The organism is Sphingobium sp. Cam5-1 (assembly GCF_015693305.1).
GTDB lineage: Bacteria > Pseudomonadota > Alphaproteobacteria > Sphingomonadales > Sphingomonadaceae > Sphingobium.
Window position 1 is genome coordinate 1 of record NZ_CP065140.1, and the last position, 113,761, is coordinate 113,761.

Genomic DNA, 113,761 nt, shown 5'->3' on the forward strand with positions numbered 1-113,761 from the left:
ATGAAGCCGTCAAGTCCAAGCCCCACTTTGCCCTGGCGGGGCATAGTCTGGACCATCATCATGGCGGCCGCGGCTTATGTCATCTTCTTCCTGCACAGACGCCGGATCATGACGGAAGAACAGTTGATGCTGTCCATTTTCGTCCTTGTCCCGATATCGACCTTTCTGTTGACGGGGCATGGCCAGGATCGATCGGGGTAATCAAAACAACGCAAGTGCCTCGGCGGAAACAGGCCTCATCGACCGCATCATGGGAGTGAAGCGACCCTGCACAAATTCGCCGCAAAACTATTGCAGGCAACCATCAATATTTTGATCTATGGAACGCCAAGGAAGATCATTAGTCAGCCCGGCATGAAGGGGGCAGGTGCACGGTCATTTTCGAACGTGACAATCCCTCATGTCACGGTTGCCAGAGATGACGGTTACGCTCGCAGAGCCGAATAGACGCCTGCAACTTCCCTCGTTTAAACTCGATCCACAGAAGCTGCTTTTTTCCCTGAGCAGCCTGCTCGCGGCAGCCATCACGCTGGCGATCGCGTTTTCGGCAAGCCTGCCTCGGCCCTGGTGGGCCCTTCTCACGGTCTATGTGACCGCGCAGCCCATGGCGGGCGCATTTCGTCCGAAGGTCTTTTATCGCTTGGGTGGGATCGCAACAGGCGCACTGGCGACCATCCTGCTTGTTCCCAATCTGCAGAATTCTCCCGAATTGCTGGTCTTGTGCCTCGCCGCCTGGACGGGCTTTTGCATTTATCTTGCTGTTCTGGATCGAACACCTCGAGCCTTTCTGTTCCAGATGGCAGCCTTCAGTTCGGCTGTGATCAGCTTTCCCTATCTGGACGATCCCGCCAATATCTTTGAGACAACCATCGCGCGCGTCGAGGAAATGACGGTCGCGATCCTTTGCGTGACTACCGTCCACGCCCTGTTCCAGCCGTGGAGCGCAACGCCGGTCATCCGGGCAAGGGCGCAGTCCTTTCTGGGGCACGCGCGCCGGTGGGCGGCCGAAGCGCTTTCAAGCCAGCACACCAGGCTCGAATATGAGCATCGCCGAATGCTGGCGGCGGACGTCACCGAACTTGGCATGATCGCGATACACCTGCCGTTCGACCAGCGGTGGGCTCCCGCGACCCGGCGCCGGGTGACAGCGCTTCAGCAACAATTGGCCAATATCCTGCCACTGGCATCGGCATCGGCGAACCGTCTCGATCTGTTGCGGGCAGATCAGGCGCTTGGTCCTGATCTGGCGCGGCTGCTCGATGATATATCCGCCTGGCTGACGGACAAGGAGAGCAGGCCGGGCGAGGCCGCATCGCTGATCCGGGAATGCCAGCGCATGGCTACAGATGCGGAATCAGAACGAAGCTGGACCTCCCTGCTGACCGCGAGTGCTTGCGCGCGGATGGCCGAATTTCTCACAGCCATGGCTGCGAGCAGAAGACTTGCTAACAGGATCGGCAAGCCGGGACGGGGCGGCGACAAGGCTTTGGCCCAGACGTCTTTTGCTCTTGCACGCGACCATGGCGTGGCAGCTCTGGCGGGTCTTGCAACCGCGACCGCAATCATGATCTACTGCGCGGTCTGGATCCTGCTTGCCTGGCCGAATGGGTCTGCAACTGCAGCCTTTGCCGCACTCATCACATGTTCATTCGCGGCTCAGGACGATCCGGCACCAGTCATCGGCCGCTATCTGCTGGCAACGCTCAAGACTTTCCCGCTGGCGGCCCTCTACCTGTTTGTCATCTTGCCGCGGGTGGATGGCTATGAAATGCTGATCATCACGCTGGCGCCTGCCCTGCTGTGGATGGGATATGTGCAGGCGGATCCCAAGCGGTCGCCGCAGGCGCTGCCGATGTTTTCCTGCTTCATTGTCGCCATGGGCTTCCTTGCGCGTTTCCAGGCGGACTTCGCCCTGTTCATCAACACCGGACTGGCGCAGCTTGGCGGCATCGTGACGACACTCGCGGTCACGAAGATGTTCCGTTCGGCCAATGTGCTCTGGACGGCACGCCGCATCTTGCGCGCCAATTGGGCCGACATGGCGCAGCTGGCGGACATTCGCAGGCCATTCACGCCACAACGCTGGACGGCGATGGCGGTCGATCGGCTGGGGCAGGTTGCAGCCCGGATGGCGATCGTCGCGCCGGGCGATGATCTGCATGCTGCCGACGGCCTTGCCGACCTGCGCATCGGGCGCAACATCATCCCCCTGCGCAGGGCGCTGTCCCATGTGCCCCACGATGCCCGGCACAGTCTCGGGGCCGTGCTGGCGGGCCTGACGCGCTTCTATTCCGTGCGCTGGCGAGGAGGCAGGGCAGACGCGCCACCCCCGACACTCCTGTCAGCGATCGACCGCGCCTTGCATGCCTTATTAGGTCTGCCGATGGACGAATTTCGACGGTCGGCGCTTCGCGCACTCGTCGGCATGCGGTGCAATCTGTTCCCGGGCGCCATGCCGCCGGCCATCGCAGCAACGGCATGATCGAGGAAATCCATCTGCTCGGCGTGTATATGCCCGCCGCATTGCTTTGGGGCGTGCTGGCGATCGTACTGGTCTATCTGCTCCGCGCACCGTTGCAGCGATTTCCCCTCTATCGCCTGCTCTGGCATCCCAGTCTGCTGGAGCTGGCCCTGTTCATTCTGTTCTGGTGGGGGTTGTCCGCCCTTGCCGATGCCTTCCTCTATCGATGGTTCGCTTCCTGATATGCTGCATCGCCAAAATCTTTTGCGCTCGATTGTGACGCTGCTCGTCATCCTCGTCATCCTCGGCGGGATCTACGCCCTCTGGTTGCGCTATCAGGTTGAACCTGTCACGCGGGATGGCAAGGTCCGCGCGGACATGGTTCCGGTAGCTGCCGACGTGGGTGGCCTCGTGACGGAAGTGCGCGTCAGCGATAATCAGCTCGTCAAAAAGGGTGATATCCTCCTCGTGATCGATCGCCCGCGCTATCAGCTGGCGCTTGAGCAGGCGAGCGCGAATGTGGCCAGCCAGCAGGCCGCGCTGGCGCAGGCGATCCGGGAAGACCGGCGCAACCATGCGATGACCGAAGTAATCGCAACCGAAACCGTTGAGCAGGGACGGGCGAGGGTAGACCAGCTGCGCGCCAGTGTCGGTCAGGCGATCGCCGCCCGCAATCTGGCCCGTTTCAACCTCGATCGCACCTTTGTTCGCGCGCCGGTTGAAGGCACGGTTGCGAACATGTCCTTGCAACCGGGCGTCTATCTTGCGGCAGGCAAGCCGGCGCTGGCACTTGTTTACGACAAGTCGATGCGGGTGGAGGGATATTTTGAAGAAACCAAGCTGCCTGCCATTCGCGTTGGCGATCCCGCCAGCATTTATCTGATGGGCGTTGCGGACGAAATCCAGGGACATGTGCAGAGCATCGCTGGCGGCGTCGAGGACCGCGAACGGGCGGGTACGGACGGACAACTCGCCAATGTGAACCCTTCCTTCACGTGGGTTCGACTGGCGCAACGCATTCCGGTGCGGATCACCATCGACAAAATTCCCCCGCAGGTACGGATGATCCCCGGTCAGACTGCAACCGTCGTCGTCCATCCCCGCAAGGACGGACGCAGCGCACACCGGAGTCTGCCATGGTAAGGGGTGCGCACTATCTTGGTCTCGTCGTCATGCTGGGCGGTTGTGCAAGTGTTGGGCCCGATTACCATGTGCCCGGCGCTGCGATGATCAACGCCCCTGGCGCGGCCCAACCTTTCCTTTCAGGCACACTTGCGACGAAGGCGGAACCTCTCCCTGACCATTGGTGGAAACTTTATGACAATCCAGCGCTCGACGCGCTGATCGAAAAGGCGCTGGAAACGAACACGGACCTGCGCGTGGCCGAAGCCAATCTGCAGCGCGCTCTTGCCCTGCTGGACGCGCGCGCCTCGACCCGGGAAATTCAGGGCAGTCTCAACGCGGAGACAAGCTATGCCCAAAGATCGGGCGAGGCAGAACTGCAGCACGTTCAGCCCCCCGTTCGCCAGATCTACAACGCGGGTGTCAGCGTCAGCTATGACCTTGATCTATTTGGACGCCTCAAGCGCGGGATTGAGGCTGCCAGTGCTGATATGGAAGCCGCTGTTGCGGCGCGGGATCTGGCGCGGGTCAATGTGGCAGCGGAGACCGCTCGCGCTTATGCCGACGTTTGCAACGGTGGCTATCAGATTGACATGCTGATGCGGTCAATCGCACTTCAGGAGAAAGGCATGCAGATCACCAGGGTGCTGATCAGTAATGGTCGTGCCGCGCCTTATGAGTTGGATCGCCGACGCGCGGCGCTCGCAGGCAGCAGGGCGCGCCTGCCCCGGCTCGCAGCCGGTCGGCGCAACGCCGTCTTTCGCATAGCGGCGCTGCAGGGAAGAGTGCCAAGCCAAGCGGACATGGAACTCCTCGATTGCCGTCGACCGCTGGAACTGGCGCAGGTGATGCCGGTTGGTGATGGACAGGCACTGCTAAAGCGCCGGCCTGACATCCGCATGGCGGAACGGCGCCTCGCGGCATCGACTGCGCGCATCGGCGTCGAGACGGCGGCGCTATATCCCGATATCCGCCTGGGTGCCTCGGCCGGATCGACTGGCGCCGTAGCCGATATTCTGTCGCCACTCACCAATCGTTTCGGATTTGGCCCTCTCATCGGCTGGACGCTCAACCGCCACGCAGCGCGTGCACGGATCGCCGCCGCCCAGGCGCAAGGCAGCGCCGATCTCGCCGCATTCGACGGCGCGGTGGTCAAGGCTCTGCGCGAAGTCGAGGCAGCGCTCAACAGCTATGATGCGGGCTTGCAACAGCAACAGGAACTGGATGAGGCGCGCGAGGAGGCCGAACGCGTGGCACGACGCATCACGCAACTGCGCCGCGGAGGCAAGATAGCCGAACTACCCGCAGTCGAGGCGGAACGTGATCTTGTGATTGCAGAGCAAGCTGCCGCCGAGGGCAGGGCAGCCGTGAATAACGACCAGATCACCCTTTTCCTGGCTCTAGGCGGAGGCTGGAAAGCGTCAACCATCGGGGAATGAAGTCATCGTTCTGTCTCAGAGACCTTCTCATCTTTCGTCGACATCCCGCGTGACGGTAATATTGTCCGCCTTTCCATCCTCCAGATGCAACGCCACCGTCCAGATAGCATCGGCGGGATAATAGTCGTTGATGGTGATCCTTTGAGCGTTGCTACATCTGGCCGATCGAGGGTCGCCTGCCACTCCGGAACATCGTGCCCCGGCTTTTTCGAGCATCTCGAGAGCACCCCAAAAAGACGTTCCGATGGGCACGGCCTGCAGCAGGGACGCTTTGGCGTGCTGCATATCGCCGTACCATTGATAGTCGCTTTCCAACCCCTCGAAAGTGAAGGATCGCGTCGCGGAGGCTTCCGCATGCGCCGCCGGTACTGCGGACAACATCAGGATGGCGGAAATGAATTTGCATGATCTCATCGTCGGGACGTCTGCTCGCGGTGAATGTCTCATTGTTCTAACGGAATAGGCTTGATTAGCGTAATGCATAATCTTGCGATCGGGGATGAGCAAATCTGTCGGGTGATCGGCGGCAGCGAGGGCGGCCGTTCCTTGTTTCGCCGTTGGCCATGTCCCCTTCATCCGCGTTTCATGCCATGAAGACAAGGATCCGCGCAATTTCATCCGATTGTGCGGGACAATCATGACAGTCGATGCAGCCCGCTTTCCTCATGCAGCCGTGCCTTAAGAGCGGCGATGCAGATGGCGATGGCTTGTATCCCATGGATCCCGACCCACGCTCCGCTTTCTCCATGGACATGTATTTCACGGCCATGTGTTTCGATCCAGCATCCGGGGGGCACAAGCGTCGCAGCTGCGGATTGCAAGGCCGAATATCGAAGGGCGCGAGCATGGGTTCCATCAATCTGGCGCCACACGCCCGGACCAACTCTCGGGAGGTCGCCCAAGCCTGGGAAAACCGCTAACGAAATCCGGGCATCCAGCCCCCGATTGGGAACGGTGGCGCCTACACAGGCCGCGATGGCCGCCTTGAGTTCCAAATTGTCCGCGATCATGTCCGCCCAGGGCATGTAAAATGATCGCCGGCCATCATCTCTGCTCGGTAATGAAGGGATTGATGACGGGTGGGCAGACCCTTCGCAGACGGCCATCGCCGATGGCATACACCCATCCATGAAGAGTCAGTTCTCCTGATTGTTCCCAGGCGCGTCGCACGAACGGGTTGGCAGCCAGGGCCTCGACCTGCATCCTGACATTGAGTTCGCAGAGCTCATTTGGACTGACCGGAATGGTTTCAGCTTTGCGCGACTGGCTTTGATGCAGATCTCGTATCGGAGCCAGCCAGTGGCCGATCGCGTCCTCAGTCTCTGTCGCCATCGCCGCCTGGATGCCGCCACATCCATAGTGACCCACCACGATGACATGATGAACTTCGAGGATTTCGATGGCAAATTGCAGCGCCGCAGCCAGGCTGGGATCGTCCCTTTGGGCGAGATTGGCTACATTGCGATGCACGAACATTTCACCTGGATCCAGGTCGACTATTTCGGTTGCCGGCACGCGGCTATCGGAGCAGCCGATCCAGAAGTATCGCGGACGCTGCTGGTCCACGAGACGGGTGGAGAAGGTGGGATCACCATGAGTCTTGGCTTCCGCCCAGGCCCGATTGCTCTCAAACAGAGATTGCAGGGCCCCGTCCCCCGGAACTGGCCTTGCGTCTCCATCCTCTTGGAGCATAGCATCCTGCCTATTGATGGAGATCGACAATCCGCAGATAGGGCTTGAGCGTTTTGTATCCTTGCGGGAACTGCCGGTTAGCCTCCTCTTGGGAAAGCTTTGGCGAAATCACGACGGGTTCGCCCGGGAGCCAGTTCACCGGGGTCGCAATGCTCCGGGTATCTGTGAGCTGGAGGCTATCGATCGCGCGCAGAATTTCTGGGAAATTCCGACCCGTGCTCGGTGGATAGGTGAGGATCAGCCGAACCTTTTTGGAGGGGTCGATCACGAATACGGAGCGGACCGTCACGGCTGGATCGCTTTCCGGATGGATCATGTCATACAGCCTCGAGACGCGAGCGTCAGGGTCGGCAATCATCGGGAAGTCCAGTGCGACGCCCTGGGTGTCGTGAATGTCTTCTTCCCACTTGCGATGGGCTTCGACCGGATCAACGGAGAGGCCGATGGGCTTGACGTTGCGTTTGTCCCATTCCGGACGAAGCCTGGCGACCTCGCCGAGCTCTGTCGTACAGACCGGCGTGAAGTTCTTGGGATGGCTAAATAGTACGGCCCAATGCGATCCCAGCCAGTCATGGAACCGGATGCGGCCGTGCGTGCTGTCCTGCTCGAAGTCGGGGGCGATCTGCCCGAGATGGATCGTCATGAATCCTCCTTTTTCCGCCCCCAATGTGCGCCAGCAAATGCGATCAAACAAATGAATGTTATTTCTTGTTGAATACAATCATTTTACGGACACAAGGGCGATGGTGGCCATCGGGTCGTGACCGTCATGGCCGCCGACAAGAAGAGGTGGGCGGAGAGCAGCGCACGCCGAACCCCAGTCGTCCAGGAGCAAAAATGGGCTTGGGCTATGGCTTCCGCTCATGCCTGCTCCCCGTTGCCCGCTTCCGGTTTCGAGCGGCCCGGATCGGCTCCGAACGTCAAGGGCCATACGTTGTACAATTCTGGTGGAGGAGCGACCTCCTCACAATCTCCATAGGGGCAGCGCGGTCTTTGCTTCCCGATATCAGAGGCCGCAAATGCACCTATGGCCGCCGCCACGATGAAGCAGATCATGGATGGCAGGAGCCCATCGTCAATGAAGTTCCGATGATGGAGATAATATACGCCTGCAACGAGGCCAATGGTCAGTAACGTCAGTGCGAAGGCCAGCCAGCGACCCATTCTGCCTGGGGGAGCCGGCTCATGCCAGAAGGGTCCGGGGTGTTTCATGGTCTGGTGCTGACCTTGGCCGGCGCGATGGGGGACGTGGCTGCGGCCACGGCGATCTCTCCTTGTCGCCATACCTTCTCCCTGCTAGGCACATATCAAGCAAATGATTATTATTGCGCATTAACCGCAAGGATCGGCATAGATGGACATCGGCATCGCCCGCACTTTTCTCGAGGTGGTGAAGACCGGTAGCTTCGTAGGCGCGGCGAACAATCTGCATCTTACGCAGACCGCCGTGAGCGCCCGCATTCGCGTTCTGGAAGAGCAGCTCGATCGGCCTGTATTCATCCGAAACAAGGCAGGCGCAAAGCTGACCCAGGCAGGTGAACAGTTCCTTCGTTTCGCCACGACCCTCGTTCAAGTGTGGGCGCGCGCACAACGGGCAGTCGCACTCCCGCCGGGTCGTGAAACAGTGGTCACGGTGGGGGCCGAGCTTAGCTTGTGGAGCCCGTTGCTGCGACACTGGCTGTTATGGATGCGGCGCGAATGCGCCGAAATCGCCGTGAGCACGCATATAGAGGCGTCCGAGCGCCTGATGGAGCAAGTTCAGGACGGAACACTCGATGTCGCCGTGCTTTACGCGGCACCCAGCCGGCCCGGAATCATCGCCGAACTTCTTTTCGAAGAGAAATTGGTGCTTGTGCGAACCACGCCGACCAACGCGCGGCTTGAACCCGAGGACCATGTCCAGATCGACTGGGGTGAAGAATTTGCGGCGAGCTATCAGGCGGCCTTTCCTGATCAGCCCAACGCGGTCGTGTCGATCAGCTATGGCCCTCTGGCGTTGGATTATATCCTCGCAACGGGTGGCAGCGGTTATTTCCGGAAAGGTTTCATTCGCCCCTATCTTGAGGAAGGGCGCCTCGCGGTTGTGCCAGGTAGTCCTGAATTTTCCTATTCGGCCTATATGGTTCATTCCACCAAGGCGGATCCCGGCGTGATGGACCGTGTCCGGGCCGGACTCCATGCCGCAGCAGCGATCGCGATATGATGAACGAGCCTTCCTCCCCGGTGTGTTACGGCGCCGGCGCCGATGACCAATATATGGGCTTTGCTTCACGCGACGAAATTGTCGCCGCTCTCAACGAACTGCTTGAAGCGGAGCGGGCTGGCGCTCGCATTGCCCTGGCCAGCGGACGTGGATCGGAGAACGTGCGTTTCTCAGAATTGATGCGGATCATACGGGCGGATGAGGCATATTGGTGCGCCATGCTGTCGCGGCAGATTCGAGGGCTGGGCGCTGTTCCTTCCCGTCGCACGGGAGCATTTTATGGTCGCGCGATGGACATCGTGGACCCCCATGAGCGCACGCTGTTCCTTAATCGGGGCCAGTCCTGGGTTGTACGCAAGCTTCAGGCTCTGATGCCGCGGGTCAGGGATGAAGTTCTGCACATGGATTTGCAGAGAATGGCTGAAAGGCATGGGACGAATATCAAGCTGGCAGAAGCGTTTCTCCAAGACGCCGGCTGATCGATTCCAGTCATGCCGTGACCCGCCCATCGGCGTGACTGCCCGCTCAGTCGGACAAAAACTGGGCGCCGAAATAACCACAATAATATCTCTTCAATCACCTAATTATATTCATTTGATTCAGGCAATACGGTAGACAATAGGACCTCGAAAAAGATTGAATGGCGCGGGGGAAATCAGCGTGTTGAAATGGCTCTTGGACAAATCGCCGATCCATAAGGCGAGAGCAGCAACATGTCCGAGCGGCGCCATCGACGGGATGTGGGCGGCGCTCGATCTTGCCGAGCGTCGAATGATCTTCGCGCCTGTGAAACTGGAAAACACCATCATATCCGCGCTGGTGGACAGTGGCACCTCCCGGACCATCATCAATAGCGGCCTGGCCAGAGAATTGGGATTGGTGCCGCTGGGAGAGACGTCTGTCACGTCCTTTACACGTCGTGTCGCCGGTGTGAGTTATCGGGCAGCAACAATGGAATTGGCTGGCACGATCTTGAAGGATTTCGTGTTCGATAGCTACGAGACGGCAGACATAGAGGCGTTGGCACGCCGCCAACTGCCCCTGATAGTGGGACGCGATGTCCTGAAGAAGATCGATGTGGAGATCGATTTTATCGGGGATCGCATTCGCTGGATGTCCCCCGGACCACGGCGGAATGTCAGGCCCGGCCTCAGATTGCCGCTATGCGGCGAACGTGCGGCCTTTCCGTCGATCGATCTGGCCATTGAAGGCATGACACAGGAAAGATGCCTGCTTGACCTGGGCAGCGATACGCCGGTCACGATGTCCGCCGCGTTTGCCAAAGAGCGCGGCTTGTTTGAAGGACGCCGCCAGTCGACCGCGGTATCAATTGGCCTTGAAGGCGTTCTGACAAATATCGCGTTTACACTCCGCAACGTGAGCATCGGTGACTTTGCTTGGCATGATGTGCCGGTGCAAGCTGTGGAGAACTGGAAGCTTGCGCAACCCATATCCGTCGGGTGGCCATTGTTCCAAGCCTTTCACATCGTTCTGAGCCTGGGCGCCAGGACGATGGACATGACGGCAAACAGGCAAGTCCTCGCTTCGCCAATTCCGAGAGACAGGCTGGGAATTTCCGGCCGACGGGAAGAACAGAGACTTGTCATCTCCCATGTCGCCCCGGGCAGTCCTGCCTGGCATGCCGGATTGCGCGGCAACGATGTCCTGGTAAACGTCGATGGCCGCGCGATCAGCCGTTGTTACCCCGCGCCTGGAGATCGCGTCGGCTTTCGGGCGCCAGGCAGCGTCGTCAGGCTGGGCCTCGCCGATGGCCGCACCCTCGAGATCATGCTGATAGACTATTATTGAAAACCTCAGGTCAATCGAGGGCCGAGAGCCACTATCCGCCGATATAGCACAATATATTTCATGTGAACGAGAAATAACATTCGTTTGTGTTATGTTATCGTTCCGCGCAAAAAGCCTGGGCGTGAAGCGGCTTCGTAACAAGCCCAATGCGACAGCGATATCCGTGAGGATGGATTTGCCGTCGGGAAGGAGCTGGGCGCCGAGGAACGAGGACGATGTCTGTATCGGAACCGCCAGGGCACTCCCTTTCCCTGGAACAGAGGCGACAAGTGGAGGCACTGGCCCAGTCGCTCACACCGATGCAGGCGGTCTGGCTTGGCGGCTATTTCACCGGGTTAGACGTCGGCTTGCGGCAACCCCTGACGCAGCCGGCGTCTACCAAAACAGCCGATCTGCGCTCTTTGACCATAATATATGGAACGGAGACAGGAAATGCCGCCGAGCTCGCAAGGACGCTCAAGGCCGCAGTGAATGCCAGGAGCATGGACTGCATCGCGGTCGACATGGCCGATTACAAGACACGGCAGCTGGCGCAAGAGCAGGACCTGCTCATTATCGTCAGCACCTATGGGGAGGGGGATCCTCCTCAGCCGGCGACCGGCTTTTTTGAATTCCTCGAGGGCCGCAAGGCGCCGCGGCTCGAGGGAATCCGGTTCGCAGTCCTTGCCTTGGGCGACCCAACCTATGAATATTTCTGCCAGGCTGGGAAGAGGCTGGACCGGCGGCTGGAGGAACTTGGAGCGGCGCGGCTTGCGCCGCGCGTCGAGTGTGACGTGGACTATGAGGAACGGGCAGAACAGTGGATCGCGTCGGCGTCTCCTGCGCGACAACAGGCAGAGCCAGCGCGAGGGCAAGCGTCCCCAGCGCCCATTTTGCATTCACCCGGCGATGCTATCATCATTCGGATGAGCGGCTATCCCAACGGCTGCTCGCGTCCCTATCTCGCCGAGATCGGTCTTACCGGCAGGGCGCCGGGCAAGTACAATCTGTATCTGGGCGGCGGCTTTCACGGCGAACGCCTCAACCGCATGGTCCGCGAAAATGTCGGGGAGCCGATCATTCTGCAAGTGCTCCGGGATGCAATCGGGCGTTTCGCCCGCGAACGTGAAGCTGGTGAGCATTTCGGCGATTTTGCCGTTCGCGCCGGCATCGTCCGGGCGGTTAGCGAAGGGCGCATGTTCAATGAATGAGGAGGATATGGCGGCCATGCATCCTGAAACGATCGCGGCAGCTTTCGGTGTTGCGACCGATACGGCCTATGGCGCGGTCACGCCACCGCTTTATCTCTCGAGCACATATGAATTTGAGGCGTTCGGGAAGCCGCGACTATATGATTATGGACGCGCGGCCAATCCGACACGAGATCTCCTTGCGGATGCGATCGCCGCGCTCGAAGGCGGGGCAGGGACTGTCATCACTTCGAGTGGAATGTCTGCTCTTGATCTTCTTGTCGGCGGTCTGCGCCGCGACGAACTCGTGCTGGCCCCACATGATTGCTATGGCGGTACGATGCGCCTGCTCAAGGCACGCGCGAAACTTGGTCATTGTTCGGTCCGCTTTGTCGATCAGACGGATGATGCAAGCCTCTTGAGCGCTTTGAGCGACGCCCCCGCCCTGGTGCTGATCGAAACCCCCAGCAACCCGCTCATGCGTGTGGTGGATATCGCGGCGCTCGCGTCACAGGCAAAAAAGGCGGGCGCAGCGGTTGCTGTCGACAACACGTTTCTTACCCCGGCAATCCAGCGCCCCCTCAGCCTGGGCGCGGATTATGTCATCCACTCCACCACGAAATATCTCAATGGACATTCCGACGTGATCGGCGGCGCGATTGTCTCAGCGCGGGCAGACGAGGCGGATCGATTGCTTTCCTGGGCTAATGTCATCGGTACGGCGGGCTCCCCGTTTGATTCCTGGGCGACGCTCCGGGGATTGCGGACGCTATTTGCCCGCATGGCGTTCCAGCAGAGCAACGCTATGGCGATAGCGCGCCATCTGGAGACCCATCCGGCCGTCTCTCGCGTCCATTATCCGGGACTTGTGAGACATCCCGATCACTCCATTGCATTGCGGCAGCAGCGAGGGTTCGGCGCCATGCTGAGCTTCGAGCTGGCTGGAGGGGTCGAGGCAGTTCGCCAATTCATGACGAACGTCAAATTCTTCACGGTCGCTGAATCGCTGGGGGGCGTGGAGAGTTTGGTCTCCCATCCAGCCACCATGACCCACGCGGACATGGGCGAGGAGACGCGGGCTCTGGCAGGCATCAACGACAGCTTGCTACGGCTATCGGTCGGCCTTGAGGCGGAAGGAGATCTGATAGCGGGTCTTGAGGTGGGTCTTGCGGCATGCCGGGGCTAGTCGATCAGGGCATCGCTGAAGCGAGAGGAGAATGGAATTGCCTGGCTATGTGATTGCGGTCGATGTCTTCGGCCTTGTTCTTGTTTTCGTCGGCTTCAACATGGCGTTCCGTCAACCGTTTGTCCGCCGTTTGCTCGGCCGTGCGTCCGAGCCGCCTCGGTCACGCGTCCCAACCGGTCAGGAGGAAGATCCGCTGACCTATATTTTGAGGATCGCCGGAGTCATGATCATGGTCTTCGGCATTGCTATCGGAGGAATGCTGACGCTATTCAATCTGGATTAGATCACCTCGGCTGTGGCCGGGTGATTGGCATCATCCCGATATTATCTCGTCCAAAAGAATGGGAAGGATTCGATGATAGCGACAGCAAATCATGGGTGCGCTGCTCATTTGCCCGGCCGCCTCCCCGTTCATAGCCCGACGGCCTGGCCCTGGACGATCGATGGCCGCGAACCTTGTAGATTTTCTCTCCCATATCGAAGCGATGCTCAACGGCGCAACGATACTCGGATAGTGAAGAGGTTCCCGGCGTCCTGCTTTGGAGGTGTCAGTCAAGACCGAGATGATTTCGACGTCCTTCTCGAGGGGAGAGCCCAGACATCGCGTTCTGCGGCCGACCCGCGGCTGGTCTGGATACGCTCATGAGCGGCACGATCGATATCAAACGGATTTACGAAACCGCCAGCAGCAGTGATGGAAAACGTGTCCTGGTCGATCGCCTCTGGCCAAGAGGTGTCTCGCTTCACTCTGCGGCACTCGATCTATGGCTGAAGGAAATCGCCCCCAGCGCGGACTTGCGCAAATGGTTCAATCATGATGCCACGCGTTTTGCGGCCTTCCGCGACAGGTATCGCCTGGAACTTGATGCGAACCCGGACATATTGGCCCAAATCTACAAATTGGCCGATCAAGGGGACGTGACATTGCTCTATGCCGCGCATGACCGACGTGTGAATCACGCGGTGGTCCTGGCCGAATATCTGAAGGAGCACGGATGCAGGCTCCGGCATGCGAGCAATGTCGCGTGATTATACATCCACGGAGCGGAACGAAAACGAGTGCCCGGTCGCAGCCGCGCCCTAAATAAGATCTGCCGAGATCCCGGCCGTCGTTCGGCAGTCGGTTGCACGGCAAAATGGATGCCGATCCGTGGGGGCAGGCTGCTTCGGATCGGCATCCGCCAGCGGGGCGGCCGCTGGATCGACTTATGTGAATGGGGCAATGACAGGGGTGATCAGTTACTCCGGTGTCCGGCGAATTGTTTTGCCGCCTCTTGATCATCCCGCCTTGGCTCCGTTGCGGAATTAATGTGATAACCATCTGCAAGAACAGCATATTTTGGACCAGCAAAGAGCGTATCCGGCGTGTGCCACGCCTTGCTGACGGTCATCTGCTTGCCGCCGAGCATCACCTTTTCACCAGGCTGAGGCAGCTGGGAGAAATAAAGTGCTCCATGCAATTTTGCGCTCGGAATATCCTGGCCCAGATAAATGGAAACAAGCATCATTTTCCTCTCTATGAGATGTTCACGGGTATCTGTCCCACTCACTAAGGTGAGGGCAGTCTTTCCCTTGCTATGGTTCCACCAGCATGAGGACATGCGCGGGGATCAGGACGGGGTTCGCGCGACGTTTGTCGCCGTTCATGATGTCATGCAAATGAATATTATTGCATCTTAACTTGAAACTATTTCATCGATGAGCGTCTCTGAGACATTATCGGTTAACATGAAAATATTTTCACTCATTATAATTTAAAATTATCTTTTTGAACTTTTATCCGGATGTTACAGGCCGCGAACGGTCTTTTCCTTCTCCATCGTGACTGCTCCAACCAGCGTCCAATAGAATTCCAGATCGTTCAACCGGTCGTTGTTCTGATCCATGAACATGCTTTTGCGATACATCCCATCCAATGAAGTTGAACGATTATAATTTTATTATTCATCAGGACTATGGATATGTCTTTCGCTCTTTCTAAAACCCCAATGCCAGATCAAGAGGCCCGAGTGAATCAAGGACCAGGCCTTTCTCCTGCATCTATCCGCGGGTTTCGACTGGCAGAGAACATGCTCAACGAGGCAGGACTTCGGTTGAATGGGAATGACCCTTGGGACATTCGTATCTACGACAGCAATGTCCCAGGGCGCGTTCTTGCACAGGGGAATCTGGGATTAGGCGAAACCTATATGGCCGGCCACTGGGATTGCCCTGCGCTGGATGAATTCTTCTCCCGATTACTGCGATCGGGCATAACAGACATGGTCAATCCTGCTTCGCTCCTGCTGCATGCCTTGCGCACCCGACTGACGAACCGTCAAAATCGCAAGCAGGCCTGGAAGGTGGGGGAGCGGCATTATGATCTTGGGAATGCATTTTATGAGCGCATGCTGGATCCGCTCATGACCTATACCTGTGGCTATTGGAAGGAGGCGACCAGCCTGGCTGAGGCACAGATCGCAAAGCTGGATCTCATTTGCCGAAAGCTTCAACTGGAACCGGGAATGAGAGTCCTCGACATCGGCTGCGGATGGGGCAGCTTCATGGCTTATGCTGCTGAAAATTATGGCGTCCAGTGCGTCGGCGTCACAATCTCCAGGGAGCAATGCGACTGGGCCAAGAGGCATCATTCCAGCCCGCATCTCGATTTCAGGCTCCAGGACTATCGGGATATGCGCGAGACATTCGACCGCATCGTGAGCATCGGCATGTTCGAGCATGTAGGTCGCAAGAATCATCGAACCTATATGGAAGTAGCGGCGCGCTGCCTTGAAGATGACGGCCTGTTTCTCCTCCACACGATCGGCAAGAACCGTAGAAGAAACATACCCGATCCCTGGATTGACCGTTATATCTTCCCGAACGGAGACCTTCCATCGATAGGGCAGATCGGGGATGCCGTAGACGGCCTTTTCATCGTTGAAGATATGCACAATTTCGGCGCGGATTATGACAAGACATTGATGGCGTGGCATCGCAACTTTGAGAATGCCTGGCCGGAATTCGAAGAACAGCTGGGTGAGCGCTTCCGTCGCATGTGGCGATATTATCTGCTTTCCTGCGCGGGAGCGTTCAGATCCCGGGATGTTCAGTTATGGCAATGGGTCTTGGCGAAGAAGGGCATTCCTGGCGGATATCAGCGTCCCAACTAAAAGTCGGTTTATGAGCCGGTCGACCTGATTGCGCCTCTGCCCCGCGGGAATTGCCCTGCTCGTGCATCTCATAGCGACGCCCCGGCGTCCCGGAAGCACTCCCACGCAAGTCGCAGAATTCCTTGCCTTCACAAGGGAGCATGTTTGACTCGTCCGGTGCGCGCGTGCAATGAAGTGGCTATGCATTCACGCAGCGATCATGTGCGCTTCCGCTACCAAGGGGGACAGCTTCTCGCGGGCATCTAGCCCCGGGTTTCGGCGCGTCTTGCTCCGGACTCGGGGCAAATCGACAGACTGCCGCTCGCCGGAAGGCGTGTGACAAATCCTCTCGAAAGACAATGCCATGGCTAGAATGCCCAACCGGGGAAGTCCCTCCGTCAATCTCATAGACAGCGAAGCCGAGAGCCTCACCAATCTTGCTCTGGGTGCTGCGAACAGCATGCCGCAGGTCAGCGAACTGCTGCTGGGCGAAATTGCTCGCGCGCAGACCCATCGCGTCGAGCAGATCCCTCCAGACGTGGTTACCATGCACTCCTCGGTCGAATTTATCGACGAGGCGAGCGGTATCGAACGGACTGTCCAGATCGTCTACCCGGCTCAAGCTGACATCGGCGCGGGGCAAATCTCTATCTTGACCCCTATCGCTGCGGGCTTGATCGGACTTCGCGAGGGCCAGTCCATCAGCTGGCCCGACCGGGAGGGCCGCAAGCGAAGGCTGACCATCGTCAAGGTTACGCAGCCGACCCGCATTTGAGCACGACAGATCTGCATTCCAGCAACATTAATGGGAGACGAGGAATTGCCCCGGATCGACGAGAAACTTCTGCCGATATTTGAGGATGTGCTCAGACGTAATGCGGGCGAGACCGAGTTCCATCAGGCGGTGGAAGAAGTGCTTGAAAGTCTGGGTGTCGTTGTAGCCAAACATCCAGAATATATGGACAATGCGTTGATCGAACGGATCTGCGAACCGGAAAGACAGATCATCTTCCGCATACCCTGGGTCGATGATCATGGACAAACGCATATCAATCGCGGTTTTCGCGTTCAGTTCAATTCAGCATTGGGACCCTATAAGGGCGGCCTGCGCTTTCATCCGTCCGTCAACGTTGGAATCATCAAGTTTTTGGGGTTCGAACAGACGTTCAAGAATGCGCTGACGGGACTACCGATCGGCGGAGGGAAGGGCGGTTCGGATTTCAATCCACGCGGGCGTTCCGACGGTGAAATCATGCGTTTCTGCCAGTCCTTCATGACCGAGCTCTACCGCCACCTGGGCGAGTATACGGACGTTCCGGCTGGCGATATCGGCGTCGGCGCCAGGGAGATCGGCTACCTCTTTGGCCAGTATAAGAGATTGACGAACCGCTATGAAGCGGGGGTGTTGACCGGCAAGGGGCTCATTTATGGCGGTTCCAGAGCCCGCACCGAAGCGACGGGATATGGCACGGTCTATTTCGTCGATCAGATGTTAAAGACACGGGGCGCGAGCCTGGAAGGCAAGCGGGCTATCGTTTCCGGTTCAGGCAATGTCGCGATTTTCGCGATCGAGAAGGTCCAGGAATTTGGCGGAAAAGCGATCGCCTGCTCCGATTCGTCAGGCTTCATTGTCGATGAAGCCGGGATCGACCTCGAACTGCTGAAAGAAATCAAGCTCCTGCGTCGGGAGCGGATTGCTGAATATGCACGACTGAAGGGCGCCGGCTCCTATTTCGTGGAGCAAGGAACGGTTTGGGAAATACCGTGCGATGTTGCTTTACCGTCAGCGACCCAGAATGAGTTGAACGGCCATGATGCGGCCACACTGATCCGTAACGGCGTGATCGCGGTGGGTGAGGGTGCAAACATGCCTTGCACCCCCGAGGCCGTTCGCCTGTTCCAGAATGCGAATGTGCTCTTTGGTCCGGCAAAGGCGGCCAATGCGGGAGGTGTCGCCACATCAGCGCTTGAAATGCAGCAAAATGCCTCGCGCGATAGCTGGACCTTCGAGGAAACCGAAGCGCGGCTGGCCATGATCATGCGCCGTATCCATGACAGCTGCGCCGAAACGGCTGAAGCTTACGGCGCGCCGGGCAATTATGTATTGGGCGCCAATGTGACCGGCTTTGTCCGGGTAGCAGAAGCCATGCAGGCCATGGGGGTTATCTAAGGACGCCTGATGCGGCGTAGTGATGGTCACTTTCCAGGCGCGGAGTGACCACCTGCGGCTCTCCTGGCCGGCAAGAAGGCATATCAAGGGCAACAGCTGCCTTCCTGGAGCTGGCAGCGTCACGGCCTGTTCTTGTCAATATCGCAGAACGGCTTCCCCGGAACGCGGGTCTGTCAATGCGACATTCTCAAGCGCCTGGATTCGCCACATCATGTCCTGCCTGGCAAGCACGGCGAGTATCAACGTATCCACAACATGGGGTCCGGCCGGATGCGCCGTGCCGGCGGCAAGGCGGCTCCAGAAATGGACGACAGTTGCGTCTTCCCCGATGGGAGTGAGGTCGATCAGTTCATTTTCCAGCGTCGAATCCCGGTAGATTGTCGCATGAACGGTGCGGTGAAGTTCGATGATGTCGCCCACGCCGCGCACATAGCGGCCAAATCGGTTCACAAAGGTCGCATCTGCATGAAAGAGCGCACCAAGGGCCTCGACATCGTGGTTGTTCCAGGCCGTCTCGAATGCCTTCGGCATGTCCTGAGGTTGTATGGGATCACCTTTTTCACCCATGAGTCCATCAATCATGCTGCGCTGGAACAGTCCGTCTGCGCAGACGTGTCGCAGTCCACATCCCGAGAGGGAAAGCTTGGATCATACAGTGTGATGTCCTGCGATTCTTCGTAACGATGCGCCTTTGGCATATCATTTTGCGCCCCCCTTCGCTCCGACAAAACGGGCACGCCCCATCTCTGCAGCGCGATTTGCGCTGCGTGCCTTCAGGAGATCCTGGCGCGACAGGATGCCAAGAACCCGCCTTGTCCCAGCTTCTATGATCGGAATACGCCCCACGCCGGACTCGACAATAAGGTCAGCGACAACCCCGCTTGGTGTGTCGGGATAAGCGACCGGCTGCGCCGCGTCCGAGGTGGCGTCGACCAATGGCGTTTGATCCTTTTCCCTGTCGATTTGCCAGCGCAGTGCATCCGAACGCGACACAAGGCCGAGCAGGCGCCCCTGTGCATCTGTGACGGGATAGCTACGATGGACAGCATCGTTCGAGAAAAACGAAACCGCAGCCTCCACGGTCATGTTGCCGGGCAATGTGGCCGGGTCGGGGGTCATGATCTGGCTCGCCTGGAGCAGATCAAGGGGATCGACGGTATACTCCTGCAGAATATGGCGCCCGCGTCGTGCGATCTTCTCCGTGAGGATCGAACGGCGCATCAGCAAAACGCTGATGGCATAGGCAGTTCCTGCCGCAGCGATGGTATAGGGTATCGCATCAAAATGGCCTGTGAGCTCAACAGCGAAGATTGCGCCCGTCATCGGCGCGCGCATGGCGCCACTCATGATCCCGCCCATGCCGATCATGGCCCAGAAACCCGGATCGCCCGGAAGAAATTGCCCCAGCAAGAATCCGGCGGCGCCGCCAAGGATGAGGAGAGGCGCAAGTACGCCGCCCGACGTTCCCGATCCGAGGGCAACCAGCCAGACGATCGCCTTGACAACGAGAAGTGCCGCGACAACTTTCAGGGGCAAGGACGCATTGAGGAGAGCCTCGATACTGGCATATCCCGCGCCAAGAACATGCGCGTCGATCAGTCCGCCCAGGCCCACGAAGATCGCGCCTATGGCGGGCCACCACATCCAGTGGAATGGCAGGCGATGAAAAAGATCCTCGATGCGGTAGAGCGACGTCGACAATATGGCGGCTTCAAGACCGACAACAAGGCCCACTCCGACCGACCCGAGCAACGCCCAGCTATCGCCCGGCAGTAGCGTTTCCATCGGGAACATCGGGCCTGACCCGATGAGCAATGGGCGCCATGCGTACGAAACAAGCGCACCGACCACCACAGGCACGAAGCTGCGCGGCTTCCATTCGAAAAGCAAGACTTCAACCGCAAGGAGGATCGCCGCGAGGGGCGTTCCGAAAATGGCGGTCATGCCCGCTGCCGCCCCTGCTACGAGCAAAGTTTTGCGCTCAGCGGCGCTGAGATGGAAGCATTGCGCGAACAGGGAGCCGATCGCGCCGCCGGTCATGATAATCGGCCCTTCCGCGCCGAACGGTCCACCGCTACCGATCGAAATGGCCGATGACAGCGGCTTGAGAATGGCCACTTTCAGGGAGAGGCGGCTTTCACCAAAGAGGATCGTTTCGATGGCTTCAGGAATACCATGTCCACGGATCTTCTCGGATCCAAAGCGCGCCATCAGGCCGACGATGAGGCTGCCCACCACCGGTATGATGATCACCATGGCTCCAACTGACGCGTCGGTGATAGCCGCGTGATCGGCAGACAGCCGACCAAACCAGAACAGGTTGGTAGCAATGGCGATCAGCTTCACGAGCACCCAGGCGCCGATTGCGCCTCCCGATCCAACGACAGTCGCCATGCTGGCGAGCATGATCATGCGGCGATCGGCACTATGATCGGCGAGTTGGTGAGTCTCGGCAGCGCGTGGAGGTGTAAAGGACATGAATTAGGTTTATCCTGGGAAGACGACGCACCACCCGTTATATCGTGTCACGATACACTTCAACCGATGAGGCAAAGGATTGAAAAAGAATCAAGCCCTGGCAGACGCCGACTATGTCGCGCTGGCCTCCTTTCGACACGTCATCCGTCGCTTCCAGGCATTCAGCCAGCAAAAGGCGGTGGAGGTGGGATTAACCCCTCAGCAGCATCAGGCGCTCCTGGCGATCCGGGGCTGCACCGCGGCTGAAGCGACGGTGGGCCATGTGGCTGAATGCCTGGTCCTCAAACCACACAGCGCCACCGGGCTGGTTAATCGGCTCGAGGCGCTGCAGCTGATCACACGCGAGGCGTCGGACCAGGACCGCAGACGTGCGCTCCTACGTTTGACGCCCAAGGCGTTTGCGATGCTCGATGCGCTCTCCGCAGCACATCGCGAGGAGATTCGACGTATTCGGCCTTTGTTCGCCGACGTATTCTCTCAACTCAGTTGAGCAGTGAGGCAGAGTTATGCCCGTCAATCGAGAATGGTTCGTTCGAGCCAGGCGATCAACCCTCCACTTGTCCAATTCCGGTGCGTCACACAGAAATCAGCATCCTCAGAAGAAGCATTTGCGGTTCCGTACGGATTGATGGCGAGCACCGCATCCCGCCGCCTGAAAGCTCGGCTCCTGATGGTCAGGGAGAGATGGGTGACGTCCGTATGTGCGAACGGTCGAATACGCGTGATTGTGCATTCCGCGCCGTGAACATCGAGCGCGCATTGGAGATGCTCAAGGGCTTTGAGCACATCCCGATCGAGTTCTGAGCGAACTGGCAGAAGACGCCCTACCTTGTATATCGGCACGGCGTCGACTGCGGCAACCTCAGCGCGACCGTCCGGCGTAAGTTCGCAGGCGAGCAAAACGAGATAGGGGCCGCCAATATTCGCCGGCAGCGATATCTCTTGGCCAACACGAATAGGCATCGTCCGCGGACTGTAAAGTACGCCCGAACGGATCTCATCTGCATGAAGAGCAACGAAGCCTTGTACCGCGCAGCCTTTGCGCGCGCTTTCAAGGAGCCTTCGGGCAACGTCTCCATTCCTTAATGCCGAGCCGAAAGTCCAGAAATGATGGGAAAGAGGGACGTCTGCGGCCACATGATAGGCAGAGGTTGCGTTCCGTAACGCGGCGAAGGCATCAGCAACACTGGGGCTATCGGGCGCGACCCCGGGCGGAGGGAGGATGTTGAAACTCGCGGCCTCGACCAGTTCCTCCATCAAGAAACGGAGCTGTCCATCGCCGGTGAGTGTAGCCTCGCCGTCGATCGGCGGCAGGTTTTCGACGGGTAGAACCTTGAATAACGGAACTGAGCGCAACCGGATGACACGAGCTCCTTGCAAGGAAGGCGCTTGGACCCATGGGACCCCCAAAGCGCCGGGTGTCGCCTAGCCGTTGAGTTTGTCTTTGACCGCCTTCGCGGGGGAGAAGGTAAGTTTCTTCGAGGCGGCGATTTTTATGGTCTCGCCGGTCGCTGGATTTCGGCCTTCACGGGCGGATAGCTCCTTCACCTTGAATTTTCCAAAGCCGCCAAGGCTCACTTCCTCGCCTCTGACAGAGGCTGCGACAATCGCGGCGAACACGATATCCACCGTCTTGCGGGCATCGGCTTTTGTGGAACCGGTTTCGCTGGCGAGAAGGTCTGCAAGATCACCGTTCGTCATACTGTACCTCTTCTGATGTTCAGGGGCGATCTTGCATAACCTGTCCCGGTCGCAAGCGCCATGGCGATGGTTCTGTTGCCGCCTGTGTCACTTTACCAGAATACCAATGGTAAAGTGACACAGGCGGCAAAATCGTTCTCCGGTGGGGTGAAGAGCATTTACCGGATTCCCAAGAGTCTCGCTTTGTGCTTGATTCGTTCTATGATGCAGCAGGATCTCTTTTCATCCGAACCCGTCTCTCCCGTGGGGAGGGCCGGCCTGCCCGATCTGGTCCGTACCATTGCGGAACATTCCACACGACCGCGCTATACCTTCATGGTGCTCGACCTCATTGCGCGGGTTGCCCGCGCGAACGGGCAGGCGGGTCCGCTGATTTGCGAAGGCACCGCCCTGATACCGATCCGGGAATGGCTCGCGGCCACCATTGCTCCCAGTGCAGCGCGTCATCACCAGCGGCGAACTACCAGGGAAAAAGTCCGCGCTGCCCTTGCGGCCAGCGGCCAGCTGCCAACCGACCCTATTGAGGCTGACCAAATGATTGACGCTCACGTCAGCGAACGGATCAGGGAAACGAGTTTAACGGCGATCAGCCGTGCCGTCTCCGAACTGGTACGCGCCGGTCTCATCAAGCGCCATTATCAGGGATACCGGGTCGATCATGAAAACCGCGGCGCGCAGCGTCACGCGGTTTACACCGTGACAGACGACGTTCGAACGGCTCTCCATCCCGGCATCATCGGCAGCGTATCATCGAATGTCATTCCGCGGTCCCGGACGGCAGCTTCATGACCGCCCGCGAACAAATCATAGGCGCGTTGCTGCGGGAATGCCGCTCCATCACTGGAGCGAACGCTGAACTATGGTCGACGGGTAAGTGCAGGCCTGTCTGCGCCTGGGCCAACTCATCCGACCCGCGCTGGGGCCGCGGGGACAACATAAAGTGATCGCATTCTTGTTGAGACGAGGTGCTGTCTCTGCGCAGGCACGCCCCCTCCCCGCGCGATTTTTGTACTTACCATAATGGGAGATTATGGTAAGTATAGGACGCCAAAACGGCGGGGGAGGGCAAAAATCGTTTACCTCCCCTGAGTAACACACAGGAAGGTGATGACCGAGCGCTCCACAACTCCTTATAAGGAAATCATCCTTGTCCAACCGCAGCGCGCGGGTCTTCCGGCCCGCTCGCACGTCATGGGCGCCGAAGCGGTTGACGCACGTCTGCTTCGTACCATGGGAATGCTCGTTCCCGAAGGGCTGCCGCCGGTCAGCCGTCTTGCCGTCGAAACCGCTCTTGCCGCCATGGCGGAAGCCACGAAGGCGGCGATCGCCGCCGATATCGAATGCTGGCATGCCTGGTGCGTCAAAGAAGGCCGGTCGCCCATGCCCGCTGATCCCGAAGATCTTGTACATTATGTGAACGACCTCGATGTCAGGGGGAAAAAGCCTTCGACGCTCGCTCGACGGGTTGCAAGCCTTGGTGCGTTGCATCGAGTGCTGGGGCTGGCCCAAAATGCGGCTCCCACCGAGGCAGCAATCGTACGCGCGGCGCTCAAGGCCATCCGCAGGCGCAGGGGATCGCTGCAGCGGCAGGCGGCACCGTTGCGGCTTGGCAAGGCATTGGATTCCAATGCTCCGGAGGGATTTACCCTTTCAGCCTTGCTCGACGCCTGTGGCGATGACCTTCAAGGACTGCGGGACGCTGCTCTGCTATCCCTTGGGTACGACGCTGGCCTGCGCGTAAGCGAACTGACCCGGGTGGAAGCGAACCATATTGAATCGCAGGAGGACGGTTCAGCGACGTTGTTCATCCCCTTTTCCAAAACAGATCAGGAGCAGGAAGGCGCCTGGGCTTGGTTGTCAGCCGAGACGGTGCGGCGCGTCCACGCATGGACGAACGCGGGCATGATTGAGGAAGGTCCGATTTTCCGAAGGGTCGGAGTCGACCGCCGACGCACGGGAAGAACGGAACGACAGCTCGCATCGGCGGAAAAGACCTATTCGATTGGGCTGACAGCGCTCACTCGACAGGGGGTCAACGCCATTTATCGCCGCATCGCCATCAGAGCCTATGAGCAAGGTCTGGTGACCCTGCCTTCCGGCAAGCTTGTGGCGGCTGTCCAGGCGCTGTCCACCCATTCGTTACGTGTCGGTCTGACCCAGGATCTTTTTGCCGCGGGCGAGGACGGGTTGGGAATTGCTCAGGCGCTTCGCTGGAGTTCGCCGACCACCGCTTTGCGCTATGGTAGAAAGCTTGCTGTACGCAGCAATGTCGCAGCGCGAGTGCTTTCACGCGTTCGACGTTGACTGGCTAGATCTGAACAGCCTGTCGCAAGATCGGGCCGGGGTTCAAGCGCCCTCCAATCCCACTTCGCTCGATGTCCACTACGCCGTTGGGATGTTCTCATTGCAACCTACTTCCCATCTGCAAGGAACATGGTCAGTATCGAGGGCCATATGCTGGTCACGGACAACATGAACTACAACCCCAGTCAGATCATTAGGCTATATTCGGCCAAGATCGCTTATGAGTGTGGCGTTGAGGTGCCGGAGAAATCCTGTCATTGCGGCAGGGCAGACATGCGGTCTTGAACGGACTGGCCCGGTATAGCCACCGTCCATCACATGGCAGGGCTTTGGCGGGAACGTCGCCTCGCCGGCCCCGTTGCGATCGGTGATCGCGTCCCGCTCACTTTGCGGGTACGTCAAGGAAGGCGACACACGGGTAGGCAACCTTGAGGCGGAGGTGGCCGGATGCGGCATTTCCCGGTCCCTTCGGGTGCACCCGAAGCGTCAGGCGGCGCGATTGAAAGCACCAAATCAAGGCAGAAGAGGACACCATGGCCTCCCAGTCACTTACCCGTTATCGGTCCTGCCCACTCGAGCCGTTTCGCATCGCCAGCCCGTTCCTGTCCATTTACCGGCAAGCAGAATGGGCCTCCAAGAATGTCTATCGCGAATTCGACAATGCGCGAGAAGCGTTGGGCAGCGTTATCGCGCCGAGCATCGGTGTCACCCAGAGCGGACGCCCCGGAAATAAGCCGGAGTTCCGGCACTGAGCAATGGGAGCCTCCTCCAAGTGCGGCTCCCCTAACGGAGGAAATATCATGAAAGTCAGCGAATGTATGACACAAGATGTCCGGATCGTGGATCCGGGGGAGACACTGCAGGACGCAGCCCGCACGATGGCGGAGATCGATGCTGGATTCCTGCCAGTCGGCAAGAACGACCGGCTCGTCGGCATCATCACTGATCGCGACATCGCGATCCGCGCCGTCGCCACCGGGCGATCTTCAAATGCGAAAATCGGCGACGTGATGAGCCAGGAAGTCAGATATTGCTATGCCGACGACACGGTTGAAGACATTCTTGACAATATGGCACAGCAGCAGCTTCGGCGGCTACCGGTGGTCGACCGCGACAAGCGTCTGGTTGGCATCGTGTCGATCACCGATCTCGCCACCAATGGTGAGGCGGCGCACAGCGGCGAAGCGCTGTGCGAGATCGCCCGGCCTAGCGGTCTCCATTCCCAGGCGATCTGATCGGCGGGAACGTGCGATGAGCGCCACGGGTCTCAAGGTCTTCGACAAACCCATCCAAACGACGAACATCTGGCTCGGCGAGAACGAGCGGAGGCTGCCGTTCAAGGGATTCTCGATTCTTGGTGCCGCTCGCGCAAGTCTGGCCAAATGGCGGCCCGGAAAAGGCCGCCATTCACCACCAGCAAAGAGAGAGAGAGAGAGAGAGAGAGAGACCCGGCCGTCTTCCACGGCCTGATAGCCGGAATGCAATATTAGAGGCGAATTGAAGCTTTCGCGCTTTTTCCGACTGGCTCTGGTATTTGCGGCATCCTAGAGATCATGCTTCCTGGATGGCCGATAAACGCCATGCGCCGTGTCCGCTCCTGACAAAAGTCCACAGTTCGGTCGTTAAAGTGGGACGATCGGGATCACCTGTCAGAACTGCGCCGCTATTGCGATCGCGCATGACGTCGATGCTCTGGTATCGCATGGCGATCGTGGCATAGTCCGTCCCATCTTCCGTCCAGGCTTCCGCAACTTCCGCTTCAAGAAGCTCGGTTCCCGATACCTCGTTACGCTGGCCTCGCGTCGCGTTCTGGCTCATTTCCTCGGCCAGATAAGACATGATTTCAGGCGTCGTGCAGACGCGCAACCGGGCATAATCTTCATGCCCAAAAGCGTCCTGCACCTCTACGAGCAGACGCTCGAAACTTTGCTGGTCGCTCGTCGTGATGGCAATCTCCCGCGACAGGGGAGCAGAAGAAGCGACCGAGGACACAAAGGCGTCAAACCCGCCCTGTGACGCTCCCGTCAACGGGCGGGTGGCGAATGAGGAAGAGGCGACGCCACCTACCGGAGCCAAGGCAGGCCGGCGACGAAACATCCTGAACGCGAGCCAGGCAAGCCCACCCAAAAGCGCCATCTGCAGCAAAGCCATCAGCATGCCGCTGCCGTTCAATGCGCCAAACCCATTGCCAAGCAGCATGCCAAGCAGGCCGCCGGCAACGAGACCCCCGATCAGGCCCTTTGCGAGCCCGCCAAACCGATTGGGCGTGTTCGTCGCCGGGCGCGGCGTTGAGGCGGTGTTCTGCGCCGGAGCCTGGGTCGGCGTTGCGGTCCGCTGCACCGCCGGCGCCTGATTGGGCGCGGTTTTCGTGGCAGGCGGAGCAACAGCTGTTCGCGAGCCTCGGCTACCTAAGCTGCCGCCGCGCCGGGCGTCCGCCGGGCTGACGGCCATAACGGCGATCGCGAGACTCATGGCAATCGCAGAGGCATTGCGAAACGTAGTTCCAATCATCGAAAATCCTTCTGGCTATCAGCCAAGTTCCTCAAGTGTTGGACCCACAAAGACGGGCAAAGTTCGCTCCCGACAGCAAGCCTCACATTCGCAATCGCGAACTACAGGACGGTGCTTCTGGAGCGGTATGGTCGCCTCCTCGTTTCTGGTCCAGTTGAACGAGCAGCGCAGATGATGGGACACTAGATTAACGACCAGCATCGAGCGCACTCGATGCGGTCCGACATCACGATCGCCTTTCAGGCGATCGCCAGAGGGGCCCGGCCCGCATGGTTGCTGGATAGCATGCCGTCCTTTAAATGCAACAGCGGCTCATATCAGCTAATGGGACTGCGGGCCGGTCTACGGTGTGCGATGCGAACCGCCAGCCTTCCTCTTCGATGACGAAGGCCGAGCAGCCCGATCAGTCAAACAGCTCTTTCAGAAAGGATTTTTTCTTCCGGGAACGATAACGGCTATCGTGCGCGTCAGGGGGACGCAAGCGCGTCCATGCATCAGGGAGATCCCGCTCTTGCAGTCGAACTGGTGGGGTGGCTGAGCGCTCGATGATCTTGTCCAGTTCGCCGCGATCAGACCATATACCCCCCGCGCAATAGTCGATTTCGATGCCTTGGCGTTCGGACATTATCAGTCCCGTGCAGCAGCCTGGGCAAGGCATAGCCTCCATGGATTGTCGCTGTATGGTACACCCTCCGCGCCTGGAACACATGGCCGTACAGGCGGTCCTTGACGTGCAGTCGCACCTTATTGAGCCGCAGCAGCCGCAAATTGTCGGGAGTGCGCCGTTTAAGTTCCCTCCAGATCTCCTCCTCAAGCTGTCCGTGCAGTCTCGTCATTTTATATGGAAACGACTTCAATGCCTCTCTCCAATCAAAATGGATCGATCGGATCAATTGCGAGGAAGGAGAAATTCACTGACCTGCACCGAGCCAACCCGATGCGGTCCGACATTACGATCATCTTTCAGACGACCGCCAGAGGGGGCCGGCCCGCAGACTTGCTATGGAATGGCTGCTGGCTCTTTCCATATGTATTGTGGCGTTGTGGTCGCCATACGCTGTCTCGGGTGTCCAGATCGGAAAATGGCTCAACGGAGTCATTCAACGCAATCTGCGAACGCGGGGCAGCTTAGCCAGAAACGCTCGATCCTTCATTCTGCGCTTCTGCTGATCGATGGCGTGTCGAACGGCGAACGCTCGATGCTCAGCCCTGAAGCATATGATGAAGGCCCTGAGCCACGCAGAGCGAGGGGTGTTGAGCGACAACCACCGGCACGGAGGTTTCACGCTCTATCATTCGCGGCAACTGCGGCACGAGCGCGCTGCCGCCGGTGAGGAGGATCCCATTTACGTGTACGTCGTGGCTGAGTTCCGGCGGCGTTTCGTTGAGAACGTCGCGTATGACGGCAACGATCTGGGTAGCGTGCTTTTCTACCACGCGCCCGACTTCAGCAGAGGAAATATGCAGCGATTGAGGCGCCATCGACACGAGGCTTCGTCCTCGGACCTCGATCAGCCCATCGCCGGACGGGGCCTCGGCATGAAGAGCGGCATAATCCTTTTTGATGCGTTCGGCGCTTTGACGGCCGATCAAAATCTTGTGTCGAAAATGCAGGTGATCAGTGATCGCCTGGTCGAGGGCCGCGCCACCCGCGCGCACTGAACGCGTAAGGCACATTCCTCCAAGTGAAATGACGGCCACTTCGGTGGTGCCGGCACCGCATTCCACGATGAGTGCGCCACGCGGCTCATCCACTCGAGCACCAGCGCCAAGAGCCGCCGCGAACGGCTCCAGAACCAACTGAGGGCTTAGCCCGGCATCGATAGCAGCGGTGAACAGCGCGCGCCTCTCGGCTTGCGTCGCGCCCGCGGGGACTCCCATGAGAGCGCGCGCCTTGCGCCATGGCTTTCGCTTCAGTTCCTTTGGAATGGCATACCGAAGTAATTCGGTAGCAGTGTGAATGTCCTGTAGCACACCCCTGCGCAGCGGGCGCCGTACTGCCAACTTGGGCGGGGTTCGGTCCACCATGGCCTGAGCAGCAGCTCCAGCCGCAACCAGGCGCGGAGCGGTGCCAAGATCTGTAAAACAGCACAGCGACGGCTCATCGAAAACAACACCCGCATCGCGATCGATGACCCGTAGGTTCGCAGTCCCGAAATCAATCGCTAGTTCCGGCCGCGTCCATGATGAAAATGAAACCATGGGATCGATATAATGTGCTGGTCCCGCTTTGTCCCCTTTCGTTTTTGCAGCAGCTGGGAACCGGATAAAATTGGCTCCGAGCATGGCGAGGTGCGGCCAAGAGAAAATATCGCCCAAAACTTCTACTATATGTTCTTCTCTATCGGTGTTCAGCCAAGAAATATTGCGGACAAAATCGCTACGTCGCCAAGCCAGAGCAACGCAAATTCATTGTGCAAGCGTCTGCATGCTCGGCGCGATAAGGGTAGGAAGGCTGGATATGGCGCCCGAGCTCGTTCAAAATGAGGTCAGCGCACCACGAGCACCGGGATCACGCTGTGGGTCAGCACTTCGAATGCCTTGCTGCCGAGCATCAGCCGACCCAATCCTCTGCGTCCATGCGACGCCATCACGATAAGTCCGCAATTGCGCTCCTTGGCCACAGCGATTATTGCCTCGGCAACCTCCGCGTCAGGCACATGGAGGATTTCTGTGGTTACTCCGAGCCGCTCGGCCGAGTCCTTCGCGCTAGCGAGGATGCCCTCGGCTGCGCTTTTCTGTCCCTCAGCATATTCGGTCAGTGCAGCCTCGCTCCAAGCGAGATCGTAACCCACTCCACTTGAATATACGGGAAAGCGTTCGGTAACGGTCATGATGGTGACATTGACACCCAGGGCCTTGGCCAAGGCAAGACCATGATCCACGCCCTTCTGGGCAGTTTCCGATCCGTCAGTTGAAATGAGTATATGATTATACATGAGCATGCCTCCCAGCGGGTTGTCACTCAGTTTGAAGTGCATCAATATCCCGCCGCTTCGTCAAGCCTCTACCTTCTTGCGCGAGGCGTGTGACCAGAGCCAACGCTTGATGTGGGGCCAGGCCCGAGGCAGTCATCTATCCTTATGGTAAATTAGTCCTGGCGCCGCCTCTGCACCAAGTCTTCACGAAGTGGGTGGACGATTCTGAGTACTGCCGGAATGGTCGGACGAACGGACGCCGGTATCCGGAAGGGCCGGTAACCGGCGGCGCCTGTCATCGTATCGCGGATCCGGTCGCGCGCTGCATTGTGGGAGCCGTCATCAACCTCGATCAGGGCGACGACACGACCGGTCGTGGGATCCTGCACCACGAAATCGACGATCTTCTGCGAGAAGGCGTTGCGATCCGCAGATGTCGCCCGGCGCCCGATTGATGCGGGAGCCTTGAGAAGAGCGCCCATCGCGACCTGTGCATGGAAGCGGTACATCGGGAATATCTCCTCCAACACGATCAGCATGGCCTCTTCCCGGCCGGTCATGAACGGCTTGGCGACCGGGGCGAGCCGGATGGAACCACCCCCTCCCAACAGCAGCGCGAGAAGGATTCACAGCGCGCCCGCAAGGATAACAACCGGCAGGATCGCACGCTCCATAGGGCCGACGATGTTCAAAGTTTCCATGGTTCGCGTTCTCAATTCATCCATTTCAGCGCCCCTCGGCGCGGCTGCGCGTGCCGCGCTCGAGCAGTGATCGGTAAATGCTGAGTTCCACCTCATCCGCCTTGCGTTATCGGCAGGTCGCGCCGGTCGGCGCCGGGGCACTCGACGCACGTCTCGGTCGTGCGCTCGCTGCCCAACTTGCCGGCTCGTTCAAATTCCCGACCCATCATGTCCTCCTTCATCTCACCCGGCGCCGTGCCGGCCGCTTCGCATCACAAGTCGAGGCCAAGGCTGCGTTCGGGCAGCGGCGGCAATTGGTCACGCCGATCGGGTTTGAGATCGGGCGGCGGCGCCTTCGCCTCCTCGGCCGAGTGTGCCGGGCCAGGCGACAGAGGCGGCAGATCGCTTGGGAGCGGCGGCAGATCGGGCAGATCCATCCCATCGATGGGGCCGGGATCGAACGGCACCGACGGCTGGGACGAGGGTCCCTTCTTCCCGTCGATATCGAGCCGACCCAGGGTTTCGAGGGCGGATGTCTTGTTGCCGGGGTTGCGGTCGAGCTGCCGTTCGAGCTTCTCCCTGTCGTCGACCACCAAGGTCAGTTCGTCGCGCACGCGCGTGACGCCGACGTTGAACAGGCGCTGGTTCGAAAGGTGCCGCTCGTGCGACGACATGACAGTGATCGCCTTGTCGGTGGTGATGCCCTGCGCCATGTGCATGTTGAGGCTGTAGGCAAGGTCGAGCCGCGAGAGCATGGGGTCGCCGAGGCCGAGTGTGAGGGTTTGCTTGTCCGCGGTCTCGACGCGAACGCCGTCCTCATCGATCCCGACAACCCGCGCCATCGCTGCATTGAGGAGCCCCCGATCCTTGTCGTTGGCGGTCCAGCGGATGCGGTCACCCTCGCGCAGTTCGATGCTCTTCTTCCCGGCCAGTTGGAGCCGGTCGCGCTGCTCGGTCGGGGAGAGCTTCTGGGGATCGAACCGGATCTTGCGGCGCCCATCGGCCAGATCGACCTTGCCGTTAGCGTGGACTTTGAGCACGTCGTAGCGGCCGCCCTTGAGGCCGACATCCTGCGCGCCGCCGCGCCCCACCTCGAGCGTCTGCCCGGCCCGGTAGGTCGAGGCGTAGCGCAGCTCCTCACGGGTCGTGTTGACCCGCTCGTAGACGGTGAGGTGAACCGAAGGCCCCTTCACCGACCCTTCCGCGACCAGGCCGTCCTGGATCCGCTGGTTGATGGTCGCGCGCGCGTCGCGCCCTGAGGCGAAGACCGCCGTTACCTCGCGATCGGCAGCGCCAAGCGCGAGCCACATGTCGGCCGCCTGCTCCGCCGGGGCGCCGGACTCGACGACCCGGTCGCCCAGCACCTTCATCGCGGCGCTGGCTTTGCCGACATTGGCGAGCGCGGCAACGGTGCGCAGCAGATCGGTACGCTGGCGGATATTCTGATCCATGCGCGCCATGGTGCCGCCGCCTGCCTGGATCATCGCGAAGGCCTTGCCGGCATCGATCGAGGAGAGCTGCTGCCGATCGCCGACCAGGACGAGCTTGTCGACGCCCAGCGCCTCACTGATCTGGTGGAGTTTCAGCATATCGGCCGACGAGACCATCGAAGTTTCGTCGGCGACCAGCATCGTGCCGGCGAACTTCTCGCGCGCGGCCTCGAAGCGCGGGGTATCGCGCTCGGCGATGAACCGCTCGTTGGCAAGCACGAACGACGCGATGGTCTGCGCCTTGATGCCGGCGCCTTCCGAGAGGTCCGCGACCATCTTGTTCTGGAAGGCAAGACCGGTGATGACGCGCCCTTCGGCCTCCGCCACGCGCGCGACCGCGCCGAGCATCGTCGACTTGCCGGCGCCGGCGACGCCCTGCACCGAGACCGTGCGGTCGGCCGAGGTGAGGATCAGGGTCGCGGCCGCAAGCTGGCCGGGATTGAGGGGGCGGTCCGCGGCGGACTGCAGCCGGGTGACGGCGTCGGCCGCCGGCACGATCGGGGCGGCCAGGCCCCTGCCCTGCTCGACGGCGGCCAGGATTCGCTCTTCCGTTCGGAGAGCCTCCGGCGTGGTCACCATCCGGCCCGTCCGGTCGACGGCCGTGGCGACGCCGGGGATGAGCCGGCGACCCTGGATGAGCCGCTCGATCCTTTGCTCGACGGACGCCATCGTCACGCCCTTCAATCCCAGATCGAGCGCTGTCGCGCCGAGCTTGTTGAGAGGCCAGGCTGCCTCGCGTTCGGACAGGATGCGCACCGCCGAGGCGACCGCGAGTTGCGTGCGGGCTTCGTCTGGCGATCGGACGGCGCGGGCAAGACCGTGATCCACGAGGGGATCGCGCGGGCGCAGGAATTCACCGACCCTGCCCCGTGCGACCGCGATGGCGTCGGTGATCGCGCGGTAGCCGCGCTCGATCGCGCTGTCGCGCGAGCTCATCCCGGCGCGGGCTTCCGCGGCCGCGCGCAGGTCCCTGCCGTCGAAGCCATGCGCGGCGGCACGGTCCGCCCACTCCTGCTTGAGGGCTTCGCGATCCTCGACCTGGAGCTTGGGGTCGCGCGAGCGCTGGGTGATTTCGCGCAGGCCCTCGGGTGACTTGATGCCGAGCTTCGTCGCCCGGTCGAGGATCTCCTCGCGGCGCTGGCTATATTCGGCGAGCACCGCCTTGGGGACACCGGCAATCTCGAAGGTGCCGTGCTTGCCCTTCATGTCGAGCTGATAGCCTGCCCGCTCTAGTTCGACCCTGAGATAGGCATGATAGATCGAGCCGATGATGCTGTTGTGGCTCCAGAGCTTGTCGGCATGGAGCGCCTGCCATTTTCCGTCGGGCATGCGGGTGAGGTTCGCGATGACGGCGTGGATATGGGCCTGGGGGTCGCGCGCGCGGCTCGTGTCATGCTGGAAGAGCGCATAGACGAGGTTGCCGGTCTGGACGGGCACCTTTCGCCCCTCGACGTCCTTGCGCCCCTCAACGAGGTTCTTCTCGACCCAGGCCATGGTCTGCCTGACTGCCGTCATGTTGGCGGCAAGCACGCGCTTGTCGCCGGCGACATAGGCCATGACGCTCGCCGATTTCGGCATAGAGAAAGTGAGATCGAGACCCGCCCGCCGGTTCTCCACTTGCGCCACACCCTCCCCGCTCGGAAGCACGCCGTTGAGGACAGCCTCGAAGGGATCTTTCGAGACTTCGCCCGACAGGCCGATCGCCTGGGCGCCCTCCCCGCCCCAGGCGCTGATCTCGGACGAGCCTTCGACCGTGTAATAGTCGTCCTTAGCGAAATAGCTCGCGGCGCCGGAGGCGGAGCGGATGGCGGCGACCGAGAGCATCAGATGCCCATGTCCATGCCGTCATGATCCGGGCCTGCCGAGAAGTCCTGGCGCAGTTCGGCAAGGGTCTGATCCTCGACCTGGGGCGCGGGACCATGCCGATCTCCACGCCGATCGTCCCGATCGCGGCTGGCGACAGGCTGTTCCTCCCCGCCGGCCCGCGCGGTCTGCGCCCGCTCGGCGGCGGCGGGCGCTACCGTCTGATCGCCCTGGTCATCCCCGCGCTGCGCGGCTCGATCGGCGGCTGCCTCGGGCTCTTCCTTGACCTCGGCGGACAGGATGCGCACGGCAAGATCCCGCGCGAGATTGGCGGTATCGGAGACCTCTTCCACGACCAGGCCGGCGCCATCGCGCCCACCGGCCTCCCCGGCCCCCTTTTCTTCGAACACCTCCTCTCCGCGCCTTGACCGCACGGGCTGAATATCGGGGCGGGCGATGAAGCCCTGTGCGACCTGGGGATAGTCCTTCCACTCGAGCAGGATGCGCGCGGCCGGAAAGCCGTCGGGGAACTTCACGAAGCCGTGCATGGAGGGCAAGTTGGTTATGTCGTCGGCGATGACGAGCGGTTCGACCTGCTTGCGCGGAGTGAGCGTCGAGGCGTCACGGGTGTTGTTATAGCCATAGCTATAGGCCTCATCCATCTGCCGCACTTCGCGGTTCCCGATATACCGTGCGCACTGCTCGGCCGTGTCGAGATCGGCGGTGGCGAGAATGAGCTTGGAGCGCGCGAGCGAGGCAAGATTGCGCGCGCCCTGCTCGCCATAGACCTCGACCAGTTTCTCGAAACTATGGATGCCCAGGATCATCGCGCCACCGAAGGCGCGCGCGGTCTGAAGGCCGTTCTCGATCGCGGGCAAGCGGTGCAGTGCTCCCAGCTCATCGAACATTAACCACATGCGCAGCGACCGGGTGCGCGGCAGCGTCATGAGCCGATTGATGGCAATGTCCATCCACAGCGTCAGCAGGGCCCGGTTCATCGGCAGATCGACATAGTTGGAGGTGACGAACAGGATCGATCCGGACTGCCTGTCCTGGGTGATCCAGTCCCGGATCGAGAATTGCTCGCCGGCATCGGGCAGGAAGCGCAGGACCTGGGCGTTAGTGTTGAAGACGGCCCGGATCGACTCCGCCATGCGTGCCGCTTCGGGCGCGGTCAGCGGGTCGGCGATGGTGTTGGCAAGGGTGCGATGAACGCGCTTCAGATCGGCGGTCATCAGATTCTCGGCGAGCGCGAGATTGGTGGTCTGGCCGCGCTCCATCAGACGCACGCACATTTCGATGAAGAGGGTGCGCGCGGCGAGCGCCCAGAAGGGTTCCGATGATCCGCCGTCGGACGGGATGAGCGCCGCGGCGGCGGCTGTGAACTCGCTGTGCGTGCGGCAGTCGTTGAAGATCGACCAGGCCGGGCATCGCGCGTCCATCGGATTGAGGATCGTGTCGCGCAGCGGATCGTAGAAGGCTTCGACATAAGCGCCGGTAAGGTCGAAGATAACGACGGTGTCCTGGCGCTCGCGTATCTGCGACACGAGGCTCCTGAGCTCGGTGGTCTTGCCCGAGCCGGTGGTGCCGATGAGCATCGAGTGCGATTGCTCCATGCGGTGGGGATAGGGGATGCCGGCAAGCGTGTAGGGATGGTGGATGCCGGCGTCCTTGCGGGCGCGAAATGGCAGCGCGATCACCTGCGCCGGGGTAAGCCGCGGAAAGAGATCGGCGGCGTCTTCTTCGAACTTCGCCCGGTTATGGGCATTGATCTCGGCGAGAAGGACGGGGCGATCGACGAGCATGGCGCCGCGCTCATGGCGTTCCTGAAGGATCGAACGACCACGACGATGCGAGATATCGACGAACCAGATCGTCAGCGGGATAGTGAGGAAGGTCGAGACGAGGATGGCGCCGACCAGACCCCGCATCGCGACGGCCCAGGCCTTGATGACCTCCGGGATATAGGGGACCGCTTTCATGACGGTTCGCATGATTTCGCCATTGGGCAGCGTGACGTTGACGCGCTTGTTCGGATCGAGGTCGACCCAATTCCACAGCGCCGAATAGATCTTCATGCAGACGAGCTGGAAGCCATGCTCGTCGAGCTTGATCGACACGATGATCGACCAGGCGATGAGGAAGGCGAAGAACCAAAGCAGCAAGGGCAACTTCGCGCCCGAGAACCACATCAGCATCTCGTGGGTGAGAAGCTGCGAGCCCCGCGTGAAATTCCCCGAGTTGCGCTGCACGCGACCGCGCGCGCTGTGGTGGGTGAGCGGGATCGGTCGGCCGTCGTTCCGGATGTCCTTATGCGCCATGATATTGCTCAAGACGCTTGTCAGTTTCGACGATGATCCGGTCGCGATATTCGGGAAATTGCTCGCGGATGATGATGTCGAGTGCGAGATGCTGGAACTCGCTGATCCGTGCGATCCGACGATTGCTCGTGTTGAGCACATCGACAGAGCCAAGAAAGCCGTCGACAGCTGCGCGCAAGAGATCGGATGGAGTGCAGCCACGCTCCGAGGCGAGCGCGACCAGGCGGTCATATTTGCCCCGGTCGAGGCGGACCGTGCAGTGTTTGTAGGGAGTGGTCAAACCAAACCTCCTAGCAGGGAGGCTGGTGGGGTCTCAGAAAGCGTTGCTGCTTATATCGGATCGACGCTGCGCCGGCAAGGAATTCGCGTAGGGCCATTCGACCGTGTTCGTCCGTATCACGCTGAAAGGGCATATTTGTTGGAAATTTTGCCCAACCCAAACGCTGTCCCACGACGCCCCACAGATTGATTTCCGACTAAGTAGCTGGATTTACATCAGAGCTCTTGCACCATCGGTGCGTTCGGTGTGCTTCTCTGCACCAGGGCTGGTCCTTATCCCCGGGGCGTCCTGGGCGCGTGCTGTCATGGAAAGGATTACGCCTCCGGCGGGGCGTCGGGCCGTCCGGCGGACGGAATGGAACCGGGCTGGATCAGGCGAATCTACGCAGGCTCCCGCATGGGACTGGTGATGGATATCGGATCGTCCAAGGCATCGATCCGGGCATCAGGAACGGCAGGGTTCGTAACCCGAATGGGCGGAGACAAGGCATAGCCTTGGCTCCGTGAGCTTGGCCGGCGGCCGCTTACTTCAAGCGGGCGGCGACCTAGCGAATAGAGCCCGGCGGCGGGGCCACTTTGCCCCGCCGAGCCGCGGCCGCAATCCCCCCTTCCAGCATCAACTCCCTCTCGATAGGATGCCCCTGTTCATAGCCCGATCAGCGTGAACCAAGAGGCCCTTATGGCACGGACATTGGAACAGGAGCGCGCTGCGCTCGCAGAGGACGAACGCAAGCTGGAAGAGCGCAGGCTAAGGCTTGCGGAGAAGGAACGTGAGGCGGCGATCCAGGCGGTCGACAAGGCCGGCCTGCTGAAGCTCGAAGGCAAGCGGCTGATGGGCCTGATGACCCGCATCCGCTCGCTCGGCATCGACGAGGTCGAGAAGCGGCTCGCTGCCTGAGCCATCCCGCCGCGACGACCGTCGCGGCTCGGACATGGGGGGCTCGATGCCCCTCATGTCCGACCATCCCTCGCAACAAAAAAGGGAGAGAGGCGACACGCGCCCCTCCCCGTTCCCGGTCTCAATATTCGTCGGTCAGCCCGCCCGGCGCGGTGTAGACGATCCGGTCGATCATCGCCTGGCTCAGCGCGCCGTAGTCGCCCTCGTCGATGGCGAGGTAGCCAAGCTCCGTATCCTCGATGACATGCTGGTCGAAGTAGCTGCGATGCGCGCGGCGCGTGGCGTTCGTGACGGCGGCGAAGTAGGCGGCGTTGTCGGCGGCGGTGGTGATCATCTGCATGTTCGGCTCCTGTCTGTCTTGAATGACAGGGGCAGTCGCGTCGGGTGGGCGGAGCCGGGTCAAGGACCCGCGCAGCGGGCCGCGTAGCGGCGGTGGGGGTCACGATTTTCTTCGGCGGCCACTGCCGCCGAGAGGATGCACCTGCGCCCGACCCGCCGAAGAAAATGGTGGGGCCCCGCCGTCCTTGAGGCGGCTTCGTCCGCCCGACATCATGGGAAGACTGTGAGAGATTTTTCCTCTCGTGAACCGTCCGGCAATGCGTAGCGGCGGGCGGACCGACGGGTCCGCACGGCACGCGAGCGAGCCGGATAATGATACCGTGTCCGACCTATTTTCACGCGCCTTTAAGTTTTCGAACTGAGGGGAGCGCCGCGCGCGCTGCGCCGGCTCAGGCAGGCTGATCGTTGTCGCATCGGGCGAAGTTCGGCGGTCGCCGCTTGGTGCGGTTTTCAGTCTGTGTTAGGGCCGGGGCGCGCTGCGAAAACGGCGGCGCCGGGGCCTGAGAACCCTGTCGAGAACGGCAACTCGGTCGAGATTTCGGCCGGGGTGCCTGCGCATATGTCCAGGTCGCGTGCGGCTAAAAGCGTAGGCGCATGCTCGACATGTTCTCAGCCCCGGCTCCCGCGCCCAGTGCGCGGGAGTTGTTACGGGGCGTTCTTCTCCTTCCGGCCACGTCCTTCTGACGAACGCCCCGCCTATTACCGGGGAGGGATCATGGCTCAGGCGCATGCGCAGGATAGCAAGGTTGCCCGTGCGCTCGCGCTGGTGCTGATGCGCGAGGTTCTTGAGATGCTCGATGCGCTCGACGAACCTGTCGCCGGCGCGCACCTGCAGTCCGCGATCGACGCGCTCCTTCGCAAGAGCAACCCTACGCCCAACTGAGGCGGGCCTCCGCCGGGTCGGTTGCAGTCATCAGAAGGGTTTCCAGACGAGGGAGATAGTGATCGACACGGGCCGCTCTCGCGCGGGCGCGGGTCGCCGGATCTTCGAGCTTGGCACGCGCCGTGTCGATGGGGATGTCGCCCACGCTGTCGGCGCCAATATCGAGGGCCTCGAGCAGAGCGTAGGCATTGCCATAGGCGAGATCGAGTTCGACGCCGCGGTCCGAGGTCAGCGCCACCCGCATGGTGGTTTCGGCGGCGGTCCGGTCCCGGTGCACGGCCACGCGTCGGGTGCGGAACTGGGCTTCTTCGACAACGGCGATGACGTGCGGATCGTGATCGAACCGCGCGGTCACCGCCGCGAGCGCGAGCGGACAGACGCGGGCCTCGAAACTGTCGCCGAGATATTCGTCGGGCTCCAGGAGCTGCTGCCCGAGCCGGTCGCCTTCCGCGCGAAGATAGCCGCGGAACGCGGCGAGTTGCCGGGCGCTGATCCGCGCCACGGGATCGTTCAGTTCGTCGGTGGGAACGGCGATACGGAAGAGGATGGACATGGCCTTGGGCTCCTTGGCAGTTGCCCCTCCCCCAGCCCTCCTTTCCTTTTGCATTCGGCCGCTCATAGGAGCCCTGGGTCGTCCTTGGTGCGGCGCGCCGGGTTCGATGCCCGGCGCGCCGCAAGGGCAGCAAGAAGGAAGAGGAAGAGAGGCCCCGGCGGATGCCGGAGCCTCTCGATGCACGGACCGTCAGGCCCGGCGCATGGACCGCTCGGCCGGACGCTGGTGCGCGAGCTTGACGACGTGGAGTGGGACGCCTGCCTGACGCAGCTTCTGCGCGAGGTTCATCTGGATGCCGGAGCCTTCGCAGACCACCGCTTCGACCGGCTTCAGGGCGAGCAGGCGATCGTTGCGCACGAACGCGGCCTTGGCGCCCAATCTGCGATCCAGGCGGAACATGATGACCTTCACGCCGCGCGCTGCCGCCCAGGCCTGGGCGATCGCATCGCAGCCTTTGGCCTGTGCCGTGGTGGCGAGGACCATCTCCGGGACGCGGGCCAGAATCGAGTCCAGACCCTTCCAGAGCATCTCATGATCTTCCCAGACCTGACCGCCCGAGAAGGCGACGACGGGACCCTCCGGGTTGAACTGCTCGCGGCGTTCGCGGCCCCTCGCGGCGAGGAAATCGCGGGCGTCGATCATCGATGCGGTGACGCCGTGCGAGACCCGGCTGCCACGGGTCGGCGCATAGGGGCGTCCCGTCTCGACCCGGTAGACCTCGGCGGCGTGGTCGCGCATGCATTCCATGGCGTCGCGGCACCCTTGCAGCGTCTGGCAGAGGAGCTGGGCTTCCTCGATTTGCGTCGCGTAGATTTCGCTGGGATCGAAGCTGCGCGCGAGTTCTCCAAGCTCCTTGGCGGCATCATCCTCGCGGTCGCTGATCCGCTTCGCCACGACATGGAAGCTGTTGACGAAGCCCCAGGCGAGGTCGCCCGCGAAGGCTTCCAGGCGCGTGTCGCGGAACACGTCGAACAGGGTGGCCATCACCATCTCCACCGCCGCGCGGGCCTGGTCGGGATCGGGCATTTCAAGTTGCTCGCTCTCGTCGACCGGCGACAGTTTGGCGCGCTCGTCATGTTCGAGAAAGGCGTCGGAATAGAGCGAGCTGCGTTCGTCAGCTCCGGTCTCGGTGGCGATGAAGCTGGCGAGATCGGCGAAGTTCGAGAAAGTGTTGGTCATTTGAGCCTCCAAGGTCTGGATGTCTCATCCTCATGATGAGGCTTGCCTCGGGGCATGCGGCGGTCAGGGAGGTCAGGCACGGCGGCCGGTCTCCGGCCGCCGCCGCTGTGCGGGGAGTGGGGGAACCGATTTTCTGAACGGGGCCGCGGCACGCGGGCACGGGCTGAAAATTGGGGGTACCGCTCATGCTTGACGGACCGCCAACCCCGCATGCCACACTAGGCAGACACAAGAGAGGAATAGGGGTGTTAAACCTCACCTGGGGTCCCGCCCCCGCAAGGGGATCGTGACCCGGATGGGCGGAGACGCGCGGCGCGCGGCTCCGTGAGGTTGGTCGGGGCCGCGCGCGATACGCGCGGGGCGGCGGCCTAGCGAATAGAGCCACGGTCCCGTCCCCGCCGCAGCGGGGACGGGATGCGCCGACCATGTCCCGATCGGACCCACAGCGGAACATCGTTGGAACTTCCTCGCACCCGCCATAGACTGGCTCCATGCAGGGGGATTCGAAGGCCTATCCGGGCGAAGTCGCGAGCGCTTTGGAGATCAGACAGCTCGCCGATGAATATCGCGGCGCGGCGCACGATCTGATGGGGCGAGGCAGACGCGGCCGACCATCGAGCTGGGCGCCGGCCCGCATGACCGCGATCCAGGCGATCGAGCTCTACTTGAACGCGCTGCTGCTCGATGCGGGCGTGAAGCCGGCCGAGATTCGGGGCTATCAGCATGACCTGCGCAAGCGTACCGCGCAGCCCGCGGTCCAGGCGCTGAGGCTGCGCCAGCGCACGCTCGACCACCTCGGCCAATTAAGCGAGGGCCGCGAATATCTCTCGATCCGCTACGGGCCTGAACTGGGCGGCAGCCTGTCCCAGCTCAACCGCCTGATGGCGACGCTGGACGAAGTCGCCGTCAAGGCTGGCACCGCCATCGGGAAGCGGGCCGCATCGAAAGCCTCGACAGCCAAGCCGGAGGCCGCGGCGAAGCCGGCCGGAGCCGGCTCCGTCGCGATCCCTACAGAGGCCTGATCCAGTCGGTAGCCGCGCACCAGCCGATGATGTCACTGCCGCTGTCGCCGACGGCATCGCCCGAGATATCGCGCCAGGGCGACCGCGGCCGATAGGTCGGCATGTAGCGGGCGGTGAGAAGCTCGAAGGTCGAACAGGTATAGCCGCTCAATCGGATGGCCAGCACGGGCTGATTCTCCGGCGGCAGCCCGGACAGCGCCGACACGAATCCCGACGGAACCGGGTGCAGGGTTGCATCGATCAGCGTCCGTGCAAGGCGCACTTCGAGCTCGCCGGCTTCCGCGCCCCAGGGGTGCGCGTCGAGGTCGAAACGGTCCGCATCGGCCGCGCTTGGGGCGCAGGCGAACACTCCGGCCCAGCAATCGCTGCCCGGGCGCAAGGATGCGATGTCGGCGGCAAGTCCGGGCTGGCCGGTCTCCGCCCGCAGCCAGTCGGCGAGGGCCGGCGTAAGCCGGCCCGTCAGCTTGCGCGCGCGGGTCGGTGTCCCGTCGATGTCAGGGAAGTCGACGAGCCACCAGGCGAGGCGGTGATTGAGGACGATGCCGTAACCGTTGGAGGTGCGGCGGCGGATAGCGAGATTTGGCAACATGGTGCGAAATCCTTCGGTGCAGCAAGGACGGGTCAGTGGACCGACCCGTCGAGGGAGTAGAGCAGGTCGGGGCTGACGAGCTGGTGCTCGGCGGCCACGAGCGACCAGGCTGCGGCCAGTTCCTCGTGATACTCGCAGTCCACGATGGCGTCGGCGCTGGCGTCGCCGAACTGGGCCTCCTCGAAGGCGCGGATATGCGCCGCATCGGCGGCTTCGGTGATCGCGTCGGCGAGGCGGGCCGCGATCTCGTGACGGCCCATGCCATCGGCGGCACGGCGAATGCGGGTAACAAGGGCGGGGTTGAGGACTTCGATCCCGTGGGCGACCCCGGCGATCTCTTCGAAGCTGTTGAGATGGAACATCTGTCGTCTCCGTGAAAAAGAAGGGGCGGCCCGAAGGCCGCCCGTCTGGGGTCAGAGGAATTCGATTTCCTCGGCGACGATGTCGGTGTTGTAGTAGGTGCGGCCGTCCCGCTCGTTGCGGCTGTAGCGGACCTCGCCGACGACCATGAGCTTGTCGCCCTTCTTCTTGTGATTGGCGACCGACTTGCCGAGGCCGCCAAACGCCTTGACCGTGTGGAACTCGTCGTAGGTCTCGGTGTAGCCTTGCCCGTCCTTCTGGACCTGGCCGTCCTTGATGACGGGCTTGGAGGTGACGAGGGAGAAGCTGACGCCGCCCTTGCTGTCGGTGCCGAAGCGGGTGATCTCGGAGGTGATCCGGCCCGAGAGAAAAATCTTGTTCATGACGCTCTTACCTTTTCGCGATGCGCCAGCGGGCCGATCCCGCTGGGATGGACAATCGCGAAGGCCCGGGTCCGAGGGGCTGGCGCACCGGAGCGAAGCGCAGGGAAACCCGGGATTTTCCGGGTGGTGCGGGCAGAGGCCGAAGGCCTCAACACGGCCGGACAATCCGGGGTTGCGGCGGACCCGCCCGGGCGTAGCGTTCATCCCCTCAAGCGGGAGGCGCGCCTGGCGCCCGCCGAGAGGTCATTGCGCTGACAGGGTGGGGTTTCGGGCCAGCATCACCGGGCAGTCGCCGTCGGCGCGATGCCGCGGCACAGTGCTCCCTGCCGCCGCACCGGCCTTGCCTGGACGGGCGGAAGGACTGCGGCGGCGCAGCGCTCTATGTCCACTCGGGTCGGCCAGTGCGATTGGCTTGGCCGGCGTTGATCACAGGAAGGTGGAAGGAGTGCACCCGGCGCGCGCGATCCGCCGTCGTCACGGGGAGCGGCCGGATCTGGTAGAGCCCGTCAGTTGGTGCTGCGGAGCGGAGAAGGCGCCGGGCCGCTAGTCCCGGTTGATGGCCGCTGCATTGGCAAGGAGCGCCGAGAGGATCGCGTTCGTGAAGCCCGGGGGCATGCGGCCAGCAACGTAGGAGGGCTCACTGGTGACCGGGCGTATGTCGTAGCCGAGCCAAGTGAAGTGATTGTACTGGTCGATTACGACGCCGGTTCCTCGAGTAAGACCGGCCGCATCGGCGACGGCATCGGGAATGGGCAGCGTTGACGCGGATGCTTCACCCTTCGTCGTGATCGCGAGCGTGAAAACGCGGCCGTCCCTGACCGCGGCCACCATCACCGGACGCGTCTTGATACCTTCATCGCGGCCTGCGGCTTTGTCATGGGTGAAGAGGAAGACGTAGTGGAGGATGTCGCCGACGTTAGGCAGCGGCGTCATTGTTCCACCGATCCGAGGCGAGTTCCTGGGCCGTTGGGCGGGCTGCCTCGAAGATCGCGGCATGCTCGGCGCTCATCTCGGCCGCCGGGACAGCTTGCAGATCGAGAACGGCCAGGATTTGTCCGGCCGCGATCCGCTCGATGCGCTCGAAGTAAGCGGCATCGGCAATGGTAAGATCGGGCCTGCCATGCTTCGTGATGGTTACAGGCGACCGGCGCCCACGATCGAGATATTGTCCGGTGTGATTGTGAAAGTCAGTCAGCGGAACCTTTTCCTTCCGCGTCGGGACAAGAGTGGCATCAGCGGCCATGGTAGACTCCTCAATCAATATTGCCAATATAGAGAAAATGGCAAGTTTTGCAAGTTTTGAGCGCGGTGGGCGCGCAGATCTAACCACGCGCTCTAGGGAGGGCGGTGCGGTGCAAAAAATGCCTGGGCATCAGAACAAGGACAGGGCCCGCTTCGCCAGGGGGTGCGAAGCGAGCCCTGTCACCCCGCGCCGGGGGCTCATGGCGCGGAGTTAGCGGGTGCCGTCGGCGTTAATCGACGGTCTCGGGGGTGCGCTGGCGGCGCTGGCGGCGAGCGGGCTCCTGCGGGGCATCCCCAAAGCCGTGCTCGCTCGACGACTGGCCGAGCCCGGCCTCGGAGCCCTCACCGCCCGCGCCCGCGCCGGCAGTTTCGTCAGCGCCGGGCAGCGGCGGCAGACCATCGTCGGCCTTGGGTGCCATTTCGGAAGCGAGATCACGGCGGCGCGTCGGGCGCGACCAGACCACGTTGTAGCTGCCATCCTCCTGGCGGAACGCCGAGATGTAGAGCGGCGCCGTCAGGCTCGGATCCTCGATCTTGCCGTTGAGGAACGCCTCGCCGGTGCCGTTCGAGAACAGTTCGAAGAGGGCGCCGACCTGCACCCATGCCCGCGATTGCGAGAGCGCCAGCACTTCGAACTTGGGCGCCTTGGGATTGGCCGAGTGGACCTCGCGCAGCGCGATGGTCATGGCGATGGTGAGCGTCGCGATCTTGCCGACGTGGATGCCAGCTTCGTTCTGCTTGATCGAGCCGATGTTCATGGGACTTCTCCTGGACGATGGTCTCGAACACCGTGTCCGGACCACCTTCCTCCATCCCGCTCCTCTCCTCGGCCGTTCGGCCGAGCCGGCGCGTCAGCGCCCCTTTCCGAGGTCCGCTCTTCGCGGCCTCGGGATCGCCTTCACTTCCGGCCAAACCACGTTCGCCAGGCGCGGTGTTAGTGCGAACCCTCGAGCCAGTTCTCGACCTTGGCGACATCAGACGTCGAGATAGCAGTCATGCGTCAACACGAATGCATCGGCGATCGACTCTCCGTCCTGAAGCTGGCGCGGGGCCCGCGACCCAGCCCAGATCGGCCTCGGCAGATGGTCCCCCATAGCAAAGCGCCAGCGGGAGAGGCCGTTCGCGGCCTCGAGGACGAAGCCCGATTCGGCCGCCTCGAAGCGTGAGATGGTGAGCCGCTCGCGCCCGAAATCGGGTAAGTCCTCGATCGTGGGATGTCCGCAATAGCGGTGCTCCCAGGGTCGGAAATCGCCGAGCTGGTCGGGGTGAACACCGAGGATGCGCTGGTCGATCGTAATCGCGAGCGACCGGAAATCGGCTGCGGGCGCGATTTCCTCGTGCGTGAGCCAGATCCAGCAATCGGAATGCTTGAGCGGGAGCACGATCCACGAACCGCCGTTGCACTGCCATCCCGAGAGTCCAACGCCGCCCTGGCCGTAGCTGCCCAGATGCGAGGAATAAGCTGTGAGCATCCGGTCAATCGGCCAGTCGGGCGCGAGCGGCCCAATGACCGAATGCCCCCGGATGCGACTGAACGATCCGAGGTCGAATGTACCCCTTGCCGCGCAGGCGCGGGTCGCGCTCACCGGACTTCCCGGAAGATCCAGCAGGCGGCGCGCCTTGTCACCGGGGTCCACGGCCTCGGGGCAGGAGACCCGGAGCGCGAAACGCAGCGAGGCGGAAACCGGCCGCGCACCGTCGGCACCTTCGAGGGAGAGTGAGACCGCGTGCTGCGTTGAACCGTCATCGTCTGGTGCGATGATCGTCGCAGAGACCTCCCAGTCGATGCGTCGGCGCTCGTACCAGGCCTGGGAGAGGATCCAGCTGCGAGCGTGGGAGGGGTGTTCGGCCTCGGATTTGTCGAGAATCCAGGCGGGCACGGCTGCGGTCAGCACGACATCATGGGTCGGCATGGGGAGATCTCCGTTGCTAGGCAAAGGGGCTCGCAGGTAGCGAGGTGGGTTCGGTGCTTGCCCGCGCCCGGTCAGGCGTAGTGGGGAGGCACTTCCGGAAACGCGGCGGGCGCGGTTCCCTCGAAGACGATCGCGCGATGGCGACCACCCGAATAGAGAAGCGAGTCCACGCACCGTTTGTCCGTCTGGAGGCGGTCGAGCAGTCGGTTGGTCCGGGCGGCGAGGCGAACGGCACGGGCTTCGGTGGGCGCCAGCGCGAGGAGACGGCAAAGCGTACCGGTATCGAACCACCACCCGCCCTCTTCCGGTCCTCCGTAGGCGCGATCGATTTCGTAAAGCGCGACGATATAGCGCATTGCCGCCTCCCTCAGCGGCGAGCCGGCAATACGAGCCATTCGGGCTCGTCGTCGGCGATCACCGCGCCGGCTTGTGCCGCCTCGGCCTCGGAATAGACGGTGGCCCGCTCGAGGCTGCCGAACCCGTCTGCTGCGTTCCAGAACAGGAGCCCCTCTTCGGCGTCGCGGGTGGCGAGGATGAGCGAGCGATCCGGTGTGGCATTGCGCGTGAGCGCGCGCTCGAGGCCCTGGGCCGAACCGCCAAACTCGATGTCGTCCCTGGTGATGACGACATAGCCTCCGCCGAATTCGCCGGGCCGCATGCGGTCGCAGTCGAGTGCATATTCAAAGCCATAGGGTAGCGCCGATTTCGCGACGCACTGGATCAGCGCCGCCGCGGCCTCGATGTCGACCTGATCGCCGTGCATCCAGACGCTCGCCTCGCCCGTTCCGCCCGGAGGGTCGATCTGCACGGTGAAGCCGAGGCGCGGATAGTCGGGGTCGGAAAAGAGTTCGAGGAACCCGTTGAAGGGATCGTCGGGTGACGGGGGAAAGCAGGCGGCGAACGCGGGACCAAGAGCGGCGAAGCGGTCGGAACGAGATGCATCGAGCGATGGATTGCCGACGGCGTCGATCGCATCGTCGATCAGACGGAAGATCTCGGCCTCGGCGCGGGTGACAGCGAGCATGAAGCTCGCCTTGACGAAGTGGTTGGCCATGGTGCCTCGCGGAAGTGTAGGGGCGCCGGAGCCCAGCGCCGGGACGGCCTCGGGATCAGCCCGGACCAGCCTTCCCTTCCCCCTCGACTCTTCGCCCGCAACGTGGGGCCGCTGTCCAACCGTCACGATCGGGTGCGAATGCGGCCTGTTGGTTCCGGGGCGGTCAGGCTTTGCGGCGACTGCTCGGCGGGCCGACGTGGTCGGCCGAGACTTCGAGGTCGATGGCGAGCTGGGTCAGCGTGCGGTGCGCGCCAAGCCTTTGAAGCCCGTCCATGCGCGGGTCGAGCTTGATCGTGGCGAGGCGGCCGCGCACCAGGGAGGCGGCAACGCGCAAGGTATGAGGGTCGAGGTCCGCCATGGCGCGATGATACCCCAATTCGGACCGCCGCGCGAGCGGAGAGGTTCGCGGGCGCGCCTAGTCGGTCTCGAAATTCCGCCAGCGGTGCACGAGTTCGATCATCTCTGCCTTGCGGCCGAATGCATCGGGATAGATTGCGCCCTCGTGCTGGCCGAGAAACCCGATGATCGTCGTCATATGAGTCGCAAGGGTCGCATCGACACCGAACAGGTCCGCGATCGGAAAATGGCCGCAGTCGTCACCGTTCCACCAGGCGAGCAGGAAATTGGCAACCCGGCGGCCCTGGCCGGTATCGGAGCGGGCGACGTCGATGAGGCGATCGAGCGCGCTTGCTGCTGCGGTTTTGCCGAATGGGCCTTGGTCGATGGACATAAGCTTTCCTGTTCCGATCAGGATGATCGCTGACCGCCGCCGATATGCAAGGTCGAATCAAGGCCGGGCGACCCGGCAGGATTGCCCCGCAGGATCCACGGCATCGGCTGGATGAGCCTGGCCCAGTCGGCGAACGAGGGTACGCGCCCCAGATCTTCCGTTACATGCTGCTCACCGATCAAGCGCACGGGCACGTCGCGGTCGTCGCTGTTGCGGATCGTAACCCCGAACACCGTTTCGAGCATGAAAATGCCCTCGGCATGATGGCGCAGCGCACGGTGGCGCGGGTCGGCGAGGATCTTCTTGGATTCGTCGAACCACTGGTGAAGCGCGATATAGTCGTCCGCCACGCCGCCCCAGCGGCGCACCGAACTCAGCGCATGATAATGGCAGTGCGACATCGCTAGAGCTCCGTCTCGCTGGTTTCGTAGTCGATGAAGCGGCTGTTGTGGGTCAGCGTTACCGCGCCGCTCGCAACGTCGATCTCGATGGTGCCCCAGGCGCCTTCGCCATTTTCCCAGCCGCTGTGATGATCGCTCGCGGCATTCTCGGCGAAGGCGCTCAAGGCGTCGCCAAGCTGGATTGCACGGCTCGTGATACCCCCGCCCCACTCGACCGCGAAATGATCGCAGAGGATGGTGGGAAGATCCTGCACCGCATCGCCGGCATAGGCGGTGACGTCACCGACGGAGCCTTCGTCGCCGCCGCCATCATAACCGATTTCGACGCGGGTGATCCCATGTTCGGCGAGCAGCGGCAGGAAGGCCGCCTTGCAGCGGCTCTCGGCCTCGCGCACCCGGGCGAGCTGTTCGTCGATGTCGGCGACGATGCGCGCAGCCGCGGCGGCATGTTCGGGGGTGAGCTGGATGTCGGTCATGCGGAGATCTCCTGAAGTATGGCGTTCGCGGCCTCGGCGCTGGCCGGATAGGCGGCTGCGAGATTGCGGTGCAGGGTTTCGAAATCGGGGATGGCGAAACGGCCGTCGGGGCCGGGCCGCGTCGCGAGGATCGCGCCGGTGACGATCTCGGCGACCGAGGTGCGCTCGACGATCGGCGCTGCGCCATCGACATAGCGAACCGGCGGGGCGATGCAGGCCTCGGTCCAATGCGCGAGCCCATCCTGGGCGGCCTCGGCATAAGTCGCGACGCGGGGATCGCGGCGGGCCGCGCTGGCGTCGACGTACAGACCGAGCGTGTAATAGACACCAAAGTCATGGGAATTGGTCAGCGTCCGAAAGGAGCATCCCTCGGGCGGCAGACCGTGACGGGCGATCAGGGCGGCGCGGTAGGCCCCGACCTCGAGGCGATTGAGCCGCTCGAAATCGGGCGTGTGGCCAAGCTGCGCGCAGTCCTCATTGGCGGGCGCGCCGCCCAGGTCGATGATGTCGGACATCGCATTCTCCATGGTTAGGAACGCCCCGCCAAGCCCCCCTCCCCTTGCCGGCGGCGCAGCCGGGAAAAGGAAAAAGGCCCCCGCGACGCGCGCGGGAGCCTTCGGTTTGCCAGGGCGGCGGTGTCAGCCGGCGAACGCGTGCTCGGCCGAGGACTGGCCAAGGCCTGGCTCGGCGCCTTCCCCGCCCGTACCCGCGCCGGCGGTTTCGTCAGCGCCGGGGAGCGGCGGCAGACCATCGTCGGCCTTGGGCGCCATTTCCGAGGCGAGGTCGCGGCGCCGCGTCGGGCGCGACCAGACCACGTTGTAGCTGCCGTCGTCCTGGCGGAAGGCTGAGACGTAGAGCGGCGTGACCAGACTCGGATCCTCGATCTTGCCGTTGAGGAAGGCCTCGCCGGTGCTGTTCGAGGCGAGTTCGAAGAGCGCGCCGACCTGCACCCACGCCCGCGATTGCGAGAGCGCCAGCACCTCGAACTTGGGCGCCTTGGGATTGGCCGAGTGGACCTCGCGCAGCGCAATGGTCATCGCGATGGTGAGCGTCGCAATCTTGCCGACGTAGATGCCACCGTCATTCTGCTTGATCGTACCGATGTTCATGGGAGTTCTCCTGGATGATGGCTCGAACTTCCGTGTCCGAGACACCTTCCTCCCTCCCCCTCCTCTCCTCGGCCGTTCGGCCGAGCCGGCGCGCCAGCGCCTGATCCGAGGTCCGCCCTTCGCGGCCTCGGGGGCGTTGCATCCAGTCAGTGCAGCGAGCCGAAGAGACCGCGCTTGGCTTCGGCCTGGTGTGCGCCGTCCTTGACCCCGATGCTGGCGCCCATGTCGGCATCGAGGTCGGCCGCGAGCGCTTCGGGGATTTCCGCATAGGGCGCGACGACAGCGATCGCGGCTTCGGGTGTCGGCAATTCTCCGGGCTCGGTCCCAAGCCAGATCGTCGCCTCGCCCTCCTCCGGTTCCTCTTCTGTGGGCGTGAACACCTGGGCGAAGAAGGTCTGGAGCGGCCGGTCCCAGCCGACGACAACCGAGATCACGTCGGTGCCGGCCTTGGGCTTGAGAAGGTAACGGCTCATGACTGGCTCCTGCGCAAACGGTGATCGACATGGCGCGACGCGCCCTCGGCGCTGCGGAGCGCCCTAAGCGCAGCCGCGGCGGCACGCGGGGCTCGCGCCTGGGCGAGGAGGGACCGCGCGAGGCGAAGGTGCGTGATCGCTGTGTGAATCGCGTCCCGATCGGCGGGGCTCGCTGCTTGGATGTCAGGCATCGGCACGACCCTCCACTGTCTGCGTGGCCTCTTGCGCAGGCTCCAGGCCGATCTCGATCGTATTGCGGGCAAGGACGACGGTGAAGCGGCGCCCCTCGGGCACGAACCACTGTGCGCGATGAGCAAGGACGGCGCGCAGGCGTTCGACGAGCGCCGCGTCGTCACCGAGCAGCAGGCGGGTCGCTACCTCCTGCGCATCGAGCACGAACCGGCTGTGCTGGGTATCCCAGCTGTCGGCGTTGCGATCGTCGCTGGGCGAGAAGCAGGCGCCTTCGAGCAGGTCGACGAGTTCGGCGGGGGTGACCGCATCGTGCGAGGCGAGGAGGATGTTCGCCTCCTCGAAGCCCCAATGGGTGCCCTCGTCATATTCGATCGCGACCGGCGCAGGGATCTGCAGTGCTTCCGCGCCCTCACCGCCGAACTCGAGCACGAGCGTCAGGCGATCGACGGGACCGCTCTCCAGCCCGGGGAACTCGTGCGCGTCCAGCCTGGCGGTCTCGCCGTCCCGTTCGATGTCGAAGCGAAGCGCGGTGATCTGGGGCAGCCGGTCGTACCAGCTATAGCCGGCCATCGTGTCGTCAGGTTCGGCGAGACGGCCATCATAACCCCCGGCCTTGCTGAGAGCGAAGGCGGCGCATTGCTCGAAGGCGGGTTCGAAGCGGTCGACGAGGATATGGTCGCCGGCCGGCAAAAGCTCGAACCGGGCGGAGCGATTGTTGTAATCGGCCGTCGCGGGGCTCCATAGTTGCACCACGGCCTCGGCCTCGGGCAGATCGATGCCGAGCGCGGCGGCTTCGCCCCACTGCGCGTGCGCGAGGCGGTGGGAACCGAGCTGCTGGATATGGCGATAGATGGCGCGGAGGACCGCCGCGCGCAGCGCCCCGAGCGCCGCGTTTTCGACCATCTCCTTGCGCGCGGGCAGTACGAGCTGAAGGTCGGGCGCATCGACGATGTCGACCCTCGCCCACCAGTTGCGCCGCTTCTCCGCGATCGACGGCAATGCGGCGGCGACGATCACGCCATGGAAGTTGATGCAAGGACTGAGGCGGGCGGCGCGCAGGTCGTTGAAGAGGCCGATGCGAACCCCTCCTGTCTCGATCACGGCCTCGGCGCCCGCGAGCCAGTCCTGGCTGGGGAGCAGTGTCCCTCCGAGCCGGACCGGCAACGGAAAATGGAGCGCGGCCGCCCTCGCCGAGCCATCGAGGGTGTCCTTCCATCGGTCGCCGAGCCGGATGCGAATCCGCGTACCGTGAGGGGCCTCGACGATGCCGACCGGGATCGGCGTGCCCGCTTCCCAGACGGCGGCGGCAACGTGGACCTCCCAGCCCTGTCCGACAGTGGTTCGCGAGCGCACTTCGATGTCATGGCCGGCGAGGCTGAAGACGCCCATGCCGGCCGGGTCCTCGCGGCGGGCGATGCTCTCGTCCCATCCCGATCGGCCGAGCGCGAGGATGACCGATGGATCGGCGATGCCCTCGCCGTCATCGGTGATGGCGAGCCAGGCCTCGTCGCCGTCCATCTGCAGATCGAGGTCGACCCCGGTGGCGCCGGCGCGGCGGGCGTTCTGGAAGAGTTCGCCAAGGACGTCGCCGAGCGTGTTGTTGAACAGGCGCGTGACCTTGGTGACCGCGGCCGGGTCGACCTGGCTGCGGATGACGGCGGGAAGGGACATGGCGAACTCCTCGAAAGCGGATTTGCTCGCCCGGTCCCCTCCCTCTTCCCTTTTGGCCTCAGTCGATCGCGCCGAAGATCTCCGCGGCCTCGGGATGGTCGAGGGCATGGTCGCGCAGCCGGTGGAAGGCTTCGGCGACATGGTCGTCCTCCACTTCGAAGGAGAGATGCGAGAAGGTGAAGAGAGTCGCGATGATCCCGGCAGCGTCGGCCGAGACCTCGCCTTCGTAGCCGTTGGCCGCGCAGCAGATGCGCAAGCGCTCGCGGCCGGTCGGGGCGAGGTAGAGGGGCTGGCCGCCGGCCTTGTAGAACTGCCAGTACCCGCCGCTATAGTCGGGCGAAAGCCTGTCCATGAACCCGTAGAGCAGCGTCTCGCCCTTGAAGAAGTTGCGGCGGCCGAAAAGCGTCGGGATGAAACCCGATCGCCGATCGTCGGGGACGAGGGTGGCGGGACGGAAGACGGCAGATGCAGCAATATCGGACATGAAGGGTCTCCTGAGCTGAGGCGCGGCCGGCGAGACGCTTTGTGCCCCCCGGGCCGCATTCCCTTCGCTCCCCCTCCCCTTTTGCGGCGCGTTCGATCAGGGAGCGAGGCGGCCGGCGTTGAAGGTCTCGAGCCACTCGCTCATCGCCGGTCGTTCGGAGAGCGGCACCAACGCCGCCACATCCTGGAAGCGTACGAGGTCGGCGGGGGCATCGCGGATGATGGCCGCGATCTCGGCCTCGGGCAGCAATCCTTCCGCGCGGATGAAATCGGTCATCCGGCCCGGTCGGGTCTTGGTCGAGCGCCGCCAGAGCCCTTCGACCGTGCGCAGGCGGGGCGCGGCGCGCGCTTCGACGAGGACGATGAGCCGCAGGCACCAGGCCGGCAGTGCCCGGACCTCGTCGGGTTTCATCGCGCCGCAGATGAAGCAGCTCGACTTGGGCGGGACCGGCAGGCCTGCGGCTTCGATGCGGGCGGTGCATGCGGCGCGGTCCCAGCGCCATTCGCGCAAGGGATAGCGGGTTTCGAAGAGGTCGTCCGTGATCGAGGCCGCGTGGTTGTAGCGGCGCGTGTCCTGCGGCGAGGCATCGAACCCGATCAGGCGGACCACCTTCTGCCCGCGTGCCCATGCGGCCTGCGCGGGTGCCCAGCTCTTGAGGTACTTCTCCTGGGGCGCAGCTTTCCATTTCAGGGAACATTAGGTCTGGATGGGTCTGTCTCCTTTGCCCTGCAAAGCCCCATTTCCGCCAGTCCTTCTCCCCCTCCCCTTCCGAGACGCCCGATTAGGGCGTGACCGCATCAAGTGGCCGGGGGATCGTCCGCTTCGGCGCTGGCGCGGATCGGAACGGGCCGGCGTATCCGATCGAGTTCTTGCACGATTTGCGCATTGCGGCGCTCAAGCCGCTCAGCCCGCTGTTCCGCTTCGATGGCGCGTTTGAGAAGTCCCGCGTTCTGCGTCGCCAATGCAAGGATTCGCGCGTCGGCATCGCGAAGCGCCGAGCGAGCGCAATGATCGTCGCCGACGGTCGTCTCTGCTGCGCTGGCGCGCTGCGACTGGAGTTCGCGCAGCGCAGCGAGAACACCCGCATGATGGGTATAGATGATATTACGGCCGACCCCGGCTGCCCGCGCGAGCGCGGCGACCGTAGGAGTGGTGGATGGATCGTCCGCGAGGCCGGCAAGGGCCTGGTGCAGGCGTGCATCGGTATTCGCGCGGCGACGTGCTTGTGGCGTGGACAGGTCAGTCTCGGATGCCATCGGCATTCCCCTCGTCGAGCTGATCAAGGATGCGGCGGGATTCCTGGATGCGGGCCTCCGCAAGCGCACGGCTCTCGGGGTCGAGGTCATCACGTCGGATCAATGCGGTGTTGCGTCGAAGGCGCGCTTCCCAGACCGGCCTATGCTTGTCGGTCACCGCAAAGTTCGCGCAAGTCGAGCAGGTGCCTTGCGTGCGGAGCGCCGGGTTCGGTTCGCGCTCCCCGCCAAGACAGGCGGAGGTTTCCCGGCGGTAGAGGCAGTATCCCCAGTCACAGACACCGAGGCGCATATCCGTTTCGGCGAGGATCTGCGTGATGTAGGCATCGACGTCACCCGAACGGGTACGGCCACGGAACGGTGATCGTTCGGAGAGCATGGTGCCAGCCTTCCCCGCAACGTGCGGCGCCAGCAGAAGGTCTTCCAGCGCCTTGCGGGTTTCCCCGGCGGCCTGGTCATCGATCAGTTCGGCGAGTTCGAAGTCGGTGCCGACATAGGCCCGGTCGGTCATCGCCCTGTGGATGTGACCCAGATGGCGCTGGAGCGCGGTAAGGCCGGTGCGGTCGCGACGTCCGATAAACCGCGAGAACGTCTTGCGCCCTTGATAGGTGGTGAGCCGCCAAGGGCTGTTCTGATGATTCGGAAGGGACAGGAACGGCGCGAACCGCTCGTTGAGCCGGACATTGACCATGGACGAGTGCAGTCGCGCCACCGGCATGGTCGTCGGAAGCGGCGAGCGACCGCGGCCGAGTTGATGCAGCCATAGACCCCGGTTGCCGCTGAGTTCGCGAAGCGGCGCAGAGAGGCGTTCGAGGATATGAACCGCGCGCTGGACCGGCTCGGGCGCGAGCCAGCGGTGGATGTCGCCATGCTCCGTCAGCGACGTCTTCGTGATCGTGCCGACCAGATAGACGTGGTCCTCCCCGCCACCGCCCGCCGCGTGGCGCTCGAGACAGCCCTCTTCGAGCCTGAGTATCTCGGAAGCTCTCGCGCCAACAAGATAGGCGATGACGACGAAGCAGGCATCGCTGAGCCGGTCGAGCATGAACGCCAGACGGCGCAGCGGCCAGTCCGGATTCGGATACCGATCCCCATAGGGACAGGGCTCATCCAGCATAGCGCGTCTGACGTGCCAATGGAGCATGCGCCCCTGATGCCGCAGCCGGAACTGGTCATAGAGATCTTCAAGATGGTCGCGCAGCGCGAGTATCTGATCCGCTGGATTGCCGAGAAGATCAATCGCGCCGCTAACCAACGGCACGGCGATTTCGTCAGGTGTATAAGGGTGGCGGCCATAAGGCTTCCAGTGTCGCTTCCCGATCGATGCAACGCGAGGCGGTGGTGCCGGGGGCGCGTCATCCAGCTTGTCGCGCTGCATATGGAAGGTGCGGATCGTGCCGAGATGGCCTTCGGCAGTGCTGAGCGAGAGTAAGGCGCCATTTCTGCCCGGACGGGCGCGCAACATCGTCACGAACCGATCGACGGCATCTCGGTCGAGATCCTTGAAGCATCGGACGTTTTCCGCCGCCATCCATCGAACAAGGAAGCGGACGTGGCTGAAGTGACCGCGGATGGTTTCCTTTCGGAGCGGCATCCGCCCTTCGGGTGGATCGTGCCGTAGCGAGAGCAGGAACAGTTCCGCCGCATGCCGGAGCGGCGTCCAGTGGTCGTCGTCGAACCGGCTTCCGTCCGGCATTTCGAAGCCCCAGTTGAACGTCATCGCGGGGAGCTCGCCCCTATCGGGAGGCGCTGCCACCGAGGCTTGGAAGAGAGTGGGTGCTGGCGCGGATACCATGACGCTATTCCAGATCCGGCAGCGGCGGCAGGGCAGACATGATCCGCTCTGCCGCTGGCATCATTTCGGGCGGGAATGCCGGGAGCAGGTCTTGTGTGAGCACCTGAAGGCTGGGCGTGTAGAACAGGCCGAACCGGATCGGGTCGATCCGCTCCCGCGCCATTTCAAGATGCCGCATGGCCTGGACGATCCGCGCCAGGTGACCCAGGTCGATCGGAACAACCAGTCCCGGACAGGCAAGGCAGCCGCCGAGTTTCGGGCACATCCGGCCAGGACGTGCGTGGGCGCTGTCGGTCGGGTTCAGGCAGTCATGGCCGAACAGGACCGTCACTCGAGTATCGGCACCTGCTTTTCGGGATCGTCCGCGGTGTGTGGGCGTCTCTCCGCCAACCCATCTGATCATCAGCGACTGGAGCCGCGCGATCGTGTCGCGCTCGAGGCGGCGAACAGCCTCGCCATCGACATAGATGTCGGTGGTGACGATGCTCGCATGATTGAGGACGGCCTTGGCCGCCATGATATCGCCCTGCGACGCGGTATAATGGGCACTGGCCATGCTGCTGCGGAACAGCTTGGGCGAGAAGTCGGGAAGCAGTGGACGGGCTTTGCCGGAGTGCGCTTCGTTCCATGAGGCGATTGCAGCGTTCTGACGTTCGTAGAAGCGGAGCATTGCTGATCGCAGCGTGGCCTGCACAATATGACCAGCCTGGTACTCACGCTCGAGGCGGCCTGTCGTCATAAGGAAGCGGTGCAGGAACAGCCGGTTGCGCTCAGATGCTTCCACATGCGGAAGCAACGGCTCCGTCATCGCGAGCATCTTCTCGATCAGCCGCGGTGCCGCATAGGGGCGGCGGTTATCGAAGGACCGCCGCTGCAGGCGCTTCACCTTGCCGCCGGCACGGGGTTTCACCCACTCGACCATGATGCGATTCCGGTCGAGGGGATGGGGCACGAGACAGTCGCGCTTGATTTGGCGTAGCGGCCCCGCGTTGGCCGCTGTCTGGATCAACAGCGCGATGTAGAACGCCGTCAGGGTGTCCGTCGTGATATGCAGATAGCCTTCGACCGAAGCGATCTTGTGCGCCTTCGGCAGGGACTTCTGACGGAAGCCTAGCCGTCGCAAGCCTTTGCCTCCAGGAGACAGACCATCATTGGCCCGGTGGAGCCGCCATATCCATCGGTCCAGTCCTTCCCCGCGCCACGAAGGCCGTGGCGGCAACTCCGGTAGCGCTATGACGGCCTGGCCATATTGGAACTTTTCCCAGGCCGCATCGATCTCGGCATAGCAGGCTGCCAGCACCGACCTCATCTGGGCCGGCGTTAACCGCTCTTGCGGCAACCGCTGGGTGCCCGCGAGCGGGATCGCATTATTGGGCACGGCGAAGTCGGGGGCGAACAGGCCTGGATTGTCCGCGATCGCGCGATTGAGGACTGGCCGGACCATACTGAGCTGACCGGATTGTGATACAACACCACGCCTGCGCCCGTTGGTGGGCTTCGCCAGCCAGGTGATGAACCGGCGGATCGTCGCCATATCGAGATCAGCCGCGCGGCCGATGCGCCCGTCTTCGCGCAGGAACCTGCCGAACACGCGCAGCGCGAACCAGCGAGCGGTGCGGGTCGCGGCGCTGGACGCCACATCATGATCGCGGAAGGCCCTGGCCAGAGCCGTGGTGATATCGCTTGGCATCCCGAACAACGCCGGGTCGAAGCGTTGAGCAACCTTCCCCCATTCATTGTGGAACCGGATTTCGGCGATCTCCGCCGGATGGTTCACCGGTGTCGGATCGAGCCGTAGCGTTCGGTCGAGGCGCCTCCTAGCCATCGGCGGGGATCAACTCGCCGTAAAGATAGGCGAGACTTTCGCTCAGGTCGCGCTCGTGCAGCTCGACGCAGCGTAAATAAATCGCGGTGGTCGTGATCGAAGCGTGACCGAGCAGCACCTGCACGACCTTGAGCGGGTTGAGATCCGGGTTGGTGCGGGCCTGGAGCTGGAGACGGGCAAGCATCGCCATCGCGAAGGTATGGCGGAGCCAGTGCAGCGTGCCCTGGAGATTTGCGGCCGCGAACGCCTCCGCGATCTGCGTGGTCAGGAGCTTGCGTGTGAGGGCACGGCCATGCTCGTTCAACAGGAGATTGGGTGGCGCACGATATCGCCGGTCGGAACGGCGGGCACGGCGGACGATCCGGGCGCGGTCCTCGCCGACATACCAATGCGTCTGATCGAGCAGCCGGAGCGGCGGATAGACCGTCCTCGGGCGGTCGCCCTTGGTGATGTGGAGCGCTACGCCGACCAGCGGGTCGCTGTCGAGATCAAGGGGCCAGCTATCCGGGATCTGGTCGATGGCGAGCGCGCAAAGCTCCTTGCGGCGTAGCCCCGCACCAAGCGCCCATTGCGCGGCAAGTCGCGCGGTGGGCCTGAGATGCGCGAACAGCCGCGCCAGCTCGTCGGCGCGCAATGGCCGCGGCAGCTTTTCGGGGCGCGAGACGATCAGTTCGTTGACCTGTCGGCGTTGCAGACCGGGCCGGTAGGCTCCGTCGAGCACCAGCGTCATCTTCTCGGTCAGCCGGAATGGACAATGGTCGATCAGCCCCCGGTCGAGCGCCCAGCCATAGAAGCGGCAGACAGTGGAGACGCGCGCGTTGATCGTGGTTCGGGCATAGGGCCGCCCGGTATGCGCGCTGGGGTTTTCCAGCATCCGGTTGCGATAGGCGGCGATGACACGCTCGTCGGCCTCGCGCCACTCGATCCCCGATCGATCGAGCGTGTCGAACCAGTCGTGGAGATGCTCGCCATAGGTCCGCACGGTTTCCGACGCATGCGCACCACCGCTGCGCTCGGCATGCTCCAGCAGCCAGACGAACGCCGGTTCGATGATCGCCATGTCGGCGTCGAACAGGATCGGAAAGCCGGCGGGGATACCCAGCTCACCCGCGACAGCCCGGATGATCGATACCATGATGTCGGATTCCCCCGCGCAAGGGTTCCGGCGGACGATACATGCGTTGGGCGGTTAACGGGTCGCGGCTTCGGCGGAGCGACGGGTTTTCGGGATGCAGCGCCGATCGGCTCGTGATTGACTCCACCATATTACGGATATACCCGTAATATCATTGAGTCGTCAGGAGGCCCGTTCTATGAAGCGCATGCATCTGCACGTCAGCGTGGCCGACCTCGCCCGGTCGATCCAGTTCTACGAGACCCTGTTCGGTGCCGCGCCGGTCGTCGTGAAGGACGATTACGCCAAGTGGATGCTCGACGATCCCAAGGTCAACTTCGCGATCTCGGAGCGCGCGCGCGACGGGCATCGACCATATCGGCCTTCAGGTCGACAGCGCCGAGGAACTGGCCGAGTTGTCCGGTCGGCTGAAGGCGGCAGGCACCGAGACGTTCGACCAGGAAGCAACCACCTGCTGCTACGCGAAGTCGGACAAGAGCTGGGTGTATGATCCTGCCGGCGTCCGCTGGGAGACCTTCTTCACCTTTGGCGAAGCGACCAGCTATGGCGAAGACGAAGTCCTGCCCGAGCCGACAGGGGCGGCGTGCTGCGGTCCGGCCTCGGCGCCCAAGCAGGCGTGCTGCTGATGGACGGGAGCACCGCCGTTTCAGCGCTCTCCGCGCTCGCGCATCAGGGGCGTCTGGAAGTATTCCGCCTACTAGTGCGCGCCGGCAAGGACGGTATGGCGTCCGGCGAGATCGCGCGCGCGACCGGCCACGTCCCACAGACGCTTTCGGGCAACCTCAACATCCTCGGACATGCCGGGCTGGTGTCATCGCGGCGCGAAGGCCGCTCGATCATCTACACCGCCGATTATGGGTGCATGACCGATCTGCTCGGGTTCCTCATGGAGGATTGCTGCGCGGGCAAGCCGGAGATCTGCGCGCCGCTCGCCGAGGTCGTCGCCAAAGCCGCCTGCTGTCAGCCCGGAGCCGTCCAGTGACCGACATCATCATCTATCACAACCCGGACTGCGGCACCTCGCGTAACACGCTCGCGATGATCCGCAATGCCGGGATCGAGCCGCATGTCGTCGAGTATCTGAAGACACCGCCGAGCCGGGCGATGCTGGTCTGGTTGATCGGGCGCATGAACATCGCGCCGCGCACCCTTCTGCGCGAGAAGGGAACGCCTTTCGCTGATCTGGGCTTGGGCGACCCTTCCCTGTCGGATGACCAGCTCATCGACGCGATGATGGCGCATCCGATCCTGATCAACCGCCCGATCGTGGTGTCACCGGTGGGCGTGAAGCTCTGCCGCCCGTCCGAAGCCATACTCGATCTGTTGCCCGCTCCCCAGCTCGGAGCCTTCGCGAAGGAGGACGGCGAGAAGGTGATCGACGACGCCGGCAACAGGATCGGCGCATGACCGATGCCGCGCTTGACGACGCTCGACCCGCGATTGGCTTCTTCGAACGCTATCTGAGCGTCTGGGTCGCGGCCTGCATCGCACTCGGCTACGCGCTGCCCGGCCTGTTCGCCGCGATCGCCGCGGCCGAGGTCGCTCGCGTCAACCTCGTGGTGGCGGTGCTGATCTGGCTGATGATCGTGCCGATGCTGCTCAAGATCGATCTCGGCGCGCTGGGGGCGGTGCGCCAGCATTGGAAGGGTGTCGGCGTCACCCTGTTCATCAACTGGGCGGTCAAACCCTTCTCGATGGCCCTGCTCGGCACGCTATTCCTGGGATGGCTGTTCCGCCCGCTGCTACCCCAAGCCGAGATCAGCTCCTACATCGCCGGGCTGATCCTGCTCGCGGCCGCGCCCTGCACCGCTATGGTGTTCGTCTGGTCGAACCTCTGCGACGGCGAGCCCAACTATACGCTGAGCCAGGTGGCGCTGAACGACATCATCATGGTGTTCGCCTTCGCGCCGATCGTCGCGCTACTGCTGGGCGTCGCGTCGGTGACGGTGCCGTGGGACACGCTGCTGATTTCGGTCGCCCTCTATATCGTGATCCCGGTGATTGCCGCACAGCTCATCCGCCGGGCGGTGCTTACCGCGGGCGGACAATCGGCCCTCGATCGCCTGCTTGGGCTGCTCGGGCCGGTATCGCTGGTCGCGCTGTTGACGACGCTGGTGCTGCTGTTCGGGTTTCAGGGCAAGGCGATCATCGCCAACCCGCTGGTGATTGCGCTGATCGCGGTGCCGATCCTCATCCAGGTCTATTTCAATGCCGGGCTGGCCTATTGGCTGAGCCGCCGGTTCGGCGTGGCCTGGTGCGTCGCGGCGCCGGCCGCGCTCATCGGCGCGTCCAACTTTTTCGAGCTGGCGGTCGCCGCCGCGATCAGCCTGTTCGGCCTGGGCTCCGGCGCGGCACTCGCTACCGTCGTCGGCGTATTGGTCGAAGTGCCGGTGATGCTCTCGGTGGTCGGCATCGTTAAGCGCACCCGGCCTTGGTATGAACGCCGGGCGCTCGCCTGACGCGCGGACGATCCAAATCGTGACGCTGAAGTGAAGAAGGATCAGACCGGCCGCCGCCAGCTTTTTGGGTTAGCGCGTCGTCCGGCCTGACCCTTCTTCACGACGAGGTAACAAGACACTCACTCAGGCTGGACCTAAACTGCAGGATTTGCCGCCAAGCGAAATACTCGGCAGGGTCGCGTTGGTGAGGACATTGGCGAGGATGTCGTAATAAGGAGGCCAATGCTTGAAGCGTCGGGGCACATAGCGGACCACCTCATAGGGAATGCCGCGCGCCGCCATCCAGGCGGCTATCATGACCTGGTAGTCGTAAGTTTCGGGCTTCTCGGCACCCGTGTCGGCGCTGAGCACGAGGTCAGGCGGAGTGCCGCGGCTTTCAAGTTCGACAAGCAGGGCAGTGCTGTCCACGCCCATGCCATATGCAAGGACGACCGGTGCCGGCGGGTGAATCTGGATGGTACCGGGAATCCGCAGGAGCGAAGGAAAAGCGGTTGCGTTCATGGGAAGACTCCGATCTCGCGCAGCCAATCTGCGCACCGAGCGCCGCCCATGCAGACGACGCGCACGACCGGGCTCCAGGATGAAAGATTGAGGTCGTGATGCGGCGGCTGCGGGCAGCGAACTTCGCGGCGTGGGTGTGTATCACGCGACCAGGCGCGGCGCGTCTGGGGCGGATGCGGGAAGCCTCAATTCCTGACGAATGCGCGTTGCGAACTGCTCAGGTTCAAGGAGGTCCCGGACCGACGCCCAATAGTTGCGCTGACCAATATGGTCGTGCCGATCCTGCACTTTGCGAAAGCAGACCTCGCGGCCAGGTCCGAACGGACCAAGCGACAGCTGGACCCAGATGCTCTCCCCGTGGAGCGTAACATCGCCCGAGACGGCGGGACCGGCCTTGTTTGAGCGAATGTCGAAACTGCCGTCCTCAAGGGCAAGAGCTGCTGCAAGATGGCGCATGGCCGTCCGGCCTTGGGCATGGAAGAGGCGCTTGGCCGGTGCATCATAGGCGACCCCACGGACCGCCAGGATCTTGAGCATCGGCCTGCCGCGAAGTTCTTCGACCTGCGCGACACAGGCGCGGCGAAGATCCGCGTCGTCGGTCCGCTGTGCGCCGATCTGCGACAGGTGGCGCACAAGCAGAATGACGGCGGGGTCGGTTTCGACAGGAAGCCCGGCATTGCGGCAATCGGTGATGGCGGCCTGGATCGCGTGGAGCGAGGTCTCAATCGTGGCCAGTGCGCTCGGGTCTAAGGCCTGGCTGTAGCGGAAGGTGACATCGTAGCTCATGGCGTCCTCCGGAAATTTGAGCGGTGCATTCGCTCGCGCACTCCTTCCCCCTCCCCTTTTCCCCGGGTACCGCCTGAATGGCGACATCACCTGCTGAAGACTTGATAGCCACCGTTCCGATGCCGTCGGCGACATGCCGAGGCGCAAACACGGAGAACCGACAGGTGGCGAGCGCCCTCTCCGAGCCAGTTTGTGGCGGGTGGTTCGACCAGGTGGGCGCCAATCAGGGCAACGTCCGTGAAGCTTATGCCGCGCGTCGGCGTCCGCCACGTCCATGGGCGCGCCCAAAACAGCCGTCCCTTGCGACTGACTGATTAATCCTCGGGATGCGAAACGGCCTCGTCGAACGACAGGATGAAGATCGTTTGGCCGTGCTCATCTGCGATCTGAATCGAACCGCCAAGATCCAGTACACCACGGCTGATCTCTTCGCAGATCAACGAACGCGCGCCGGCGATCGCATAATCGCGCGCGGCCGCGAAATCTGGCAACAACACCCCTTCTGGATCAAGGGAAATGCCCGAACGATCACGCACGTGGAAATAATAGCGCGCCATCGTGAGGTATATACTGCATATGGAATATTGGCTCAGTAACTCAGGCTGGATTATCCGTTGAAAAGTCCGCTCATTCTCAAACTGGGGTCTGTGGAGCATCTCACGGAGCAGGAAGAGGAGCGTGCCAACTCCCTTTGCCGGTCGACCATGACGACGCCGAAGGCGCACGACATTATCTCGGAAGGGACCGATCCGCAGCATGTTCACCTCATTATCGACGGGTGGGCAGCCCGTTATTCGATCACCGCCAACGGCGGTCGTCGAATAACCGCATTTCTCATCCCGGGTGATTTCTGTGACATACATGTAACGACACTGGCCGCCATGGACCATAGCATCGTTGCTATCACGGATTGCATGGTGGGCTATGTCGACAAGACAGCGATCGATTCTATCACCCGATCCACGCCACTGCTCACCCGAGCTTTTTGGCGTGCTACCTTGGTTGACGAGGCGATCCTGCGCCGTTGGCTGGTCAACAGCGGGCGAAAGGATGCTTATGCAAGCACGGCGCACCTGTTATGTGAACTGCACCTGCGACTGAGGATCGTGGGTCGCGCGGAGGAGGATCGCTTCGATCTGCCGCTCACGCAGCAGGACCTGGCGGATGCCGTCGGCCTGACGAGCGTGCACGTCAATCGCGTGATGAAGCGCCTCAGGGAAGATGGGTTGATCGAAAGGGAGCAAAACACCATGCGCATATTGGACTTGGCCCGCCTGTGCGAGGTTGCCGAGTTTAATCCGAATTACCTGCATCTACACCATCTCGGCAAAGGCTGCGGACCCGCAATTTCGGGAAACTGAGAGGCTCGCGATCAAGCTTGTTGACGCAGTGTATGTTCATGATATGTTCTTTACACGGAGAATTCAGCCATGTCTCATGCCCAGAGCCTTTTCCTCGCACAATTCGATCTCGACATTACCCTGCGCGATGCAGCCCTCGACGAGCAGAACACACCGTCGCGCCGGATGATCGCGAATGCAGCAATCGGCATCCATGTGGAGGACGCCTATTATTCGGTACGCGAACTGCGTGAGGCGGTGAGCTGGATTCATGAAGGTGAGCATGGCGGCAAGCGGAAGCTTGTCGGCATCCTCAGCAATTCGACGGGCGATGATTTCCAGCGCTGCATTTATTTCTGTCTTGCGGGCCGCGGCGTGGCCGAGATGCTCGACGACCTCATGTGGCTGGAAGATGTGCTGGAAGGACGGGGCCGTGTGGCCGGCCAGATGCGCCAGCGTCGGGTGCGCATTCGCCCCTTGCGCTCGCCCTATGTCGGAGACGAACCCGATGGGCCAATGGTCTCGATGGACGAAGATTTCCCGCTGGGGCGATCCTGGTGGATCGATCCTGCGCTCGAGGACTGAAGCGGCTTGGGTCGCGGCTTGGGTCAAGGCTGCTGCGTTGCAGCAGCGAACGGGACGAGCCACGTTTTCCGTTTATTGAGCGAATGCCCGTAGCCGCACCGACATATTTTTCTGTGGCAGACCCTGCGCCAAAATAACACCTCGGGGTCTCGCGTCGAATTCATCAGTGCCAGCAAGGCATCTGCGCAGGCAGGCGGAGGCGGACTTTCGGCAGCCGCTGGCTTGAAGCCCCCTTCAGAAAAACAACTCCTGTGGCATGATGTTTTATGCATCAAATCTCACTCTTAACAACCATGAAGTGAGTTTTGTATGATGCTGAGCAGGCCCGCTCGAACCGGGTGGCAGCCTGCGGGAGTTTCATGTGCCGGATCTTATGGTGTCACCGTTCGACAATTGTCCGCCTGGCGCGAGAAAAATTTCGGAACGGTGCAGCCATGAGCAAGCGCTCGAGCCTGGCGACAAAGAGCCTGCACCGTGGAGCGTTCGCGGCTCATGGCCGCGGTGCGCTCACGGACCTATTGTGGGATGGCTGCTGCTGACGGTCCGACGGGCTTGCGCGCCAAACGCCCGGGCAGCGGAATCAGGTCCGCATATGCGTTAGCAATCAAATATACTTGTAGAGGAGCCAAGCATGGCCATTGTCGCGATCGTCGTCATTTCGATATTATTGCTGATCCTGTTCTTCGGGGTCACCATCGCGGGCGGCCGTGCCCACGACCGGCAGAATGCCCGCCGTAAAAGCGATGACCGATAGTGACCCAGGAGATATACCGGGTATCGGCGGCGTGAAGCGCTGCCTTTCGAAGCGATGATGGAGAAGGCACCGATCCATGCGATCGAGATCGCCCTTTTGCCCAAGGTGCCATGTGTAGATGACCGTGTGCGAGAAGCAAGCCTTGACGCTGTGCCATTCCGATTGCTGATGAATTCGGTAGGACGCCGATGGTCAACCATGTCATGCGACCATCTCCAGAATGATGCGATCCATAACCTGCGGATCGGTCGACACACGATAGGGCTGCAATGGATCGCCAGTGCTCAACACACTTACCCTGCACAGGGACTGGTCGAAAATCTGCTCTGCCACACGCATGGCATTGTCCCGGCTGCAAAGCATCTGGCGCTTGGGTGACAGGCTTCCCGTATCGACGGCGCGTATCATGTCATGATCCATTTCATAGGGGAAGGACAGTCAGGCGAACACCGTCTTGTGCACTCGTGTGACCGGGATGATTGACCAGGCACGCTCCTTGAGGCGGCTGATCCGGTAAAAACAGCCATTGCCGGGATCGCGCAACACTACTCTGCGGCCGCGTTTGCAGACGATAAACTCCTGTGCAACATGTCCGTCGGTAAAGGTCATCGGCTCGGCGAGACGAATGCGATCGCCATCGGCGAGCTTGCGCGCCCGGCGATCGAGATTCGCGCGGCAACGCGCGCGCCAGTCGAGCGCATAGGCATTCTCGGTCGGACTGAGGAGGTCGAGGATCGAGGATGGGCAGTCGCTTTCGTACGGCCCCATATTTTCGCTCAGGTCCTTATAGCCGAATTGATGGCCGTCACTGGACCGCGGGTTCCAGCGCACCAGACAGACAACGGCAAAGACGTTCCCGGGCACGCCATCGACCAGCTCCTGGGCAGCGGCATAATAGGTGCGATTGCGGGGGCAGGACGACGCAAGCACGCGCAGGCCGCGCTTGATCCCGTCTTCCTGGGTACGCTCGTAGGTAAGCTGGGCATCGAGATAGGCCTTGGCCGACTTGTGGCCGCCCATCGAGCTGAACGGCATGAAGAGCCATCCCATAGTGGCGATCCTTCCTTCTGGTTCGAGGGGTTAAAGGGGGCGTAGTCGCCGCAGCCGGTCAGGCGGCGAGTGCGGCGGCACGTTCCGGCTCAGAACGATCGGCGACGCCATCCTTGGCGGCGAAGCTCTTGAGGTAGGCGAACGCCTGCTCCGCCTTTGCTGCGGCGTGGATGATCGCCGTCTTGTCGCCGCGCAGGATCGTCAGCCAATGACCGACATAGCTTGCATGGCTATCGTGCAGGAAGTTTGGCAATCCAAGATCGGCGCAGCACAGCCCTGCCCCGATCTCGGCGACGAGCTCTTCGAATGCATAGGCCCGGTCGCCGAACCGCTTGCCGAAGGTTCGCGCGAGGCGGCTCGCATGGCCCGACCAGTGACCGTTATGCCGATATCGGCATAAGATTCATTATGCCGCGTTTAGGATTATGCCGCATGACCGTGCCGAACGCCGGATTTCCGCGGATCAGCGATGCAGCGGGTCGGCATAATTCGCGATAGTTTGGCACATTGATATTTTCCATTGGCCATAATTGAACCCGCGTTTCTGCGGAAAATTCAACGGAGGCCATTGGATGTCGACAGAAGCGAAGTCAGCGTTTCTTGTGGAGATCGGGTTACCAATTCGGATAGGCTTGGCGGTTGAGAGGGGCATGCCAATGCCCGTTGAATTGCAGTTGCAACATTTTGTGAACTGATCGGGAATGTTAAAACCGCACCTGCCCCAGACGCCGATATGGCGGTTGCTATAAGGGATTTTTCAAGATCAGCAGGGCAGATGATTTGGGGAACGCCCTGAACCAGGGCCTGTAATGCCGTACCCAATCCCCCATGATGAACGATCAATCGGCATCCAGGCACTTCAGCACGGAAATCGATCGGCGTTGGGCTCACCTGTAAATTGCCCGTCTCAGGATAACGCGCACCGCCAAAATAGGCATATTGTTGCATCGGGACCGCATGGGCCACCTTTATCAGCGGCTGTATGGCTGGATGCTTCATGGGCAAATAGATCAAAACCATATCCCTGGAAGGGACAGCATCTTTGGAAGGCGGCTCTATTTCCGGTGACCAGTGAAGAGCTTCATCTCTGCAAAAATTGTAAGGATCGAGCATTTTGAGCGTGCAGATATAGTTTGCCACGCCTCGCAGCAAGGCGGGGAAATGCACGATATTGCGCTTCGCCACGCGTTCAACGGCGTCCAGGATGTGCGCACTGGCCAGTTTGATTTGACTTGCATCGCCAGTGGCTAGAAGGGGCGGCAGTTCCGCCCTATCAGGTGGCACGGTCCAACCGTTGCCGATCACGATGACCGGCAACCTGCCACTCGCCGCAATGTTCAGACTGGGCGCTGCATCCGACAGAATGACCGAAGGCTGCACCTTGCCGATCAAGCGTTCCCAGGCTCTCACCACCGGTCCCAGCAATTGGGGATCGGCAAAGCCGATCTGGGCCAAGATTTCGGCAAGGGATGAAATTTTGCCGATGCTGGGGCTACGATGCAGGAAAATCGGAGCCTGGACGATGGAAAGCCGCCCATCGTCCAATTCCGCGCGGAAGTCGGCGAATTGCATGGTTGCCAAACGGACGTTCCGCATCGCCGCAACGACCGTCCAGCCCGCCTGAAGATATGTTGCGATAACAGGCCGCAGGCGTTGGATGTGGCCGTTGCCAGCCCCCAACTCCCATCCAATCAGAACGGACGGCATTCATAATCCGATAGGGGGTTTCCAGAGGCGGGATTGCCGCCTCTGGATTGACATTGATCCGGGAAATTCCCCAAGGCCTATCGACCGAACCATTTCGAACCTGCCACGAAATCAGCCCGGTTTTCCATCCAGCTCTCATGGCTGGCGAAGTCACTGGTTCCTCGGTCGCCGAAGAAGCCGGCGATGGCTTCGCTGAGTTGCGATGCCGCCTTGTTAATGGATGCATTCTGCGGGTTCCCGGTGTCGTAGCTTAAGGCCACATCGCTGAACGATCCGGTAGTTCCGTTGGTCCGGGTAAAGGAGCCGGTGTTGACGGTGAGATTTTCACCCCATTCCCAATTCCGATTGACCGCCGTGCCAGCAAGATCGATCGAGGCGACACCCGCCTTCTGGAGCGACATGATCTCCTTCTTGTCGACCCGGCCGTTGCCATTCCGATCCCGCCAGACCTTGAACTGCGCGAAATGGTCGTCGGCTGAGGAGAAGATGCCATCCCCATTGCTGTCGAACGCACGCAGGCCATCGAGGTCGGATTTCGCGCCATCCTTGTCGCTGGTGAAGCTCAACTCGCCGCCATTGGTAACGGTCCCGTTGCCGTCCCTGTCGATAAACAGGAAGCCATCATCCTTCCCGATCCAACCCGTCTGATTCTTGATGCCGTCGCCATCCCAGTCGAACGCCACCTTCGTCCTGCGATTATCGACGAGACTGACGCCATTGCCGTTGAGGTCCAACACGATAGGCGAGGAAATTCCCGCTTGCACGCCACCCTGAAACTCCACGACCTCGATGCCATAGAGGGAGTCCGAACCTTCATCTCCATCAACGGTGGGATCGTTGTCGGTGATGGTCACGGTGCCATCGATGGTAGCAATCGAAAAACTGGACTGGAGGCCAGCATAGACCGCGACATCGGCGCTCCCATCCTCACCGGCGAGCAAATCGTTGCCGGCGCCTCCGATCAATCGGTCATCGCCCCAGCCCCCGACGATATAATCCGCACCGCCCATCCCGGAGAGGGCGTTAGCGTAGTCGTTGCCATATATTTCATTGTCGAGATCGTTGCCTGTGCCGTCCAAGGCAGCATCGCCGCCCAAATACAACCCTTCGACATTGTCGGGCAGAACGAAACTTATGGTGGAGGAGACACCATCCCAACCCTCATCGGCTACCTCGACGATGATATCTCCGGCATTATCGGCGTAATAGAAATCGCTACCGCTGCCTCCGGCCATCAGGTCCGCGCCGGCGGCGCCGTCGATACTGTCATCGCCATCGCCACCATAAAGACTATCGTCTCCAATGCCTCCGATAAGGGTGTCGTTCCCGGTGGTGCCATATATCGGCGGCACAGCGGGCTCATCAGCCATATCCTCCGTGCCCGCAATGGTAATCGTGAGAGTCGAGGACGAGGTGGCGCCCGCCGTGTCCGTGACATGATAGTCAGCATTGATGACAAGGCTCTGTCCGGCTTCCAGATAATTATAGCTTGCGGCAGTGGGATCGAAGCTCCACTGGCCGTTTGCCGCCAGGACCAATCCGTCCACCACATCATCGAGCTTGAACTTCAGAACATCGCCCGCATCAGCATCGGTCGCCACCAATGTTCCGCGCACGAGCGCAGCGTCCTCAATGGCAGTAGCTGTTGCGGCTTGGGCGACAGGGGATGTATTCCCCATTGCAGCAGAAACAAGATCGCGAATTTGGGTTCGTGTCCAAATCGTGCCGTCAGCGAATTTGATCGTGCTGATCCCGTGCGTGTTGCCGTCATCCTGCTCGAACTGCTTGGTGACATTCACCGATGCCCCGGTCGAGTTGACGGTCACAAGCAAAGCGTCGCCCGATCGGCTGAGAGACACACCATCCGCATTCACATTTGTGAGTTCGAGGGTGTCGTTGCGGTTGTAGCCGAATCCCCAATCATTGATCTCATCATGACCATCGGCGCTCGAAAAGCGGAATGTACCCGCGCCGCTGCCGCTGACTGTGATAGTGTCATCGCCACCTGCGCCATTGACGATGAAATTACCGCGCGGAGGTCGAAGAAAGTCAGCCGATGCCGTGCCATTGACGGTCACTTGCGCAGCGGCGATCACTGAACTGGCGGCGGCTAGCCAATCGGTCCGCATCATTGCAGTGCCATCGGCGAACAGGATGCGATCGACGCCGTAGCCTTCTCCTACAAGTCCATCACCCAGCGAAATCGATCCGGTCTGGTTCGCGAAGGAAAGGGTCAGCCCTGCGCCGTCGTTAGCAATAGCGAATCGCAGATCCGCTGGCGATATACCGGCACCCAGTTGCAGGGTGTCGAAGCCGTCGGACGCATCAGAGCCGACGATTGTGTCGTCACCGTCCCCGAGATTCCAGACATAGGTATCGTTGCCTTGGCTTTCCTGGACACTGTCGTTGCCGCCGCCGCCATCGACAAAATCATTTCCCTTGCCGGGGTTGAAATTCTCGTCGTCTGGGGTGCCGGAAAGATTTTGGTCTGGCGGGGGAGGTGGAGTTCCAATCGGAGCCGCCTGCAGATAAGTGGCGTTGACATAGTCGCGATACTCATCCGCATAATGTCGCGCTGAAAGATAATTGGCACTAAAAGGAAAATCCTTCTTGTATCCCCAGGTGTCGAGCATGATTGGGAGCGAGTTTATACCGAGTGCGGCTTGCGCCAGTTGATCTGACAGGGCCGCCTGCGTTAGCACCGTGCCGTCAGCAAACGTGATTGAACCAAGCTTTCTGGAATTGCCCGATGTGTCGTAGGTACTCCCGCTAGGACCAATATTTTTACCGTTTTCCAGAAATGTGATCTGATCACCAGTCTGGCTTATCCGGACGGTGATGAACTGAAGAAATAGGCCATCGTTCCCCGTACCGTATATGCTATGCCCGCCCGCGATGATCTCGATATCGTCCTGGTTGAGGTTCTGGAGCGCCAGGGTGTAATCGCCGTCGCCCGCGTCGAACTCGACGACATCGCTGCCGCCGCCAGCGCCGAACTTGATCGTGGCGGATTGCGATTTGAGATGGATCACATCGTTGCCAGCACCGCCGTCCACGGTCGCGTCGAGGCCACCTACGGTGATATTGTCATCGCCACCCTTGCCATCGACCAGATGGTCGTGTTCGCTTTCGTCGGAGATGAGATCGCTATACTCTGAACCGATAATGTCGGTGTTGAAGTTCAGGAGGTTGATCTTTCCACCAGCGCCGCTCCGGCTACTGATATAACCTCTGCCGGAGGTCTGATCGATTTTCACGGTCATGCCTGCAAGGTCACTGGAATCCTTGGCATCAATAATATCGGCTACGCCTGCCTGACCGCCATTCGCATCAATGGTAAGATTGTAGCCAGATGGAATGGAACCCTTATAGATGATCTTATCCGCGCCAACCGTACCCTTGATATTTTCAATGGAATGTAAGGTATCCGTGCCCCCTAATCCATCTTGTACAGTTAAAATTGGCGCAGATGATGTACCATCAAAATTGATACTTATGGTTTGGGAGCTAAGATTTGAGGAATAGTCTGCCGTATCATTGCCAGAGCCACCCGACAGGATATCGTCCTGTATGCCCCCTGTTATGCTGTCAGATCCGTCCCCTCCGACAAAGAAGGCCCCATGAGTGTAGGGAGGAACGCCGGTCAGCAGCCCAACGTGACTATCATAGTTGAGGGAATCACCTTCGGAAGATCCATATATGATATCTTTCCCGTTGTAGGTGTATTGTATTGCTTCGCTGTTGATGAGCTGCTGGGCCAAGGCGGCAACTGCTACGCTATAAGCAGATAGTGCTCCCACCGTTCCAGCAATTGCAGCCGCAACATTCGCAAAGACATAATCGGGCTTAACGAAATTTTGGAAATCGGCTTGCGTGTACACGTCGCCCACATGAGAAGCGTCCCATTGAGCCTTAGTATCGGCACCAAATTTCAGAAGCACTTTCTCGCCAATATCATAAGGATCGATTACTGGAGCGAGAATAGTATCATTGATGATTTGAACGGCTTGTTGTATAGGTGTGCTGCCAGTTTGAAAATCAAAATCGGTATCGTGTGGCCTCACTGACCCGTTCTCAATAGACAGGGATCCATCTGCACCCCAAACAAATGTGGTTTGCCCACTGAGAACAAAAGATGTAGACCCCCATATGAAGGCTCTATAAGCAAAATCAGATTCAGTTATGCCGGCAGTATATTGGTAAACAACAAACCTAGCAGATTCTGGCGGTTCCCCACCTGTATACAGGGCAGTCAACGGCAGCCTAGTAACACCATTGCTATCTGTCGTGCCAAGGTGCTTTTGCTGATCCAGTCCGCCGCTGAAAAAACTGGATACAATATCGGCATCTGCTAGATGCGCAAAGCGCCCCACCGTATTCATGTAAGATGCTGTATCGACGTACTGCTCGACAGCTACTCCATCGAGAGCAGCGGGACGAAGCCGCTGATCCGGCGAGGACGGCATTTGATCACTGCCATATAAGTACTTATTGAGGATGAACTGGAATGTTAATGGATCCATTGTAAAAGTCCTCTTTAAGATAGTGCGTTTCCGATATTTGATCTAATACTTTTAAGCACTTATTAAATATTATCTTAGACGTCCGGACTTTTGTGCCGTCTGGGCTATTAAATATAATGTGCGTTCGTAAAGCGTATGAAGCCCGATTCCGCGGATGCGTGAATATATGTGAGTAGATGCTTGATTTAAGAGGCTGGACAGAACAGCAACCGCTCGCGATATACGCCGCCATATTCTGATCGCCTGTCCCCACTTCTGTGCTTGGTAGCCAAATCTCTGTGCTTCGTTGGGCTACCTCTTGGACGCTCGGAAGTGCTCGCTCGTTTACTCTACAAGTCGGATCCTTGAGAAACCCACAAGCACTGAGCGAAAAAACGATTAGCAGAGCCTTTGCTGTGGAAAGATCGATGCACTTAGTTATAAAGCCTTGCCCTTCGAAGGTAATGAATTTCATCTCGATGATCTCCGTTGGCCCGATTTTTTACAGCGATCCTTTCATCTTTCCCTCGCCGAATCGCGAATAGTTTCATTTATTGGACTAATAAGATAAGTCAGAATGGAGCGTCTGCCTGTTCGTATATCTGCGGTCGCAGATAAACCCGCATCCAATTTGAAATTGCCAATCGCGCCCTTGGTATTAGGTTTGAGTATTATGCGTGCAGGATAGACGAAACCAAGCTTTTCATCTTCGATGGCATCCGACCCGATGCTTTCCACATGGCCGGGGATGGTGCCGTATCGAGTGAATGGGAACGCTTCGAGCTTGATGGCCACCGGCTGGCCTTCCTTCACAAAGCCAACATCCTTGTTGAGAATCTTGACCTCGGCGATCAGCGAGCCACCTTTCGGCACCACCACCATGATCGGCTTGGCCGCTTCAACGACGCCACCGATAGTGTGAATGGAAAGCTGCGTAATCGTCCCGTCCACAGGCGCGATGAGGCGCTGCAAACTGCTGCGCTGCCTGCTCTTGGTCAATTCCTCCTGGCGCAGCCGTGCATCTGCCTCCGCTTTAGCAAGGTCGGTGAGGATGCGTGTGCGCGCTTCGGCCTTGCTCTGGGCCATAGTGCTGGAGGCACTAGAGGATTGCGCCTCGGCCTTGCGCGCGGTTGCCAGCGCCGCCTCACGATCCCGGATGGTCGCGAAGCGTTGCCGCCGCATCTCGATGACCTTGAGCTTGGCGGCATAGCCCTTGGTAAGCAGTCCTTCATAGGCATCGAGCTGCTGGTCGAGGAGTGGGATGGTCTCGGTCAGCTTGGCCGCCTGCACCAATGCTTCGGAGCGCGCCGCCCTTGCCGCCTGAAGGTCCGCGGACCGACCCGAAGCGGACGCCTCGATTGCAGTGAGTTCCGCTGCCGCCAGAGATCGCTGGGTCGCGACAAGCTGCGGCGCGGTTCCCTGCGGGGCGATGAAGTCGAGGCCTTTGCCATCCAGGGCTGAAAGCACCGCCCTGGCGCGCGCGACGTCGAAAAGGGCCGTTTGCAATGCCGCTTCCGCCTGAACGGTCTCGGCCGCCGATACGGTCGGGTCGAGTTCGACCAGCACCTGCCCCTTGCGCACATACTGCCCATTGCGGACATGGATGGCGCGGACGATCCCTGCCTCGACCGGCTGAACCAGCTTCACATTGTCCGCCGGGATCAGGCGGCCCGGCGCCGAAGCCACGACATCGACCTTGCCGAAGGTCAGCCACAGGATCGTCAGAGCAAGGCCGATGAGCAAAAGCCATGTGCTCGCTCGGGCAGTGGGCGACACAGGCTGCTCGACGATTTCCAACGCTGCGGGCAGGAAGGTGACGTAATCGACCCTGGTCAGGTTTTTCGCTCTTCGCCTTTCATCGGCAAGGGCAGCGCGAACCACATCCCAATGTTGCGCGATGCTATTCATGCCACACCCTCGCTCACGCCCATCTGGCGCCGGTGCAGGCCAGCATAGCGCCCCCCTTGCCGTAGCAGTTCGTCATGCGTGCCGACTTCGACGATCCGTCCCTTCTCCAGCGTCATGATGCGGTCGCATTGACGGATGGCCGAAAGCCGGTGGGCGATGATGAGGACCGTGCGCCCCCGCGCCATCGCCCGCAGATTGCGCTGGATGATTTCCTCGCTTTCCGCATCCAGGGCCGATGTGGCTTCGTCGAGGATAAGAATGCGCGGTTGCGTGACCAGGGCGCGGGCGATGGCGATGCGCTGGCGCTGTCCGCCCGACAGATTGACGCCGCGTTCCTCGATGATGGTGTCATAACCTTGGGGCAGGCCGACGATGAACTCATGCGCGCCCGCAAGTTGCGCGGCCGCCATCACCTGTTCCAGTGGCATGGCGGGATGGGCAAGCGCGATATTCTCGCGGATCGAGCGGTTGAACAGCAGATTCTCCTGCAGCACCACACCGATCTGGCGACGCAGCCAACTCGGGTCGATCTGGGCGATATCGACGCCATCGATGAGGATGCGTCCCGCTGCCGGGGTATAAAGGCGTTGCAGCAGCTTGGTGAGGGTGGACTTGCCTGATCCTGACGACCCGGCAATGCCCAGCGTCCCGCCTGCTGGGAGGTGGATGTCGATATCCTCCAGCGTCCATGGCCCGTCCAGGCCATAGCGGAATTTGACGCCTTCGAAGCGGATCATGCCCTTGATCTCGGGCAGGGCGACGCGGGAACCCGCGCCGGGCTCGACCGGCTGGTTGAGAACATCGCCCAGCCGGTCGATCGAGAGCCTGACCTGCTGGAAATCCTGCCAGAGCTGGGCCATACGGATCACCGGCCCGGAGACACGCTGCGCGAACATGTTGAAAGCGACCAGCGCGCCCACCGTCATGGCCCCGGCTATCACCTCGCGGGCGCCGAAAAAGAGGATCGCTGCCAAGCTGAGCTTAGAGATGAGCTGGACGGCTTGGCTGCCTGTATTGCCGAGATTGATGACCCGCTGGTTGGCGGCGCTATAGCCGGCGAGTTGCCGCTCCCACCTTTCCTGCCATTGAGGCTCGACGGCTGAGGCCTTGATGGTCTGCATGCCCGACACGCTTTCCACCAACAGGGCATTGTTAGCCGAGCCACGTTCAAACTTCTCGTCCAAGCGATGGCGCAACGGGCCAGTGACGAGCAACGACACCGCGACATAGGCGGGGATGGTGGCAGCGACGATCCAGAACAGCGTTGGGGAATAGATCCACATCGCTACCAGGAAAACGATGGTGAAGACAGGGTCGATCAGGACCGACAGCGATGCGTTGGTCAGGAACTCACGAATGGATTCAAGCTGGCGGATGCGCGTCACCGTGTCGCCGACGCGACGGCCCTCGAAATAGGAAAGAGGCAAGCCCAGCATATGCCGGAAGAGCTTCGAACCCAGTTCGACGTCGAGCTTCTGGCTGGTTTCCGAATAGAGCCGGGTCCGCAGCCAACCAAAGGCCACCTCCCAGAGAGACACCGCCACGAAGCCGACCGACAACACCTCGAGGGTCGCCAGCGTGTTGTGGACCAGCACCTTGTCGATGACATTCTGGAAGAAGAGCGGTGCTGCAAGGCCGAGAAGATTGAGCGCCAGGGTGATCAGCAGCACTTCGCCGATCAGCTTGCGGTAGCGCACCACCTGCGGGATGAACCAGCGGATATCGAAGCGGCCCGCCGCACCGCCCACGCTCTCCCGCGTGGTCAGCAGGACGATCTCGCCCGACCAGATTGCATCCAGTTCTTCCCGTGACAGTCTCTCGACATTGGAACCGGGACGTTGGATCAACGCTTCGGCATCGGAGGCACGGCCGATCAGGAACCAGCCCTCGGCCCCGTTGGCCAGTACCGGCAGGGCTTGCCGGGCTAATCTATTGAAGTCGATGCGAGTCGAGCGGGCGCGGACGCCGTCCTGACGCTTGGCGAGTCGGAGAATGTCTTCTGCTGTCAGCGGATCGTGATGCCCGAGTTCATGGCGCAATTGCTGGGGATCGACGGCTATTTTATGAACGGCCAACAGCGTGGCCAGCGCGCAAACGCCGCTGTCAGCACCCGTAGAGGCACCTGCAAATCCCCTGTCCATCATCACCCCTGCTCGACGCAGACCCCAGCGCCGTGGCCATGGGTTTCATATTTTCAACCGCCGTTCAATCCAATTCGCGGTGCGGACAGAAATTTCATCTCTATATTTCAAACCATTATGGATGATTTGTGCTTATCGGACGATTTACCTTTCCTCTGTTCCGTAAGGGAAAATCGCAGCCATCTCATCGCGATGCAGGGTGAGAAAAGCTACAGGGCCATCGGCTCGCCGCGATCGAACGACGCCATGACGCCGATCCCTTGCGGTCGCGGCGGTCGTGGCGGCCGCATCCAGTTCCCACAACCCGGGAGCACGAAAATGCCGAAAGACCTCTCATCATCGCTGAACCGCCATATCGACACCTTCATCGCCCTGTTGACTGCGAAAAATTACAAACCGCAGACAATAGCGGCCTATCGGAATCTGCTGCAACGCTTGGTATCCTCGATTGAAGCTGCCGGCATATCCCCACGGGATTTGACGGTCGAGCAGGCGGCCGATCTTGTGCGTGGCGACGAGCGCAATCGACGCGAGCCGAATAAATGCCAGAACATAGCACGGCGCTTCGTTGTCCATCTGATCGACAGCGGGGTGGCGCCGACCCCGGTTCGGACACCGGAACAGATCGCTCGCGAAGCGTTGCGCCTTGACTATGAGGACTATCTGGTGCGGCAGCGTGGCGTCAGCCGGAGCAGCGTCTACAGTGCCTGGCGCTTCGCCGACCGGTTCCTCGACCACCGATTCGGAGAGGGCGAAACCGATCTTGCAGCGATCAGCCAAGCCGATGCGGTGGCGTTCCTCGAACATCTGCTTGGAAGAAAGGCGCCCTATCGCGACAAGTCGGCCGCCTCCCATCTGCGCACTTTCCTCCAATATCTGTTCCAGCGCGGCGTCACGCAGACCAACCTTGCGTCGGGGGTGCCGATGGTCGCCCAGCGCTGGGATGCGCGGTTGCCGCGCTTCCTGTCGCCCGAACAGATCGACGCCTTGCTGGCATGGGTCCGCGACAATCCAAAGCATGGGCTGCGCGATTATGCGATGCTCATGCTGATGGCCCGGCTCGGGCTGCGGGCGCCGGAGGTGATCGCCATCCGGCTTGAGGATATCGACTGGCGCGCCGGTGAGTTGCTCGTGCGGGGCAAGGGGCAGCGTCACGATCGCCTGCCTGTCCCCGCGGACGTTGGCGAGGCGCTCGCACGCTACATCCGGAACGAGCGTGTATCGGCGTCGCGAACCCTGTTCGTTTCCTTGCGTGCGCCCAATCTTCCTTTCAAGGGCGGGCAGATTATCAACGCCATATTGAAGGAAGCGTTTGCGGCAACCGGCACCAAGCCACCTGCCCCCTATGTCGGATCGCACGTCCTGCGCCACAGCCTGGCGACGAACATGATCCGCAGCGGCGCATCCCTTGCCGAAATCGGCGACATGCTGCGGCACCGCTCACGCGTGTCGACGATGATCTATGCGAAACTGGACATCGACGGGCTGCGCTCGATCGCAAAGCCCTGGCCGGTGGCGGGAGAAGCGCAATGACCCTCGCTCATGAACTTGACCGCTATCTTAGCATGAGGCGCAGCCTGGGATATGATCTGGCCACCGCCGAACGGATTCTGCGCCGTTTCGCCCAATTTGCCGACCAACTGGGCGCCTGCCATGTCACGACCGACCTGTTCCTGCGATGGCAGGCGGCGTTCGGCAACGCCAGACGTTCGACATGGGGCGCCCGCTTCATAGTCGTGCGTTTGTTCAGCCAGTGGCTGCATGGTCTGGATGCGGCCCATGAAGTGCTGCCCCGGGGTCTCGTCCCTTATCGTTATTGCCGGACACAGCCCTATATCTTCACCGACGCGCAGATCGCCGCCATTGTCGAGGAGGCGGTGCGGTTGCCGTCAGTCTACGGCATGCGTGGCCTGACCTGTTCGACCCTGTTCGGGCTGATCGCGGTCACGGGTATGCGGATCAATGAGGCGCTGGGCCTCGGTGCCGGTGACGTCGATCTTGATATCGGCGTCATCCGTATCCGCCGCGGCAAGCTTGGCAAGGAGCGGCTGCTTGCCCTTCACGACACCGCCATCGAGCGGCTGCGCGCCTATGCTGTGGAAAGGGACAGGTTGCTGGGCGCCACACCGCTCCCCTTCTTCGTCAAATGCGATGGCAGCCGGCTTGGCGACTGCGGCGCCCGATACAATTTCGCGCATGTCTGCCAGAACATCGGCTTGCGTGAGCGACAGACCGAGGGACGACACGGCCGCGGCCCCCGCATCCACGACCTGCGGCACAGCTTCGCTGCCAAAACGATGATCGACTGGTACAGGTCCGGCAAGGATCCCGCGCGCGAAATGGTCAAGCTGACCACCTGGCTTGGCCACGCCAATCCCGACCACACCTACTGGTATATCGAGGCCGTTCCCGAACTGCTGGAACTCGCGTCGGCCCGCATTAGCGATAGTCTTGACGGGGAGATGCTGTCATGACCGGCATGGCATTCCCCGCGCTGCTCCAGCGCTTCTTCACCGATCGGCTATGCGTCCAGATGGAAGCAAGCCGTCATACCATGACGGGATATCGCGATACGTTCCGCCTCCTGATCCGCTTTGCCAGTGCGCGATCAGGGAAATCGCCGGCGAGTCTTGGCATCGCCGACCTTGATGCTGAGCTGGTCGCCGACTTCCTCGTCCATATTGAAACCTCGCGAAATAATGGTGCGCGCAGCCGCAACACCCGCCTTGCCGCGATCCGGTCCTTCTTCCGCTTTGTCGCCATGAACGAGCCGGAATGGTTGTGGCATTGCCAGAGAATCCTTGCGCTGCCGGACAAGCGCTATGTCAAACGCGGCGTGACATTCCTGGATGGGTCGGAGATCGCGGCGTTGCTGTCGGCGCCCGCTCGTTCGACATGGACCGGTCGACGGGATCACATGATGTTGCTGGTCGCCCTGCAAACCGGCCTTCGGGCATCCGAACTGATCGGCCTTCGCTGCCGGGATGTCGTCCTTGGCGCCGGCGCGCATATCCGCTGTCTGGGCAAGGGCCGGAAGGAACGGTGCACGCCGCTGCGCCGCGACACCGCGAAGGCATTGCAAGCCTGGTTGAAGGAGCGGCACGGCGAGGAGGATGAGCCATTATTCCCATCCATCCGTGGCGATCCGCTTTCCCGCGACGCCTTGGAGCATCTGGTTCGCAAACACTGCTGCACCGCTGCGCGCTCCTGTCCGAGCCTCATGGGCAAGCGGGTCAGTCCGCACACTCTGCGTCATAGCACGGCCATGGAACTGCTGCATCATGGCGTCGATCAATCCGTCATCGCTCTCTGGCTCGGGCATGAATCGATCGAGACGACGCAAATCTATATCCATGCCGACATGCGGCTGAAGGAAAAGGCACTGGCCAGCGTCACCACGCCCGAAACCCGTCCGGGGAGGTTCCGGCCTGACGACGAACTGCTCGCCTGGCTCGAAGCCCTCTGATTATGCCGATCTGCTGCATGGCTGACCCGCAGAAATCCGTTATTCTGCACAGCCATGCGGCATAATCCCGAACCCGGCATAATGAACAGTCTCATGGCACCGGGTCGAGGCATAGAGGTCCATGCTGCGGAACGCACTACGGCTGGGCATTTGGATATAGTCGAAGATGGGCGTGAAATAAGCCTGGTTGCCGCCGTGGCGTACCTCTGCCGGGATTGCGGCGAAGAAAGCATCGATCGCGTGCTGTCGCAACGAAGGGAGGATCGGCGAATCCGGTTCAATAGGCGCATAGAAATAGGCGGGCAATCCGTCCACCTGGTCGGCATTGAAGACGATGTAATGGCGCAGAAAGCGGATGTTGCGCTCGACCGATCGCCCGGTTTCCGGGTGCTGCTCCTGTTTCTTGAAGGAGGAATAATAGACCGAGACCGCCCCGGTTTCGCCGCGACGGACGTTGCCGCCAAGCGCCTCGGCCTGGCGATATGTCATCCAGTAACGCGAGCGGTAGCCTTCGGCATCGCCCAGTGCCCAAAGATACAATGTATTGACACCACTGTATGGAGTGCCGCAGTGACGAAGCGGTCGACCGCCTGCGCCGTTGCAGCGCCAGGGACGCGACCAAGGCGGCACGCCCTCTTCAAGCTTGCGAATGATGAGATCGGTGATTTCGGCGGCAACATCGCGGCTGGAGCGCTTGAGCTGGTTCATGGAGGTTCTCGACGCTGATGGAGCTGGGCCCATCCCGCTCCCCTTCGTCGTGATTGCTCCCCCTCACCTTTTCCCGGATCGTTCTCATTCGGTCGCGGGGGCGAGCGCGCGTTGAGCACCGCTATTCGCTTCGAACCGCTCAGCCGTGCATCGGCGGCGGCAAGTGGCGTCCTTGCGGGCACGGTCGATCAGTTAGCGCCGCCATCGCCAGCGGAAGCGCTCATATCGTCGATCGAATGGCGTTTTCCGTTTCCCCTGATCTTCCATATGCCGCTGATCTCGTCTCAGGATCCTCCGGACCGACCGGCCGTGAGGTCCGCCCGGCCATCGGGCATCAGCCTGAGACGAAGCTTACCTCCATATGCGGCACCAAGATGCTGGAGGACGTCAGCCGGTAAGGCAAGCTCACTCATCACCCCGATCGTTAAAGTGGTCATGCAATGGCATCCATCTAATGCAACCCTCTGGCGGCGACATCCGCCAGGGATTGAACGGTGCTCGCGGCCTCCGGAAGCGTCTGACGGACTTTGGACACAAAGCCGAGATCCGCCGTGACGAACTGTATGCCCTTCTCCAACGCCAGCGCGAGATACAGACAGTCATAGGCAGGATGCCCAATATCCATCGCCAAGCGCGTTGCCCTCTCCATCAACGGGCGCATAGGGTGTAGTTCGACATCCATATGCTGCAGAATGCGAGCGGCCATTAATGCTTCGTCCTCCGTTAACTGCGCGCGCCTGACCTTCTTCCAAAGAATGTTGCCACATTCAGCTATGATCAGGTCAGGTGCCGAAAGGATCGACCCTGAAAACAAACTGCTCGCCTGCTGCGAATCTTCCTCTGTGATCACCCATTTGACAGCGACGCTCGCATCGATGACGAACGCGGTCACCGTTCGTCTCGCCCTTCTCGTTGCAAGACTTCGGAAGGCGTCTGCGACCGGCCTGCGGTCAAGGCTCGCATCTGAGCGGCGAGTTCCTGGAACGATGGCTCCATCTCGCCCGATAGAGCCTGACGCAGGATTTCGCGGTGCTCGGCCTCAACCGAGCGGCCATGGCGAGCCGCGCGCCGTTTGAGACGCTGAATGGTATCATCGTCGAGGTTTCGGACTTGAAGTGCACCCGGCATCTGAGCCTCCATTCTACTCTGACCTCATGATATCATTGACGTCAACGTCGTCAATCCGTCAACATCCGGCAACGGGATGAAGGCCGCCGTCGCGGGGAGCGCCAGGGACGCCACCAAGGCGGAACGCCCTCCTTGAGCTTGCAGATGGTGAGATCGGTAATTTCAGCGGCAACGTCGCGGCTCACGCGCTTGGGATTGGGCATGGGTACCTCAGCAGGCCTGGAAACGGGCCTTTCCCGCTCCGCCATTCGCCGAAATTCCTTCCCCTCGCCTCTCCTCGCGGCGCCGGATCGCAACGCTCAGGTCAGGAGGACGCTTTCGAGACCGTTCGACTTGAGCAACCTGACCGCCTTCTTGTCGAACGAAACAAAAGTTTCGCCGCCGAGCCACTGGCCGCCGAAGGCAATCGCGCCGTCGGCGAAATCCCCGCCCGCCTCAAATATGTCGAGCCCCGCTTCGACCATGGGTCGATTGGTCACGACGTTTCGCAGGTCCAGAATATGCCGGATGGCCGAAGCGATGTCGGCGCGTTCGACGCCATAGCTACGCCCGAGCACCCAGGAGAATTCACACAGGCTGTGGACGCTGACGGCAACGACTTCCGCGGCCTCGAGAACCTCGACCGCCTTTGCTTGCTGTGCTTCGTCATCGCCCATCATGAGACGAACTAGGACATTCGTGTCGAGCGTCGCCTTCATTTGCGCTCGATCCCGGTAGCACCGGCATCGGAGCCGGCATCGGCTATTGCGTCGTTCAACGCGTCGATCGAAAGGCGGGCGCCATTGCCCTTCCCCTTGAGCATGCCGGCGATATCTTTCCAGGTCCCCCGAGGCTGGTCTGCCTTGAGCACGGCCCTGCCGTCGGGAAGGAGGTCGAGCTGGATCTTGCCACCCGGCTGAATACCGAGGTGCTTCAGGACATCCTTCCGGAACGTGACTTGTCCCCTCGCTGTGACGGTCAATGTGGTCATGAGCATTCTCCGGGCTTTCCATAGAATAATGCGAAACTGCATTACTTTCAACTGTGCCGGCAACCGGCGAATCATGCCCCACGATAGAGCGCGAAGGGATGCATGAAATTGGCCGCCGACGCGGGGGAGCGCCGGCGGCCGGTCATCCAGGAGAGGTCAGGCGTCAGGCCGCGAGCGCCGGCTTCTCCTCATCGCCCTGCGCGACCATGTCGGCGCCAGGCTGAACCGCTATGCCGTCGCCGGCAACCGCACCGTCGGTGTCCACCACGTCCGGCTCGTCGGCGGTTGCGCCGATGTCCTCGTCGCCCTCACCTTCGGCCACGACCAGTTCCTGCGCGTCGGCCTTGTCAAGAAACTTCATCGCATTGGGCACCCAGGCGAGCGCGGCATCGCGCACCTCGGGTTCTACTATCGCTTCGCCTGCAAACAGCCTGGCGCAGGATTCGGAGATCTCCGACTTCTTCATCGTCGCGTGCCGGGCGGTAAGCGCAGCGCCGCCAACGTCGGCAAGCAAGGTCAGGATCGAACCCTTGCTGACACGATCGAAGAAGTTCGCAGAGGTGGGGCGCCACCAGCTTGCGACATCGACCTCCATGATCGTCGCGAGACGGTTGTGGAGCGGGCACTGTTCGGCACGGTAGCTGGGCTTTGCCTCGAGCGACATCGCAACGATATAGGCGAGCCAGGCCGCCTTGCCATCGTCATCGAGCGCACGAAACGCCTCGAACCGTTCCACCTCCGACTTGTGCTCGGTCCAGTTCGCATCGAGCCCGTCATGGGCTTCGGCGAGATAGCTGCGCGCCCGGTTCGTCGGCTGTTCGCCCGACACCGGGTCGGTCGCGGAACGCGCGCGAATGGTCGACCCATAAGCGCTGAACGAACTCATGCGATCATCTATCATCACGAAGAGCGCATAGTCGAGCGCGAGCGCGGGATGGCTGAGCAACGCGGCCGCCAGGACGTCGCGGCGCTGCATGGCGAGTTCGTCATAGAGGCGAGCGCTGAGCGGCTTGCCGCCCGGCGCGATGGTTTCGGGAGCCGGTGGCGGAGGCATGTGATCGCGGCCCATGTCGCCCGGACGGTTGCCGGCCGCATCCCCCTCATCCCCTTCCTCGGCGTCCTCCGCGACATTGAGGCGAAGAGGTTCCTCGCTGTAATATTCGGTGTCGAGCACCATCTCGCCCTGTGGCGTAAGCTTGAGGAAGACACCGACCTGAGGCTTGAGCTCATCAGGCAGCACCGGGGCGACATGGTAGATCGCATGCTCCTCGTCGGAGAGTGCGTCATATTCCTGATCGAGCGCCTTATAGGCATCTTCGCTCAGGGACTCGTCGTCCATCTCTTCCGAGATCGCCTGTTGCCGCGCTGAGATTTCCTCGAGCCGCACCTGCTGGTCGTCGGTGAGGTCAGGTGCGGGCAGAATGACGCGATGGAGGCCGGCGGCGGCGCTGTGCGTGTAGTTGGACGCGATCGGACGAATCCAGGCAAGGCCGAGTTCTTCACCGACACGCTTGGCCTCGGCTTCCATGACGTCGGCGGCGAGTCGCTGGGCGATCTCGGGATTGACCCATTTGTCGCCGCTCTCACTGAACAGGTCACGGTCGACCTTGCCCCCGGCCTCGACATAGCGGTCCTCACCGATCAGGATTGCAACCGGGTCCGTCGACTTCATGGTCTCGTTGGCAATGACCCGCCTGATCGTGTCGGCATTGGAATAGGTGGTGCCATAACTGGTCCAGACCAAAAGCTGCTTCTCCTGATTTTCGGTCGAGGCATAGGCTTTGGCGACATCGAGCGTGATCGCGCCTTCGCTCAGCGCCTCGAAGATCGGCTCGGCCAAGGTGGCGAGGCGCAGGCGGCCCTCAACGAAACGGCGCGTGAGACCGAACCGCTTGGCGACACCGTCAATGTCGTTGTTGAGGCCGATGAAATATTGGAATGCGCGGCATTCTTCCGCCGGAGTCATCTTGAGCTGGTGGAAATTGGCCGCGGTCGAGGTTTCGGACAAGGTCGCCTCGTCGCCGACCAGCACCTTGACGGGAACGTCATAGGTTTCGGGATCGATGACGCCGCGCTCCGCCAGCATCAGCAGGCCCCGCAGTCGGCGGCCGCCATCAAACACCTCGAACGTGCCACGAGGCTTCTTCACGGGTGTGACGAGCAGGTTCTGCAGGACGCCCCGCGCCTCGAGATCGGCGGCCATCTGCGGGATTTCAAGCAGATCGTCAGGCCGCTTGCGGACGTTGATCGACGAAAGCGTGAGCTTGGAAAGCTTTACGGATGTGGTCATGGGAAAGCTCCATCAAACGTCCGGATCAGCCCGGACACCAGCTCCGCTCCCTCTTCCCTTTCCCCGCTCTGGACCGTTGGAGGCCGTCAGTCAGGCGTATGACGATGGACGCGTCAGCGCCTCCGGCGAACAACGATACTGGACAATGCCGAAGAGACGCTTGTGCTGCGCCCATATGGCAAGCTGCTGCCCTGACCGCGCGACGGGACCGGGGTTGGTGATACACGTCTCATTCATACAAGGCTTCTGAGAGCCGGTCTGTTAGAAAGGGGAGCGACCCAAAGGTCTGGCGAGTCGAAAGCCTTGTCCCGACCGTTAAACTTGAGAGCCTGCCCGGCTCGGTCGGGCAGGACTTTCTTATGCTGCTCTGAGCAGCGTTGGCGCGACGATCTAGGCGAGCAACAGGCCGAGGACCGCCTCGGCCGATCCCATGGGGACAAACACCCTTGTTCGATACTGGATCACTTCGGTGAAGCAGCCGATCGATTTGAGCCAGGGCAGCCGGTCATGGGGGGCGCCGGCAAGCTCAATCCGAGGCGAACCGTTGACGAGTGAACGCCTGATTGTGAGCGCAAAAGGCCGCGATATGTCGATGGTTCGGCCTGCCGTCACCGCCTTGGCGACAGCCTCTACTGGCAAGGCACCGGCACAGTCGATTCCCAGCTTGGTATAGAGTTGGGGCACATGGTCGTCGAACACAAGGCGACCGAGCCAGGACCGTCCTTCGGCATCGACGATACGGTTGACGGCGAGGTGATCGCTGGGTAGCGCCGACCAGATCGGCAGCAACAGCCCCGTTGCCAGACGGACGGTTTCGCTCTCGACAATCTGGCGCGCGGCCTCAACCTCGGTCGACCAGATGGCGCTGAAAGCTTGCCGGTCCACCTCTTCCCAGGAAGATTCGAACAGATCATGCTCACGCATGTAGTCGCTTCGCGTTGGCCGCATCATTTCGACACGGGGAATGGGGGTTCCTTCCTTCTCCTCCATGAGCGCCCGTGCCCGCGTGCGCAGCGCCACCTTCCCGGACTTGTGATTGATCATGAAGGCGGCGCTTCCATCACCGTCGGCGATCCGCAGGATCCGATCGAGCGACACCGGATTGCGGCGCCGGGCGATCTCGATGGTGAGGAGATGCGAGGTTGCGCCCGTGAGCGGATCGGTGCGCAGCACGCTATCCTCAATGAGCGTCGCCTTGTCGACCATGATCGTCTCGACGCCGACATCGAGACGGCCAGCCTCGCGTGCAGCCGAAACACGTGTCTCGATCAGGGCGAGGAACTCGTCGAAAATAGTGTTCTGAAGCGCAATCGGCAGCGCGAGAATGCGATTGAGCCAACGCTGGATAGGCGGCATCTCATCCTTGAGAACGCCGTCCTTGTCCACCAGCTCCAGGCCGGTCCGATGCTGGAAGTCGTCGAGCGTGACACTGGTGAGCTTGCCCATTGCAAGAAGGTCGAACCAGGAAAGCAGCGCAGCGCGCGCATATTCGCTTTCGAGATTGTCCGCGGGGTCGAAGAGCCCCTGCCCACCTGTCTGCCTCTGGCCGCGTGTCAGCGCGCCAAGACTGTCGAGCCGCCGGGCGATGGTGCTCGTGAAACGCAACTCCCCCTTGCAGTCTGTTGTCACCGGCCGGAACAGCGGGGTCGTGGCCTGGTGCGTCCTGTGCGTACGGCCAAGACCCTGGATAGCGCGATCCGCGCGCCAGCCCGGCTCGAGCAGCAGATGCACGCGCTGCTCTTGGTTGGCAGCGTCCAGAGAGGCATGATAGCTGCGGCCCGTGCCGCCGGCGTCCGAGAAGACGAGAATGCGCTTGTTCCCGGCCATGAAGGCGGCCGCGTCGGCCCGACTGGTGCGGGCAGACCGACTTTCGAGCTTCTGGCGCCCATCGCTCGCACTGATCAATCGCTTGGTGCGGCCCGTAACCTCGGCAACATTGTCATGTCCAAAATGCTCGAGCAACGCGTCGAGCGCGGACATGATCGGCGGCATCGCGCAGAGCTTCTCGATCAGCGCGTCACGCGCGGCCTGCGCCTCGGGATTGTAGACGGGATGGCCATTGTCATCCACCATCGGCATCGAACGCGGTGTTCCGGTATCGTCTGTAAACACGCGCATCTGGCGGATGGGAAAGGCGCGCTCCAGATAGTCGATGATATACTCGCGGGGAGAAAGATCGATTTCCAGATTTGCCCGCTCGTCGGGGGACAGGTCGCCCAGCCGACGATCGAGGATCGATTCCGCTGTCGTCACCAGCTGCAGGACAACCGACTGGCCAGCCTTGAGATGGGAGTCGACAGCGCCGATCACGGTCGGCAGCTTCATGCTGAGAAGCAATTGTCCAAAAAAGCGCTGCTTGGTTGATTCAAAGCGCGAGCGGGCCGAGGCCTTGGCCCCGCTGTTGAGGGTTGTGTGTTCAAGCCCGTCGACCACGGCGGTGAGTTCGAGGGCGCCCTCCATGTTCCGGTGGATCAGGCTCCAGGCATCCGCATAGGCATCGTAGATGGCGATCTGATCTCTCGTCAGTTCGTGGCGCAGTATGTCATAGGCGACCCCGGCAAAGCTGAGCGCGCGCGCCGTGTAGAGGCCAAGAGCCTTCAGATCGCGGGCGACCAGTTCCATTGCGGCGATGCCGCCTTTGCGGATGCCCGAGATGAATTGTTCGCGATTGCTGAATGCCGTTTCCGGTCCCCAAAGCCCCAGCCGCACGGCATAAGCAAGATTATTGACGTCCGATGCGCCAGTAGCCGAAGCGTACAGCACCCGGGCGCCTGGCAACTGGTTCTGGAGCAGCACGCCGCAGACGCCCTGCTGGGAGCCTTCCTTCTTGCCCATGGCGCCCTCGCCGCCGGCAACGCCGCCCATTTCATGGGCCTCGTCGAAGCCGATCACGCCTTCGAAATCCCCACCGGCCCACTCGACGAGTTGCTGAAGGCGGCTATGATCGCCGCGGGCAGAGCGTAACGTCGGATAAGTGACGAACAACACGCCCTGTTCGAGCGGGATCGCCTGATCGATCTTCCAGTTCGCCAGAGGCTGGACGTCAGCGGGGAGCCCGCCGAGCGCGGTCCAATCGCGGCGCGCGTCTTCCAGCAGCGCCTCATTCTTGGAAATCCAGATGTTCCGGCGGCGGCCTCGCAGCCAGTTGTCGAGTATGCAGGCCGCAATCTGCCGCCCCTTCCCCGCTCCGGTGCCGTCGCCCAGAAAATAGCCCTTGCGATAGGCATGGCCGTCCTCGGCCTCGTCAAGACCGACGCCTTCCTTGGCCGGCCTGAAACGGCCTGGCAGGAACTGCTCCCAGGCGTGGCCAGCATAGACCACCGTTTCGAGCTGCGCGGCCGATAGCATCCGCTCGGCAACCGTTCTCTCGGGCAGATGAGGTATGTAGGCGGGAATGGGCGCCGCGATCGAGCCCATGGCGACAGATTCCACCAGTGCGGTCGGGTGCTCGCCAGCGGCATCGAGGACGATGCGGCTGGGACGATAGGGGAGATAGACGCCCACCTGATCGAGCAGTGCGGCCGGCGTGTCGAGCGGCGTGTAGTCGACCGGGAGCACGTTGTTACGAACAGGCCTGTGATCGGGCCGAGGCTGTGCGCGGCTGCTCTTGACGGCCCGGAACAGCGAAGGACTGGTCGAGCGCTTTGGAGCGGGCGCCGGAACCTCGTCAACCACGCCTCGCTCGTGGATCGTGAGGACCTCGATCAGGTCCCGGACGGATGCGCGCTGGATCGTCGCGGGAATGGCTCTTCCTGGAACCTTGTCGATAACGAACAGCCGAACCGCAATGGCAGTACCGTGCTTGAGATAGCATTTCTCAAGACGCACCGAAGTGCGGACACTGACATCGCGCAGGGTCGTCTCGAAAAGATCCCGCATCCTGGCATTGGGGCCGAACCAGTCGGGCATGATGGCAACCAGCCGCCCGCCCGGCTGCAGCCTCCCAAGCGCCGCCTGCAGGTGACGGACAGCCGCGTGGGCGTCAGCGCCGCGTCCCACTGACCGGGAAAAGGGCGGGTTCATGAGGATTAGGCTGGGACGCGGTGCATGCGAGAGGGTGGAATTGATCGTTGCGCCGTCATGACCGGTCACGAGGGCGTCCGGGAAGACATGGGCAAGCCGGGCGCGACGGGCAGGCGCATATTCGTTGAGGTGCAACGCGGTGAAATCACGGCAATGCGCAACGAGCAGGCCATTGCCCGCGCTCGGCTCCAGAATGACATCCTCCTTCTGGACATTGGCCAGCAGGGTAAGAATCGCGGCGAGATCCACGGGGGTCGAAAATTGCTGCCATTCGATCTGCTCCTCGCTGCGGACAGTCTGGGTCGGCAGTCGGTCAAGCAAATCGCAGGCCTTGTGCACGTCAGCGAGCGAACAGAGCGGATAGGGGCCAAACTGGAGATGGTGAGCAAGCGCATGTTCGAGCATTTCAAAACTGTCGCGCTGGGTCCAGAGGCCCTCGGCATCCGTGCCGCCAAAGCCTTCCACCATGGCCTCGTTCAGATGAGCCCGGGTGATCGGGCGGGCGGCGCGCAAGCGGTCAATGAGAAGCGTGGCGACGCGACGTTCGGCCGCGCTCACCGTTTCAAAGAGATCGGACATGGTGGGTCTCCAGGCTGGCTGCCCCATTGGCAGCATCACCTCCTCCATCCCCCCTCCCCTTCCAGTCCGGCGCCAGGCCGCTCCAAGGCATGAGCCGCCTGGCGGGATACTCACCCGAGGCGTCCAGTCCTGCTGCGCGATCCCTCGCAAAAGTCGATGCCTGCCCCGCGTCGGACGGGGGCGCTGACGCTCAGGTCGAGCGCATGACGTCGGAGGTCCAACCGCCCCCGAGCCCAATCGGCGTCGCGCATTGACGAGTCCGGATCGCGCGAAATCGTGGCGGCTCAGGCCAGCTGTGCGTTGCTGTCCGACGACATGCAGGACGGCTTCGTAAAGCGCGGATTGAAGGCCTTGCGCACCAGGGCTGCAGCTCTTGCGCATCGGGCAATATGTGGCGCCCCCCGCCGGTCGGAGATAGGCGCCTTATGGTACCCAAAGCTCGGCTTTAACCCTGCTCCCTAGCGCAGCCGGACTGGCACATAGCCTGGCGGCTGGCCCCGGCGCTGAACGCGCAGCAGAAGAGCGCCACGCGAAGCCCGCCTCGCCTCCTGGATCCGGCTTTCAAGGTCTCCAGCCGACAGGACAGGGTGATTGTTCACCGAGAGCACGATGTCGCCGCGCCGCAGCCCCTTGGTTGCCGCGTCGGAAGTCGAGTCGACGCTGGCAATCACAAGACCCCGGGTCTTTTCGCCCGTTCCCAATTGCCGCGCGATCCGCGGAGTCAGCGGCAGGACCGATATGCCCAGCGCCTCGCGCACCGCAGAGTCGGCCTGATCCTGCGATGGATTGCCAGATCTATCCCTGCGCCCAGGCTCGAAGCTTTGGCCGCCAAGCTCCGTTTCCGTTGGCCGCAGGTCCAGCGTGACATGGACCGTCATGCGCTTGCCATCGCGGATCAGCGCCATGGCTACGCGTTTTCCAGGATCCTCGTTTGCAATGAGGTAGGACAAGGACTGCTCCGCCCTGACCTCCTTGCCCTCGACAGCAACAATGACGTCGCCTGGCCGGACGCCTGCTTCGTCAGCGGCGCTGCCCGGCTCCACCGCCTGTACGAAGGCGCCTCTGCGACGTGAAATGCCCAGCGCATCGGCGAGGTCGTCCGCCACGGGCTGTATGCGCACGCCCAGATAGCCGCGGTCGATCGATTGACCGCTCTTGAGCTTTTCGACGATGGGCGCAGCGATTTCAGCCGGAATGGCGAAGCCGATACCCACGCTCCCGCCATTAGGGGAGTAGATGGCGTTGTTGATGCCGATGACCTGGCCGTGCATGTCGAACATCGGCCCACCCGAATTGCCGCGGTTGATCGCGGCATCGGTCTGGATATAGCGATCATAGGCGGTCCCCATGCCCGTATGGCGGTAGACTGCCGATATGATTCCCGATGTCACCGTACCGCCAAGGCCGAACGGGTTGCCAATGGCGATGATCCTGTCGCCCACGCGCGCAGCGCGGGAATCGCCGAACTTGACGAACGGCAGCGGCGCGCGCGCGTTGATCTTGAGAACGGCAAGATCCGAAGCGGCATCTTGGCCGACAAGCTTTGCGGGATATTCCGCCCCATCCGGCATTGTGACGGTGATGGATTTAATCTCGGCGTCTCCGCCGCCAGGCGAAATCACATGGTTGTTGGTCACCACATAGCCATCGGCCGATATGATGAAGCCCGAGCCGAGCGACTGTGCCTCGCGCGTTCTTGGGCCAAGGCCGCGGCCACCGAACAGGTCTTCGAAAGGTGTTCCGGCAAAGGGGTTGATGACCGGCGTCCGGACGCGCTGGCGGGTCGAGATGTTGACCACCGCGGGCGCGAGCCGTTCGGTCAGATCTGCAAAACCGGTGGCCGCCTGCGCGCTGCGGCCCTCAGGCGCCTGCGGGGCCGTTTCCTTCCGCGCGACCTCAGCCTGTGACGCAGATCCCCCAGCGAGGAATATGGTGCTTGTTCCCAATAATGTAGCGGCTGCCAGAGTATAGATATGTCGCACGCGTTCCACCTTCCTTTCTTCAAATGGCCCATCTCCAACCCGTGCGCTGGGGTGATGGCCATAGACCAGGAGGCAGTTGACGCATTATGCTTGCCTCGCGGGTCAGTAACGGCGCGACGAGCCCATGGAGGCTCTCGGTCAGACGCCAGTTAATGAGGACGGGCGACCGCTGCTCCGCAGGCAATTCCATTGCCTCCGAAGCAGAGCCGACGCTGACGCCGGATCGACTTCGACACCGGACTTGAGAGTTCGGCCTGTCGCGCGACTGTGCGAGGCGCGGTGAGGACAAGAAAGACCATGAAACAACCGGGTCGGGCGCCCTCCATCCTCGCATGATCGCTCGATATTATTGCGACAGGCTGAACGCAGCATGACTGTTACGTCGCCAGATCGACTCTGGCGCCATGCGATTTCGCCCCTAAGCATCCGATCCTGCTGCGCGATGCTCTGGGAGAAACCGACCCATGCCCCGCATCGAGCGAGGGGGATCGCGGGACTCAGGTCGAGCGCATGGCTTCGAGCACTCCGGCCCAGTCCTTGCGACCGGTAGGCATCATGCGGGTGATGACAAGCCCGGGTCGTGCATAGCGCACAGCAGCACGCTCTGCGGCACGTCGCCCGGCCTCGTCGTCATCCATCGCCAGGATGAGGGTCGAAGGTGCTTCCGGGAGCAGAAGCTGGTCCGCTCGCCGTGCGCCAAGGCTCGCCCAGCACGGAATTTTCTGAAGAATCGTAAAGGCCAGGGCCGTCTCGAACCCTTCGGCAAGCGCCAGCACAGACGATACCGGACGATCCCCTGTCCAGGCGCCGCGCCCGGGGCGGCCGAGCATGACTTTCAGGCGGTAGTGACCGGTGCTGGGATCGAGCAGGATGCGCTGAACTGCGGTCAGCCGTCGTCCCTCGCGGACTGCCAGCAACAATGCCGGGTGATGGCTCGTCCAGGGTCTGGGCCGATAGGGGCAATGAGGGTGAAAACGCGCATCTCCCACAGGCACATCCAACCCCCTTCTGGCCAGATAGCGCTCGGCCAGAGTCCCGGCGATCGGGCCAGCCTCTGACCACAGGCGATCGGCAGCGCCCGGTACGGCGGCTGGCGCATCCCGATAGAAGAATCTCTGGCCGGTTGGTATCCGGCGCAGCTCGCGCAGCACATCCTCCCGGGAACAGCCGGCAAAGCAGGTGACCAGGATACCATGGTCGCCCTGGCGGATGGACAGGCTGGGACGGCGATCGTCGTGGGCAGGGCATCGACACATGGCACAGCGGCCGTGCCATACGCCTCCCAATGCACCCACAAGATCAATAGTCTCCTGGGAGGGTCTTTTCATTGTCAGCGCCATGCCCTGTCTCCTTCGCCCCCTTTCCCCACTCTCTCCTTTGCTCACATGATGCCCCCGAGCATTTCAGCCATTGATCCGAAATCCGTGGCATGCCGCATCGTGCCGCAGGAACCGAAAGCGAATGACGGCAATCTGTAACAATCGTTGAGCAAAGAAAATGCATTCCTATTGTAACTCCATCGTGATCTATACGAATGTTTGGATATCCATGATTATCATTTGCATTAGCTTGCTTCGAAGGTTAATCCGCCCCTGATGCCGCCGACTGCAGAGTAATATGATAGAACATTCCAATGGCCCTGGTTCCGAACAATATTAGTTGAGGCATATCGAACAATAATAATCGAATTCTCAGCGGAGAACAGATTTGACTATATCCGGAAAATATAAAAAGGAAGAAAAACCAATTGTTAAATCCGTCTCGTACGAAGATTTACATGCTTTGGAGGAGCAATTTAAGGCACTGGAAGCATCCATAGCAAGAATCCGCGTAATCCTGTCTGGTCCCGGTTCAAGCGATTCGACAAATTCGTCGCCGCCTCGCAACGGCAAGACCAGGCGCGCGGATGAGGCAGATGACGTAACGCTTACCGAGGATCAAGCCGATGTCCAGGGCGCGCTCGCCGCTTTGGGCAGGACGGCCAAAGCGAAAGATCGTGAGGATATGATCCGGCAGAAGCTTGTCGATTGCTTCGCGCTGGACGGCTGGGTCGCGGCGGGCGTTCTGCTTTGCCTGCTACGCCAGTCAGGGGAATATGTCACGCATACGCAATTGGCGGACGCTGCCGGGACCATCTCCCCGAGCGCTGCTGTGATCAGGGTCTATGTCTGCAAATTGAGACAACAGCTGGCAGCAGGCGGCATCGAGGACGGGGCCATAGAAACGGGACGCCGCAGCTATCGGCTGGTGCGCAGCGCCGCTTTCCGGATCATCAATACGCTCAACGGGCGGGAAAAGAATCCATCACTTCCTGAGCCCTGAAGCTTCAGTCGGCAGGCTTCGCCTGCAGCCGTGCCAGCATCTGCCTGCCTGGCTTGAAATGTAGCGCCTTTTTGGCGGCGACGGGTACATCCTGGCCGGTTCGGGGGTTGCGGCCCATGCGAGCCTCGCGGGAGCGCGTGCTGAAAACGCCAAATCCTCGCAGCTCAACCCTGCCACCCTTGGAAAGATGGTCCGAAATGTCCTGGAAAAACAGCGAGACGATCCGTTCCACATCCTCTGCAGGAAGATCGGAATATTGTTGCTGCATTTCATGGACCAGCTCAGATCTAATCATTGGGATTTCTCGTCTGCCTCCGCACACCAAACAAGTCCGATTGCCTTTCCGACCGAACCAACAGCGGGCAACGATCACGCGTAGCAGCAAAACCGGGATAATGCGCCTCTACATTCAGTCAGTAAGAAATAGAAGATTGAAATATCCGCAGGCATTCAGATCGCGGCTGTCGCTCCGATCTGGTCTCCCTTGCAGCAATCAGACATTCGCGTAAGCGCGCCCCAGGGCTGTATCAGCAATTGCGTTGAATATTCTCCCGACCGTGCATGTATCTACCACCTTGCTCCGCAGGGAGAAGGAAGTCACACGCTTTCTCATCCTTTTGCAGCTATTCGTTTCAGAGTTGGCGTACCGTTGCTGTCGTAATGCTCGCCCTTCGTCAGTGGCGAGCCAACAGATAGCGCACGCTGCCAGGACGGACTCTTCGCTGCGATCAGCGGCACGGAAGCAAGGCGCATTCGCCATCCCGCCTCGTGCACCGTGAAATTTGAGGAAAATTGCCCCGTTGGAGCAGGGTCACAACGGGGCCGAGGTTCAGGGCCGCCCGGTAGGAGGGGGGGGAGGTAACCAGGCGGCTCGTGCGTTATTGCCCTGCAAAGATGAACCATCCATGACCGGTGATCGAGGAACCGCGAAAGCCTGCAAAGCAATCGCATCTCGCGATATCCTCGATGATGACTCGCGAAATGGGGGATGGAGGGCAGCATCGCAGATGAAGGCGATCGGGGTGTGAACCGGCCCATCCCTCCGCCCGACCTATTGCGTCCCCGCCATACCGGCATTGCTCGTCTTTCCGGTAGGACGGCGCAGCCGATCACAATAAAGCTTGCGGATGTGGACCCAGCGCCGCCTTTCGAAAGAACTGATGGGCGCCCGCCTTACGCGCGTATTGATATAGTCGCGCGCCGCATCCGAAAGGCCGAACCGGGCGAGCACATCATCCAGACGTAGTTTCGCATCATTCCGCCATCCGACATAGGCCATTGAAAACCACCCAAAACGGGTCAGATATCTATGTGCCATCATTCGCCCTCGCATTGTCGCTCTCCCCTCCGGGAAAGCGCAGACCTGGTGATTCCCCCCGCCATCCTCATCTCACCATCCTCGCCATGGCGCCTCATCCTGCGGAACTGGATGACGCGCTCTTCCGAGCCGGACGCGGCCGTCAGATGGTCGTCTTCATAGGCCACCGGCTTTCAGGCCTCTTACGACGGGAGATATTTTCTCTGCGAGGCTTCTGCCCGTCGCGTGCAGCGGCAAGCAACCAAAGCGCACGCAACGCCATCTCCTTGCGCAGCAAGGCTGGTCGGCAGAAGACATGATAGTCTTATAACTGGTTTCTTCCCGAATCACTTTATTGTTTTTGCGTCCTCCTATCAATGCTGCATTTATGCATATAATTGTTTGGACATCATGCTGCCGAATCTATAAAATGATCCTCCTCAGCAGCGTCGACCACGCTGAGCGCCTGAAGCCGGCCTCGGGTCGCACCGCCGCGTCAGGGATCCCGGCGCCATCCGCTACCAGCGTCTCCTAAGTATGGCGCCGGGATTTTGGGGCAAAATCGTCTTGTGGGCTGAAAAGAACGAAATTGTTCCAGCCCAACGGATTGAACTCCGTTAAGACGAAACTCGGTCGCTGACGGCCCCAGCGATGAGGGGCCTGCTGGTCCGAACCGTTTCCCCTATTCCCGACCGGTCATGGACCGGGTGGGTGGCGGCACAGATGCGGTCGCGAACAGCGCATCACCCAGCCTGACGGCTGCGTAGAACAACATCCATGCGCCGGCGGCGGCAAGGATGATGATGAAAAGCCTTTGCGAACGCGAGAATCTGCCATCCTTGCCAACGCCTCGGACGCCAAAAGGGACTGCCGTGGATACGGCCGCCCCAGCGGCGACATCGGCCTTACGGGTCATCGCGATTTGGGCAAACTCCAAAGGATCCTGAAACTCGCAGCGAATACCTCGGCGATGCGATCGCCTGATGCGGCACGGCCGCAGGCCAAGCCCCGGCAGATCGATCATCCATTGCTCGCCTTCATCGAGATCGGCCGGACTGAGCATCCGGCAACCTGCTATGGTCAAATCCTTGATCACGACATCGATATGTTGGCAATCCGAACTTGCGGGCCGGTACAGCGCAGCGCGCATGGACGCCCCCCATTGGCCCTGTTCATGTCGCGCTCGACGCGCGCCGGCACGGATGCCCTGGCATTCGCCTGATCCTGCAGCAAAGGGAGCGGTCCATTTCCATCGATTATTTCCAGAGAATCGCTATTCATGGATTCTGTAGGATTGGTTCATATAGCGTAAGCATAGAAAGGGAACTTCGTGCATTGGCACTCCTCCCATTCTTTTCGAGTACCTCGGGCCCAGGGGGTGTTCGCTACTGCGAATTTTACCAGGCTTAGAGGCCGTGCCTGCGACCGGGGTCGGTTCGCCGCGGTCCGTAAGTCGCCGAGGAGGGATCAGCTCGCATTCTCGATTGCCGCGATCCAGGATTGAACGATCGGCGCAAGCGGCTTATCTGAGCGGCGCGGCGACCACGTTCCCGTACCCCGTTGGGTGTCAAGTCCGGGACGGCCCGGCCCTCACAGTGGAGAGCCGTATGGCGTGGGTAGCTTTGATCGTTGCAGGCCTGTTGGAGGTCGTCTGGGCTTTCTTCATGAAGCAGTCTGCCGGGTTCACACGCATCGTCCCGTCGGCGATTACCGTGGTCACAATGCTGGCCAGTTTCGCGCTCCTCTCCTTTTCCATGAAGACGCTGCCGCTTGGCACCGCTTACACGATATGGACCGGTATTGGCGCCGTCGGCGCCTTCGTGATCGGGATATGGTTGCTGGGAGAAGGGGCGAGCGCGCTGCGTATCGGTGCTGCGATCCTCATCATCAGCGGCCTCATCCTCATGAAGCTGGCGCCGCAAGGATGACGGGCTGCGGCCTCGCTGGACGAGCGGGGCTTATCACGCCTTCGGGAACAAGCGATGGCGCGCTATGATCTGCCGCGCCGGCATATGGGGCTCAGGCTTGCGAGGCGAGCACCTGCCGCCTGACGAGAGGATCAGTGGACCATCGGGCGGCCGCCCGCTCTCCCACTCACTGCAAGGCTGCTACAAACTCAGCCCTACGCGCCCGACCATGCTGGCGCCCGCGTCGCGGCGGCTCGGCCCATCAATGCTGCTGTTGACGTAGCGCAGTCCCGCCGACCAGCAGCCCTTCAGATAGTCGACGCCGACGCCATGGTCCCAATAGGTGCCATCGGGCCGCAGCCGCGCCGCCTTGGCGGGGTTGCGCACGTCACCCGACGATCGCCCGACCCAGGCCGACATGGTCAAGGGGGTGCCCGGCACGCCGACAAATGCCGATGCCGAGAGATGAAGATTGTCGCCGCCGATGGAGGTTTGGCGCGGAGCATAACTGCCCATCAGGTCGACGCTGATCGGTCCCATCAAGAAACCGGCGCCCGCGCCGATTTCGCCATAGCCCTGCCCGGAAGCTCCGACGAACAGGTGATAGCGCGCGTCGGCGGTCAGTCGCCACGCCCCGATCTGCCGCACATAGCTTGGCCCGACATCGACCACAGCGGCCGCGCCGTCGTGACGATCGCTGCCCCACAGCGCAACGGTCGCGCCGTCAAGGCTCAGTCCCTCGTAAACGGGGACCGACAGGCGGCCACGCACTACCGGATCGCCATCGCTCCAGCTCAAGCCTTGGCGCCGCTCGTCGCTCGCCACCCCGATGCTTGCCGTCAGGTCATCGGCATATTGGGCGCGGGCCGGCCCGGCACTGAATAAAACAGCCATCGCTCCTGCCAGGAAACGGCGCAGCTTGATGGGAAGCAAGGGTTTAAAGCGCATCGAGTCCGGCCAATAACGACGTGCGGTCCTGCTGTGCAACAGCTATCACATGGCCCCTGAACGGCACCTCGCCCTGTTGCAGCAATATGGCAGCGTTCAGCAAAATTGCCACGGCAGGTTGACCGCCGCCCGTCCCTTCGATTATTCGCGCCTCGGGTCGCAACCGAAACGATAATCAACGCGAACCACTCAGGGGAAACATGAAGACACTCTCTATTACGCTTCTGGCGATCGTCGCCGGAGCCACCTCCGCTCACGCCGAAACCTTCTCCGGCCCGTTCATCGGCGCCCAGATCAGCCGTGACGCCTATGAAGTGAAAGCCGAAGGCACCGACCTCGGCTTCGCCACCCTCGACCTTGACGGCCTGAGCGGCAATGGCGTGGGCGGCGGTCTCTATGTCGGCTACGACTATGCTCTCTCGAACACTGTCTTCTTCGGTGTCGAGGCCAATGCGAACTTCTCGGGCGCGAGCATCTCGGCGCAGCTCGACGATGGCGTCGACAGCGTGAGCGGCAAGATCAAGGCTCGCGAATCCTTCGGCCTGAGTGCGCGCCTGGGCGCAATGATTGCCGAGAACACCGCCGTCTACGCGCGGGGCGGCTGGCAGTCGACCAAGTTCAAGGCACAGGCATTTGACGGCGTGGACAGCTACAGCAGCAAGACGATGCAGGACGCCCTCGTTTACGGCGCGGGTCTGGAAACCCGCATTGCGGCCCAGACTTCGGTTCGCATCGAATATCTGATCGAGGATTATGGCAGCGCGGGCCTCAACAAGGATCTTGGCGCCAACGGCATCCGCGTTGACAACAACAAGCTCTCGCTGGGTATTTCCTGGCGCTATTAAGCTTGGGTCAGCCATAGGAAAGGGGCCTCTGTCGAGGCCCCTTTTTCCATCAAGGTTGTTCGAGGGATCCTCAACTGACTCCGCCTTTCACAGTCGGCGGAGTCCCTTGTCGTGACAAGGTCGACATATTGCATGAGCCGGCGCGGGCATCCGAACCGATCTGCAGGGAGCGTAGTCTTTATGCGCAAATCGCCCGATCGCCCCATCTGGCCGCTCCTGTCGGCTGTCACCCTCGCGGCCGCCATCATTTCCTATATCCGTTCAACCGGCGCCGCGCCGGTCGGAATGGAAGTCGCACTGTTTGCGGTCCGCTGGCTCGGGATCGCTGCCTTCGCGCTGCTCGGCAGACTTTTGTTCCGGTCGCGATGCTGATCGTTTCGCCGGGCATGGCATCATCGTCCGCCCAACTCATGTCCATGACCAGGCGTCCGGCCTTGCCGGCACGCCGAGAGCAACGACGGCAGGACAGGGACGGTCACCTAATGTTCCTGTCGATAACATCGTCGCCGGGCTTCGCGCCAAGCGCATCCTTATGATCTCCGACCCCAGACGAACGGAATCAAGGCTCCTCTCCACCCGAAAGCAGGATAGTCCGCCGGAACCGATCGGCCGAGGGCGACAGGCGATGCTTGTGTATCATCCACAAGCGGCTCGACACCTGCGATGAAAGCGGTCGCAGAACGACATCGTCGACCTGGATGCGCGACAGGGACGCCGCGAGGATTGTCACACCCAAGCCCGCGGCGACCAGGCCGAGCAGACTGGCAAAGCTTGCCACTTCAAGGCTGATCGTCGGCTGGAAGCCCGCCTGTTCGCAAAGGCCGAAAAAATGATCGTTGAAATCTGCGCTGCTGGTCGTTGCATACAGAAGGAACGGGACGCCTTCCAGATCAGCGATTGAGGGATCGATCCCGCCCTGAGCGAGAGGATGGTCCTTTCGCAACGCCAGGACCATCTCCTCCTGCAACAGGCACCGGGACGTCATGCCGGCGGGCAGCCGCGGCGGGTCTATGCCCCGGATGATGCCGATGTCGAGGTCATCCCTGTCGATCCGCGCGACCTGATCGTCACGCCCCAGTTCATGCAGCTCCAGTTCGACGCCAGGGCAGGATCTGCGAAAGGCATAGAGGGCGTTCGCAACCTGCGGCACGAACGGAGCCGACGCGGTGAAGGCCACGCCCAGTCGCCCCGCGCGCCCATCTCCCGCAAGGCGGGCGACGTTGCCGGCATGCTCGAACTGGGCCAGGACCTTGCGCGCCTCGACCAGAAACAGTTCGCCCGCTCGCGTCAGGGACACTCGCCGGCTGGTGCGGTCGAACAGCCTCGCACCCAGCTCCTCCTCCAATGCCCTGATCTGCTGGCTGAGCGGGGGTTGCGACATGTGGAGGCGCTGCGCTGCCCGTCCGAAATGCAGTTCCTCGGCGAGACAGATAAAATAGCGCAGATGACGCAAATCCACTCGATCAATTCTCCTGACAGATCAATCAGCCTTGATCTAGATATTGGACATCCTGATTCCAAGCGGCCAGAGGGACCAAAGAGTAGCGTTTCGCAACCAGATCGTGCCGGGATCGCCGGCGGGGACAGGAAATTGCCCCCCAAGCGTCGCACGCACGGACATTCCCGGGGAGAGGCCATCGCATTTCAGCGGCCCATGGGCCGCGATCACGGAGTCTTGGGGTTGATCGATATCGTCAAGGTTGCGCTGCACCGGCCGCTGACGTTCATCGTCATGGCCATTTTGATCGCGATCATAGGCGTGCTGGCCGCTGCCCGAACGCCTGTGGATATATTCCCCAATATCCGGATCCCCGTCGTCGCGGTGGCCTGGAACTATTCCGGTTTGTCGCCTGAGGACATGTCGAACCGGATCATCGGCCCTTATGAGCGGGTTCTGACCACGACGGTCAATGATATCGACCATATCGAAAGCCAGTCGCTGCAGGGCATCGGCATCGTGAAGATCTATTTCCAGCCCGGCGCGGATATCCGGACGGCCACCGCACAGGTGACGTCGGTCTCCCAGACGGTGCTGCGTCAGATGCCCCCGGGGATTACGCCTCCACTCATCCTCAATTACAGTGCGTCAACGGTGCCGATCCTGCAGCTCGCCCTGTCCGGCAAAGGCCTGTCCGAACAGCAATTGTTCGACCTGGGCGTAAACCAGATCAGGCCGCAGCTCGTCACCATTCCGGGCCTCGCCATGCCCTATCCCTCCGGCGGCAGGCAACGGCAGGTCCAGATCGACCTCGATCCCGTCGCCCTTCAGTCGAAGGGATTGTCGGCGCAGGATGTCGGCAATGCCATCGCTGCGCAGAACCAGATCAATCCGGCGGGCTTCATCAAGGTCGGATCGACCCAGTATAGCGTGCGGCTCAACAACGCGCCGGAGTCTATAGAGGCGCTCAATGACCTGCCGGTCAAGGTGGTGAACGGCGCCACCATCACCATGCGCGATGTCGCCCATGTCCGCGATGGCAGCGGTCCCCAGCAGAATGTCGTGCATGTCGAAGGACATCGGTCGGTGCTGCTCACAGTGCTCAAAAATGGCAGCACGTCGACCCTCGCCATCGTCAACGGCGTCAAGGACGCACTGCCGCGCATCGCCGCCACCCTGCCCGATAGTCTCAAGATCCTGCCCGTGGGGGATCAGTCGCTGTTCGTGAAGGCCGCAGTACAGGGCGTAATCCATGAAGGGGCGATCGCGGCGGCTCTCACCTCCCTGATGATCCTTCTTTTCCTCGGCAGCTGGCGCTCGACCGTCATCATCGCGCTTTCCATTCCGCTCGCCATTCTCGCGGCCATCGCGGCGCTTGCCATGTTCGGGCAGACGCTCAACGTCATGACGCTGGGCGGGCTGGCGCTGGCAGTCGGGATCCTGGTCGACGACGCGACCGTCACCATCGAGAATATCAACTGGCACCTGGAACAGGGCAAGGGCGTTGTCGAGGCGATCCTGGACGGCGCGGCACAGATCGTCGTACCTGCCTTCGTCTCGCTGCTGTGCATCTGCATCGTGTTCGTGCCCATGTTCTTCCTGCCGGGGATTGCGGGCTTCCTGTTCGTGCCTATGGCGCTCTCGGTCGTGTTCGCAATGGTGGCGTCGTTCATCCTCTCGCGCACGCTGGTGCCGACGCTGGCCATGTATCTGCTCAAACCTCATGTCGAACATGGCGACGGACATCTGGCGGGCACGGCTGGATCGCGCAATCCATTGGTTCATTTCCAGCGCCGGTTCGAAGCGCGGTTCAAGAAGGTCCGTCATGCCTATGTCGGGCTGCTGCGCCGCGCGCTCGAGGCGCGCAAACCGTTCCTGATCGGCTTCATGATCGTGGTGCTGCTCTCCTTCGGACTATTACCGATGCTCGGCAGCAACTTCTTCCCCACGGTCGATTCCGGTCAGATAGCGATGCATGTGCGCGTACCGGTGGGATCGCGCATAGAAAATACAGCCGCGCAGTTCGACCGGATCGCCCGGACCGTCCGCAGAACCATCCCGGCCACCGAACTGGCGTCCATCACGGACAATATCGGCCTGCCGGTCAGTTCCATCAACACCGTCTACAATAATAGCGGCACGATCGGCCCGCAGGATGGCGACATGCTGATCGCTCTCAAGGAGGGGCACCGGGCGACCGACGAGATCGTGGCGGAGCTTCGCCGGGAACTGCCGCGTGAGTTCCCCGGCGCCAGCTTCTCCTTCCTGCCCGCCGACATCACCAGCCAGATCCTCAATTTCGGCGCGCCTGCTCCGATCGATATCCAGATTGCCGGCAAGAATGCCGAGGCCAACCGCCGCTATGCGCAAAAGCTGCTGGCGAAAATCGCGACCATTCCCGGTCTCGCCGACGCTCGCATCCAGCAACCGGCCCGGTCACCGCAATTCGAGGTCGAAGTCGACCGTTCGCGCGCCGGCCAATATGGCCTCACCGAACGCGACGTCACCTCCAGCCTGGCAAGCCAGCTTGCCGGCACTTCGCAGACCGCGCCGGTATTTTTCGTGAACCCGGAAAATGGCGTCCAGTATCCGGTGGTCGCGCAGGCCCCCGAATATCTGGTGGGCTCGCTGAGTGCACTGTCGAACGTACCGGTGTCGGGCACGGCTGGATCGGCCGTGCAGCCGCTGGGCGGCCTCGCGACGATCCTGCGGTCGAACACCGTGCCGGTCGTATCGCATTATAATATCGCACCGGTGCTCGACATTTTCGCTACCACCCAGGGCCGCGACCTCGGCGCGGTGGCGGGCGACATCGAGGCAGCCATCAAGTCCCTTGAAAAGGAGCAGCCCAAGGGTGTGAGCGTCACGATCAGGGGGCAATATGCGACAATGACGACGGCCTTTTCCGGCCTGGGTTTCGGCCTCGCGGGCGCCATCGTCCTCATTTATCTCCTGATCGTCGTCAATTTCCAGAGCTGGATCGATCCGTTCGTCATCATCACCGCCTTGCCCGCCGCGCTCGCCGGCATCGTCTGGATGCTGTTCGTGACCGGCACCACGCTGTCGGTTCCCGCACTGACGGGAGCCATCATGTGCATGGGCGTTGCCACCGCCAACTCGATCCTCGTGGTCAGTTTCGCGCGCGAAAAGCTGACCGAACTGGGCGATGCGACGCGTGCGGCTGTCGAGGCGGGGATGGTCCGTTTCCGGCCGGTGCTGATGACCGCCCTCGCGATGGTCATCGGCATGGGGCCCATGGCGCTGGGGCTGGGGGAAGGCGGCGAACAGAACGCCCCGCTCGGCCGCGCGGTAGTCGGCGGCCTCATCTGCGCCACCATCGCCACCCTCTTCTTCGTGCCCGCGGTCTTCGCCCTCGTCCACCGCAACCACAAGCGCCCCCATCCCCAGACGGAAATGCACCCCAGCCATGCCTGAGACATCTTTCCCCGATACGGCCAGCAACGGCGCCGTCGCCGGACCCGACAACCGGACATTGAAGCGCGCAGGGATCGGCGCGGGCATCGTCGCCCTGCTGATCGTGGGCGTCGGCGTCGCCACGCGGATCCACGCGACCAGCGATCTTAAGGAAACGGCCATGCGGGACGCCATTCCCACGGTCGCCGTCGTCCTGCCGCAGCGTGGCGACAAAAGCGGGGCGCTGATCCTGCCTGGCAATGTCCAGGCCTATAACAGCGCTGCCATCTACGCGCGGACCAACGGCTATGTGAGGCGCTGGCTGGCCGATATCGGCGACAATGTCCGGGCCGGCCAGCCTCTTGCGATGCTCGACGCGCCCGATCTCGATCAGCAGCTCGCCGCAGCACAGGCCGATTACCAGACCGCCCTTGCCAACCAGCGCCTGGCCGGCACGACCGCAACGCGCTGGCGCGCGATGCTGGAGAAGGATGCGGTGTCGCGGCAGGAGGCGGACGAAAAGGCAGGCGACCTGGCGGCGAAGTCCGCTTTATCCAACGCCGCGCTCGCCAATGTGAAGCGGCTGCGGGCGTTACAGGGTTTCACGCGCCTCACGGCCCCGTTCGACGGCGTGGTGACGAGCCGGTCGGCGCAGATCGGTGCGCTGGTCGTGGCCGGCAACGCCGCCTCCCAACCGCTCTTCACCGTATCCGATGTCCACCGGATGCGCATCTATGTGCGTGTGCCCCAGCTTTACTCAGCCCAGCTCAAAACCGGCATGCCAGCGACGCTGAGTCTGCCCGAATATCCCGGCCGCAGCTTCACCGCGACGCTCACCAGCAGCGCCGGCGCTGTCGATGCCCAGTCGGGCGCGGTGCTGGTGCAGTTGCAGGCGGATAATCCCGACCGCGCGTTGAAGCCGGGCGCATTCGCGCAGGTCCGCTTCAATGTCGGCGGAGGCGGCGGAAACGCCCTCACCCTGCCCGGTAGCGCGATCCTGTATGGGAATGACGGCCCGACGATCGCTGTGGTCGACGGCCAGGGGAAGGTCGCCTTGCAGCCCGTTACCATCGCCCGCGACGAGGGAGCCAGGGTCGTCGTCTCCAACGGGCTTCGCATGGGCGACCGCGTGATAGACACGCCGCCTGACGCAATTCAGGCGGGCGATCGCGTCCATGTGCAGCAGGCGAAGGCCCATGCGGAATAGATCCGTGCGGTCCGCGGGGCTGCTGATAATGACCGGTCTGGGAGCCTGTTCGATGGCGCCCCAATATCGGCCGCCGCAGGTCACGCCGCCCAAAAGCTACAGGGAAATAGCTGGCTGGACGCCGGCCGCTCCCATGGACGCGGTGGCGCGGGGAGACTGGTGGCGGGTCTTCAATGACACGGTGCTCGACGATCTGGAGCAAAAGGCGGAGGCCGCCAGCCCGACGCTGGCCGCGGCGCTAGCGCGCTACGAGCAGGCGCGTGCCGTCGCGCGCGCGGAAGCGTCCGACCTGATGCCGGAGATCGACGCCGACGGCAGCACCAGCCGGCGGCGCGTGTCGGGCAACCGTTTCCAGGGCAATGGCCAAAGCGTCACCTATAACGACGTATCGGTCGGCGGATCGCTGGACTATGAACTGGATCTGTGGGGCCGCATCCGCAACAGCGTGAAGGCCGCGCGTGCCGATGCGCAGGCGAGCAAGGCCGATCTCGCCTCCGCGCGTCTCAGCCTGCATGCGGCGGTAGCGGACGCCTATGTCCGCCTGCGCGGCCTCGATGCACAGGCGGATTTGCTGCGAAGTTCCGTGGCGGCGTTCGATCATGCCTATAAATTGACCCGGACGCGTCATGAGGGTGGCATCGCCTCGGGGATCGACGTCAACCGGGCGCAGACGACGCTCAGCAATGCAAAAGCACGGATTTCCGTGATCGCCAACCAACGCGCGGCCACCGAACATGAGCTGGCGGCGCTGACCGGCGCGCTTGCCTCGGAATTTTCTGTCGCGCCGCAGGTCCGCACGTTCGGCGCACCCGGCGTGCCCACGGGCATGCCCTCTACGCTGCTTGAGCGCAGGCCCGACATAGCGGCGGCGGAACGTCGCATGTTCGCCGCCAATGCGCAGGTGGGCGTGGCCCGGGCGGCGTTCTTTCCGACAGTGACGCTGGGACTGTCCGGCGGCTGGGAAACGACGCGCGGCAATCTGCTCAGCACGCCAGGCAGTTTCTGGGGCCTGGGGCCGCTCTCGGCCGCGCTCAACCTGTTCGATGGCGGGCGGCGACGAGCGCAGGTCAGATTGTCCCGCGCGCAATATGAGGAGCAGGCAGCGGCCTATCGCGACACCGTGCTGAGTGCCTTCAGGCAGGTTGAAGACGGCATCGCCGCCCTGCATAACCTCGCGGCCCAATGGCACGATCAGCGCGAGGCGGCGCAGGCGGCCCAGCGCACCAGCGGGATCGCACTGGACCGTTATCGGGACGGCGCGGCGGACTATCTGGAGGTCGTGACCGCGCAGACCGATGCGCTTGACGCGCAAAGCGCGCTTCTGGAGGTGGAATTCGACCGCGCGCGCGCGTATATCGCCTTGGTGAAGGCTTTGGGCGGACCGGCATGATGCGAGCCAGCCGGTCGCAAGCTGCGAACGATAAACGCAGCGTTCCTTGATACAAAGCACTGCGCATGTTGAGTTCGACCAGGTCGTCCTCCAAAATCGGCTAAGTGTTTAGTCCAGGCATTTGATGCGCGTCAGGGCCTGAGTTTCTCGGCTAAGGTGGCTACGCCTATCGCTCTGCGCGCACCTCGCTCGACGGGCTGGACCGGGTGCGGGCGTATTTCAGCGATGACGAGACCGCCCGGGAATGGCTGGTAACGCCCAACCATTACACCGGCAACGCTGCGCCGATCGAGCGGTTGCGCAAGGGACAGGTCGATGAGGGTGTGCGCGCGGCGGAAGGCGCGCTGGACTATCAGTGAAGCTCGACCTCCGGAGCCTCGCAGCCATCGCGATCAGCACGAGCTGGCCCGGACCGGTGCGTACGACATGGGGATCGATACCAACACGAAGGGCAGCCGCGCGCATCATACCGGGCAAGCCTTCGCCGAGGCAATTCATGCGCGAACGGCTGCGGGCCACATTTTTGTGGCAGAATACGTCGATTGGCTGGCGCCAGGATTTCGACGTAATGCAATTTACACAGATGGAGTTGGCTAACTGAACCGCGATGCGGCGACGAGCGTGTTCTGTGCGCTGGCGACTTCCTTCGCATTTGCAGCATTGACCGTGCAAATATACAGAGACCGGCCGTCGCAGGGCGCCGTGATTTCGTCTCCAAGCCAGCGCTTGTCCCAACCATCTGGTGGCGCTGGCAAAAGCTCCATTTTATGTCGTTTCCCACCCCGCTCTTCATTGTGATCGCGTTTGGAATATCTCTGTCGTGGGACTGATCTGGCGAATTTGGGCGCTGAGGTCGGCCCGTGCCGACAAGCGCCGCACCTATACTAACCAACCATATACCATTTAGATTTAGGTCAGTCCTCCGGGGAGCAACGCATCCAATCCGGGGAGGCGCCTGGCAGCACAGGGGGCCGATTGTCACGCGTGACGGTCGTGCAGCGCCGCTGCCGATCGATGGGGAGGACAAATTGGACGCGCTGCCGCAATGGACGTCAAAGATCGACAAGCGCGGTCTCGATCCGCTTGGAATGCAGAATAGCGGCATCGTTCTTTATCAGGCGCTGCTGCCGGGCATCAGCAATATCACTCTGCGGATGCGCTACTACGGGTTTTTCTGCTGGTTGGGCGATGCCTATGCGCGCCGCGGTGTCACAACGGATTTCGAACTCTGGCGGCAATTCGTGCGGCGCGCGGAGACGCTCTATGCACTGGTTTGCGCGGACGCAACCGGGGAAGTTGGCATTGGCGGGATCGACTGGGCCGACCACCGGCTTCAGGTCGGCGAGGACGTGATCGACTTCGCCGAAGCGGCGTCGAACGACAAGAATGTGACGCGGTATCTCATCCAGAGCATGGGCGTGTTCGGGGCCGCTTACGTTACCCAAATGCAGGAAATGGGCCTCTTCGAAGAGGGGCCAAATGGCATCCAGCGGATCACGGCGGACGCGGGAGTGCTGCTGGCCAACGCGTTCCGCGCGTCGATCGGCCCTGAGGTGGAAGCGAGATTTGTCGCCGCGATCGACGCCGGAAAGGTCGCTCGTGACGCCCTGGCTTCCCTGCACGCAATTATTCCCTCAGCAATCCCCGACACATCGGAAGAGAGGGCCAGCTACGAAAAGACCCTGTTCGGCAACGGCGACAATCCGATGGTCCACGACGTCAGCCGCGGTGCCACGCTTCGCCTGCTTCTCGAAGTTGCACGGGTGCACGGAGAGCGGCCCACGCCCGAGAGCGTGCGATGGGCACTGTTCGATCCGCCCGGCCGCCCTCTGGCCGCGGAACTCGAGCGGCAGCGATTGCTATGGGAGGCCTATCATTGCCAGGATCTGTTCCAGGTCGCGGCCGCGGGGCTGCTCGCATGGGCTATCTCGATCATGTCGGAATCCGACAATGGCCAGACGCTCGCCGACATCCGCGCTGCTGTCCATGACCGCCTGCTCGATCGCGAGGAGCTAGCGTCCGCGCTTTCCTGGAATGGCTTTCGCACATCGATCGACATCGGTGCATTTGGTTGGCGGGAGGCCTGGCTCAGGCTGACCGGGCGGAGGGGATCGGCAGAGGAGAAGGCGTGGGATGCCGTCCAACTTATCGCCAGCCTCCACGAGCGGGTCGATGACCGTGAGGACCTGCGACAGATATTGAGGAGCGCGCTGCGTGCCAACGAACGCGCCCGATCGATCGTTACGGAGCTGCGATGGTTTGATCAGCAACCGGACACTCCGGTCGCAGAGCTGATCGTGGACTATGTCGTGCAGCGGATCGTCCTGCGCCATAGCTGGGTGGCGATGCAGAAATTCAGGCGTCAGCGCGACTATACCTTCCTCTTCGAGGTTCGCGACGGCCGCCTCATCTATCTGAACCATTATCAGCCGGTGGCGACGACCCCGCGCCTGGCTCCGGCCCTTCAGTTCCTCGAAGACATCCACCTGGTTGCGGGCGATGGTCTGACGGAACGTGGCCGAGCCTTGCTGGGGGCGAACCAGTGAAGCTGCCGGAGCGGCTCGCACGCCGCAAGGGGCGCGGCTTCCATTCCGGGATCGCAACAACCTTTGCCGTGGAATTCGCCGCATTCGAAGAAGTGATGCTACCGCAGCTTTCGGCGGGGGGCGCCACCAATGTCGTACTCGTCGCGGACCAGCGTATGGCCGCCATGGCTTTGAGTGACGGATCGGCTCTGCCCGAGGCGCTTGGCCGCGAATATATTCTGTTTTCTCCGCCCGTGGAGGCCGGCGTCTTCCACCCGAAGATCATAGTGCAGGTCGGCCGCGACGGCGGGCGATGCATCGTAAGTTCGGCAAACGTCACGGGCGCTGGTCTTGGCGGCAATGTGGAAGTGGCCGTCGAGGTCGAATGCGGCGTCGAGCCGAGTGCCGAGCGCGCGATCGTTCAATCGGCGTGGCGTTATGTGAGCGCGCTTGTGCCGGCCGATAGCGGAGCACCGAGAGAGGCGATCGACTGGGCGCGGGATCGTGCACGGTGGCTGGAGGAACCAAGCATCGACGCGGCGCTTTCCGTCCTCGAGGACGGAACCGCGATGGCATTCGTTGCAGCTCCCGGTGACGGGGGTATTGGTGCCCGCTTTGCTGATCTGGTGGGCGGGGAAGCCGTCGAGCGCCTGATTGTCGTCAGTCCATATTGGGATGAGGACCTGACAGCGCTCGGGTCCCTTGAGCAGGCGTTGCATCCGGCGCGGACCTCGCTGTTGCTGGACGTCAAACGGCATGAATTCCCGGCATCGGCGTCGATGCCAGGCCATCGTGAGATTATCGACATCTCCCAGTGGCGCCCAAGCCGTTTCACCCACGCGAAATTGCTGATCGCGATAACCGCAGGACATGAGCATGTGCTGAGCGGAAGCGCCAACTGTACCGTGGCGGCGCTGGGGGCAGGAGCGATCAGCGGTGTAAACAGGGAGGCGTGCATCTATCGACGCGTCCCCAGGGGCGCCGCGACGACGGCTCTCGAACTGGACAAATGGCTCGGGGCGCAACCAGTCGAGATTGCCGATCTCCCGCCGCGTGCGGAGTCTGCACCTATCCCGCTCGACGAGATGGAGCGCGCAGCTGCCGGGTCATTCGAAGCAGATGGTGGACGCCTCTACTGGATGAAGCCCGCGGATCGTTGGACCCATGGGATCGTAGTTCTGACCGACGCGCTCGGCCAGGCGATTGTGGAGGTTGAGGTCACGAGATTTGCCGGCGCCGAACGCCGCCAGTCGGCCTGGATCGGCGAAGACATGCTGAGCAAGGCCGCATTCGTCTTCGTGCGTATGGGGTCGCAGGAGTCGGTGCGCACGTTCATCACCCATCGCAGTGCCCTGCGCTCAAGAAGACGTGAAACGGCGAGCGGCAGCGCGGCAAAGGCCCTGTCGATATTTGACGATGGAAGCGACTTGTTTCTGTTCGCGTATCAGGCTTTCGAGGAGCTTTGCCGGGCTGAAATCGAGGATGAGGAGGCGGCCGGGCGGGCCCATCCCAATCGTCCTGCGGTGTCAGTGGAAGGGGAAACCTCGGAAATACGATTCCTGACCTATGAGGAGTTTATGGCGGCCCGGTCCACGCGGCGCGGGAAGGGTGGACGCAGTGACAGCACGCTTGCCGGCACGCATTTCAACAGCGTTCGAGCACTCCTCAACCGACTGTCGGGCGCAGTTCATACGGCGGATGATGGCTCGGAAGATGATGGAGCCGACGACTGGATGGATCTCGGCGACGAGACCGGCGACTTGGACGAGATACCGGATCGCCAGTGCGCCGCTGAGAATGTCGAGGTGCCAGAACGACCGGCACCGGATATGGCAGCCTATGACAAGGCCGTAAAAACTTACGTCGAAAGCCTGACAAACGGCGATCACACTATCGGCCCCCGCGATGTCCTGCGGTTGCGCCTCTGGATTGTCCTGATCCTGCGCGAGGCAAGATCAGCTGCAGCGCCGAAGGGCATGCCGGCGACTATCGATGACAAGGGTTGGCCGCGCCTTATCATTCGCATCGTCTCGGCATTTTTCTGGGGAAAGAAATCCGCGCTCACCCGGTTGATTGTATCGACCGAATATGAAGAGATGCCAGTCGACTTCATGGAGTGCTGGTCTACGGTGATCTGGGCTCTCGACCGGATCGTCGCGAGCGTCCACGATCAGCCGAGGTCGCGCGATTTTCTCAAACGAGTGCCAATCCTGCGCGCCCACATCATCGGCGTATTGGGGCTAACAGCGAGCGATCTCGAGGGCGAGCAAATGGGGACACACCGAACCGGCCTCGACAAGGAGATTGGAGAGCGGTTCAGGTCGGCGATTTGTTAGCATCACAATCGTCTTTCGGGTATATTGTCAGTCCTCATCATCTATTTTCAGATCTGATGAAGGATTGCTTATCCGGACAGTGTGCAGCGAACACCGTCGCGGGCCGATTTGTCTCCAAAGCGGGCGTCTTTGAAACCTGAATAGAAGGTCTGTGCGACAGGCAGCTAACGGGTCGCGAACGTGCGCTGAGCGGAGCGGCAGACGATGGAAGCGGGCATTGCCGACTGTGGGTGAATCTCACTGTGAATGCCTGATGTTGCCCTGCTGGCTGTGCCCCCGGCGCATCTTGGCAATAGTCTCCACATTCAACATCCCCATCTTCGCAGCCTGGAAGCCCGAGCCGCGACGCCTCAACTCTGGAATGATGGGAGTCCTGATTTCTTTACTGGAAGCGCGGCACGAAACGTCCTGGGGGCCAGCATTGAGACTGCTCTCGATCATCGAGCGCAAGCGGCTGACTGCGATCATGTGAGGTGCGCCGCTGCTGAGCGGCGGGTCAGCCGATAGTCGGATATCCATAGCCCTTTTGCCACGCCCAACGTTGGCTGCCCACCATGCCTTCGATCCAGCCCATATAATCGCCCCGGATCGAGGCCAGCCCCGTTCCCTCGACCCGATGGCTATGTGCTTTCAGGATTTCAGGTTCCGGAGGTCTTACCTGCTGTCGTTCAAGCGCCGGTCCGGTTGCAGAATCCCAGCCGGAACGGCAGACTTCCGCCGCACTGGCAGACCCGATTGGCCGGCGCTCTATTTATCTCTTGTTTTCCGCACTTTCCGAGTCAGCAGAAATGCCACCTGCTTGGAAAATACCCTAGGCTGCAAGCAGCCTGCCCTGGGCCCATGCTCCAGCCAGCCGTCCGCCGCTCAACAGCCTCGCCAATGCCGGTGTGGTGCGGCTCAACAGTGAGCCCAATATCATGACCGCGGCAAGCACCAGCAGGGGCTGCATGAGCAGATAGACCGGGTAGAGGGGTGAACCGAGCTTGCCGAATATCGCGCCCAGCACCGGTCCGCCCAGCCAGATCAGAATGAGATGCGAACAGAAAAGGAAGAAGGCGAAAGGTTCAATGCGCAGCAACATGCCTCGCGCCGCACTGCCTGCAAGGCTCCAGGCCAATCGCCAGAAAAACATGGCTGCCGCCACGCGCACTGCCAGGTCGAGCATCGCCGCCTCGACGCCCGGCAGCGCGCGCGCCGGCAGCAGCGCAAAGGTGAGTTGTGCCGGCATCAGCAGGATGAAAGGCAAGGCCGCGACGCCGAAAGGCAGCGACGCGACACGATCTGCCAGGCCCGTGCGCCGCGCCAGGATCCCCATAACGAAGAAGAACAGGATCGACGCCCGCATCAGAACCGGCGGTCCCCAGCCAAGCAGCTGGCACAAGGCTGCGCATAGAGCGATCGCCAGAAGCACCCCCGCCGGCAGGCGAACAAAGAGAGGTGCGGCGACCATGCAGAGGAACAGGTCGCGCAGGAACGGCATCTGCACGTTGATGTCGGGATTGCGGCTGGCGATGAACAACTCCTCGAACATCCAGCCGGTCGATTGCGGCACGGGTGCGGAGAGCCCCAGCGCCCAGGCCGCCCCTGAGACGAACAGGATCGCCAGCGCATTCCACATCACCATTGGCAGCAATATTGTCCGCGCCTTGCGCCTGACATGACGCACCCAGTCCTGGGTGCGGGAAGACCCCTCGACCAGCCATCCTGAGATCAGCCCAAGCAGTGGCACTGCGCCACGGCCGAATATCTCCATGAGCGTCCATCGCAGCCCCTCCTGCGGCGTCCCGCGCAGGCTTTCCAGATCATGACCATTAAGGCCCGTCCAGGCGTGAACATAGACGACACCGATGATGCAGATGACGCGCGCTATCGCGATCGCATCAGATCGGCGAGCCGCATCGGCGGTCAACATTGGATGCAAGGCAATTTCCCCATAGGCAGCAAGGAGTTGGTCGATTACCCTTCAAGCTCCAGTCCGTCCATCTGCTCCGCGCAACAGGCGTCGCGCCACACAAGGGCACCGTGCGCCCGCCTTCATCTGCGGCACTGCAGTGCTCACGTCCGGCGATCATTCAGCGGATAGACGCGTGGGCGTCCCACGGCATAAGGTGCGCCAAGCCCCTGCGGAGCATCGCCATGCGCAGTATCGATTTTTCATCCTGGCAGAATCTCGTCCTCACGCTCTTCGGGCTCATTTTCGTGACGTTGATTGGCGTCGGGATCCGGATGCTGACCATGATGACGATCCAGCAGCGGCGCGAGCGCATGAACCGCCAGATCAACGAAAGGCTGCGTACGCTGATTGCCGCGTACAAGGCTCTTGGCGGATCGTTCACCGGCACCCTCACGGTCGACCCTGCCCATCTGCGCGACCTGCGCCTTCGCGCATCGGAAGCTGACGCCGATACGCGCAGGCAGGACGAGGCA

The 113,761-nt window shown here is 61.8% G+C and carries 106 protein-coding genes and 6 pseudogenes (1 of these 112 cut by a window edge); 44 read left to right on the forward strand and 68 right to left on the reverse strand.

The window, feature by feature from the left end; translation table 11 throughout:
- From IZV00_RS18605 to IZV00_RS18625, 5 genes and pseudogenes are all read left to right on the forward strand, one after another.
- A pseudogene (locus tag IZV00_RS18605) lies at positions 1–201 on the forward strand (hypothetical protein); the annotation flags it as partial.
- Positions 202–418: 217 nt separating this feature from the next.
- The gene (locus IZV00_RS18610) at positions 419–2,482 is read left to right on the forward strand and encodes an FUSC family protein (RefSeq protein WP_196227611.1); all 2,064 of its coding nucleotides are present in this window, start codon (positions 419–421) and stop codon (positions 2,480–2,482) included.
- Positions 2,479–2,703 carry a DUF1656 domain-containing protein gene (locus IZV00_RS18615; protein WP_196227612.1) on the forward strand — a complete coding sequence of 75 codons (225 nt, stop codon included), beginning with the start codon at positions 2,479–2,481 and terminating at the stop codon, positions 2,701–2,703. The genes IZV00_RS18610 and IZV00_RS18615 overlap by 4 nt, the downstream gene beginning before the upstream one ends.
- Before the next feature lies 1 nt (position 2,704).
- Entirely contained in the window at positions 2,705–3,604 is a 900-nt protein-coding gene (locus IZV00_RS18620) for an efflux RND transporter periplasmic adaptor subunit (RefSeq protein WP_196227613.1), read from the forward strand.
- Positions 3,598–5,022 carry an efflux transporter outer membrane subunit gene (locus IZV00_RS18625; RefSeq protein ID WP_196227614.1) on the forward strand — a complete coding sequence of 475 codons (1,425 nt, stop codon included), beginning with the start codon at positions 3,598–3,600 and terminating at the stop codon, positions 5,020–5,022. The genes IZV00_RS18620 and IZV00_RS18625 overlap by 7 nt, the downstream gene beginning before the upstream one ends.
- Positions 5,023–5,049: 27 nt before the next feature.
- On the opposite strand, the gene IZV00_RS18630 is transcribed toward IZV00_RS18625, so the two are convergent.
- The 3 genes from IZV00_RS18630 to IZV00_RS18640 all read right to left on the reverse strand — a co-directional run bounded on the left by IZV00_RS18630 (position 5,050) and on the right by IZV00_RS18640 (position 7,357).
- The gene (locus tag IZV00_RS18630; RefSeq protein ID WP_052628282.1) at positions 5,050–5,598 is read right to left on the reverse strand and encodes a hypothetical protein; all 549 of its coding nucleotides are present in this window, start codon (positions 5,596–5,598) and stop codon (positions 5,050–5,052) included.
- 468 nt (positions 5,599–6,066) lie between these two features.
- Complete coding sequence (locus IZV00_RS18635) at positions 6,067–6,714, reverse strand: carbonic anhydrase (protein ID WP_196227615.1); 648 nt, start codon at positions 6,712–6,714, stop codon at positions 6,067–6,069.
- A gap of 10 nt (positions 6,715–6,724) precedes the next feature.
- Positions 6,725–7,357, reverse strand: a complete 633-nt coding sequence (locus tag IZV00_RS18640) for a peroxiredoxin (protein WP_196227697.1) — start codon at positions 7,355–7,357, stop codon at positions 6,725–6,727.
- Positions 7,358–8,068: 711 nt separating this feature from the next.
- Between IZV00_RS18640 and IZV00_RS18645 the strand changes: the two genes are divergently transcribed.
- The 7 genes from IZV00_RS18645 to IZV00_RS18675 all read left to right on the forward strand — a co-directional run bounded on the left by IZV00_RS18645 (position 8,069) and on the right by IZV00_RS18675 (position 14,110).
- On the forward strand, positions 8,069–8,917 hold the full coding sequence (locus IZV00_RS18645) for a LysR family transcriptional regulator (RefSeq protein ID WP_048574898.1): 849 nt from the start codon (positions 8,069–8,071) through the stop codon (positions 8,915–8,917).
- Positions 8,914–9,396, forward strand: a complete 483-nt coding sequence (locus IZV00_RS18650; RefSeq protein WP_196227616.1) for a DUF6306 domain-containing protein — start codon at positions 8,914–8,916, stop codon at positions 9,394–9,396. Before IZV00_RS18645 ends, IZV00_RS18650 begins: the two co-directional genes overlap by 4 nt.
- A gap of 259 nt (positions 9,397–9,655) precedes the next feature.
- The gene (locus IZV00_RS18655; protein ID WP_230463511.1) at positions 9,656–10,726 is read left to right on the forward strand and encodes an aspartyl protease family protein; all 1,071 of its coding nucleotides are present in this window, start codon (positions 9,656–9,658) and stop codon (positions 10,724–10,726) included.
- Between the two features lie 299 nt (positions 10,727–11,025).
- Positions 11,026–11,916 (forward strand): flavodoxin domain-containing protein, encoded by an 891-nt coding sequence (locus IZV00_RS21275; RefSeq protein ID WP_084694430.1) that lies wholly within the window; start codon positions 11,026–11,028, stop codon positions 11,914–11,916.
- Positions 11,909–13,081, forward strand: a complete 1,173-nt coding sequence (gene metB, locus IZV00_RS18665) for a cystathionine gamma-synthase (RefSeq protein ID WP_196227617.1) — start codon at positions 11,909–11,911, stop codon at positions 13,079–13,081. Before IZV00_RS21275 ends, metB begins: the two co-directional genes overlap by 8 nt.
- Positions 13,082–13,118: 37 nt before the next feature.
- A complete protein-coding gene (locus tag IZV00_RS18670) occupies positions 13,119–13,364 on the forward strand; it encodes a hypothetical protein (protein WP_196227618.1) in 246 nt (81 codons plus the stop codon).
- 359 nt (positions 13,365–13,723) lie between these two features.
- Positions 13,724–14,110, forward strand: coding sequence for a DUF488 domain-containing protein (locus IZV00_RS18675; RefSeq protein ID WP_044663393.1), 387 nt, complete (start codon positions 13,724–13,726; stop codon positions 14,108–14,110).
- Positions 14,111–14,316: 206 nt separating this feature from the next.
- Here the strand turns inward: IZV00_RS18675 and IZV00_RS18680 are convergent, their stop codons facing one another.
- Positions 14,317–14,589 (reverse strand): hypothetical protein, encoded by a 273-nt coding sequence (locus IZV00_RS18680; protein WP_196227619.1) that lies wholly within the window; start codon positions 14,587–14,589, stop codon positions 14,317–14,319.
- Positions 14,590–15,042: 453 nt separating this feature from the next.
- On the opposite strand from IZV00_RS18680, the gene cfa reads away from it, so the two are divergent.
- The 3 genes from cfa to gdhA all read left to right on the forward strand — a co-directional run bounded on the left by cfa (position 15,043) and on the right by gdhA (position 18,382).
- On the forward strand, positions 15,043–16,233 hold the full coding sequence (cfa, locus tag IZV00_RS18685; RefSeq protein ID WP_230463512.1) for a cyclopropane fatty acyl phospholipid synthase: 1,191 nt from the start codon (positions 15,043–15,045) through the stop codon (positions 16,231–16,233).
- 343 nt (positions 16,234–16,576) lie between these two features.
- Positions 16,577–16,987, forward strand: coding sequence for a nucleoside diphosphate kinase regulator (gene rnk, locus IZV00_RS18690; RefSeq protein ID WP_196227620.1), 411 nt, complete (start codon positions 16,577–16,579; stop codon positions 16,985–16,987).
- Positions 16,988–17,017: 30 nt separating this feature from the next.
- On the forward strand, positions 17,018–18,382 hold the full coding sequence (gene gdhA / locus IZV00_RS18695) for an NADP-specific glutamate dehydrogenase (protein ID WP_196227621.1): 1,365 nt from the start codon (positions 17,018–17,020) through the stop codon (positions 18,380–18,382).
- Positions 18,383–18,517: 135 nt separating this feature from the next.
- Here gdhA and IZV00_RS18700 read toward each other — a convergent pair whose 3' ends face one another.
- Entirely contained in the window at positions 18,518–18,964 is a 447-nt protein-coding gene (locus IZV00_RS18700) for an SgcJ/EcaC family oxidoreductase (protein ID WP_196227622.1), read from the reverse strand.
- A 117-nt stretch (positions 18,965–19,081) separates the two neighbouring features.
- Entirely contained in the window at positions 19,082–20,860 is a 1,779-nt protein-coding gene (locus IZV00_RS18705; protein WP_196227623.1) for a chloride channel protein, read from the reverse strand.
- 79 nt (positions 20,861–20,939) lie between these two features.
- Here IZV00_RS18705 and IZV00_RS18710 point away from each other — a divergent pair, with 79 nt between their 5' ends.
- Positions 20,940–21,350: a MarR family winged helix-turn-helix transcriptional regulator gene (locus tag IZV00_RS18710; protein ID WP_044663382.1), complete on the forward strand. Its 411-nt coding sequence runs from the start codon at positions 20,940–20,942 to the stop codon at positions 21,348–21,350.
- Between the two features lie 23 nt (positions 21,351–21,373).
- On the opposite strand, the gene IZV00_RS18715 is transcribed toward IZV00_RS18710, so the two are convergent.
- Together IZV00_RS18715 and IZV00_RS18720 are read right to left on the reverse strand one after the other, a co-directional pair.
- A complete protein-coding gene (locus tag IZV00_RS18715; protein WP_196227624.1) occupies positions 21,374–22,216 on the reverse strand; it encodes a hypothetical protein in 843 nt (280 codons plus the stop codon).
- Positions 22,217–22,285: 69 nt separating this feature from the next.
- Positions 22,286–22,561 (reverse strand): HU family DNA-binding protein, encoded by a 276-nt coding sequence (locus IZV00_RS18720; protein WP_044663380.1) that lies wholly within the window; start codon positions 22,559–22,561, stop codon positions 22,286–22,288.
- Between the two features lie 201 nt (positions 22,562–22,762).
- Between IZV00_RS18720 and IZV00_RS18725 the strand changes: the two genes are divergently transcribed.
- The 4 genes from IZV00_RS18725 (at position 22,763) to IZV00_RS18740 (ending at position 26,100) form a co-directional block, all read left to right on the forward strand.
- On the forward strand, positions 22,763–23,350 hold the full coding sequence (locus IZV00_RS18725; protein ID WP_196227700.1) for a hypothetical protein: 588 nt from the start codon (positions 22,763–22,765) through the stop codon (positions 23,348–23,350).
- A 318-nt stretch (positions 23,351–23,668) separates the two neighbouring features.
- Positions 23,669–24,865: a tyrosine-type recombinase/integrase gene (locus IZV00_RS18730; RefSeq protein WP_052628280.1), complete on the forward strand. Its 1,197-nt coding sequence runs from the start codon at positions 23,669–23,671 to the stop codon at positions 24,863–24,865.
- A gap of 533 nt (positions 24,866–25,398) precedes the next feature.
- Positions 25,399–25,617, forward strand: a complete 219-nt coding sequence (locus IZV00_RS18735) for a hypothetical protein (RefSeq protein WP_157009863.1) — start codon at positions 25,399–25,401, stop codon at positions 25,615–25,617.
- 48 nt (positions 25,618–25,665) lie between these two features.
- Positions 25,666–26,100, forward strand: coding sequence for a CBS domain-containing protein (locus IZV00_RS18740; protein ID WP_044663378.1), 435 nt, complete (start codon positions 25,666–25,668; stop codon positions 26,098–26,100).
- A gap of 316 nt (positions 26,101–26,416) precedes the next feature.
- Here the strand turns inward: IZV00_RS18740 and IZV00_RS18745 are convergent, their stop codons facing one another.
- From IZV00_RS18745 to IZV00_RS18785, 8 genes are all read right to left on the reverse strand, one after another.
- Positions 26,417–27,376: a Tim44 domain-containing protein gene (locus IZV00_RS18745; protein ID WP_196227625.1), complete on the reverse strand. Its 960-nt coding sequence runs from the start codon at positions 27,374–27,376 to the stop codon at positions 26,417–26,419.
- A gap of 403 nt (positions 27,377–27,779) precedes the next feature.
- Positions 27,780–28,034, reverse strand: a complete 255-nt coding sequence (locus IZV00_RS18750; protein ID WP_196227626.1) for a TFIIB-type zinc ribbon-containing protein — start codon at positions 28,032–28,034, stop codon at positions 27,780–27,782.
- A gap of 545 nt (positions 28,035–28,579) precedes the next feature.
- Positions 28,580–29,695 (reverse strand): rod shape-determining protein, encoded by a 1,116-nt coding sequence (locus tag IZV00_RS18760; protein ID WP_329604528.1) that lies wholly within the window; start codon positions 29,693–29,695, stop codon positions 28,580–28,582.
- A gap of 170 nt (positions 29,696–29,865) precedes the next feature.
- Positions 29,866–30,315, reverse strand: a complete 450-nt coding sequence (locus IZV00_RS18765; protein ID WP_044663569.1) for a universal stress protein — start codon at positions 30,313–30,315, stop codon at positions 29,866–29,868.
- A gap of 152 nt (positions 30,316–30,467) precedes the next feature.
- Positions 30,468–30,902, reverse strand: a complete 435-nt coding sequence (locus IZV00_RS18770; protein WP_230463514.1) for a DUF2726 domain-containing protein — start codon at positions 30,900–30,902, stop codon at positions 30,468–30,470.
- 344 nt (positions 30,903–31,246) lie between these two features.
- Positions 31,247–34,288, reverse strand: coding sequence for a MobF family relaxase (gene mobF, locus IZV00_RS18775; RefSeq protein WP_196227627.1), 3,042 nt, complete (start codon positions 34,286–34,288; stop codon positions 31,247–31,249).
- Positions 34,288–36,588, reverse strand: a complete 2,301-nt coding sequence (locus IZV00_RS18780) for a type IV secretion system DNA-binding domain-containing protein (RefSeq protein ID WP_196227628.1) — start codon at positions 36,586–36,588, stop codon at positions 34,288–34,290. Before IZV00_RS18780 ends, mobF begins: the two co-directional genes overlap by 1 nt.
- Complete coding sequence (locus tag IZV00_RS18785) at positions 36,578–36,868, reverse strand: hypothetical protein (RefSeq protein WP_044663372.1); 291 nt, start codon at positions 36,866–36,868, stop codon at positions 36,578–36,580. The genes IZV00_RS18780 and IZV00_RS18785 overlap by 11 nt, the downstream gene beginning before the upstream one ends.
- Before the next feature lie 678 nt (positions 36,869–37,546).
- Here IZV00_RS18785 and IZV00_RS18790 point away from each other — a divergent pair.
- Positions 37,547–37,765: a hypothetical protein gene (locus tag IZV00_RS18790; RefSeq protein WP_196227629.1), complete on the forward strand. Its 219-nt coding sequence runs from the start codon at positions 37,547–37,549 to the stop codon at positions 37,763–37,765.
- Positions 37,766–37,886: 121 nt separating this feature from the next.
- On the opposite strand, the gene IZV00_RS18795 is transcribed toward IZV00_RS18790, so the two are convergent.
- Positions 37,887–38,105 (reverse strand): hypothetical protein, encoded by a 219-nt coding sequence (locus IZV00_RS18795; RefSeq protein ID WP_196227630.1) that lies wholly within the window; start codon positions 38,103–38,105, stop codon positions 37,887–37,889.
- Positions 38,106–38,819: 714 nt separating this feature from the next.
- Between IZV00_RS18795 and IZV00_RS18800 the strand changes: the two genes are divergently transcribed.
- On the forward strand, positions 38,820–38,987 hold the full coding sequence (locus IZV00_RS18800; RefSeq protein ID WP_196227631.1) for a hypothetical protein: 168 nt from the start codon (positions 38,820–38,822) through the stop codon (positions 38,985–38,987).
- Here IZV00_RS18800 and IZV00_RS18805 read toward each other — a convergent pair.
- Together IZV00_RS18805 and IZV00_RS18810 are read right to left on the reverse strand one after the other, a co-directional pair.
- Positions 38,974–39,540, reverse strand: coding sequence for a hypothetical protein (locus tag IZV00_RS18805; protein WP_196227632.1), 567 nt, complete (start codon positions 39,538–39,540; stop codon positions 38,974–38,976). The genes IZV00_RS18800 and IZV00_RS18805 overlap by 14 nt on opposite strands.
- Positions 39,541–39,729: 189 nt before the next feature.
- A complete protein-coding gene (locus IZV00_RS18810) occupies positions 39,730–40,719 on the reverse strand; it encodes a DUF2493 domain-containing protein (protein WP_196227633.1) in 990 nt (329 codons plus the stop codon).
- Between the two features lie 491 nt (positions 40,720–41,210).
- Here IZV00_RS18810 and IZV00_RS18815 point away from each other — a divergent pair, with 491 nt between their 5' ends.
- On the forward strand, positions 41,211–41,741 hold the full coding sequence (locus tag IZV00_RS18815) for a hypothetical protein (RefSeq protein WP_196227634.1): 531 nt from the start codon (positions 41,211–41,213) through the stop codon (positions 41,739–41,741).
- Here the strand turns inward: IZV00_RS18815 and IZV00_RS18820 are convergent.
- The 23 genes and pseudogenes from IZV00_RS18820 to IZV00_RS18930 all read right to left on the reverse strand — a co-directional run bounded on the left by IZV00_RS18820 (position 41,728) and on the right by IZV00_RS18930 (position 58,826).
- Positions 41,728–42,330: a hypothetical protein gene (locus tag IZV00_RS18820; protein ID WP_196227635.1), complete on the reverse strand. Its 603-nt coding sequence runs from the start codon at positions 42,328–42,330 to the stop codon at positions 41,728–41,730. The two genes, IZV00_RS18815 and IZV00_RS18820, sit on opposite strands and share 14 nt — an antisense overlap.
- A 32-nt stretch (positions 42,331–42,362) precedes the next feature.
- Entirely contained in the window at positions 42,363–42,692 is a 330-nt protein-coding gene (locus tag IZV00_RS18825) for a hypothetical protein (protein WP_196227636.1), read from the reverse strand.
- 51 nt (positions 42,693–42,743) lie between these two features.
- Positions 42,744–43,073, reverse strand: coding sequence for a single-stranded DNA-binding protein (locus IZV00_RS18830; protein ID WP_196227637.1), 330 nt, complete (start codon positions 43,071–43,073; stop codon positions 42,744–42,746).
- A 543-nt stretch (positions 43,074–43,616) separates the two neighbouring features.
- Positions 43,617–44,006, reverse strand: coding sequence for a hypothetical protein (locus IZV00_RS18835; protein ID WP_196227638.1), 390 nt, complete (start codon positions 44,004–44,006; stop codon positions 43,617–43,619).
- Complete coding sequence (locus IZV00_RS18840; protein ID WP_196227639.1) at positions 43,990–44,316, reverse strand: type II toxin-antitoxin system prevent-host-death family antitoxin; 327 nt, start codon at positions 44,314–44,316, stop codon at positions 43,990–43,992. The genes IZV00_RS18835 and IZV00_RS18840 overlap by 17 nt, the downstream gene beginning before the upstream one ends.
- Before the next feature lie 229 nt (positions 44,317–44,545).
- Positions 44,546–45,073 (reverse strand): DUF736 domain-containing protein, encoded by a 528-nt coding sequence (locus IZV00_RS18845; protein ID WP_196227640.1) that lies wholly within the window; start codon positions 45,071–45,073, stop codon positions 44,546–44,548.
- A gap of 216 nt (positions 45,074–45,289) precedes the next feature.
- Complete coding sequence (locus tag IZV00_RS18850; RefSeq protein ID WP_196227641.1) at positions 45,290–46,228, reverse strand: hypothetical protein; 939 nt, start codon at positions 46,226–46,228, stop codon at positions 45,290–45,292.
- A 71-nt stretch (positions 46,229–46,299) separates the two neighbouring features.
- Positions 46,300–46,584, reverse strand: coding sequence for a hypothetical protein (locus IZV00_RS18855; RefSeq protein ID WP_196227642.1), 285 nt, complete (start codon positions 46,582–46,584; stop codon positions 46,300–46,302).
- A gap of 11 nt (positions 46,585–46,595) precedes the next feature.
- On the reverse strand, positions 46,596–47,282 hold the full coding sequence (locus IZV00_RS18860; RefSeq protein ID WP_196227643.1) for a hypothetical protein: 687 nt from the start codon (positions 47,280–47,282) through the stop codon (positions 46,596–46,598).
- A 163-nt stretch (positions 47,283–47,445) separates the two neighbouring features.
- Positions 47,446–47,640: a hypothetical protein gene (locus IZV00_RS18865; protein WP_196227644.1), complete on the reverse strand. Its 195-nt coding sequence runs from the start codon at positions 47,638–47,640 to the stop codon at positions 47,446–47,448.
- A gap of 57 nt (positions 47,641–47,697) precedes the next feature.
- Entirely contained in the window at positions 47,698–48,006 is a 309-nt protein-coding gene (locus IZV00_RS18870; protein ID WP_196227703.1) for a DUF7673 family protein, read from the reverse strand.
- Between the two features lie 23 nt (positions 48,007–48,029).
- Positions 48,030–48,413, reverse strand: a complete 384-nt coding sequence (locus IZV00_RS18875) for a DUF6915 family protein (RefSeq protein WP_196227645.1) — start codon at positions 48,411–48,413, stop codon at positions 48,030–48,032.
- A gap of 2 nt (positions 48,414–48,415) precedes the next feature.
- A complete protein-coding gene (locus IZV00_RS18880) occupies positions 48,416–48,889 on the reverse strand; it encodes a DUF6878 family protein (protein ID WP_196227646.1) in 474 nt (157 codons plus the stop codon).
- Complete coding sequence (locus IZV00_RS18885) at positions 48,886–49,404, reverse strand: hypothetical protein (protein ID WP_196227647.1); 519 nt, start codon at positions 49,402–49,404, stop codon at positions 48,886–48,888. Before IZV00_RS18885 ends, IZV00_RS18880 begins: the two co-directional genes overlap by 4 nt.
- Positions 49,405–49,527: 123 nt before the next feature.
- The gene (locus tag IZV00_RS18890; RefSeq protein ID WP_196227648.1) at positions 49,528–49,998 is read right to left on the reverse strand and encodes a DUF736 domain-containing protein; all 471 of its coding nucleotides are present in this window, start codon (positions 49,996–49,998) and stop codon (positions 49,528–49,530) included.
- 146 nt (positions 49,999–50,144) lie between these two features.
- Entirely contained in the window at positions 50,145–50,471 is a 327-nt protein-coding gene (locus IZV00_RS18895) for a hypothetical protein (protein WP_196227649.1), read from the reverse strand.
- Positions 50,472–50,654: 183 nt separating this feature from the next.
- Entirely contained in the window at positions 50,655–52,334 is a 1,680-nt protein-coding gene (locus IZV00_RS18900; RefSeq protein ID WP_196227650.1) for an ATP-binding protein, read from the reverse strand.
- A gap of 58 nt (positions 52,335–52,392) precedes the next feature.
- Entirely contained in the window at positions 52,393–52,818 is a 426-nt protein-coding gene (locus IZV00_RS18905; protein WP_196227651.1) for an antirestriction protein, read from the reverse strand.
- A 96-nt stretch (positions 52,819–52,914) separates the two neighbouring features.
- Positions 52,915–53,514: pseudogene (locus IZV00_RS18910) on the reverse strand (hypothetical protein); the annotation flags it as partial.
- Between the two features lie 101 nt (positions 53,515–53,615).
- Positions 53,616–54,074, reverse strand: a complete 459-nt coding sequence (locus IZV00_RS18915) for a hypothetical protein (protein ID WP_196227652.1) — start codon at positions 54,072–54,074, stop codon at positions 53,616–53,618.
- Positions 54,058–55,791, reverse strand: coding sequence for an integrase (locus tag IZV00_RS18920; protein WP_230463515.1), 1,734 nt, complete (start codon positions 55,789–55,791; stop codon positions 54,058–54,060). The genes IZV00_RS18915 and IZV00_RS18920 overlap by 17 nt, the downstream gene beginning before the upstream one ends.
- Before the next feature lie 79 nt (positions 55,792–55,870).
- On the reverse strand, positions 55,871–57,691 hold the full coding sequence (locus IZV00_RS18925) for a site-specific integrase (RefSeq protein ID WP_196227653.1): 1,821 nt from the start codon (positions 57,689–57,691) through the stop codon (positions 55,871–55,873).
- Positions 57,684–58,826 (reverse strand): tyrosine-type recombinase/integrase, encoded by a 1,143-nt coding sequence (locus IZV00_RS18930; protein WP_196227654.1) that lies wholly within the window; start codon positions 58,824–58,826, stop codon positions 57,684–57,686. Before IZV00_RS18930 ends, IZV00_RS18925 begins: the two co-directional genes overlap by 8 nt.
- Before the next feature lie 178 nt (positions 58,827–59,004).
- Between IZV00_RS18930 and IZV00_RS18935 the strand changes: the two are divergent.
- The 4 genes and pseudogenes from IZV00_RS18935 to arsB all read left to right on the forward strand — a co-directional run bounded on the left by IZV00_RS18935 (position 59,005) and on the right by arsB (position 61,285).
- Positions 59,005–59,452: pseudogene (locus IZV00_RS18935) on the forward strand (ArsI/CadI family heavy metal resistance metalloenzyme).
- Positions 59,452–59,808, forward strand: a complete 357-nt coding sequence (locus IZV00_RS18940) for an ArsR/SmtB family transcription factor (protein ID WP_196227655.1) — start codon at positions 59,452–59,454, stop codon at positions 59,806–59,808. Before IZV00_RS18935 ends, IZV00_RS18940 begins: the two are co-directional and overlap by 1 nt.
- Entirely contained in the window at positions 59,805–60,233 is a 429-nt protein-coding gene (gene arsC, locus IZV00_RS18945) for an arsenate reductase (glutaredoxin) (RefSeq protein WP_196227656.1), read from the forward strand. Before IZV00_RS18940 ends, arsC begins: the two co-directional genes overlap by 4 nt.
- Positions 60,230–61,285, forward strand: a complete 1,056-nt coding sequence (gene arsB / locus IZV00_RS18950) for an ACR3 family arsenite efflux transporter (RefSeq protein WP_196227657.1) — start codon at positions 60,230–60,232, stop codon at positions 61,283–61,285. The genes arsC and arsB overlap by 4 nt, the downstream gene beginning before the upstream one ends.
- Positions 61,286–61,420: 135 nt before the next feature.
- Here arsB and IZV00_RS18955 read toward each other — a convergent pair.
- The 3 genes and pseudogenes from IZV00_RS18955 to IZV00_RS18965 all read right to left on the reverse strand — a co-directional run.
- A pseudogene (locus IZV00_RS18955) lies at positions 61,421–61,786 on the reverse strand (hypothetical protein); the annotation flags it as partial.
- Between the two features lie 141 nt (positions 61,787–61,927).
- Entirely contained in the window at positions 61,928–62,572 is a 645-nt protein-coding gene (locus tag IZV00_RS18960; protein ID WP_196227659.1) for a hypothetical protein, read from the reverse strand.
- 314 nt (positions 62,573–62,886) lie between these two features.
- Positions 62,887–63,129 carry a DUF6894 family protein gene (locus IZV00_RS18965; RefSeq protein ID WP_044663343.1) on the reverse strand — a complete coding sequence of 81 codons (243 nt, stop codon included), beginning with the start codon at positions 63,127–63,129 and terminating at the stop codon, positions 62,887–62,889.
- Positions 63,130–63,276: 147 nt separating this feature from the next.
- On the opposite strand from IZV00_RS18965, the gene IZV00_RS18970 reads away from it, so the two are divergent.
- The 3 genes from IZV00_RS18970 (at position 63,277) to IZV00_RS21380 (ending at position 65,251) form a co-directional block, all read left to right on the forward strand.
- Entirely contained in the window at positions 63,277–63,933 is a 657-nt protein-coding gene (locus IZV00_RS18970) for a Crp/Fnr family transcriptional regulator (protein WP_196227660.1), read from the forward strand.
- Between the two features lie 69 nt (positions 63,934–64,002).
- A complete protein-coding gene (locus IZV00_RS18975) occupies positions 64,003–64,497 on the forward strand; it encodes a hypothetical protein (protein WP_196227661.1) in 495 nt (164 codons plus the stop codon).
- Between the two features lie 631 nt (positions 64,498–65,128).
- Positions 65,129–65,251 carry a hypothetical protein gene (locus IZV00_RS21380; protein ID WP_268934805.1) on the forward strand — a complete coding sequence of 41 codons (123 nt, stop codon included), beginning with the start codon at positions 65,129–65,131 and terminating at the stop codon, positions 65,249–65,251.
- 201 nt (positions 65,252–65,452) lie between these two features.
- Here IZV00_RS21380 and IZV00_RS18980 read toward each other — a convergent pair whose 3' ends face one another.
- From IZV00_RS18980 to IZV00_RS19010, 7 genes and pseudogenes are all read right to left on the reverse strand, one after another.
- Positions 65,453–65,659, reverse strand: coding sequence for a hypothetical protein (locus IZV00_RS18980; RefSeq protein WP_048574942.1), 207 nt, complete (start codon positions 65,657–65,659; stop codon positions 65,453–65,455).
- A gap of 30 nt (positions 65,660–65,689) precedes the next feature.
- Positions 65,690–66,301 (reverse strand): DUF6927 domain-containing protein, encoded by a 612-nt coding sequence (locus IZV00_RS18985; protein WP_196227662.1) that lies wholly within the window; start codon positions 66,299–66,301, stop codon positions 65,690–65,692.
- A 58-nt stretch (positions 66,302–66,359) separates the two neighbouring features.
- Positions 66,360–66,677, reverse strand: a pseudogene (locus IZV00_RS18990) (zincin-like metallopeptidase domain-containing protein); the annotation flags it as partial.
- A 179-nt stretch (positions 66,678–66,856) separates the two neighbouring features.
- Positions 66,857–67,873 (reverse strand): glycosyltransferase, encoded by a 1,017-nt coding sequence (locus tag IZV00_RS18995; RefSeq protein ID WP_196225639.1) that lies wholly within the window; start codon positions 67,871–67,873, stop codon positions 66,857–66,859.
- Between the two features lie 212 nt (positions 67,874–68,085).
- Positions 68,086–72,531 (reverse strand): beta strand repeat-containing protein, encoded by a 4,446-nt coding sequence (locus IZV00_RS19000; protein WP_196225638.1) that lies wholly within the window; start codon positions 72,529–72,531, stop codon positions 68,086–68,088.
- 495 nt (positions 72,532–73,026) lie between these two features.
- Positions 73,027–74,418, reverse strand: a complete 1,392-nt coding sequence (locus tag IZV00_RS19005) for an HlyD family type I secretion periplasmic adaptor subunit (protein ID WP_196225637.1) — start codon at positions 74,416–74,418, stop codon at positions 73,027–73,029.
- The gene (locus tag IZV00_RS19010) at positions 74,415–76,562 is read right to left on the reverse strand and encodes a type I secretion system permease/ATPase (protein ID WP_196225636.1); all 2,148 of its coding nucleotides are present in this window, start codon (positions 76,560–76,562) and stop codon (positions 74,415–74,417) included. The genes IZV00_RS19005 and IZV00_RS19010 overlap by 4 nt, the downstream gene beginning before the upstream one ends.
- 315 nt (positions 76,563–76,877) lie before the next feature.
- Between IZV00_RS19010 and IZV00_RS19015 the strand changes: the two genes are divergently transcribed.
- Genes IZV00_RS19015 through IZV00_RS19025 form a run of 3 tightly spaced genes read left to right on the forward strand, consistent with a single transcriptional unit; the run spans position 76,878 to position 80,025 of the window.
- The gene (locus IZV00_RS19015) at positions 76,878–78,092 is read left to right on the forward strand and encodes a tyrosine-type recombinase/integrase (RefSeq protein WP_196225635.1); all 1,215 of its coding nucleotides are present in this window, start codon (positions 76,878–76,880) and stop codon (positions 78,090–78,092) included.
- The gene (locus tag IZV00_RS19020) at positions 78,089–79,033 is read left to right on the forward strand and encodes a tyrosine-type recombinase/integrase (protein ID WP_196225634.1); all 945 of its coding nucleotides are present in this window, start codon (positions 78,089–78,091) and stop codon (positions 79,031–79,033) included. The genes IZV00_RS19015 and IZV00_RS19020 overlap by 4 nt, the downstream gene beginning before the upstream one ends.
- Positions 79,030–80,025 (forward strand): tyrosine-type recombinase/integrase, encoded by a 996-nt coding sequence (locus tag IZV00_RS19025; RefSeq protein ID WP_196225633.1) that lies wholly within the window; start codon positions 79,030–79,032, stop codon positions 80,023–80,025. Before IZV00_RS19020 ends, IZV00_RS19025 begins: the two co-directional genes overlap by 4 nt.
- 72 nt (positions 80,026–80,097) lie before the next feature.
- Here the strand turns inward: IZV00_RS19025 and IZV00_RS19030 are convergent.
- The 9 genes and pseudogenes from IZV00_RS19030 to IZV00_RS19070 form a co-directional block, all read right to left on the reverse strand.
- Positions 80,098–80,733, reverse strand: a pseudogene (locus tag IZV00_RS19030) (ArdC family protein); the annotation flags it as partial.
- A gap of 451 nt (positions 80,734–81,184) precedes the next feature.
- Positions 81,185–81,625 carry a type II toxin-antitoxin system VapC family toxin gene (locus IZV00_RS19035; RefSeq protein ID WP_196227663.1) on the reverse strand — a complete coding sequence of 147 codons (441 nt, stop codon included), beginning with the start codon at positions 81,623–81,625 and terminating at the stop codon, positions 81,185–81,187.
- Complete coding sequence (locus IZV00_RS19040) at positions 81,622–81,861, reverse strand: FitA-like ribbon-helix-helix domain-containing protein (protein ID WP_196227664.1); 240 nt, start codon at positions 81,859–81,861, stop codon at positions 81,622–81,624. Before IZV00_RS19040 ends, IZV00_RS19035 begins: the two co-directional genes overlap by 4 nt.
- Before the next feature lie 299 nt (positions 81,862–82,160).
- The gene (locus IZV00_RS19045; protein ID WP_196227665.1) at positions 82,161–82,559 is read right to left on the reverse strand and encodes a type II toxin-antitoxin system VapC family toxin; all 399 of its coding nucleotides are present in this window, start codon (positions 82,557–82,559) and stop codon (positions 82,161–82,163) included.
- On the reverse strand, positions 82,556–82,831 hold the full coding sequence (locus tag IZV00_RS19050; protein ID WP_196227666.1) for an AbrB/MazE/SpoVT family DNA-binding domain-containing protein: 276 nt from the start codon (positions 82,829–82,831) through the stop codon (positions 82,556–82,558). The genes IZV00_RS19045 and IZV00_RS19050 overlap by 4 nt, the downstream gene beginning before the upstream one ends.
- Positions 82,832–82,994: 163 nt before the next feature.
- Positions 82,995–85,121 carry a ParB/RepB/Spo0J family partition protein gene (locus IZV00_RS19055; RefSeq protein WP_196227667.1) on the reverse strand — a complete coding sequence of 709 codons (2,127 nt, stop codon included), beginning with the start codon at positions 85,119–85,121 and terminating at the stop codon, positions 82,995–82,997.
- A 390-nt stretch (positions 85,122–85,511) separates the two neighbouring features.
- Entirely contained in the window at positions 85,512–89,723 is a 4,212-nt protein-coding gene (locus IZV00_RS19060) for a strawberry notch family protein (protein WP_196227668.1), read from the reverse strand.
- A gap of 458 nt (positions 89,724–90,181) precedes the next feature.
- Positions 90,182–91,705, reverse strand: coding sequence for a Do family serine endopeptidase (locus IZV00_RS19065; protein ID WP_196227669.1), 1,524 nt, complete (start codon positions 91,703–91,705; stop codon positions 90,182–90,184).
- A 497-nt stretch (positions 91,706–92,202) separates the two neighbouring features.
- Positions 92,203–93,045 (reverse strand): DUF7146 domain-containing protein, encoded by an 843-nt coding sequence (locus IZV00_RS19070; protein WP_196227670.1) that lies wholly within the window; start codon positions 93,043–93,045, stop codon positions 92,203–92,205.
- A gap of 442 nt (positions 93,046–93,487) precedes the next feature.
- On the opposite strand from IZV00_RS19070, the gene IZV00_RS19075 reads away from it, so the two are divergent.
- Positions 93,488–94,027: a winged helix-turn-helix domain-containing protein gene (locus IZV00_RS19075; protein WP_196227671.1), complete on the forward strand. Its 540-nt coding sequence runs from the start codon at positions 93,488–93,490 to the stop codon at positions 94,025–94,027.
- Positions 94,028–94,031: 4 nt separating this feature from the next.
- Here IZV00_RS19075 and IZV00_RS19080 read toward each other — a convergent pair whose 3' ends face one another.
- The 3 genes from IZV00_RS19080 to IZV00_RS19090 all read right to left on the reverse strand — a co-directional run bounded on the left by IZV00_RS19080 (position 94,032) and on the right by IZV00_RS19090 (position 96,474).
- Positions 94,032–94,322: an HU family DNA-binding protein gene (locus tag IZV00_RS19080; RefSeq protein WP_044663560.1), complete on the reverse strand. Its 291-nt coding sequence runs from the start codon at positions 94,320–94,322 to the stop codon at positions 94,032–94,034.
- A 756-nt stretch (positions 94,323–95,078) separates the two neighbouring features.
- The gene (locus tag IZV00_RS19085; RefSeq protein ID WP_230463516.1) at positions 95,079–95,306 is read right to left on the reverse strand and encodes a hypothetical protein; all 228 of its coding nucleotides are present in this window, start codon (positions 95,304–95,306) and stop codon (positions 95,079–95,081) included.
- Between the two features lie 700 nt (positions 95,307–96,006).
- On the reverse strand, positions 96,007–96,474 hold the full coding sequence (locus IZV00_RS19090) for a hypothetical protein (protein ID WP_196227673.1): 468 nt from the start codon (positions 96,472–96,474) through the stop codon (positions 96,007–96,009).
- 457 nt (positions 96,475–96,931) lie between these two features.
- On the opposite strand from IZV00_RS19090, the gene IZV00_RS19095 reads away from it, so the two are divergent.
- Positions 96,932–97,252, forward strand: coding sequence for a DMT family transporter (locus IZV00_RS19095; protein WP_044663556.1), 321 nt, complete (start codon positions 96,932–96,934; stop codon positions 97,250–97,252).
- A 180-nt stretch (positions 97,253–97,432) separates the two neighbouring features.
- On the opposite strand, the gene IZV00_RS19100 is transcribed toward IZV00_RS19095, so the two are convergent.
- Positions 97,433–98,125, reverse strand: a complete 693-nt coding sequence (locus tag IZV00_RS19100; protein ID WP_230463517.1) for a TorF family putative porin — start codon at positions 98,123–98,125, stop codon at positions 97,433–97,435.
- A gap of 254 nt (positions 98,126–98,379) precedes the next feature.
- Here IZV00_RS19100 and IZV00_RS19105 point away from each other — a divergent pair, with 254 nt between their 5' ends.
- The gene (locus tag IZV00_RS19105) at positions 98,380–99,024 is read left to right on the forward strand and encodes an outer membrane protein (RefSeq protein WP_044663554.1); all 645 of its coding nucleotides are present in this window, start codon (positions 98,380–98,382) and stop codon (positions 99,022–99,024) included.
- A 180-nt stretch (positions 99,025–99,204) separates the two neighbouring features.
- The gene (locus IZV00_RS19110) at positions 99,205–99,396 is read left to right on the forward strand and encodes a hypothetical protein (protein ID WP_044663553.1); all 192 of its coding nucleotides are present in this window, start codon (positions 99,205–99,207) and stop codon (positions 99,394–99,396) included.
- A 187-nt stretch (positions 99,397–99,583) separates the two neighbouring features.
- On the opposite strand, the gene IZV00_RS19115 is transcribed toward IZV00_RS19110, so the two are convergent.
- Positions 99,584–100,483, reverse strand: a complete 900-nt coding sequence (locus IZV00_RS19115) for a LysR substrate-binding domain-containing protein (RefSeq protein ID WP_196227675.1) — start codon at positions 100,481–100,483, stop codon at positions 99,584–99,586.
- Positions 100,484–100,705: 222 nt separating this feature from the next.
- Between IZV00_RS19115 and IZV00_RS19120 the strand changes: the two genes are divergently transcribed.
- The 6 genes from IZV00_RS19120 to IZV00_RS19145 all read left to right on the forward strand — a co-directional run bounded on the left by IZV00_RS19120 (position 100,706) and on the right by IZV00_RS19145 (position 111,334).
- Positions 100,706–103,897, forward strand: a complete 3,192-nt coding sequence (locus IZV00_RS19120) for an efflux RND transporter permease subunit (RefSeq protein WP_196227676.1) — start codon at positions 100,706–100,708, stop codon at positions 103,895–103,897.
- Positions 103,890–105,083 carry an efflux RND transporter periplasmic adaptor subunit gene (locus IZV00_RS19125; protein WP_196227677.1) on the forward strand — a complete coding sequence of 398 codons (1,194 nt, stop codon included), beginning with the start codon at positions 103,890–103,892 and terminating at the stop codon, positions 105,081–105,083. Before IZV00_RS19120 ends, IZV00_RS19125 begins: the two co-directional genes overlap by 8 nt.
- A 28-nt stretch (positions 105,084–105,111) precedes the next feature.
- Entirely contained in the window at positions 105,112–106,473 is a 1,362-nt protein-coding gene (locus IZV00_RS19130; RefSeq protein WP_443020090.1) for an efflux transporter outer membrane subunit, read from the forward strand.
- Positions 106,474–106,679: 206 nt separating this feature from the next.
- Entirely contained in the window at positions 106,680–106,832 is a 153-nt protein-coding gene (locus tag IZV00_RS19135) for an antitoxin Xre/MbcA/ParS toxin-binding domain-containing protein (protein WP_196227679.1), read from the forward strand.
- A 669-nt stretch (positions 106,833–107,501) separates the two neighbouring features.
- Entirely contained in the window at positions 107,502–109,019 is a 1,518-nt protein-coding gene (locus IZV00_RS19140) for a hypothetical protein (protein WP_196227680.1), read from the forward strand.
- A complete protein-coding gene (locus tag IZV00_RS19145) occupies positions 109,016–111,334 on the forward strand; it encodes a hypothetical protein (RefSeq protein ID WP_196227681.1) in 2,319 nt (772 codons plus the stop codon). Before IZV00_RS19140 ends, IZV00_RS19145 begins: the two co-directional genes overlap by 4 nt.
- Before the next feature lie 237 nt (positions 111,335–111,571).
- On the opposite strand, the gene IZV00_RS19150 is transcribed toward IZV00_RS19145, so the two are convergent.
- Together IZV00_RS19150 and IZV00_RS19155 are read right to left on the reverse strand one after the other, a co-directional pair.
- A complete protein-coding gene (locus IZV00_RS19150; protein ID WP_196227682.1) occupies positions 111,572–111,802 on the reverse strand; it encodes a hypothetical protein in 231 nt (76 codons plus the stop codon).
- 343 nt (positions 111,803–112,145) lie between these two features.
- A complete protein-coding gene (locus tag IZV00_RS19155; protein ID WP_196227683.1) occupies positions 112,146–113,246 on the reverse strand; it encodes an acyltransferase family protein in 1,101 nt (366 codons plus the stop codon).
- A 224-nt stretch (positions 113,247–113,470) separates the two neighbouring features.
- Between IZV00_RS19155 and IZV00_RS19160 the strand changes: the two genes are divergently transcribed.
- Positions 113,471–113,761: the 5' end (the start) of a hypothetical protein gene (locus tag IZV00_RS19160; RefSeq protein ID WP_196227684.1), read on the forward strand. 441 nt of this gene lie beyond the right edge of the window; the window shows 291 of its 732 coding nt (coding positions 1–291); it begins with the start codon at positions 113,471–113,473; its stop codon lies off the right edge, out of view.

Excerpts from the sequence above, each read along its gene's own strand:
- IZV00_RS18610 (WP_196227611.1), top strand. The coding sequence starts at position 419 with ATGACGGTTACGCTCGCAGAGCCGAATAGACGCCTGCAACTTCCCTCG.
- IZV00_RS18615 (WP_196227612.1), top strand. The coding sequence starts at position 2,479 with ATGATCGAGGAAATCCATCTGCTCGGCGTGTATATGCCCGCCGCATTG.
- IZV00_RS18620 (WP_196227613.1), top strand. The coding sequence starts at position 2,705 with ATGCTGCATCGCCAAAATCTTTTGCGCTCGATTGTGACGCTGCTCGTC.
- IZV00_RS18625 (WP_196227614.1), top strand. The coding sequence starts at position 3,598 with ATGGTAAGGGGTGCGCACTATCTTGGTCTCGTCGTCATGCTGGGCGGT.
- IZV00_RS18630 (WP_052628282.1), bottom strand. The coding sequence starts at position 5,598 with ATGAAGGGGACATGGCCAACGGCGAAACAAGGAACGGCCGCCCTCGCT.
- IZV00_RS18635 (WP_196227615.1), bottom strand. The coding sequence starts at position 6,714 with ATGCTCCAAGAGGATGGAGACGCAAGGCCAGTTCCGGGGGACGGGGCC.
- IZV00_RS18640 (WP_196227697.1), bottom strand. The coding sequence starts at position 7,357 with ATGACGATCCATCTCGGGCAGATCGCCCCCGACTTCGAGCAGGACAGC.
- IZV00_RS18645 (WP_048574898.1), top strand. The coding sequence starts at position 8,069 with ATGGACATCGGCATCGCCCGCACTTTTCTCGAGGTGGTGAAGACCGGT.
- IZV00_RS18650 (WP_196227616.1), top strand. The coding sequence starts at position 8,914 with ATGATGAACGAGCCTTCCTCCCCGGTGTGTTACGGCGCCGGCGCCGAT.
- IZV00_RS18655 (WP_230463511.1), top strand. The coding sequence starts at position 9,656 with ATGTGGGCGGCGCTCGATCTTGCCGAGCGTCGAATGATCTTCGCGCCT.
- IZV00_RS21275 (WP_084694430.1), top strand. The coding sequence starts at position 11,026 with ATGCAGGCGGTCTGGCTTGGCGGCTATTTCACCGGGTTAGACGTCGGC.
- metB (WP_196227617.1), top strand. The coding sequence starts at position 11,909 with ATGAATGAGGAGGATATGGCGGCCATGCATCCTGAAACGATCGCGGCA.
- IZV00_RS18675 (WP_044663393.1), top strand. The coding sequence starts at position 13,724 with ATGAGCGGCACGATCGATATCAAACGGATTTACGAAACCGCCAGCAGC.
- IZV00_RS18680 (WP_196227619.1), bottom strand. The coding sequence starts at position 14,589 with ATGATGCTTGTTTCCATTTATCTGGGCCAGGATATTCCGAGCGCAAAA.
- cfa (WP_230463512.1), top strand. The coding sequence starts at position 15,043 with ATGTCTTTCGCTCTTTCTAAAACCCCAATGCCAGATCAAGAGGCCCGA.
- rnk (WP_196227620.1), top strand. The coding sequence starts at position 16,577 with ATGGCTAGAATGCCCAACCGGGGAAGTCCCTCCGTCAATCTCATAGAC.
- gdhA (WP_196227621.1), top strand. The coding sequence starts at position 17,018 with ATGGGAGACGAGGAATTGCCCCGGATCGACGAGAAACTTCTGCCGATA.
- IZV00_RS18700 (WP_196227622.1), bottom strand. The coding sequence starts at position 18,964 with ATGATTGATGGACTCATGGGTGAAAAAGGTGATCCCATACAACCTCAG.
- IZV00_RS18705 (WP_196227623.1), bottom strand. The coding sequence starts at position 20,860 with ATGTCCTTTACACCTCCACGCGCTGCCGAGACTCACCAACTCGCCGAT.
- IZV00_RS18720 (WP_044663380.1), bottom strand. The coding sequence starts at position 22,561 with ATGACGAACGGTGATCTTGCAGACCTTCTCGCCAGCGAAACCGGTTCC.
- IZV00_RS18725 (WP_196227700.1), top strand. The coding sequence starts at position 22,763 with ATGATGCAGCAGGATCTCTTTTCATCCGAACCCGTCTCTCCCGTGGGG.
- IZV00_RS18730 (WP_052628280.1), top strand. The coding sequence starts at position 23,669 with ATGACCGAGCGCTCCACAACTCCTTATAAGGAAATCATCCTTGTCCAA.
- IZV00_RS18735 (WP_157009863.1), top strand. The coding sequence starts at position 25,399 with ATGGCCTCCCAGTCACTTACCCGTTATCGGTCCTGCCCACTCGAGCCG.
- IZV00_RS18740 (WP_044663378.1), top strand. The coding sequence starts at position 25,666 with ATGAAAGTCAGCGAATGTATGACACAAGATGTCCGGATCGTGGATCCG.
- IZV00_RS18745 (WP_196227625.1), bottom strand. The coding sequence starts at position 27,376 with ATGATTGGAACTACGTTTCGCAATGCCTCTGCGATTGCCATGAGTCTC.
- IZV00_RS18750 (WP_196227626.1), bottom strand. The coding sequence starts at position 28,034 with ATGCCTTGCCCAGGCTGCTGCACGGGACTGATAATGTCCGAACGCCAA.
- IZV00_RS18765 (WP_044663569.1), bottom strand. The coding sequence starts at position 30,315 with ATGTATAATCATATACTCATTTCAACTGACGGATCGGAAACTGCCCAG.
- mobF (WP_196227627.1), bottom strand. The coding sequence starts at position 34,288 with ATGCTCTCGGTCGCCGCCATCCGCTCCGCCTCCGGCGCCGCGAGCTAT.
- IZV00_RS18780 (WP_196227628.1), bottom strand. The coding sequence starts at position 36,588 with ATGGCGCATAAGGACATCCGGAACGACGGCCGACCGATCCCGCTCACC.
- IZV00_RS18790 (WP_196227629.1), top strand. The coding sequence starts at position 37,547 with ATGGCACGGACATTGGAACAGGAGCGCGCTGCGCTCGCAGAGGACGAA.
- IZV00_RS18795 (WP_196227630.1), bottom strand. The coding sequence starts at position 38,105 with ATGCAGATGATCACCACCGCCGCCGACAACGCCGCCTACTTCGCCGCC.
- IZV00_RS18800 (WP_196227631.1), top strand. The coding sequence starts at position 38,820 with ATGGCTCAGGCGCATGCGCAGGATAGCAAGGTTGCCCGTGCGCTCGCG.
- IZV00_RS18805 (WP_196227632.1), bottom strand. The coding sequence starts at position 39,540 with ATGTCCATCCTCTTCCGTATCGCCGTTCCCACCGACGAACTGAACGAT.
- IZV00_RS18810 (WP_196227633.1), bottom strand. The coding sequence starts at position 40,719 with ATGACCAACACTTTCTCGAACTTCGCCGATCTCGCCAGCTTCATCGCC.
- IZV00_RS18815 (WP_196227634.1), top strand. The coding sequence starts at position 41,211 with ATGCAGGGGGATTCGAAGGCCTATCCGGGCGAAGTCGCGAGCGCTTTG.
- IZV00_RS18820 (WP_196227635.1), bottom strand. The coding sequence starts at position 42,330 with ATGTTGCCAAATCTCGCTATCCGCCGCCGCACCTCCAACGGTTACGGC.
- IZV00_RS18825 (WP_196227636.1), bottom strand. The coding sequence starts at position 42,692 with ATGTTCCATCTCAACAGCTTCGAAGAGATCGCCGGGGTCGCCCACGGG.
- IZV00_RS18830 (WP_196227637.1), bottom strand. The coding sequence starts at position 43,073 with ATGAACAAGATTTTTCTCTCGGGCCGGATCACCTCCGAGATCACCCGC.
- IZV00_RS18835 (WP_196227638.1), bottom strand. The coding sequence starts at position 44,006 with ATGACGCCGCTGCCTAACGTCGGCGACATCCTCCACTACGTCTTCCTC.
- IZV00_RS18840 (WP_196227639.1), bottom strand. The coding sequence starts at position 44,316 with ATGGCCGCTGATGCCACTCTTGTCCCGACGCGGAAGGAAAAGGTTCCG.
- IZV00_RS18845 (WP_196227640.1), bottom strand. The coding sequence starts at position 45,073 with ATGAACATCGGCTCGATCAAGCAGAACGAAGCTGGCATCCACGTCGGC.
- IZV00_RS18850 (WP_196227641.1), bottom strand. The coding sequence starts at position 46,228 with ATGCCGACCCATGATGTCGTGCTGACCGCAGCCGTGCCCGCCTGGATT.
- IZV00_RS18855 (WP_196227642.1), bottom strand. The coding sequence starts at position 46,584 with ATGCGCTATATCGTCGCGCTTTACGAAATCGATCGCGCCTACGGAGGA.
- IZV00_RS18860 (WP_196227643.1), bottom strand. The coding sequence starts at position 47,282 with ATGGCCAACCACTTCGTCAAGGCGAGCTTCATGCTCGCTGTCACCCGC.
- IZV00_RS18865 (WP_196227644.1), bottom strand. The coding sequence starts at position 47,640 with ATGGCGGACCTCGACCCTCATACCTTGCGCGTTGCCGCCTCCCTGGTG.
- IZV00_RS18875 (WP_196227645.1), bottom strand. The coding sequence starts at position 48,413 with ATGTCGCACTGCCATTATCATGCGCTGAGTTCGGTGCGCCGCTGGGGC.
- IZV00_RS18880 (WP_196227646.1), bottom strand. The coding sequence starts at position 48,889 with ATGACCGACATCCAGCTCACCCCCGAACATGCCGCCGCGGCTGCGCGC.
- IZV00_RS18885 (WP_196227647.1), bottom strand. The coding sequence starts at position 49,404 with ATGTCCGACATCATCGACCTGGGCGGCGCGCCCGCCAATGAGGACTGC.
- IZV00_RS18890 (WP_196227648.1), bottom strand. The coding sequence starts at position 49,998 with ATGAACATCGGTACGATCAAGCAGAATGACGGTGGCATCTACGTCGGC.
- IZV00_RS18895 (WP_196227649.1), bottom strand. The coding sequence starts at position 50,471 with ATGAGCCGTTACCTTCTCAAGCCCAAGGCCGGCACCGACGTGATCTCG.
- IZV00_RS18900 (WP_196227650.1), bottom strand. The coding sequence starts at position 52,334 with ATGTCCCTTCCCGCCGTCATCCGCAGCCAGGTCGACCCGGCCGCGGTC.
- IZV00_RS18905 (WP_196227651.1), bottom strand. The coding sequence starts at position 52,818 with ATGTCCGATATTGCTGCATCTGCCGTCTTCCGTCCCGCCACCCTCGTC.
- IZV00_RS18915 (WP_196227652.1), bottom strand. The coding sequence starts at position 54,074 with ATGGCATCCGAGACTGACCTGTCCACGCCACAAGCACGTCGCCGCGCG.
- IZV00_RS18920 (WP_230463515.1), bottom strand. The coding sequence starts at position 55,791 with ATGACGTTCAACTGGGGCTTCGAAATGCCGGACGGAAGCCGGTTCGAC.
- IZV00_RS18925 (WP_196227653.1), bottom strand. The coding sequence starts at position 57,691 with ATGGCTAGGAGGCGCCTCGACCGAACGCTACGGCTCGATCCGACACCG.
- IZV00_RS18930 (WP_196227654.1), bottom strand. The coding sequence starts at position 58,826 with ATGGTATCGATCATCCGGGCTGTCGCGGGTGAGCTGGGTATCCCCGCC.
- IZV00_RS18940 (WP_196227655.1), top strand. The coding sequence starts at position 59,452 with ATGGACGGGAGCACCGCCGTTTCAGCGCTCTCCGCGCTCGCGCATCAG.
- arsB (WP_196227657.1), top strand. The coding sequence starts at position 60,230 with ATGACCGATGCCGCGCTTGACGACGCTCGACCCGCGATTGGCTTCTTC.
- IZV00_RS18960 (WP_196227659.1), bottom strand. The coding sequence starts at position 62,572 with ATGAGCTACGATGTCACCTTCCGCTACAGCCAGGCCTTAGACCCGAGC.
- IZV00_RS18965 (WP_044663343.1), bottom strand. The coding sequence starts at position 63,129 with ATGGCGCGCTATTATTTCCACGTGCGTGATCGTTCGGGCATTTCCCTT.
- IZV00_RS18970 (WP_196227660.1), top strand. The coding sequence starts at position 63,277 with ATGACGACGCCGAAGGCGCACGACATTATCTCGGAAGGGACCGATCCG.
- IZV00_RS18975 (WP_196227661.1), top strand. The coding sequence starts at position 64,003 with ATGTCTCATGCCCAGAGCCTTTTCCTCGCACAATTCGATCTCGACATT.
- IZV00_RS21380 (WP_268934805.1), top strand. The coding sequence starts at position 65,129 with ATGGCCATTGTCGCGATCGTCGTCATTTCGATATTATTGCTGATCCTG.
- IZV00_RS18980 (WP_048574942.1), bottom strand. The coding sequence starts at position 65,659 with ATGATACGCGCCGTCGATACGGGAAGCCTGTCACCCAAGCGCCAGATG.
- IZV00_RS18985 (WP_196227662.1), bottom strand. The coding sequence starts at position 66,301 with ATGGGATGGCTCTTCATGCCGTTCAGCTCGATGGGCGGCCACAAGTCG.
- IZV00_RS18995 (WP_196225639.1), bottom strand. The coding sequence starts at position 67,873 with ATGCAATTCGCCGACTTCCGCGCGGAATTGGACGATGGGCGGCTTTCC.
- IZV00_RS19000 (WP_196225638.1), bottom strand. The coding sequence starts at position 72,531 with ATGGATCCATTAACATTCCAGTTCATCCTCAATAAGTACTTATATGGC.
- IZV00_RS19005 (WP_196225637.1), bottom strand. The coding sequence starts at position 74,418 with ATGAATAGCATCGCGCAACATTGGGATGTGGTTCGCGCTGCCCTTGCC.
- IZV00_RS19010 (WP_196225636.1), bottom strand. The coding sequence starts at position 76,562 with ATGATGGACAGGGGATTTGCAGGTGCCTCTACGGGTGCTGACAGCGGC.
- IZV00_RS19015 (WP_196225635.1), top strand. The coding sequence starts at position 76,878 with ATGCCGAAAGACCTCTCATCATCGCTGAACCGCCATATCGACACCTTC.
- IZV00_RS19020 (WP_196225634.1), top strand. The coding sequence starts at position 78,089 with ATGACCCTCGCTCATGAACTTGACCGCTATCTTAGCATGAGGCGCAGC.
- IZV00_RS19025 (WP_196225633.1), top strand. The coding sequence starts at position 79,030 with ATGACCGGCATGGCATTCCCCGCGCTGCTCCAGCGCTTCTTCACCGAT.
- IZV00_RS19040 (WP_196227664.1), bottom strand. The coding sequence starts at position 81,861 with ATGCCGGGTGCACTTCAAGTCCGAAACCTCGACGATGATACCATTCAG.
- IZV00_RS19045 (WP_196227665.1), bottom strand. The coding sequence starts at position 82,559 with ATGAAGGCGACGCTCGACACGAATGTCCTAGTTCGTCTCATGATGGGC.
- IZV00_RS19050 (WP_196227666.1), bottom strand. The coding sequence starts at position 82,831 with ATGACCACATTGACCGTCACAGCGAGGGGACAAGTCACGTTCCGGAAG.
- IZV00_RS19055 (WP_196227667.1), bottom strand. The coding sequence starts at position 85,121 with ATGACCACATCCGTAAAGCTTTCCAAGCTCACGCTTTCGTCGATCAAC.
- IZV00_RS19060 (WP_196227668.1), bottom strand. The coding sequence starts at position 89,723 with ATGTCCGATCTCTTTGAAACGGTGAGCGCGGCCGAACGTCGCGTCGCC.
- IZV00_RS19070 (WP_196227670.1), bottom strand. The coding sequence starts at position 93,045 with ATGGCGCTGACAATGAAAAGACCCTCCCAGGAGACTATTGATCTTGTG.
- IZV00_RS19080 (WP_044663560.1), bottom strand. The coding sequence starts at position 94,322 with ATGATTAGATCTGAGCTGGTCCATGAAATGCAGCAACAATATTCCGAT.
- IZV00_RS19085 (WP_230463516.1), bottom strand. The coding sequence starts at position 95,306 with ATGGCCTATGTCGGATGGCGGAATGATGCGAAACTACGTCTGGATGAT.
- IZV00_RS19090 (WP_196227673.1), bottom strand. The coding sequence starts at position 96,474 with ATGCGCGCTGCGCTGTACCGGCCCGCAAGTTCGGATTGCCAACATATC.
- IZV00_RS19095 (WP_044663556.1), top strand. The coding sequence starts at position 96,932 with ATGGCGTGGGTAGCTTTGATCGTTGCAGGCCTGTTGGAGGTCGTCTGG.
- IZV00_RS19100 (WP_230463517.1), bottom strand. The coding sequence starts at position 98,125 with ATGGCTGTTTTATTCAGTGCCGGGCCGGCCCGCGCCCAATATGCCGAT.
- IZV00_RS19105 (WP_044663554.1), top strand. The coding sequence starts at position 98,380 with ATGAAGACACTCTCTATTACGCTTCTGGCGATCGTCGCCGGAGCCACC.
- IZV00_RS19110 (WP_044663553.1), top strand. The coding sequence starts at position 99,205 with ATGCGCAAATCGCCCGATCGCCCCATCTGGCCGCTCCTGTCGGCTGTC.
- IZV00_RS19125 (WP_196227677.1), top strand. The coding sequence starts at position 103,890 with ATGCCTGAGACATCTTTCCCCGATACGGCCAGCAACGGCGCCGTCGCC.
- IZV00_RS19130 (WP_443020090.1), top strand. The coding sequence starts at position 105,112 with ATGACCGGTCTGGGAGCCTGTTCGATGGCGCCCCAATATCGGCCGCCG.
- IZV00_RS19150 (WP_196227682.1), bottom strand. The coding sequence starts at position 111,802 with ATGATCGCAGTCAGCCGCTTGCGCTCGATGATCGAGAGCAGTCTCAAT.
- IZV00_RS19155 (WP_196227683.1), bottom strand. The coding sequence starts at position 113,246 with ATGTTGACCGCCGATGCGGCTCGCCGATCTGATGCGATCGCGATAGCG.